Raw genomic sequence first — 112,813 nt, forward strand, 5'->3', positions numbered from 1 at the left:
AAGATCTTCAGGACACTTCTAGCCCGATACCGACACGCAGCAGGGCCCGCGATGCCTGGTCGGCGTCGCGGGCCCCGCTGCTGTCCAGCTGGTTGATCAGTGGTTGTTGAGGCGTGCCTCGAAGGCCTCGTCCAGGGTCCGCCAGGCGGCCACCTCGGCGCCGTAGGGCGGGCTGGGGGCCAGCCGGGTGGGGTCGGGGCGCAGGACGAAGGACACCAGCCAGCCGAGGCTCTCGGCCGGGTTCAGCGCGGTCTTCACGCTGTCGTCGCCCGCCCACTCGGCCGCGTCCTCGAACAGTTCGACGGCGAGTTCGAGCTGGGTGGGGTCCACCGCGTCGGGGCCGAGGTCGATGTCGTCGGCGATGCCGGTCAGCGTGTAGACGTTGTCCGGGTCCACCTCGACGTACAGGTCGCCGTCGGTCGCCTTGATCTCGACCTCCTGCCAGGTGGACACCTCGGTCAGGTCGTTGCCCTCGATCTCCTCGGACACCAGGTACCTGGCCAGCGCCCTCGGCGAGCCGAAGACGTCGATCTTGCCCTTGGAGCCGAGGAAGACGGGCTCCTCGTCGAGGTAGCAGCGCAGCGTGTAGTAGTCGCCGGTGCCGGTCGAGATCTTGATGGGGTCGATGCCGACCTCGGCCCAGAAGCCGATCGGCTCGTCCTCCTCGACTTCGGCCTCGGCCGAGTCGGCGTCCTCGTCCGCCTCGTCGGTGACGGTCTCCACCTCGTCGTCGCCCTCGGGCTCCTTGGTGGTGTCCAGCTCGGTCAGCTCGGCCAACTCGCTCTGCGCGGTGGTGAGCGCGGCCTCGTCGACCTCGGGCACCGAGACGACCGAGTCGATCGCGTCGAGCACCTCGTCCCAGCGCTCCGCGACGACCTTGCCGAGGTCCGCCCACAGCTGCTCGCCCTCGCGGCCGGTGAACGGCAGCGTTCCCTTGGACAGCAGGCCGAACCCGTCGGAGGAGTCCAGGATCTCCAGCACGGCCTCGAGGTCGCAGACCTCCGCGAGCGACCGGACGATCGAGACGACCTCGGCCAGCTCACCGACCACCCAGGTGTCGGGGTCCTCGGCGGCCAGCTCGGGCACGCCGACGAGGTCGAACTGGTGGTCCTCGTCCGGCGACAGCTCAGCTACGGTCAACCCGGGCACCACGTGCCACGCGGGATGGTCGGTGAGGTCGTGCTCGGTCGCGGTGCGCGCGAACGCCGCGAGGTGCGCCACGTCGGGGAAGGCGTAGAGGTCCTCCTCGTGACCGAGGAACGCCTCCCACTCCTCGCCCTCTTCCCGCCAGCGCGGTGCCCACAGCGTGACCAGGTCACCCTGGGTGAGCCCGAGCTCGATCGGGACGATGTCCTGAGCCATCTGACCTCCCGGTCACGCCAAGCCTGTGTGCTGCGCCGAACGCACAGCGCGGTGCAGAGACTACGGGGTCAGGTGCGGTGCGCCGATCACCGGTATGGGCCTACGTCGCGTTCACCCGGGTGGCGGTGCCCCGTGGCCGCTGACACACCGATTGTGCACCGTTGAGCGGTACCCCTCCGGGGTGCCATACTCGATCATGGTGGAGTGGGTGTCACCAAGCACTGGAACAGGATTGTGCGGTGGCTGGCCGAGCATGCTCCGGCGACCGGATCGGTACTTCGTTCCCGGCCGGACAGGGTCGGGCTTCGGGAGTTGACCGAGCAGACCGGGCTCGACCTGCCCGCTGATCTCCGCGAATGGTGGAACCTCTGCGACGGCACCGACCGGCTCGCCTTCGCCGAGATCCTGCCGCCCTTCTACACGCCATACGGCCCCGCGGCCGCGCTGCGCTCGTGGCAGGTCAAGCGGCGGATGTGGGCGGAGACCTGGATCGAGTCGGACGCCGGCCCCTCGGCCGGTTCGCCCGCCTACGGTTTCCACCCGGCCTGGCTGCCGATCGCCTTCGACGGCTGCGGTGACGCGCTCGTGGTCGACCTGCGGCCCGGCCCGGCGCACGGCTGCGTGCTGGAGTGGGATCGCATGCTGTGCAAGGTGTTGACCTTCGAGTGGCCGAGCGTCCCCGCGATGCTCGACGACGTCGCCACCGCGCTGGAGACGCACAGCAGGGTCCGGCACTGCGACCCGACGATCACCATCGAGGGCCGCCTCGACTGGCGTTGCGGCTGACCGCTCCGATGCGTGGAAACCGACGCCGTGGCGCGGTTTCCACGCACCGGGCGGTCAGACACCCATGGGGTGCCAGACGGTCTTGGCCTCAAGGTAGGCGCGCAGGCGGCCGATGTCGGGCTGCCTGGCCCAGTCCTGGTCGCCGCCGGCCCGCAGCACCCGCTTGACCGTGCCGGATGCCGCGCGCTCCAGGTCGGCGCGCAGGCTGTCCGGCGAGCCGGTCAGGTCGAGCGCGTTGACGTCGGCGTGCGAGGCCAGCCACGGGGCCAGTTCGGTGGTCCGGCCGGTCAGCATGTTCACCACACCGCCGGGCACGTCGGAGGTCGCCAGCACCTCGGACAGCGTGATCGCGGGCAGCGGCCGCTCTTGGCTGGACACCACGACGCACGTGCTGCCGGTGGCGATGACCGGGGCCAGCACGCTGACCAGCCCGAGCAGCGAGGAGTCCTGCGGCGCGAGCACGGCGACCACGCCGGTCGGCTCCGGCACGGTGAAGCAGAAGTACGGCCCCGCAACGGGGTTTGCCGCGCCGAGCACCGTTGCGATCTTGTCGGTCCAGCCCGCGTACCAGACCCAGCGGTCGATCGCGGCGTCCACAATGGACTGCGCGCGCTTGATCGCGACGCCCTCGGCACCGGCGACCTCCGCGACGAACTGCTCCCTGCGGCCCTCCATCAGCTCGGCGACCCGGTAGAGCACCTGCCCCCGGTTGTACGCCGTCGCGCCGGACCAGCCGGGGAACGCCTTGCGAGCGGCGGAAACCGCGTCGCGCGCGTCCTTGCGGGAGGCCTGCGCCGCGTTGGCCAGGAAGCCGCCCTTGTGGTCGGTGACCTGGTAGCTGCGCCCGGACTCCGATCGCGGGAACGCGCCGCCAACGTAGAGCTTGTAGGTCTTGGCGACCGTCACTCGGTTGTCAGACATTGAGGTAGCCCTCCAGCCCGGCCCGGCCACCCTCGCGACCGAAACCCGACTCCTGGTAGCCGCCGAAGGGGGCGGTGGGATCGAAGCGGTTGAAGGTGTTGGCCCACACCACACCGGCCCGCAGGCGCTGCGCCATCCAGAGGATCCTGGAGCCCTTGTCGGTCCAGATCCCGGCGGACAGCCCGTAGGGCGTGTTGTTGGCCTTGGCCACCGCCTCGTCGGGGGTGCGGAAGGTCAGCACCGACAGCACCGGCCCGAAGATCTCCTCGCGGACGATCCGCATGGCCTGGTGCACGTTGGAGAACACCGTCGGGGCGAAGTAGAAACCCTTGTCCGGCAACGGACACGAGCTGGTCCAGCGGTCCGCGCCCTCGGCGTCGCCCGCCTCGGTCAGCTCGCGGATCCTGGCCAGCTGCTCGGCGGAGTTGATCGCGCCGATGTCGGTGTTCTTGTCCAGCGGGTCGCCGACCCGCAGCGTGGACACCCGGTAGCGCAGCTTCTCCAGCAGTTCCTCGGCGATCGACTCCTGCACCAGCAGCCGGGAGCCCGCGCAGCACACGTGCCCCTGGTTGAAGAAGATGCCGTTCACGATGCCCTCGACGGCCTGGTCGAGCGGCGCGTCGTCGAACACGATGTTCGCCGCCTTGCCGCCGAGTTCGAGGGTCAGCTTCTTGCCGGTGCCGGCGAGCGAGCTCTGGATGATCTTGCCGACCTCGGTGGACCCGGTGAAGGCCACCTTGTTCACGTCGGGGTGGTTGACCACCGCCGCGCCGACATCGCCCGCGCCGGGCAGGATGTTGACCACGCCGGGCGGCAGGTCGGCCTGCTGGCAGATCTCGGCGAGCACCAGCGCGGTCAGCGGGGTGGTCTCCGCCGGCTTGAGCACCACGGTGTTGCCGCAGGCCAGGGCGGGCGCGATCTTCCACGCGGCCATCAGCAGCGGGAAGTTCCACGGGATGACCTGGCCAGCGACGCCGAGCGGCCGGGGGTCCGGGCCGAGGCCGGCGTAGCCGAGCTTGTCGGCCCAGCCCGCGTGGTAGAAGAAGTGCGACGCGGCCGTCGGCACGTCGACGTCGCGGGACTCCTTGATCGGCTTGCCGTTGTCCAGGCTCTCCAGGACGGCGAGCTCCCTGCCGCGCTCCTGCATCAGCCGCGCGATCCGGAAGATGTACTTGGCGCGCTCGGCGCCGGGCATCTTGCCCCACACCCGGTCGTAGGCGCGGCGGGCGGCCTTCACGGCCTTGTCCACGTCGGCGCCGCTGGCCGTGGAGACCTCGGCCAGCACCTCCTCGGTGCCGGGGTTGATCGACTTCAGCGGCTCGCCGGAGCCCTCGACGAACTGCCCGTCGACGAACATCCGGTAGCTCGGCTTGAGGTTCGCGATGTCGCGTGACTCCGGCGCTGGCGCGTAGTCCCAGACCTTGTCCATTGTGATCAGTCCACCGTCACGTAGTCCGGGCCGCTGTAGTGGCCCTCCAACTGGGTACGCCGCTGCATCAGCAGGTCGTTGAGGAGGCTGGACGCCCCGAAGCGGAACAACGTCGGGGTCAGCCACTGCGGGCCGGCGACCTCGTTGACCGCGACCAGGTAGCGCACGGCGTCCTTGGTGGTGCGGATGCCGCCGGCGGGCTTCACGCCGCGCAGCTCGCCGGTGCTCTCGTGCCAGTCGTGCACCGCCTGGAGCATCACGTGCGTGACGGGCAGCGTTGCGGCGGGCGAGACCTTGCCGGTGGAGGTCTTGATGAAGTCGCCGCCGGCGAGCAGCGCCAGCCAGGACGCCCTGCGGACGTTGTCGTAGGTGGCCAGCTCGCCGGTCTCCAGGATGACCTTGAGGTGCGCGTCCCCGCAGGCCGCCTTGATTGCCTGGATCTCCTCGAAGACCTGCCCGTAGCGGCCGGAGAGGAACGCGCCCCGGTCGATCACCATGTCGACCTCGCTGGCGCCCGCCTGCACCGCCATGTCGGTGTCGATCAGCTTGACCTGCCGATTGGACCGGCCGGACGGGAACGCGGTCGCGACGCTGGCCACGCCGACGCCGGTGCCGACGAGCTCGGCGACGGCCGTGGCCACCAGGTCGGGGTAGACGCAGACGGCGGCGACGTGCGGGACGTCGGGGCGGTCGGGGTCGGGGCGACGGGCCTTCGCGGCCAGCGAGCGCACCTTGCCCTCGGTGTCGGCGCCCTCCAGCGTGGTCAGGTCGACCATGCCGATCGCGGTGTCGATGGCCCAGAGCTTGGCGGCCTTCTTGATGCTGCGCGTGGCCAGGCCCGCGGCCCGTTGTTCGACGCCGACCTGGTCGACGCCGGGCAGGCCGTGCAGGAACCGGCGCAGCGACGCGTCATCGCGGACGGCGTCGGCCAGCGCCGGGGGTAGTGGGCCGGACGCGGGTGTCCCCGTCGTCTCGGCCGACGACGTTGTCGACGGAGCAGCCATGCCGCCGAGTCTATGGCCTGAGTTCGAAACCTCATGTTTCAATGGTTGTCGAAGTCTCGAACTGTTGGTGCGACCGAGTGGAGCGGGTATGCGCACGGGTGTGGCCGGCCGGATGACTGGGCAGCGCGGCAACGGCGTCGACGAGCTGATCGAGCAGGCCGGACAGGCCGCCGAACTCGGCATCGACGCGTTCTGGCTCGGCCAGCGCTACGACTACGACTCGCTGACCGCGCTCGCCGCCATCGCCCGCGAGGTGCCCGGCATCGACCTCGGCACCTCGATCGTGCCCACCTATCCCCGCCACCCGCTCGTCATGGCCAACCAGGCGCGGACCGTGCAGGCCGCCTCGAGGGGCCGCTTCGCCCTCGGCGTCGGGGTCTCGCACGCGCCGAGCATCGAGGGCATCTTCGGCTACTCGTTCGACCGGCCTGCGCGGCACCTGCGCGAGTACCTGTCCGCACTGGTTCCACTGCTGCGCGAGGGCAGCGTGGACTTCCGGGGCGAGACGCTGTCCGCCAGGACGGGCCAGTGGTCGACCGAAGTGCCCGGCGGCGCGGACGTGCCCGTGCTGGTGTCCGCGCTCGGCCCGAGGTTCCTGCGGATCGCGGGCGAACTCGCCGACGGCACCATCACGTTGCTCGCCGGCAAGCGGACGCTCGCCGAGCACATCGTGCCGTCGATCACCACGGCGGCGACCGACGCGGGCCGACCAGCGCCGAAAGTGGTGACTGGCCTCGCCGTGGTCGTCACCGACGAGCCGGAGGCGGCGCGGGAACGCGCGGTCACCGCGCTCGCCTTCTACGAGACGGTCAAGTCCTATCGGACGCTGCTGGACCGCGAGGGCGTCGCCAGGGCGGCCGAGCTGGCCGTGATCGGCGACGAGGAGACCGTCGCCGCCGAACTGCGCCGCTATGCCGACATCGGCGCGACCGAGATCCTCGCCGACGTCTCGATCACGCTGCCCGCGGAGCGGCTGCGGACCCTTCGGCTCCTCGCCGAAGTGTGAGCGTCCTGCACAACCCCGCAGGCACCGTCACTGCTCCAGCTGGTCCCGGTCCTCGGCGTCCTTCAGCTTCTTCGGTTTCTTCCGCTTGGGGCGCCGGACGTCCACGCCGGCCATCATCGCGAACCCGGTGATCCGCACGACGGGCGCGCCGGGGATCGACTCCGCGCTCCCGGTGCGGTCGTCGAACGCGCCCATGAAGCCGAAGCCGTTCACCTGCACGTTGACGTCGTCGGGCACGATGATGTCGACCCCGCCCCAGAACGTGTAGACCTGGATGGTGGTCTCCTGCTCGGCGAACCGCGCCTCGGTGAGGTCGAGCTTGACGCCGCCCATGATCGCGACCGCCTGGTGGTGCGACGGCACGACCCACGCGCCCCTGCGGTCGACCCCGGACATGATGGCGATCGAGTTCAGCGGCCCCGGCGCGCCGCCCACCCGGTCCACGGTCGCGGCCGGCCGGGCGACGGCCTGCCCCGGCATGACCGGCATGGACTGCGCCGCAACGGGCAGGTCCTGCGTCACCGGCACCAGCTCGCCGAAGGTCTTGGCCGCGTAGACCACGCTGAGCCGCTCCTCCAGCTCGGTCATGGTCAGCCGACCCTCGGCCATCGCGTCGTGCAGCACCTTGGCCACGCGTTCCCGATCCGCATCCGAGGCACGTAGCTGACTGGGCTCTGGCAGGCCGGGCTGTTCGCTCACGAGCCGAGTTTAGGACGCTCGGCGCGCTCGCCGTCTCCCTTTGACTCCTCAAGCGACCACAGCCGCACGGTGCCGTCGTGGCTCGTGCTCGCGAGGAGGTTCCCGTCGGGGCTGAACGCCACGGACGTCACCTGCTTGCGGTGGCCGACGAGCACGCGCGCGCACGACCAGTCCCCGGTGTTCCAGAGCCGAATGGTCTTGTCCGCGCCTGCGGTCGCCAGGCGGCTGCCGTCGGGGCTGAACACCAGGTGATTGACGTAGCCGGTGTGGCCGACGAGCCGGGTCAGCGGCGACAGGTCGACAGTGCTCCAGACCGTGACGGCCTTCTCCCATCCGGCGGAGGCGAGAATCCCGCCGTCCGGGCTGAACGCCAGGCTGTTGGCCCTGATGCCGTCCCCGGTGAGGCCGGGGCGCACACGCCACGTCGCCGTGTCCCACAGCATCATGGTGCTGCCATCGCTGCTGGCGAGCGTGGCGCCGTCCGGGCTGAACGCGAGCGATCTGACCTCGCGATCGTGCTCGGTCAGTTCGCCGAGCAGTGCCCCGCTCGCGACGTCCCGCAGTTGAATCGAATGGGCCGGGCCCGTGATGGCCAACTCCGTCCCGCCCGGGCTGAACGCGGCCGCGCTGGTGCGTCTGACCTGGTCCGTGATCGACGCGATCGGCTTCCGGCCGCCATCGGTGCGCCAGATCTTGACGCCGCCCTTCCCTCGGACGGTCGCCAGCAGCGCGCCGTCGGCGCTGAGTGCCATGCCGACCATGTATCCGCCGGAATGCAGCTCGCCCGACCTCGTCCAGGTGTCGGTCGCCCACCGGGTCACCTGGTAGTCGAGGTAGATGAGCGTCGATCCGTCCGGGCTGAAGGTCGCCGACCGCGTGCTGATGATCGTTCTGGCCAGGGTGACGCTCGTGTCCAGGCGGAGTCGCCGGAAGAAGAAGAACCGTTGCACGAGGATGGCGATCGCGATCGTCGAGGAGCCGATCATCATCACGAGCCACAGCGGGGTGCCGGAAATGGCGCCGAGCGCGTCGAGCACGGCGCCGACGACGGCCAGGGCTGTGACCGTGAGGAACAGGATCGGGTTGAGCAAGGTGTCACGCAGGCTCATCCGAGATCCGCTGACCGGTGGTGGCGTGAGATGGGCTGGAGTCGTCGGCGGCGACACTGCGGCGACCCCCGGCACCACCTGCTTGGCCGGCAGGCGCGGAGGCGGCGGGTCGTCCTGCCTCGGGACCCACAGGCCCGAGGCCGTCAGCACTTCCTGGAGGTCCGACGGACCCTGCTGCACCGGTGGTTGTTGCGGAATCGGGCTGTGGCTGGAGCCATGCCGCTCCTGGCTACGAGCCAACGCACTGATGGTCTGGGCATAAGCCCAAGCACGGATGGTCTCGGCCTGGTCCCTGGTGCCGGCCTTTGTCTCCGGTCGCTCCGAGGGCTCTTCGGCCGACGTGGCGGGGTGCAGGATCTGCTCGGCCTCCCTGGCGACGTCCGCGTCGGACCCGGTGCTGAGCTGAACCAACGTCACCTTGGCGACGCCGTCGCCGCCGTGCGCCAACTCGGCGAGCACGTGCACCGCGCTGATCCGCGCCTTCCGATAGCTGCTGCGCAGCATCTGCCGGATCTCGGCCGGCAGCCTCGGATCCAGCCGCAGGCCGCGTGCGCTGCGCGCGATGTACAGCTCGCCGGTGACCTGGTCGTTGCGGGTCGGCGTCTGTGCTGGCGTGCTGGTCCGGACGGCGTCGTGCACGTACGAATAGAGTTCGGCGGCGTCGATCTCGCCGTCCGCGTTGAGATCGGCCTCGCCCGTGCGCAGACCGGTCACGATGGCGTCGGTGAACACCGAGGGATCGGCCGCGCCGCGAACTTCGGTGCCTCGGGTCTCGTAGGCGAACTGGATGGCGGTGGACGCGGTCATCACCGCGCAGCCCCGCCCGGCGTGCGGGCGCAACTGGGCGAGCACGTCGACGCTGCCCTCGGCCTTGGGGATCCGACCGGCGGGGAACGCGCCCGCATAACAGCAGTCCAGCCACACCACGACCTTGCGGGCGTCGCTCGCATCGATCAGCTCGCGGACGAACTCGGCCGACATTCCCGTCGCAGCAAGGAGTTGTCGTTCGGTGTCGGTGCTGACCAGGTACAGGCGGCCTGCCTCGTCCTTGACGCCGTGTCCGGAGACGTAGAGCAGGATCAGGTCGTCCCGGTGCGCCGTGCTGAACAGCCGGTTCACCCGCACCTTGACCTCGTGCGCAGGCGTGTTCGTGAGCACTTCGACCGAATAGTCGCCGATTTCGGGATCGCGCAGCACAGCGGCCAGCGCCTCCGCGTCCGCCTGAGGGGCGCGGAGCTGGCTGAACGTCGTGTCCTGGTAGGTGTCCGTGACGATCAGCAGCGCGGTGCGTGTGCCTGCCATGCGCTCACCCCACCGCCCATAGTTTCACGGTGCCGTCCGTGCTCGTGCTCGCCAGCACGTTCCCGTCGGGGCTGAACGCCACGGACGTCACCGGACCGCGGTGGCCGACAACCTTGCGCAGGATCGACCAGTCGGCAGTGTCCCAGAACCTGATCGCCCGGTCCCGGCACGCGGTGGCGAGCAACCTGCCGTCCGGGCTGAACGCCAGGTGCTGCACGTAACTCGGGTGTTCGGCGACCACCGTCGGCGGAGCCGTGCTCCGCAGCCGAACGGCCCTGTCCATCAGGCCCACGGTGGCCAGGGTCGTCCCGTCCGGGCTGAACGCCAGGCACTGGAGCCAACCCGGATGCTGGGCGGCCAGGTCCGCGCGTTCGGCCCAGGTGTCGGTGTCGAGCACCGTCAGCGACTTGTCGCCGGCGATCGCCAGCGAGCCGCCATCCGGGCTGAACACCATGGCGTGCACGCCTTCGTCGAGTTCGGCGACCTGATGGAGGAGCGTCCAGGTCTCGGTGTCCCACAGCTGAACCACGCCGGGGCGGCCCGAGGTGGCCAGCATCGCTCGGGACGGGCTGAACGCCATGGCCCCGACGTGCTGGGTTTCCGCCGCGAGCGACGTGGCCAGAGTCCAGTCCGTGGTGTGCCAGGCCTCGACCCGCCTCATCCCGCGCGTTGTCGTCGCCAGCAGCGCGCCGTCGCCGCTGAACGCGGCTTCACCCTCGAACTGGTGGTCCATCAGGGTGTTCACCCTCGTCCAGGTGCCGGTGTGCCAGGTGGCCAGGTCGTCATCCTGGTAGCTGAGCAGGGATCCGTCCGGGCTGAAGGTCGCGCGCCGGGTGCCGACGGCCGCCCGCGTCAGGGTGACGCTCGTGTCCCGGTAGAACAACCGGAAGGACACGAACAGCCATGCCGCGATGACCGCTGCGCCGATCGCCGCCAGCACGGTCACGCCGATCGGGGCTACGAACACGATGCCGGCGGCGACCAGGACCACCAGCGTGAAGGCCAGCGTCGCGAGCCACAAATCGCGGTCGCTCATCCGAGACACGCCCTCCGGCAGCGTCAACGGGACCGGCCTCGGCGCCCGCAGCACGGCCGGCCTGCGCGGCGCGGACTGTCGAGGCTGCGGTGACGTGCGCTGGTCCACCGGCCCCGGTGCTGGCACGTCCCGCAGTAGTCGGTCCAGCGCCTCGGCGGTGGTGCGCTGCTGGACTTCCAGCCTCAGCCTCAGCTGGTCGATCTCCTCGGCGACGGCGGTGTTCGGCAGCAGGGCTTTGCTGGCTGCGGCGGCGATCTCGCCCGAGCCTTCGGCGAGCCGAACGAGGGTCGCCTCCGCGACGTCGTCGCCGTCGGCGGCCAAGTCGGTCAGGGCGTGCACCGCGCCGAGCTGCACCCGAAGGTAGCTGCTGCGCAGCGCCTGCCGGATCACTGCAGGTAGCCTCGGATCAAGGCGCAGGCCACGCGTGCTGTGGGCGATGTACAGCTCGCCGCTGACCTGGTCGTTGCGGGTGGGTGTCTGGGCGGGTGTGCTGGCGCGAACCCGGTCGTGCACATACGAATAGAGTTCGGCCGCGTCGATCTCGCCGTCCGCGTTGAGGTCCGCGGCACCGGTGCGCAGCCCTTCGGCGATGGCGTCGGTGAACACCGATGGCGCCTGTTCGCCGGCGATCTCGGTCCCGGCGGTCTCGTAGGCGAACTGGATGGCGGTCGAAGCGGTCATCACCGCGCAGCCCCGCCCGGTCCTGGTGCGCAACTGGGCGAGCACGTCGACCTCGCCCTCGGCCTTGGGGATCCGGCCACTGGGAAAGGCTCCCGCGTAGCAGCAGTCCAGCCAGACGACGACCGTGCCGGCGTTGCTGTGGTCGATCAGCTCGCGGACGAATTCTGCTGATACTCCCGTTGCTGCAAGGAGTTGCCGTTCGGTGTCGGTGCTGACCAGGTGCAGCCGGCCGCTTTCGTCCTTGACGCCGTGGCCGGAGACGTAGAGCAGGATCAGGTCGTCCCGCTCAGCCGAGTTGAGCAGCCGGTTCACCCGAACCCGCGCGACCTGTGACGGCTGGTTCGTCAGGACTTCGACCGTATAGTCGCCGATTTCCGGATCGCGCAGCACGTCGGCCAGCGCCGCCGCGTCCGCCTGTGGGGCGCGGAGTCGGCTGAATGTCTCGTCCTGGTAAGTGTCCGTGACGATCAGCAGTGCGGTGCGCTTGCCGGACATGCGCTCCAAGTGGCTTTCGGGACCGGGCGACGGGCGGAGTCGAATACTACGGTCGCCCGGAGTGGGACGGCAGGCGGTTGCGGACTGCGTCGGCGACGTCGGTCAGCAGCCGGGACCACGGGCCGTCGGCGAGCGCGGCCAGGGCGAGTCGTTCCCTCGGCGGGGCATCGGCGATGGGTAGCCAGGTCAGGGCCGGATCGGCGCCGACGGCCGTCCTCGGGCGCAGGGCGACCAGGTCGGACCGGCCGCGCAGGGCGTGCGCGAACAGGGTGTGGCTGGTGTGGTCGGACGGTTGCAGCGTGGGGCGCCATCCGTGCGCGGCGAGGTGCGCGAGCGTCTCGGCTGCGAAGCCGGGCGCGCGGGATTCGGGGAACCACAACAACAGCTGGTCGGCCAGGTCCGTCAGGGCCAGCGTCGAGCGCGCGGCGAGCGGGTGGTCCCGGTGCAGCACGACGCCGAGCGGTTCGTCGCTGACGATCGCGGTGCGCAGGTCCTCGCCGTCGGCGACGGGCGGTCGCAGCACGCCGAGGGTGAGTTCGCCGGTGCGCAGCAGCGCGGGCTGGCGTTGCGAGTCGACCGGTTCGAAGGTCAGCCGCAGCGGATCCGGTTGGCACGCAGCGACAAGCGCGTCCTCGATCCGCCCGATCAGCTCGGTCGGCACGCCCAGTCCGAGCCCCACCCGCACGGGCAGCGGTGTGGTTCGGATCGCGGCCACCGCCGTGTCGAGTTCGGCGAACGCGCGTCGGACACCGTTCAGCAGCGTGCGGCCGGACTCGGTCAGTTCCATCCCGTTCGTCCTGCGCTGGAACAGTTTCCGGCCGACGCGGCGCTCCAGCCCGATGATCTGCTGGCTCAGGCTGGGCTGTGCGATCCGTAGCCGCCGGGCCGCCTCGGTGATCGTGCCGGCCTCGGCGACCGTGGCGAAGTAACGCAGGTGGCGGAGTTCGACACCGGGCAGATCCAGCACGCGCATCTCGCCTTCCAACTGCGGTTATAGGTCTCAGCCTATGCCCTCGGTGTCGACTGGTCTTGGACGGGGCGGGGTGCGGTGGGCTGTGCTGGTGGCATGTTCCTGATCACGCTGACCTACGTTGCCCCGCTGGAGACCATCGACTCGCTGCGCGCCGCGCACTACGACAACCCGGACGGCGTTTTCGCCAAGGGTTTGGTGCGGTTGGCGGGACCGCTGGTGCCCCGTACTGGGGGACTGATCGTGGCCGAGGGCGAGCGGGCGGAGATCGAGGCCGCCGTCGCCACGGATCCGTTCGTGACCAGCGGTGCGGCCACCGTGCAGATCACCGAGTTCACCGCGACTCGGAACGAGTTCGTTGGTCGCGCTGGGTGAAGTCAGGTGGATAGGGTGCGTGCGGTGACGACTGTTTTCCTTACGCTGCACGGCGAGCCGGACGAAGTGGACCAACGGGCGCGCGAGTTGTTGGTTGAGCTGCGTCAACTGGACGTGGACAAGGTGGCGTTCGCCGACGAGGGTGCGGCGCCACCGCTGTCGAAGGGCGTGGATCCGGCCTCGGTGAGTTCGATCGCGGTGGCGCTGGCGAGTTCGCCGGTGTTGGTGCAGGTGGTGGGGTTGTTGCGGGACTGGGTGCGGCGGGATCGTGATCGGAAGATGACGGTGAAGGACGGGAAGCGGTCGCTCGAGCTGACGGGCACGAGCGCGGACGACAACCGCGCGGCGATCGAGGCCTTCTTCAAGGAGAAGTAGGTCAGCGGCGGGAGCCGAGGAACGCGGCCCAGCCGGAGGCGGGGAAGACGAGGGTTGGGCCGGAAGCGTTCTTGGAGTCGCGGACGGCCACAGCCTCGGAGCCGAATGCAACCTCGACACAGTCAGCCTGGGTGCCATTGCTGTAGCTGCTCTTGCGCCAGCCCACGAAAGCGACTTCGACGCAGTTGGTATCGGCGCTTCGACTGCTCTTGCGCCAAAAGGCTCGGGCGAGATCCGGCACGATCATGATGGTGCTCCTAGGTCAGGTCAGCGTGCCGGCCAGGTCAGCGATGAGCCGGATGGAGTCCTCAGCCGACAATGCCATGGCGCAGAGCTGCGCCCAAGTGGTCTTGGCTCGCCTGACATGCTCCTCCTCTTCGAGGAAGGCGATCGTGCGGTGTGATTCCATGTAAGCCAGGGTGGGCTGGTCGATGAAGTCGAGGATCATGAATGGGCCACACAACCCAGGATGGGCTCCGGCGTCGAACGGAGCCACCTGAAGGGTGATGTTCGGGCGCGAGGCGATCATCGGCAGGTGCTGAAGCTGGCGCTGCATGACTCCTGCATCGCCGATCGGGCGGCGGAGTGCTGTCTCCTCGATGAGTAGGTGCAGGCTGGGAGCCCGGTGTCGGCTGAGGATGAGTTGCCGGGTCATTCGGGCCGCGACGAAGTACTCCACCTCGGCTTCGGAAAGTTCGCAGTTGGTCCCGTGGATGATCTCGCGAGCGTATTCGGCGGTCTGCGCCAGGCCGGGAACCAGCAGCGTCTCGTAGTTGCGCAGCTCCGTCGCTTCGTCCTCGAACTGGATCAGGGTCTTCCAGTCGACAGGCAGTTTGCCGTCCTGGAACTGGTGCCAGTTCCGTTCTTCTCCTTCTCGCACCAACGCGAGCAGGTCTTGCCGGACTTTGCCAGGCACCTGGAGAAAGCCAAGCACCGCAGCGACATCGTCGGCGTAGAGGCCGCGATTCCCGGTCTCCATTCGGCTGATCTTGCTCTCCGAACAGCCGAGCGCCCGCGCCACGTCCTTGCAGCTCAGCTTGCGTGCCTCGCGCAGCGCCCGCAGCTCGACGGACACCCGTCGCTGTCGTACCGAGGCTCCCTGTCGTTGCGCCATGGCCAGACGATCGCGTGTTGCCCTTGGGGCAAGGAAGTGGCATCACCCGAAAAGGGTGATTGCGGGCCCCTGCGGCAACACGTGACGGTAGTGCCATGGAGCAGACCTGGACCTTGAGCGGCGCGTTCGCGGAATGGAAGATCACTCTCGTCGCTGAACCACCAGAAGAGAAAGAATCCTTCGACGTCTCGCACTGGCCCACCGCAAAATTCGACCGCGCCGCCCGACTCTTCATGGACATGATCGACCTCTACGAGTGCGACCAGATCCTCAACCAACACTGACCCGACTGGCTAACTCGGCTGCCGCAAAGGCAATCCCGCCGCCCGGTAAACCGCGTCGATCACCGCCATGTTCTTCACCGAGTCCTCCGGCGGCGTCAGCACCGGCTCGCCGCGCAGCACCGCCGCCGTGAACGCATCGAGCTGATAGGCATACGTCGGCCGCTTGCCGAAGTGCTCCGTCCGGTGATGATCCCGCGTGCGCACGGACAACCTGTGCGTGTACTGCGGCGCGATCGGGTTGAACACGCGCAGTTCGCCGGCCTCGCCGACCACCCGCGCGCTCAGGCGCAGCACGCTCGCCGACCACAGCGACGCGACCAGCGAACCCGTGTGCCCGGCCGGCCACCGCAGCTTCGCCCGCATGGCGCGGTCGACGCTCGGGCTCCTCAGCCTGGTGCTGGCCTTCGCGACCTGCGGCTCCGTGCCGTCGAACCCGCCGAGCAGCCGCGCGATGTGCACCGCATAGCAACCGGCGTCCATCATCGCCCCGCCGGCCAGCGAGAGGTCGTACCGAATGTCGGAGAACTTGGGCAGCGGGAAGCACACCGTCGCCTCGATGTGCCGGACCATGCCGAGCTCGCCGCTCTCCACGATGTCCCGCATCCGCCGCGCCAGCGGGTGGTACCGGTAGTGGAACGCCTCCATCACGACCAGCCCGCTGTCCTTCGCCGCCGCGGCGACCGTCCGCGCCTCCTCGGCGTTCGCGGTGAACGGCTTCTCGCACAGCACGTGCTTGCCGGCTTCCAACGCGGCCAGCGTCCAGCGGCCGTGCAGCCCGTTGGGCAGCGGGTTGTAGACGGCGTCGATCGTCGGGTCGTCCAGCAGCGCCTGGTAGCCCTCGTGCACGCGGCCGATGCCGTGCTTGTCGGCGAACTCGCGGGCGCGCTGCGGGTCGCGCGCGGCGACGGCCGTCACCTCGGCCGTCCCGTTGTCTCTCGCCGGCTTGATGAGCGCGTTCGGGGCGATGCGTGCTGCGCCGAGCACGCCGATCCGCACGTGCTCCGCCATTGACCCCGTCCTCTCGGTAGGCGTCCGCCGACCTTGATCGTATGCCGTCCCGGCGCGTGTCGCCCCGTGGACGATTACCGTGTCCGCTTATGGATGTGCTCGTTGTCGACCACCCGCTCGCCAGAGCGCGGCTCACCACCATGCGGGACGCCCGCACCGACAGTGCCGCATTCCGGGCGGCTCTGCACGAACTGACCGTGATGTTGGTCTACGAGGCCATGCGGGACGCCCCGGTCGCGACCGAGCGCATCCACACCCCGGTGGCCAGGACGACCGGCCACCGGCTGGCCAAGCCGCCGCTGCTGGTGCCCGTGCTGAGGGCCGGCCTCGGCATGGCCGACCAGGCGCACAAGTTGATCCCGGACGCGCAGATGGGCTTCGTCGGCCTGGCCCGCGACGAGCACACCCTCAAGCCGACCCCGTACCTGGAGTCGCTGCCGGAGAGCCTGGCCGACCGCCCGGTGCTGGTGCTCGACCCGATGCTGGCCACCGGCGGCTCGATGGCTTACACGATCCGGCTGCTGACCGACCGGGGCGCCACCGACGTGACGGCCGTCTGCGCGCTCGCCGCGCCGGAGGGCATCGCGCACCTCGAGGAGTCCGGGCTGCCGATGCGGTTGGTGACCGCGAGCATCGACGAGCGGCTGAACGACTCCGGGTTCATCGTGCCCGGCCTCGGCGACGCCGGCGACCGCCAGTACGGCGCGGTCTAAGCCGTCTAGATGTGGTGACGGCGGAGCGCTCCCGGGGGGCAATCCCCGGGGGCGCTACGCGGGGTTGCGCTGGTCAGTTGGGCTTTGCCCGGAGGCGGCACAGCTCGACCAGCCGTTCCAGGGCGGGCACCGGCTTCCCGCTCTGCGCCGCCATGATCGTGACCGCGACCAGGGCGTCGAGCGCGAGGATCGGCTTCTTGCCGTCGGTGTCGGGGGCCCTGAGCCCGCCGAAGCTGTTCACCTCGTCAGCGAGCGCTTCGAGGCGCGGGTCGTCGCGGCTCCAGCCGGCGGCCTGGTCGGCGGTGAGGTAGAGGCGCTGGAAGGCGACGTCCTCCAGCATCGCCAGCTTCTCCGCCGCCCACCCCGGCACCTGGTCGGGGTACTGCGCCACCAGCAGGATCCACGTGTCGCGCTCGGTCCGCACCGCCTCCTGGCTGAGCCCGATCTCCCTGACCCGGTCCAGCAGGGCAACGACCTCCTCCGGCAGGAACAGCCGGTCGCCAGCGGACAGCTCGGCGATCCGGCGTCGGCGCCGTTTCAGGTCGCTGATCTGCTCCTTCAGGTCGGTGTCGATCGCCGCGACCGACGTTGCGAACTGTTCGGGTGAGGCGGCCATCAGCTCGTCGATCCTGGCCAGCGGGACGCCCGCGTCCGACATCGCCTTGATCCGCACCAGGGTGACCACCGCGTCGGCCCCGTAGCGCCGGTACCCGGAGGCGTCGCGCTCCGGCTCGGGCAGCAGGCCCCGCTGGTGGTAGTGCCGGATGGCCCGCACGGTCACGCCCAGATAGGTCGCGACCTGGCCGATCGTCAACATCTGCTGTCCCCCGGAACGAAAGTGACGACGAAGCTTGACCATGACCCTGCGTCAGGGTTCGACGATCAGCTCATGAACGCGACAGTAACCCCCGGGGAGACCCCCGAAACCGCCGTCCGCACGACCCGCCTCGGCACGGCGCGCGGGGTGCTGCGGCCCTGGCGCGAGTGGCACCGCCCGCTGATGGTGCACGTGACCCTGATGCTGGCGCTGGTGCTGGTGTCCTGCGTGGGTCTGCTGGTGGACGGCCGGTCCCTGCTGGACGAGTCGGTGTGGGTGAAGCCGCTGAAGTTCGGCGTCGCCTTCGTGCTCTACGCCGGCATGTTGGCGTGGTTGCTCAGCAAACTGCGCAAGGCGAGGCGGCTCGGCTGGTGGACGGGCACCCTGTTCGCGGTGGCCGCGACAGCGGAGGTCGGGGCCATCACGATCCAGGCGGCGCGCGGCACCGTCAGCCACTTCAACGCCAACCAGAACGACCCGGTCACCCTGGCGCTCACGCCGCTGCTCACCCTCGGCGTCGCGGTGTTCTTCCTGGCGCAGCTGGTCATCGCGGCGCTGGTGCTGGCCCAGCGGACCGGCGACCGCGCGATGACCAGGGCGATCCGCGCCGGGCTCGGGCTGGCCACGATCGGCATGCTGACACCGGTCTACTGGATGGTCACCAACGTCCGCGAGCGCACGGTGACCGACGCCAACGGCACGAAGATCACGATGTACCAGGGGCACGGCATCGGCGACCTGGACGGCCACGGCATGGCCATCACGCACTGGAGCACGACCGGCGGCGACTTCCGCGTGCCGCACTTCGTCGGCCTGCACGGCATCCAGGCGCTGCTGCTGCTTGTCGCGCTGCTCGGCGTGCTCGCCCGCCGTCGCGCGTGGCTGCGCGAGGAGACGGTGCGCGCCCGGCTGGTCGGCGTCGCGGCTCTCGGCTACGCCGGGTTGTTCGCGGTGGTCACGTGGCAGGCGGGCCGCGGCCAGTCCCTGATCCACCCGGACGCGGCGACCCTGGTCGCCTTCGCGACGGTCGTTCTCGGCACGATGGCGGCGGTGTTTGCGGTGGTCAGGGCCGCTGCGCGGCATGGCCGATAGCCCGGAGGAATGGCCGACCCTGATGTCGGCCGATCGGGTCTAGCACTGGTCTAGACCTTGACGTAATGTGGTCTGGACCACAGGGTTTGGGAGTGACGATTCCCAGTAGCTAAACCGGAGGTCGCCGAGGCGGCGGCGGAGTTCCGGTCGGCGTGTCCCTGCACCACGCCGACGGGAAGGGGGCTCCGCCCGCCGTCGGGGACCTCACCACGATCCACCCGGCCGTGGTCGATGCCTGCGACTCGGCGACGGTCGGGTGTCCAAGCCCCTGCCACACACCAGCGAGCCGCCCGTCTCGGCGGCTCACGGGGTCCGGGGAGGTCCAGCGGCGGCCGCCTCCCCGGGCCCCCTTTTTTGTATGGAAGTATGAGTACGCGCGGCGGGCGTGCCGACAGGCCGAAACTGCGTTGGGCCGAATTGGTGCGACTGTTCATCGCCGAGCCGTGTAAACCGCTTCGGATACGTATACTTCGTCACATTAAATACGTGACTGTGGTTGTGGGCCGGCTGTGTCGGCTGTAGGTTCCTCGCGGGCAATTTCGAAATTGCTTATTTAGGGGGCCTTTTCATGAAATTCAACTTACCCAAACACGGATTGGCTGGCCCGCGCTGGGCGGCCATGGCCGTTCTGCTCGCGGCGGCGTTCGCCGTCGTCGCTCCTTCGGGCGCTCAGGCTGACCAGCCGGCCAATTCCGCCACGGTCGCCGCGGCGGACCGGGCGGCAAAGGCCGCCTCGGGTGCTGCGGCGGACAAGGTCGCGGCGGACAGAACCCAGGCGGACAAATCGAACCAGGCGGCCGCCGCCTCGAACGCCAACTCGGCCACGAACAGGTACCTGGCCGGAATAGACCCCGCCCTGCTGCAACGGCGGGAAACCCTGATGGCCTTCAAGTCCTGGCTCATCGGCGTGCCGGGCATTTCCGAGGCCGGCTTCGTGGAGTCCGCGAACTACCCGGAGACGTTGTCCACGACCCTGCTCTGGTCGGGTAGGTCAAGCCTTCAGGACGCCGTGCGCGGGGAGGCGGCACGGCGCGGCATCACCGTGACGTTCAAGTCCGTCAAGTACTCCCGCAAGCAGGTGCAGGAGGCGACGGACCGCGTCTGGGCGAGCGTGCACAGCCCGGTCTGGAAGGACTTCGTCGTCACCTCCGTGGTGGGGCCGGACCTGACGCACGACGGGATCGTCGTCCGAGGCCACCACCAGGCGAAGGGGGCCGACACCGCCGCGGCGCAGGCGCAGACCCTGGCGTCGGCCCAGAGCGTGGCGAACGCCGTCGACGACGTCGCGATCGCGCCCGATCCGACGCTGTACGCCACCCGGTCCACGGACTTCTCCCCGTACAACGCGGGCGGAATGATCCGGGGCTCCGACGGTAGCGGCTGCACGAGTGGGTTCGCGATCTGGCGGAGCGGGTACTCCTGGACCACCACGGCCCGGCACTGCACCGCCGCGTCGTGGACCGCCTGGGACGCGCCGGGCAACTCCTACGGCAACGCCTACGACACCAGTGCCAGCGGCGGGCGGATGCTCACCGGCGACGGCTACCAGCTGATGTTCGACGGGGCGTGGAACGACCCGAACGGCTTCGCCAAGACTGTCGTCGGCTTCGCGGACCTGTCCATCAACGACTGGGTTTGCAGCAGCGGCGCGAACTCCGGGGTGCACTGCGGAATCCAGGTCGACAACCTCTCGGTGAGCTTCAACGACGGCTTCGGCTCCTTCTCGACCATCCGGGGACAGCAGCGCGATCCGTCGCAGATCGGCGGCGCGCACGGCGACAGCGGCGGACCAATGCTGGTTCCCTACTCCACCAACAACTGGACGACCGTCGGGGCGGCGGGGATGCTTCAGGGCAGCCTCGGGCCGCAGACCTCGTCGTGCGGCTCCCTCCGGATCGCGACCACGTGCGCTTCGGAGATCGAGTTCTCGTCGATGCGGACGGTCGTCAACGACCTAGGCGCCACGCTCCGAACCGGGTAACCACGATCAGGCTGACATGTGACACGGATTGCCCCGGCCTCAGGCTTTGACGTCGCCCTGGGCCGCAGGCCGGGACAATCCCGTTCGGGCGCGATCCCGTTCGCGGAGTCAGCGGGACGAACTGGGCAGGTCTGCGCTCGGGGCGACCGGGCCGACCCGTTGGAACGTCATCGTGTACCCGGTGGTTGTCAGGGTCAGCTGCTCGCCGGCGACGGCCACACCGACGCGCTGACCGGACGCGACGCTGTCCACCGCGCTTCTGAACGCGAGTTGGCCGGGTTCCCCTTGGCGGCTACGGGGCGCGTCGCTGCCAGCCGTCCGCCTGGGCGCGGAGGGCGCGCTCGTACATCGGGGCGATCTCCAGGCCGTCCGGGAGGTTTCCGTTGAGCTCCAACGACACCAGCCCGTGCACCAGGCCCCAGGCGGCCAGCGCGATCTGCTCGGCGGGCTCAGCGACGTAGCGCTCCTCGCGGATCGTCCTGCGCACGGCCTCCAGCAGCGCCCCGAAGGTGTCCGCCGCGTTGACCGTCGACTCCTCGCCGGGCTCGAAGCCGGGCACGACCTTGCTGAACATGATCGAGTACAGGTGCGGGTCGGCCAGCGCGCTCTCGCGGTAGGCCAACCCGATCTGGATCACGTCCTCGATCGGGTCGTCGGTGGTCGGCACGGCGGCCAGCCGCGCGCCGAAGCGCCGAAACGCCTCGTTGAACAGTTCCTGCACGAGCGCGGGCTTGCCGCCGAACAGCGAGTAGACCGCCGTCGTCGAGGTGTCCACGTCGCCGGCCAGCCGGCGCAGGCTCAGCGCGCCGGGGCCCTCCGCGGACAGCAGTTCACCAGCGCGGTCCAGCAGTCGGACTCGCAGCGCGTCGTCGTGGGTTTTGGGGCGGGGCACGCTCCGAGCGTATCGCAACGCTGTTTCTAAACCGCTTCGACGGGGTAGAGCGCGTGATACCACGGTGGTACCGTCCAGAGTATGGCCATGACTTTGCGCCTGACCGACGAGGAAAACCAACGTCTCGTCGAATTAGCCGAGGCCGAGGGTCGCTCCAAGCAGGAAGTCGTGCGTCTCGCACTGGCCGACCGCTGGGCGCGGCTGCACAAGGAAGAACAACTCGGCGAGGTGCTCGGCCGGGTGTTGCCCAGATATCAGAGCCTGCTTGACCGCCTCGGGTCGGCGTGAGCCACACCTGGTGATCACGACCTACCTGGACGCCGGAGACCTGCTGGTGTTGGCAACCGCGGTGACCGGCGGTGATCTCGTCGTCCGAGATCTTGGCCTGCTCGACTCCGCCGCGCACCGACCGAGGGCCACCGTCCTCGGCGTCGAGGCCTACGACACTCTCTGGCTCAAGGCCGCGGCCCTGCTCGACTCCATCGTGAGCACGCGCCCGCTCGCCGAGGGCAACTGGCGGCTCGGCTGGGTGGCGGCCGTCACACTCTGCGACGTCAACGGCTGGTGGATCGACGCCGACGAGGACGAGGCCCTCGACCTGGTGCGCGACGTCGACCGGGGGAACGCCGAGGTCCTCTGGATCGCCGAGCGACTCGAGGCGTGGAGTCTGCCCAAATAGCGCGTTTGGGGCATCTCACTGAGTAGTCGGTTGACCTGGAGTGCACTCCAGCTTCTACCGTCGTCACGTGACCTACTCGATCGCCCAGGCAGCCGAGCGCAGCGGACTGTCGATCGACACCCTGCGCTACTACGAACGGATCGGGCTGGTCCAACCGCCGGCCCGGGACTCCGGGGGACGCCGCAACTACTCCGAGGAGGACCTCGGCTGGTTGGAGTTCCTCACCAAGCTGCGCACCACCGGCATGCCCATCCGGATGATGCGTGAGTACGCCCAGGCCAGGCACCGGGGACCGCACACGACGAACCGTCGCAAGCAGATCCTCGTCGAGCACCGGACGTCCGTGCTGGAGCGCATCGCCGAGCTCCAGTCGTGCCTCGGCGTGCTCAATCACAAGATCACGAACTACGAGCAGTGCGTCGTCGAGAACGACGAGCGGCTCAATCTGCACCAGGAGGCTTCCGCATGACTTCTCTCCCCACCCGCAGGCTCGGCGAGCTTGAGGTCTCCGCGCAGGGACTGGGCTGCATGGGCATGAGCCAGGCGTACGGCGCCGGCGACGAGGCCGAGTCGATCGCCACCGTCCACCGGGCGCTCGACCTCGGCGTCACCCTCCTCGACACCGCCGACCAGTACGGCCAGGGCGCCAACGAGGAACTGGTCGGCCGGGCCATCGCGGGCCGGCGCGACGAGGTGGTGCTCGCCACCAAGTTCGGGTTCGTCAAGTCCGAGGACGGCAAGGTCGCCGGCATCCGGGGCGACGCGGCGTACGTGCGGGAGGCCGCCGAGGCGTCGCTGCGGCGGCTCGGCGTCGACCACATCGACCTGTACTACCAGCACCGCGTCGACCCGACCGTGCCGATCGAGGAGACCATCGGCGCCATGGCCGAGCTGGTGCAGGCCGGCAAGATCCGGCACATCGGCATGTCCGAGGCGAGCGCCGCGACGATCCGGCGGGCGCACGCCGTGCACCCCATCACCGCGTTGCAGAGCGAGTGGTCGCTGTGGACGCGCGAGATCGAGGCGGAGATCGTGCCGACCTGCCGCGAGCTCGGTATCGGCCTGGTGCCGTTCTCGCCGCTCGGGCGCGGGTTCCTCACCGGCCAGATCACCTCGCGCGACGACTTCGCCGCCGACGACATGCGGCGCAACCTGCCCCGGTTCTCCGAGGAGAACTTCCAGCTCAACCTCGACGTCGTCGACGCGGTGCGCGCCGTGGCGGGGGAGCGCGGCGTCACCGCTGGTCAACTGGCGCTGGCGTGGGTGCTGCACCAGGGTTCGGATGTGGTGCCCATTCCGGGGACCAAGCGGCGCAAGTACCTGGAGGAGAACGTCGCCGCGACCCTCGTCGAGCTGTCGGCTGCGGACCTCGCGGCCATCGAGGCCGCCGCGCCGACCGACACCTTCGCGGGCGGCCGGTACACGCCCGAGATGGAAAGCCTGTCCGGCCACTGAGCGTTCGCCAACCTACCCAGTCGGGTTGAACACGAGTCGGAGTTGAACACCATGAGCACACTGCCCACCCGCAGGCTCGGCGCGCTGGAGGTCTCCGCGCAGGGGCTCGGCTGCATGGGAATGAGCGAGTTCTACGGCGAGACGGACGAGACCGAGTCGATCGCCACGATCCACCGGGCGCTCGACCTGGGTGTCACGCTGCTGGACACCGCGGACATGTACGGGCCGTTCATCAACGAGGAGCTGGTCGGGCGGGCCATCGCCGGCCGCCGCGACCAGGTCGTGCTGGCCACGAAGTTCGGCTTCGTGCGCGGCGAGGACCCGACCGACCGGTCGATTCGCGGGGACGCGGCGTACGTGCGGCAGGCGGCCGAGGCGTCGCTGCGGCGGCTCGGCGTCGACCACATCGACCTGTACTACCAGCACCGCGTCGACCCGAGCGTGCCGATCGAGGAGACCGTCGGCGCGCTCGGCGAGCTGGTGACCGAGGGCAAGATCCGGCACGTCGGGCTTTCGGAGGCCGGCGCGGCCACGATCCGGCGGGCGCACGCGACGCACCCGATCACGGCGGTGCAGACCGAGTGGTCGCTGTGGTCGCGGGACCTCGAGGCGGAGATCGTGCCGACCTGCCGCGAGCTGGGCATCGGCCTGGTGCCGTACTCGCCGCTCGGGCGCGGATTCCTCACCGGCCGCATCACGTCGGCTGCCGACCTTGGCAGCGGCGACTTTCGGCAGGTCGGCCAGCCCCGGTTCGCCGACGGCAACCTGGAACGCAACCTGGCGCTGGTTGAGCGGCTGCGGGCGCTCGCGGCCGAGCGGGACGTGACGGCCGGCCAGCTGGCGCTGGCGTGGGTGCTGCACCAGGGCGCGGACGTGGTGCCCATTCCCGGGACGAAGCGGCGCAAGTACCTGGAGGAGAACGTCGCGGCGTCGTTCGTCGAGCTGTCGACGGCGGACCTCGCGGCCATCGAGGACGCGGTCCCCGTCGACGAGGTCGCCGGGGAGCGGTACCCCGAGGCGGGCATGCGGCTCGTCGGCGGCTGACCGAGGCGGCGGTTCTCGGCAGGTGTCCCTGAAGTCGGACCGTCGCGAGTTCGCACCTTCTGCGATTCGCGACGGTCCGAGTTCACCACGGCCGCTGATCCGGTCAGCGCACTGTGGGCCGCCGTGCAGCGGAGGATGACCGGTGCCGATCAGCCCATGCTGGGGCCGTTCCGCGACGACCGGCCCGGTAGGGCAGCACACTGGCCGACATGACGGGGGAAGACGGTCGTGCCAGAGCGCGCGAGATCGCGAAATGGGTCCTGGGGGGCCTGATCGCTTTGGCCGCTCTCGCGGTGTTGCTGGTGGCCGTCGGCGCCGTGGTGCTGGTGATGGAATTTACTGGTGGGCATTGGTTGACTTGGTGAGCCAGCACGCGACCCGCTGACGGCCACACCCTCGGCGTCACGGCATGAGCGTGGCGGCGACTGTCGCCCCCAGGTTCCAGCAGGCGGCCAGGTCGGCCTTGCCCGGCTCGCCCGTCACCTCGACCGGCTCGGCGACCTTCGCCCAGCCCATGCCCTTCGAGATGCCCTGCACGCCCCGAACCGCCCCGGTCACGTCGTTGTTGCCGTGCACCCACAGTCCGTACGGCCGGCCGCCGGTCGCGTCCAGGCACGGGTAGTAGACGGTGTCGAACGCGTGTTTCAACGCCCCGCTCATGTAGCCGAGGTTCGCCGGCGTGCCGAGCAGGTAGCCGTCCGCGTCGAGCACGTCCGCAACGGTGACCGACAGCGCCGGGACGCGCAGCACCTCCACACCGCGCAGCTCGGGGTCGGTCGCCCCGGCCACGACGGCCTCGAACATCGCCTGCATCGCAGGTGACGGCGTGTGGTGGATGATCAGCAGTCTCGGCACGGAAACCAACCCTGCCCGCTGCGCGACCCTGGCGCCAACCGAGCCCCGGCGGCAATCGTGTCGAGTTGTGCCCCTGGCCCGATTCGCCCGGCCCCGGTGCCGCCCTCCCGCCGCGAGTGGGCGCGTTCTTCCCTGGTATATATGGAAGAAGCAGACGGGGGTGTATCCCGTCAGGGGGTCGGCCAAAACACCGTGGACATCTCATCGACGCTCTCGGGCAGCCGCCGCAAGCGGGTCATCTTCGGCTCCGGCCTCGCGGTCGGCACCGGCCTGATCGGGCTGCCGCTGCTGCTGCTCGCCGTGTGGCCGTGGATCGACCACGCGCCCTACTCGGCGAGCGTGATGATCGGCGCGTTCGGTTTCGCGCTCACCTCGCTCAGCTACGCCTTCGGCAAGGTCGCACTGTCGGGCTGCACCGAGGGGAGCCGTCGCCCGGTCGAGGAACCGGGTCGGCGGCCCTACGTGGTGGCCGGCGTCGCGCTGGCGATCGCGTTCGTGTCGCTGCTGGTCATGCTGGCCACCTGAGTCCGCATGCCATGAAGGGTCCCTTCAGGACGTTGGGCGTCAGGAAGGGACCCTTCACGACAGGTCAGTCCGCGAGCAGCTCGGCGATGTTCTTGCGGAGGGCGGACAGTCGGTCCGCGGCGCGGGCCTTGGCCGGCGCGAGGTCCGCCGCGGCGGCGACCGGCTCGACGATCTCCAGGTACGACTTGAGCTTCGGCTCGGTGCCCGACGGCCGCACCACGACCCGAAGGCCGTCGCCGCGCAGCCGCAGCACGTCGGCCGTCGGCAGCAGGTCCTCGACGGTCACCGCGCCGCCGGCCAGCTCGGTCGGCGGGTTCTCGCGCAGCCGCGCCATCAGCGCGCCGATCCGGCTCAGGTCGGTGAACCGTAGCGACACCTGGTCGGTCAGGTGCACGCCGTGCGCGACGGCCAGGTCGTCCAGCGCGTCGAGCAGCGACCGGCCCTCGGCCTTCAGCGTCGCCGCCAGGTCGCAGGCCAGCACCGCGGCCGAGATGCCGTCCTTGTCCCGCACGGTGTCCGGGTCGACGCAGAGACCGAGCGCCTCCTCGTAGCCGAACACCAGGCCGGTGCCCTTGCCGTCGCCGGCCCGCACCAGCCACTTGAAGCCGGTCAACGTCTCGTCGTAGCGGGCGCCGTGCGCCGCCGCAATGGACTTCAGCAGCGACGCCGACACGATCGTGGTGGCCACCAACGGGTCTGGGTGCGTCGCACTGTCCAGAGTGGACAGCACGCGCTCGCCGAGCAGCGCGCCCGTCTCGTCGCCGCGCAGCATCCGCCACTCGCCGGAGGGCTGCCGGACGCCGAGCGCGCAGCGGTCCGCGTCCGGGTCGAGGGCGATGGCGAGGTCGGCGTCGGACTCCTCGGCCAGAGCCAGCAGCCGGTCCGCCGCGCCGGGCTCCTCGGGGTTGGGGAACGCGACCGTCGGGAAGTCCGGGTCGGGCACGGCCTGTTCCCGCACCACCCGCACGTCGGTGAAGCCCGCCCGGCTGAGCGCCTCGACCGCGACCTGACCGCCGACGCCGTGCATCGGCGTCAGCGCGACCCGCAGCTCCCGCGCCGAACCCCTTGGCAGCTGGGCGATCCGGTCCAGGTAGCCGGCCAGCTGCGACTCGTCGACCGGCCGCCAGGTCGACGCGGTCGGCACGGTGACCGCCTCGCCGATCCGCTCGATGGCCGCCTCGATCTGCCGGTCGGCGGGCGGCACGATCTGCCCGCCGCCTGCCAGGTACAGCTTGTAGCCGTTGTCGGCTGGCGGGTTGTGCGACGCGGTGATCTGCACGCCGGCCACGGCGTGCTCGTTGCGCACCAGGTACGCCACCATCGGGGTCGGCAGCGGCCCCGGCAGGACCCTGACGTCGAAGCCGGCCGCCGCGAGCACCTCGGCGGCGGCGGTCGCGAACTCCTCGGAGCCGTGCCGCGCGTCCCGCCCGACGAACACCAGGCCGCCGCCGTGACCGCTGGCCAGCAGCCAGCTGGCGAGGCCCGCCGTCGCGCGAACCACCACGGCCCGGTTCATCCCGTTCGAGCCCGCCCGCACCGGGCCGCGCAGCCCGGCCGTGCCGAACGTCAGCGGCCCGGACATCCGGTCGGCGAGGTCGGCGAGCGCCTCGGCGTTCCCGCCCATCGCCTTGGCCAGCACGGCTTGCAGCTCCGCGCGCGCCTCCGGCGACGGGTCCCCGGCGATCCACCGGAACGTGGCGTCCCGGAGCGCGGGTTGCAGGGTCATGCCCTGGCCGCCAGCTCGCGCAGCAGCTCGCCCATCTTCGCCGCGGCCGCCTGGCCGGCCTCGAGCACCTCGAGGTGGTTGAGCGGCTCGCCGGTGATGCCGGCCGCGAGGTTGGTGACCAGCGACAGGCCGAACACCTCGATGCCGGCCGCGCGCGCCGCGATGGCCTCAAGCACGGTGGACATGCCGACCAGGTCCGCGCCCATCGTGCCGAGCATCCTGATCTCGGCCGGAGTCTCGAAGTGCGGGCCGGGCAGCCCGGCGTACACGCCGTCCTCCAGCGTCGGGTCGATCTCCCTGGCCAGGCCGCGCAGCCGCGCCGAGTACAGGTCGGTGAGGTCGGTGAACTTCGCGCCGACCAGCGGGGACGTCGCGGTGAGGTTGAGGTGGTCGCTGATCAGCACCGGCTGGCCGACCCGCATGCCCGGCCGCAGGCCGCCAGCGGCGTTGGTCAGCATGACCGCCCGGCAGCCGGCCGCGGCGGCGGTGCGCACGTTCTGCACCACGTAGCGGACGCCCTTGCCCTCGTAGAGGTGGGTGCGGCCGAGCAGCACGAGCACCTGCGAGTCGCCGACGGTCACCGAGCGGATCGTGCCGCCGTGGCCGGTGACGGCCGGCGCGGCGAACCCTGGCAGGTCGGCCATGGGCACCTCGGCGTTGGCGGTGCCGATCAGGTCGGCCGCTGGCCGCCAGCCGGAGCCGAGCACCACGGCCACGTCGTGCTTGGCGACGCCGGTCCGCTCGGCGAGCACCGCGGCGGCCTGCTGGGCCAGCTCCTCGGGCTCGGCGGTGCTGCTGGCGCTGGTCGTGTCGTCGTTGATACCGGTCACGGTCGGCAGCCTAACGACTCGGGGCGTTTCGGGCGCGCAGCGCCAACCCGTGGACCAGCGTCAGGCCTGGGCGGGGACAGCGGCAGGGGCTGGGCTCAGGCCGGGGCGAAGGAGGGCCAGATCTTGCTGAACAGGTCCTGCACGGCCTGCTCCTGCTCGGTCGGCATGGACACCTCGATCACCCACAGGTCGCCGGCGTTGGGCTCCAGCCGCACGTAGTGGGACCTGCCCTGTTCGTGCTGCGTCGAGCTGCCGACCCCGCGTTCCACCGTCCGGTACGCCACCGTGCGCGCCGGTTCGGGCGCGGCACCGCTCGCGCTGGGGGTCGTGTCGGGGTCCTGCTGCAACGGCACGTAGTCGCCCTTGGGCCAGCTCTGCTGGACGTGCTTGACGTAGGCGTTGATGCCGAGTCCCGGGTAGTACTGCGGGAAGCGCTGCACCATCAGCTCGTGCTGGCCGTCCGGCGCGACGAAGTGCACCACCGTGCTCGGCGGCATGGAGCCGTCGTCCTGCCTCGGCTCCACGAACTCCGACCAGTCGGGGTCGACGAGCACGCTGAAGTCCGCGCCGGGCCCGCCGTTGTACTGGTGCGCCGAGACGGTGCGCTTGACGAGCGGGCTCTGGGTGACCGGCGCGGCCGAGGGGGGCGGCTTGGCCGCCGGTGGCGGCGCCGGCGGCAGCAGCGCGAGCCCGCCGACCGTCCTGGTCAGCACGAACCCGGCGCCGCCTGCCCCGGCGAACACCAGCAGCGCGACCAACACCAGCAGCGTCCGCACCAGCGGGCCACGGCGTGGCGGTTGCGGTGTCCAGGCGGGCGCGGGCGGCTCGGCGGGCGGCTGCTGAACCAGGAACGGCAGCGGGCCGGGGTCGGCGGCGAGCGGGGCGTCCGGCGGGATGACCGGTTTGCGCGGCAGCGACACCTTGATCGATTTGGCGGCCGAGACCGGGGCCGTCGGGAACGCCTGGGTGCCCGGCTCGGGCAGCAGCGACCGGATCTGCCGCCGCACCTCGACCAGCGGCATCCGCGCCCGAGGGTCCTTCACCATGAGCGCGGCGATCACCGGGGCCAGCTCGCCGGCGTTGGCCGGCTCGGGCACCTCGCCGTGCACGACCTCGTTGACGGTGGCCAGCGCGTCGTTGTCCACATCGTAGGGTGGGCGGCCCTCGGTGGCGGCGAACAGCGTCGCGCCGAGCCCCCACAGGTCGGCCGCCGGGGTCACGACGCCGCCGGACGCCGCCTCCGGCGCCATGAACGCGGGCGAGCCGAGCATGATCCCGCTGCTGGTCATGGTCACCTCGGCGACGCTGCGGGAGATGCCGAAGTCGGTCAGCTTGACCATGCCGTCCTCGCCGACCAGCACGTTGCCCGGCTTCACGTCCCGGTGCGTCACCCCGCCCCGGTGCGCGGCCTCCAGCGCGGCGGCGATGGCGTCGGCGACCACCGCGACCGCCGTGACGCCCAGCGGCCCGTGCTCCCGCAGCACCTCGTTGAGGCTGCGCGAGGGCACCAGCTCCATCACCACGAACGGCTCGCCGTCCTGCCGGACGACGTCGTGCAGCACGACCAGGTTCGGGTGGGACAGCACGGCGATGGCGCGCGCCTCGCGCAGCGTCCGCTCGCGCAGCGCGTCGGCCTCCCCGGCCGGCATGCCCGGCGCGAGCAGCACCTCCTTGACCGCGACCGGCCGGTGCAGCATCTCGTCGTAGGCGGCCCACACGCGGCCCATCGAGCCGCTGCCGAGCACGTGTCGTAGCCGATAGCGCTCGGCGATCATGCGCTGCGACTCGGGCTGCTCGGGATCCACACGCCCATTCTGCACAGGTCGCGCCGGGCCCGGTGCCAAACAGTGCTCCCGCGAGGCGGCGTCGAGTGGGGTATTGATTCAGCGGCGCACCTCACATAGCGACACCGCTACCGTTCAGTAGCATTGCGGAGCATGACGGAGCCGTCTGGTGAGCTCGCGCTGGCCGCCGAATTTCCCGAGCCGACCAGGGAGCAGTGGCGGACGCTCGTCGACGGCGTGCTCCGCAGGTCCGGTGTCGACGTCGACCAGCACGCTGGCCCGATCGAGGACCTGATCGCGTCGCGCAGCTACGACGGCGTCACGATCGCGCCGCTGTACACCGCGCAGGACGCGGTCCCGCCGACCGGGCTGCCCGGCCTGCCGCCGTTCACCAGAGGGAGCAGGCCGCAGGGCGGAGTGACCTCGGGCTGGGACGTTCGGCAGCGCCACGACAACCCCGATCCGGCCGCGGCCCGCGACGCGGTGCTCGCCGACCTCGAACACGGCGTCACCTCGGTGTGGCTGCGGCTCGGCGGCGACGGCCTGCCCGTCGCCGCGCTCGGCCGGGTGCTCGACGGCGTCTACCTCGACCTGGCCCCGGTGGTGCTCGACGCGGGCGCGGAGTTCGCCGAGGCGGCCGACGCGCTGCTCCGCCTGTACGCCGAGCGGGGCGTGCCGGCCGCCGAGGTGCGCGGCAACCTCGGCGCGGACCCCATCGGCGTGCAGGCCCGCACGGGTGTCGCCGGCGGCCTCGACGACGCGGCGGCCCTTGCGGCGCGCACCGCGCGGGAGTTCCCCGCGCTGCGCTCGATCGTGGTGGACGCCCTGCCCTATCACGAGGCAGGCGGCTCCGACGCGGAGGAGCTGGGCTGCTCGCTGGCGGCCGGCGTGGCCTACCTGCGGGCGCTCACCGGCGCGGGCCTGTCCGTGGACGAGGCGTGCGGGCAGCTGGAGTTCCGCTACGCCGCCAGCGCCGACCAGTTCCTCACGATCGCGAAGTTCCGGGCCGCCCGCAGGCTGTGGGCGCGGGTCGCCGAGGTGTCCGGCGCGGCCGGTCCCTCGGGCGCGCAGGCGCAGCACGCCGTGACGTCCACCGCGATGATGACCCGCCGCGACCCGTGGGTGAACCTGCTGCGCGCCACGATCGCCTGTTTCGGCGCGGGGCTCGGCGGCGCGGACTCCGTGACCGTGCTGCCCTTCGACGCGGCGATCGGGCTGTCCGACGACTTCGCCCGCCGGATCGCCAGGAACACGCAGTCGTTGCTGCTGGAGGAGTCCAGGCTCGCCGCCGTGATCGACCCGGCGGGCGGCTCCTGGTACGTGGAGCGGCTCACCGACGAGCTGGCGCGGGCCGCGTGGGCCTGGTTCCAGCGGATCGAGCGGGCTGGTGGGCTGCCGGCCGCGCTCGCGTCCGGCCTGGTGGCCGGGCAGCTCGCGGAGACCTGGGCGGCCCGCTCGGCCAACATCGCGAACCGCACCGACGCCATCACCGGCGTCAGCGAGTTCCCGCACCTGGCGGAGAAGCCCGTGTCGCGGCCACCTGCCCCGGCCGAGCCGACGGGCGGCCTGCCGAGAATCCGCTACGCGCAGGCGTTCGAGGACCTGCGCGACCGCGCCGACGCGCACCTGGCCGCCACGGGCAGCCGGCCGTCGGTCTTCCTGGCCACGCTCGGTCCGGTGTCCGCGCACACCGCGCGGGCCACCGTCGCGGCGAACCTGTTCCAGGCGGGCGGAATCGAGACGGTCAGCGCCGGCGCGACCGGCTCGGTCGAGGAGGTGCTCGCCGCGTTCGAGGCGAGCGGCGCGCGCATCGCCTGCGTGTGCGGCAGCGAGAAGTCCTATGTGGACCAGGCGGAACGCGTTGCCGCCGCGCTCAAACAGGCCGGCGCGGCCCGCGTGCTGCTCGTCGGCACGCCGACCGACAGTTACCGCAGGGCCGGGGTGGACGAGTTCGTGTTCACCCGCTGTCCCGCGCTCGACGTGCTCACCAACAGCTTCGCGATTCTCGGGGTGGCGTGATGACTCAGATCCCGGACTTCGCCGACATCGGGCTCGGCGAGCCGTCGGCCGGCAGCCAGGACGACTGGCGGGCCGCCCTGCGCGAGGCGACCGGCAAGGACGCCGACGCGCTGGTGTGGGAGACGCCGGAAGGCATTGGTGTCAAACCGGTCTACACCGAGGCCGACCTCGCCGACGTCGACTTCCTCGGCACCTATCCCGGCATCGCGCCGTACCTGCGCGGCCCGTACCCGACGATGTACGTGACGCAGCCGTGGACCGTTCGGCAGTACGCCGGGTTCTCCACCGCCGAGGAGTCCAACGCGTTCTACCGGCGCAACCTGGCCGCCGGGCAGAAGGGGCTGTCGGTCGCGTTCGACCTTGCCACGCACCGGGGTTACGACTCCGACCACCCCAGGGTCGCCGGCGACGTCGGCATGGCCGGCGTGGCGATCGACTCGATCTACGACATGCGCCAGCTGTTCGACGGGATCCCGCTTGACCAGATGAGCGTGTCGATGACCATGAACGGCGCGGTGCTGCCGATCCTGGCGCTCTACGTCGTCGCCGCCGAGGAACAGGGCGTGGCGCCGGAGCAGCTGGCCGGCACCATCCAGAACGACATCCTCAAGGAGTTCATGGTCCGCAACACCTACATCTACCCGCCGCAGCCGTCGATGCGGATCATCTCCGACATCTTCGCCTTCACCTCGCAGCGGATGCCGAAGTTCAACTCGATCTCCATCTCCGGCTACCACATGCAGGAGGCCGGCGCGACCGCCGACCTGGAGCTGGCCTACACGCTGGCCGACGGCGTCGAGTACCTGCGGGCCGGCATGGCGGCCGGGCTGGACGTGGACGTGTTCGCGCCCCGGCTGTCCTTCTTCTGGGCCGTGGGCATGAACTTCTACATGGAGGTGGCCAAGCTCAGGGCCGCCCGGCTGCTGTGGGCGAAGCTGGTGAAGCAGGCCGGGGCGCGCAACAGCAAGTCGCTGTCGCTGCGCACACACTGCCAGACCTCGGGCTGGTCGCTGACCGCGCAGGACGTGTTCAACAACGTGGTGCGCACCTGCGTCGAGGCGATGGCCGCGACCCAGGGGCACACGCAGTCCTTGCACACCAACGCGTTGGACGAGGCGCTCGCGCTGCCGACGGACTTCTCCGCGCGCATCGCCCGCAACACGCAGCTGTTGCTGCAACAGGAGTCCGGCACCACCAGGGTGATCGACCCGTGGGGCGGCAGCGCTTTCGTCGAGCGGCTGACGCACGACCTCGCGCAGCGGGCCTGGGGCCACATCACCGAGGTCGAGGCGGCCGGCGGGATGGCGCAGGCGATCGACGCCGGAATCCCCAAGCTGCGCATCGAGGAGGCCGCCGCGCGCACCCAGGCGCGGATCGACTCGGGGCGGCAGCCGGTGATCGGCGTCAACAAGTACCGCCTCGACGGCGACGAGCAGATCGACGTGCTCAAGGTCGACAACGCGGGCGTGCGGGCGCAGCAGATCGAGAAGCTGCGGCGGCTGCGGGCCGAGCGGGACGAGGCCGCGTGCCAGGACTCGTTGCGGGCGTTGACGAACGCGGCGGCGAGCCCGGACGAGAACCTGCTCGCGCTCGCCATCGACGCGGCGCGCGCCAAGGCCACCGTCGGCGAGATCTCCGACGCGCTGGAGAAGGTCTGGGGTCGGCACTCCGGCCAGATCAGGACGATCTCCGGGGTCTACCGCGAGGAGGTCGGCTCGGTGTCCAATGTGGACGAAGCGCGGGCCAGCGTCGACGCCTTCGCCGAGGCGGAGGGGCGCAGGCCGAGGATCCTGGTGGCCAAGATGGGGCAGGACGGCCACGACCGGGGCCAGAAGGTGATCGCCACGGCGTTCGCGGACCTCGGCTTCGACGTGGACGTTGGCCCGCTGTTCCAGACGCCGGCCGAGGTCGCGCGCCAGGCCGTCGAGGCCGACGTGCACATCGTTGGCGTGAACTCGCTGGCGGCCGGGCATCTCACCCTGGTGCCGGCGTTGCGCGCCGAGCTGGCCGAGCTGGGCAGGGCGGACATCATGATCGTGGTCGGCGGGGTGATCCCGCCGCAGGACTTCGACGCGCTGCGGGCGGCGGGCGCCGCCGCGATCTTCCCGCCGGGCACCGTGATCGCCGACGCGGCGGCCGACCTGCTGCGGCAACTCGCCGCGCAGCTCGGCCACGCCGGCTGACCGCCGTGGCGAGGCCGGTCGACGTCGGCGAGTACGCGGCCGGTGTGCTCGCCGGGTCGAGGGGCGTCCTGGCCAGGGCGATCACGCTGGTGGAGTCCACCCGCGCCGACCACCGCGCGCAGGCGCAGGAGCTGCTGGTCGAGCTGCTGCCGCGCGCGGGCGGCGCGCACCGGATCGGCGTCACCGGGGTGCCCGGCGTCGGCAAGTCGACGTTCATCGACGCGCTCGGCAGCATGCTCACCGAGGCAGGCCACCGGGTCGCGGTGCTGGCCGTCGACCCGTCCTCGACCAGGACCGGCGGCAGCATCCTCGGCGACAAGACCAGGATGGCCAGGCTGGCGGGGGATCCCGCCGCGTTCATCCGCCCGTCGCCGACCTCGGGCACGCTCGGCGGGGTCACCAAGGCGACGCGGGAGAGCATCGTCCTGGTCGAGGCGGCCGGCTACGACGTGGTGCTGGTGGAGACCGTCGGCGTCGGACAGTCCGAGATCGCCGTGGCGAACATGGTCGACTGCTTCCTGTTCCTGACCCTGGCCAGGACCGGCGATCAGTTGCAGGGCATCAAGAAGGGCGTGCTGGAGCTGGCCGACGTCGTCGCCGTGAACAAGGCGGACGGCCAGCACGAGCAGGACGCGCGCGCCGCGGCCCGCGAGCTGGCCGGCGCGCTGCGGCTGCTGCGCGTCCCCGACGCGTCCTGGACGACGCCGGTGCTCACCTGTAGCGGGCTCACCGGCACCGGCCTCGACGCGGTGTGGGAGCAGCTGCGGCGGCACCACGAGACGCTGAGCCGCACGGGCGAGCTGGCCGAGCGGCGCAGGCGCCAACAGGTCGACTGGACCTGGTCGATGGTGCGGGACCAGCTCCTGACCAGGCTGCGCGAGCACCCCGAGGTGCGGGCGCTGACCCCGGAGCTCGAACGGCAGGTGCGCGACGGCGAGCTGACCGCGACGCTCGCCGCAGAGCGCATCCTCGGCGCGTTCGGCGGACCCTTCGGCACGTAGGCAGTGTCCCCGCGGCGGAAACCGGCGGATCCGTGGCCGGCGGTTCCGTTGGGGCGTAGGCGGAAACCGGCGGTTCCCTGGTCGGCTGTTCCGTCGGGGCGTCAGCGGGGCTTGTCGGCGAGTTGGTCCTGGAGGCCGTCGAGGATGGTGCGCAGGCCGTACTCGAAGCCGCTGTCGGGTCCGGCGGCGTAGTCGGCGGCCGCCGGGTTCTCCAGGCGGGCGCGCAGCCGGGGGAAGTCCATGGCGATGTCGCGCGCCTTGGCCATGGTGTCGCGGAACCGCTCCTCGGCGTTGCCGCCGTCCTGGTTGAGCCGCCTGGTCAGCGAGGCCGTCGCCGCCGCGCCAGCCGCGTTGCCGAGCACGAAGGTGAACACGGCCGCGGTGGCCAGGTCCGCCTCCGCGCCGACGAACCCGGCGGCCTCGTAGACGGCGAGGTTGTGGTCGTCGTGGCGCGCCTTGCCGGGCCCGTAGAAGAGGTGGGCGGAGAAGGCCTGCACGAGCCACGGGTGCCGGTCGAACATCGCGTACAGCTCGGTGGCCATCGAGGTGGCCGCGGTGCGCCAGTCGACCGTGCCGAGGTCGGGCAGCGCGATCTCGTGCCACAGCTGGTCGGCGGCGAGCACCAGCAGGTTGTCCTTGCTCTTCACGTGCCAGTAGACGGCTGTCGCCGCGGAGTCGAGCCGCTTGCCGAGACTGCGCATGTTCAGGCCTTCCAGGCCGTCGGCGTCGAGCAGTTCGATGGCGGTCTGGATGATCCGTTCCCTGGTCAGGGTGTCGCGCGGCATGCGCCAACGATAGGGCAATCGCGAGCGGCTTGCACATAGTTCAAGAAAGTACTTGCACGCCGTTCAAGCCGTGGGCTACGTTCTACTTGAACAAAGTGCAAGTCGATCCGAACCCCCGAGGAGACACCCCGTGAACACCGTCGCCGCCATCTCCCAGCTGCTCGTCGCCGCCGCCTTCGTGAGCATCCCGCTGGTCCGCCACCGCTTCGGCACCGCCGCAAAGACGGCCGCCGAGGCCGAGCTGGGCCGCCAGGGCGTCCCCGTCACCGTGCTGGCCGAGAACAACATCAGGTTCGACGCGAGCGGCCACGAGACCGCCGTCCCGGCCTCGGTCGCCGCGATCATGCTGGTCCTTGCCGGGCTCAACCTGGCCGGCAGCGGCTGGGGCCAGCTGCTGACCTGGATCTTCGGGTCGATCGTGCTGCTCGGCAACTGCGTGATCCTCTACAGCCAGCTGACCGCGGTGAAGTCCGTGCAGGCGGCCTTCCGGCGCAAGGGCGACCCGATGCTGGCCGGCATCGACGTGCCCGCCCTGCTCACCGCCTCCGAGGCCGGCTTCCCCGCCTGGGTGTGGGTCCTCCAGAACGTCCGGCACGCGGTCGTCTTCGGCGCCTCGGCCCTCGCCCTGGTCGCCGTCACCGTCGCCTGACGGACTTGACCGATACACCGCACGGAGAGGCAGGATGCTGCGTCATGAGCTTGGTTATGGGGATCGACTCGTCAACGCAGTCCACCAAGGCGATCGTCGTGGACGCCGGCACCGGCCGCGTCCTCGCCGAGGGCAGGGCCGACCATCCCGACGGCACCGAGGTCCCCGCGCAGGCGTGGTGGGCGGCCTGCCGGCAGGCGATGGCGCTGGCCGCCGCCGACGCGCCGGGCCCGGTCGAGGCCATCGCGGTGGCCGGCCAGCAGCACGGCCTGGTGACCCTCGACGCGGCAGGCGCCGAGGTCCGCCCCGCGCTGCTGTGGAACGACACCAGGTCCGCGCCGCAGGCCCGCAGGCTGGTCGGCCAGACCGGGCCCGACGCCTGGGCGCGGCGCACCGGCTCGGTCCCGGTGGCCAGCTTCACCGTCACCAAGCTCGCCTGGCTCGCGGAGCACGAACCGGCCAACGCCGACCGCGTCGCCAGCGTGCTGCTGCCGCACGACTACCTGACCTGGCGACTGGCCGGCGCATCCGTTGCCGCGCAAGAAGAATCGCCGCGCACCGAGGCGGAACCGACCACCGACCGGGGCGACGCGTCGGGCACCGGTTACTTCTCGCCGGCCGACGGCGGCTGGCTGCCCGACGTGCTCGCCGACGCGTTCGGCGGTCGAACCCCCCAGCTGCCGAGGATCCTCGGCCCGGCCGACGCGGCCGGCCGCACCCGCGACGGCGTCCTGCTCGCCGCCGGCACCGGCGACAACATGGGCGCGGCGCTCGGCCTCGGGCTCGAACCCGGCGACGTGGTCGTCTCTCTCGGCACCTCCGGCACGGTCTTCGCCGTCGCCGACCGGCCGACCGCCGACCCGACCGGCGCGGTCGCCGGCTTCTGCGATGCCACCGGCCACTTCCTGCCGCTGGTCTGCACGCTCAACGCGGCCAGGGTGCTCACCGCGACCGCGCAGCTGCTCGGCACCGACCTGGCCGGCCTCGACGCGCTCGCGCTGGCCGCCGAGCCCGGTGCCGGCGGGCTCGTGCTGCTGCCCTACCTCGACGGCGAGCGCACCCCCGACCTGCCCGACGCGGCCGGCACGCTCACCGGCATGCGCCGCGCGAACTGCACGCCGGAGAACCTGGCGCGCGCGGCCGTCGAGGGCATGCTCTGCGGCCTCGCCGACGGCCTGGCCGCGCTGCGCGAGGTCGGCGTCGCGCCCCGCAGGGTGCTGTTGATCGGGGGCGCGGCGCGCTCCGCCGCGGTGCGGGCCGTCGCCCCGCTGCTGTTCGGCGTCCCGGTGGACGTGCCGGAGCCCGCCGAGTACGTGGCGTTGGGCGCAGCACGGCAGGCGGCGTGGGCGTTGGCCGGTTCGGCGGAGCCGCCGGCGTGGCCGGTGCCGTCGGCGCGGCACGAGGTCGCCGACGACGCCGATGGAGCGGCGGTTCGCGCGGCCTACACGGCGGTGCGGCGGCAGGTGCACGGCGCCTGATCCGCGCGGGGGCTTGTCCACGGGCTTAGTTGGGGCGTTAAACTAAGTCCGTGACGGCGCCACCGGTCTCCGACCAGCTCGGCCTGCGCAGGGCCAACCTCGCCCTGCTGCTCGGCACGCTGCGCGCCCACGGGCCGCACTCGCGCGCCGGCCTGGCCCGGCGCACCGGCCTGACCAAGGCCACCGCCTCCAGCCTCGTCGCCGAGCTGACCGGGCGCGGCCTGGTGCGGCTCGGCGAGGTCGCGCCCGGCCACGGGCGGCCCGCCCAGCTCGTCGAGCTGCGGCCCGGCGCGGTCTGCGGCATCGGCCTGGAGGCCAACGTCGACTACGCCGCCCTCGCGGTGCTCGACGTCGCCGGCGGGACGATCGCGCAGCGCAGGGTGGCCGTCGACCTCGCGGGCGCCGGCTACGACCGGGCCGTCGACCTGCTCGCCGCGCTCGCCAAGGAAGGCCTCGCCGCGACCGACGGCTGGGTCGCCGGCATCACCGTCGCCGTCCCCGGGCTGGTCGACGTCGACCACGGCGTCGTGCGCCTCGCGCCGAACCTTGGCTGGCGCGAGGCCCGGCTCGCCGAGGACCTCGCCGGCCGGCTGGCGGGCCGGCCGGTGCTCGTGGACAACGACGCCAACCTGTCCGCGCTGGCCGAGCACGCCGCCGGGGTCGCCGCCGGCACACCCGACCTGCTCTACCTGACCGGCGAGGTCGGTGTCGGCGGCGGCGTGATCGCCGGCGGCGCGCTGCTGCGCGGGGCCACCGGGTTCACCGGCGAGGTCGGCCACCTGCCGCTCGACCCGGTCGGCCTGCCGTGCGGCTGCGGCCGCCGGGGCTGCTGGGAGACGCAGGTCGGCCTCGCCGCGCTGCTCCGCGAGGTCGCCCCGCCTGGCGACCCGGTGGCCGACCCGGCGACGGACCTGGAGACCCGGCTGCTGCTCGTCCGGGACCGCGCGGCGGCAGGCGACGCCCGCACGCTCGCCGCGCTCGACCGGATCGGCACCGATCTTGGCGTCGGCGCGTCGATCCTGGTCAACGTCCTCAACCCGGCCGCCGTGGTGCTCGGCGGCTACTTCGCGCTGCTCGGCGAGTGGCTCGCGCCCCCGGCCCGCGCCGAACTCGCCGCCCGCGTGCTCGCCCCCGACTGCGGCGGCTGCCGCCTGCTGCTGTCCGACCTCGGCTTCACCGCGGCCGTCCTCGGCGGTGCCCACGCCGCCCTCGACCGCGTGTTCGCCGACCCGACCCTCGCCCCGACCGACGACTCAGATCCAGACCCAGACCCGAGGAGCCCGCAATGACCGCGAGCAGCTATCAGCCCCGCCCCGAGCACAAGTTCAGCTTCGGCCTGTGGACGGTCGGCTGGCAGGGCGTCGACCCGTTCGGCGTGGCGACCAGGGCGCCGCTTGACCCCGTGCGCACGGTGCACGAGCTGGCCGAACTCGGCGCGTGGGGCGTCAGCTTTCACGACGACGACCTGATCCCGTTCGGGTCGGGCGACGCCGAGCGGTCGGCCAGGATCGCCGGGTTCCGCAAGGCGCTCGACGAGACCGGCCTCGTCGTCCCGATGGCCACCACGAACCTGTTCGCCCACCCCGTGTTCAAGGACGGCGGCCTCACCGCCAACGACCGCGACGTGCGCCGCTTCGCCCTGCGCAAGGTGCTGCGCAACCTCGACCTCGCCGCCGAGCTCGGCGCGTCCACCTACGTGCTGTGGGGCGGCAGGGAGGGCGCGGAGTCGCCGGTCGCCAAGGACGTCGCCGCCGCCCTGGACCGCTACGCCGAGGCGCTGAACCTGCTGTGCGGCTACGTCCGCGAACAGGGCTACGACATCCGCTTCGCGCTGGAGCCCAAGCCCAACGAGCCGCGCGGCGACATCCTGCTGCCCACGATCGGCCACGCGCTGGCGTTCATCGGCGAGCTCGACCACCCCGAGCTGGTCGGGCTCAACCCGGAGGTCGGGCACGAGCAGATGGCCGGCCTCTCGGTGGTGCACGGCATCGCCCAGGCGCTGTGGCACGACAAGCTGTTCCACATCGACCTCAACGGGCAGAACGGCCCCCGCTACGACCAGGACCTGCGCTTCGGCAACGGCGACGTGAAGACCGCGTTCCTGCTGGTGGACCTGCTCGAACGCGGCGGCTACACCGGGCCGAGGCACTTCGACTTCAAGCCGGCGCGGACCGAGGACGACGCAGGCGTGTGGGCGTCCGCGGCGGCCTGCATGCGCAACTACCTGGTGTTCGCCGAGCGCGCCGCCGCGTTCCGCGCCGATCCCTCGGTCAAGCAGGCGCTGGCCGACTCCAGGGTGGACGGGCTGGCCGAGCCGACGCTGGGCGCTGGCGAGAGCCTGGCCGAGCTGCGCGCCGAGGCGTTCGATCCCGAGGATGCCGCCGGACGGGGGATGCACTACGAGCGTCTGGACCAACTCGCGTTGGACCACCTGTTCGGCGTCGCCTGAGGCGCTCCGGACGATCTTGAAGTGACTGCCGGATGACCTGTTCGTTCTGACAGGATGGGGCGGTCGTCAGCGTCGCGAGCGGGAGGGGGCCGGCCATGCGAACGGTGCCACGGTGGCTGGTGCTCTGCCTGTTCGGGCTGCTGTTCGGGCTGTTCGCTGCGGGCGCTGCCGGCACGGCGAGCGCCGCCGGCCCTGCGGGCGTGGCAGCGTCCGCCGGGCATGTGACGCAGGTCGCGCAGGCGGGGCGGATCGCCCACGAGCAGACGACCGACGCGACCGCCCCACCCGGGCCGAAGCTCGACAACCAGCAACAGCCCGCGCAGCCGATGAGCGCGGAGGCCAAGAAGAAGGTCTGGGTGGGCGGGATCGCGGTGGTGTTGCTCGCGATCGTCTACTACGGCAGGAAGCTGCGCGCCAAGCGCAAGAAGTCTTCCTGAACGGTTCGGCTATCCTGCCTGAACAGATCTGCCGAGTTGCAGGTTCTGTCAATCCGCTATAAGAGTGGGCGGTCTCGCGCTACCGTCGACCGGTAATCGTGGGCCTCGCGGCGCGGGCGGGCGTGATCCGTCGCCGAGTTGACCATGACACTGGGGATGACTTCAGCGAGGCCGAAACTCGTTCGCCGCTCGGCGCAGTGCTGCGACCGGTTGCCGGCTGAACGCTGAACCTGCGCGTCGAGTACTGCGTGCTGATGCAGGATGGATGCACATGAGCACCGATTTCGGAGCGACCCTTCGCTCAGTGGTAGAGCGGTATGCGGACGCCCTCATCGGCCTCTCCCACAGCATCCACGCGGAGCCTGAGCTGGCCTTTCGCGAGTATCGCAGCGTCGACAAGATCGTCGCGCTGCTGGGCGCCGAGGGCTTCGAGATCGAGCGCGCGGTCGGCGGCCTGGACACCGCGTTCACCGCGACCTACGGCTCCGGTGAGCTGGTCGTCGGCCTGTGCGCCGAGTACGACGCGCTGCCCGAGGTCGGCCACGCCTGCGGTCACAACGTGATCGCGGCCGCCGCCGCGGGGGCCGCGCTCGGCCTGCGCGACCTCGCCGACCGGCTCGGCATCACCGTCAAGCTGATCGGCACCCCGGCCGAGGAGACCGGCGGCGGCAAGATCCTGCTGCTGGAGCGCGGCGTGTTCGACGACGTGGCGCTGTCGATGATGGTGCACCCCGCGCCCTTCGAGTCCTGCGCGTCCACCTCGCTGGCCATCGTCGACTTCGAGGTGCACTACCGGGGCCGCGCCGCGCACGCGGCCGCCGCGCCGCAGCTCGGGGTGAACGCCGCCGACGCGATCACGGTCGCGCAGGTCGCCATCGGGCTCGCCCGCCAGCACCTCGAACCGAACCAGCTGGTCAGCGGCATCGTCACGCGGGGAGGCACCGCCTCCAACATCGTGCCGGACCACACCACGGCCGTGTTCGACCTGCGTGCGGCCGACTTCGACTCCCTCGCACGTCTCGACAAGCGCATCAGGAACTGTTTCGAGGCCGGTGCGCTAGCCACTGGTTGCACGCACGAGATCGTGCAACTCTCGCCTACCTACGCCGAACTGTCTCCGGACAGCTGGCTCGCCGCGGCGTATCGGCGCGCGGTCGGGGAAATCGGCAGAAGCCCGATCAGTGCGGAGGACGAACTCCTCCTGCGGATCGGCAGCACCGACATGGGCAACGTCACCCGCGCGCTGCCCGCCATCCATCCGACCCTCGCAATCGACTGCGGAGACGCGGTGAACCACCAAACTGAGTTCGCGGCCGCCTGTGCTTCGGCGTCCGCCGACCGTGCCGTTCTCGACGGCGCGCTCGCCATGGCGCTGACCACCATCGCCGCGGCCTCCGACGCCCATCAGCGGTCCAGGCTGCTGTCCGCGTTGGCCGAAAGGTCCGCGACTTCGGGAGGCGTGGCATGACGGTGCTCGACTCGCGACCCGAGCTGCCCGAGGGTTGCGAAACTTCGACCAAGGGGGACCCCGAGGTGCTGCTCACCGACCGTGGGTTCAGCATGTCCACTGTGGAGGATCTCGGCGCAGGGCGAGGGCCGTCATGGTTGGACGACTGGCTGGCCGCCAATTCGAGTGAGGTCATAGCGTGGCGCAGGCACATCCACGCGAATCCCGAGCTGTCCAGGGACGAGTACCGCACGACCGAGCTGATCTCGGGACTGCTGCGCTCGGTCGGCCTCAAGCCGAGGGCGCTGCCCAGCGGCACCGGCCTGATCTGTGACGTCGGCAGCGGGCCGCGGTGCGTCGCGCTGCGCGCGGACATCGACGCGCTGCCGCTGACCGAGGCGACCGGCCTGCCGTTCGCGTCGACCGTCGGCGGTGCAGCGCACGCCTGCGGGCACGACGCGCACACCACGATCCTGCTGGGCACCGCGCTCGCGCTGGCCTCGGCCACCGAACTGCCCGGCCGGGTGCGGCTGATCTTCCAGCCCGCCGAGGAGGTCATGCCCGGTGGGGCGCTGGACGTGCTCGCGGCCGGCGGCCTCGACGGCGTCGAGCGGATCTTCGGGCTGCACTGCGCGCCGAGGCTCCAGGTCGGCAGGGTCGGCACCCGCATCGGGCCGATCACCTCGGCCAGCGACATCGTCGAGCTGCGGCTGACCTCGCCTGGCGGGCACACCTCCCGGCCGCACCTGACCGCCGACCTGGTGCACGCGCTCGGCACCGTGATCACCGGCCTGCCCGCGCTGCTGTCCAGGCGGGTCGACCCGCGCTCGGGCACCGTGCTGGTGTGGGGCGCGGTGCACGCGGGCGAGGCGGCCAACGCGATCCCGCAGGACGGCGTGCTGCGCGGCACGCTGCGCACCGGCGACCGGGACATCTGGGCCGAGCTGGAACCGCTGATGAAGGACCTGGTGCAGGCGCTGCTCGCGCCGACCGGCGTCGGCTTCGACCTGCACCATCGGCGCGGCGTGCCGCCCGTGGTGAACGACAGGGAGAGCACCATGCTGCTGCGCGCCGGGGTCGAGGCGGCGCTCGGCGACGACGCGCTGGCCGGCACGGAGCAGTCCTCCGGCGGCGAGGACTTCGGTTGGTACCTGGAGCACGTGCCCGGCTCGTTCGCGCGGCTCGGCGTGTGGTCCGGCGAAGGCCCGCAGCAGGACCTGCACCAGCCGGCGTTCGACCTGGACGAGCGCGCCCTCCTGGTCGGCGTCCGCGTCATGGTGCACGCGGCCCTGGCCTCGCTGGCCTGAGCTCACCGGCCTGAGTTGGGCCGACCCGTTTCATGTTGAGCTGACCCGGTTCGAATGGGGCTTGCCCGGTTCGAACCGGGTCAGGCGTGTTCTGGCCGGGCGAGCCAGTCCTGCCAGGAGATGTCACGGCCGAGGTAGCGGGGCTGCCGAAACGGCCAGTCGGCGGCGATCCACCGAGGCACCAGCGCGTCCAGCGCGCGTTCCACCTCGCCGCCGACCAGGTCGTCCACCACCCACCAGGCGATCTCGCCGTCCGCGCCGACCCGCTCGGGCGGGTCGATGTAGACGCAGCCGAGCACGGCGGTCTCCGGCGTGTCGAGCAGCACGTAGTTGAAGGACTGGTGGGCGGCGATCTCCTGCTCGTGCCGGAGGAGATCCACCCGGTCCTCCTCGCGGGTCATCGTCTCCCTTGGCCAACCCCAGGCCGGGCCGAAGATATCCCACAGGCGCTCGCGGGAGCCCATCACGGCCGGGTAGTCGAGCGCGGTGTCGGCCTCCCGGATCGGCCGCAGGTGATGTGCGCCGCCCGGCAGCGGAACGTGGACCGGGTGGACGAACTCGTCAGGAAGCCAGCTCATGGGGCCCGAAACTACTGCGGTGTCCGGGAACGTGGTCGGTGGACCCGGCGAACGTTCCCGGACACGCGACTAGCTGACGGGCTCGACCAGTTCGGGGCGGGCCTCGGGCGCGGCGGCGCGGACGGCGTCGGCGGCCTGGTCGTCCGGCTTGGTCTGCGAGGCGCGCTCCGCCTCCACCCGCGACGTGTACACCTTGACCTCGCGGGCCACCTGCTCCTCGTCCCAGCCGTGCACGCCCGCGAGCAGCCTGGCCACCGGCTCGGCGCACTCGACGCCCCGGTGCGGGTACTCGATGCTGATCCTGGTCCGCCTGGTCAGCACGTCCTCGAGGTGCAGCGCGCCCTCGTGGCTGGCCGCGTAGACCGCCTCGACCTGGAGGTAGTCCGGCGCGCCCGGCACCGGGTGCAGCAGGTCGGGGTCGTCGACGGCGAGGCCGAGCACCTCGTGCACCAGCGAGCCGTACCGGTCGAGCAGGTGCCGCACCCGGTAGGGGTGCAGGCCGTACTTCGCGGCAAGGTGGTCGGCCTGGTTGACCAGCGCGTGGTAGCCGTCCGCGCCGAGCAGCGGCACCTTGTCGGTGATCGACTCCTGGATCCGGCCGGGCAGGTCGACCGACGCCGCGTCGACCGCGTCGGCGGCCATCACCCGGTACGTCGTGTACTTGCCGCCCGCGATGGCGACCAGCCCGGGAGCCACCCGCGCGACGGCGTGCTCGCGGGAGAGCTTCGACGTCGACTCGCTCTCGCCGGCCAGCAGCGGCCGGAGGCCCGCGTAGACGCCCTCGATGTCCTCGTGCGTCAACGGGGTGGCCAGGACCGTGTTGACGTGTTCGAGGATGTAGTCGATGTCGTGCTTGGTGGCGGCGGGGTGCGCAAGGTCGAGGTTCCAGTCCGTGTCGGTGGTGCCGACGATCCAGTGGTTGCGCCACGGGATGACGAACAGGACGGACTTCTCGGTGCGCAGGATCAGGCCCGACTCGGAGACGATCCGGTCGCGCGGGACCACGATGTGCACGCCCTTGCTCGCGCGCACCCGGAACCGGCCCCTGCTGCCGGACAGCCGCTGCAACTCGTCGGTCCACACGCCGGTGCAGTTGATCACGGCGTGCGCCCGGATCTCGGTCTCCCGACCGTCCTCGACATCGCGCACCCGCACACCGGCGACCCGGTCGGACTCCTTGAGGAAGCCGATCACCTGGGTCGAGGTGCGCAGCACGGCGCCGTAGTGCACGGCGGTGCGGCCGACCATCATGGTGTGCCGGGCGTCGTCGGCCTGCGCGTCGTAGTAGCGGATGCCGCCGATCAGCGCGTCCCGCTTGAGCGCCGGCACCATCCGCAGCGCGCCCGCCCTGGTCAGATGCTTCTGGCCGGGCACGGACCGCGCGCCGCCCATGGTGTCGTACATCAGCAGGCCCGCGGCGGTGTAAGGACGTTCCCAGCCGCGGTGGGTCAGCGGGTAGAGGAAGGGCACGGGCTTGACCAGGTGCGGCGCGATCCTGGTGAGCATCAGCTCGCGTTCCCGCAGCGCCTCGCGGACGAGCCCGAACTCGAGCTGTTCGAGGTACCGCAGGCCGCCGTGGAACAGCTTGCTCGACCGGCTGGACGTGCCCGACGCCAGGTCGCGCGCCTCGACGAGGGCGACCCGCAGGCCTCTGGTCGCCGCGTCGAGGGCAGCGCCGACGCCGACCACACCGCCGCCGATGATCACGACGTCGAAGGTCTCGGAGCCGAGCCGTTCCCAGGACTCCTCGCGTTGGTCGGGGCCGAGTCGGCCCGTGACGATCTCTGCGGTGGAGTTCTTCGGCCCCTCTGGGGACTTGCGGTTGGCCACGGACCCCGCCTCCCTGCGCGCGACTGTGCGGACTTCGGTCACGCTACCCGGAAACGCCCAGCTCCGGGCACTACGGGTCACCCGTTAGCGCGCTCCAACCCGTTCGTGTCGCTGCGACCTGGTTCTTGCGGCCCAGGGGGTGACTTTCGACATGCACGGGGCGTAGACAACTGATCGAATGTCGAAGTAGCGTCGCTGGTCAGTTAGGGGTGGGCAGAGTTGCCGGACCCGGACACATGCCCCCTCCAGTCCGGTTTCAACGACGGCTAGGAGGTCGGCGGACATGAGCATGGGCTCGATTTTCCTGTGGGAGATGATCGGCACGGCAGTGCTGATCCTGCTCGGCGCCGGCGTGGTCGCCAACCATGTGCTGAGGAACACCAACGGCCATGGCGCGGGCACGCTGTTCATCAACATCGGCTGGGGTTTCGCGGTCTTCACCGGCGCGAGCATCGCCGCGCCGAGCGGCGCGCACCTCAACCCGGCGGTCACCCTCGGGTTGGCCGTGGCGAAGAAGGTGGACTGGGACAAGGTCCCCGTCTACATCCTCGGCCAGTTCGCCGGCGCGATCATCGGCGCGATGCTGTGCTGGGCGGTCTACAAGCTCCAGTTCGACGCGCACGACGAGCCGCAGAACACCCTCGGCGTGTTCTCCACCGCGCCGCAGATCCGCAACTACACGTGGAACCTCGTGACGGAGATCATCGGCACCTTCGTGCTGGTCGCGTGGATCCTGCTGAGCCCGTCGGTGAAGGTGGGCGCGGACGGCGTCCCGACCTTCGGCAACTCGGCGCTTGGCTACGCGGGTGTCGCGTTCGTCGTGCTGGTGATCGGCACCTCGCTTGGTGGGCCCACCGGGTACGCCATCAACCCGGCCCGTGACCTCGGGCCCCGCCTCGCCTACGCGTTCCTGATGCCGATCAAGAACAAGGGCAGGGCGGACTGGGGCTACTCCTGGGTGCCGGTGGTCGGGCCGGTCGTCGGCGGCGTGCTGGCCGGCCTGTTCGCGCTGGCCCTGCCCTCCTGATCGCGCTGGCACCGCCCTCCTGATCCTCAAACCGCGAAAGGAAACCGCCAGCATGAGCAAGTACGTGGCCGCGATCGACCAGGGCACGACGTCGACCCGGTGCATGGTGTTCGACCACTCGGGCCACGTGGTCGCCGTGGACCAGAAGGAACACGAGCAGATCTTCCCGAAGGCGGGCTGGGTCGAGCACAACCCGGAGGAGATCTGGCAGAACGCCCGCCAGGTCGCCGCGGGCGCGCTGGCCAAGGCCGACCTGGTCACCGAGGACATCGTCACCGTCGGTATCACCAACCAGCGGGAGACCGCTGTGGTGTGGGAGCGCTCGACCGGCAAGCCGGTGTACAACGCGATCGTCTGGCAGGACACCCGCACCGACAAGATCTGTCAGGAGCTTGGCGCGCTCGGCGGCGGGCAGGAGCGCTACCGGGACCGCACCGGCCTGCCGCTGGCGACGTACTTCTCCGGCCCCAAGATCCGCTGGATCCTCGACAACGTCGAGGGCGCGCGGGCGAAGGCCGAGGCGGGCGAGCTGCTGTTCGGCAACATGGACACCTGGGTGCTGTGGAACATGACCGGCGGCCCGGACGGCGGCGTGCACGCCACCGACCCGACCAACGCGTCGCGCACCCTGCTGATGGACCTGGACACGCTCACCTGGGCCGAGGACATCTGCGCCGAGATGGGCGTGCCGCTGGCGATGCTGCCGGAGATCCGCTCGTCCTCCGAGGTGTACGGCAACATCCGGGCGCGCGGCGCGCTCGGCGGCCTGCCGATCTCCGGCATCCTCGGCGACCAGCAGGCGGCGACGTTCGGGCAGGCGTGCCTGTCGCCGGGCGAGGCCAAGAACACCTACGGCACCGGCAACTTCGTGCTGCTCAACACGGGCACGGACAAGGTGATGAGCGAGAACGGCCTGCTCACCACCGTCTGCTACAAGATCGGCGACAACGCGACGATCTACGCGCTGGAGGGTTCCATCGCGGTCACCGGCTCGCTGGTGCAGTGGGTGCGCGACAACCTCGGGCTGATCAGCTCCGCGGACGAGATCGAGACCTTCGCCCGCACCGTCGACGACAACGGCGGCTGCTACATCGTGCCGGCGTTCTCCGGCCTGTTCGCGCCGTACTGGCGGTCCGACGCGCGCGGCGCGCTGGTCGGCCTGACCCGGTACGTCAACAAGGGCCACATCTCCAGGGCGGTGCTGGAGGCCACGGCCTACCAGTCCCGCGAGGTGATCGAGGCGATGAACGCGGACTCCGGTGTGCCGCTGAAGTCGCTCAAGGTGGACGGCGGGATGGTCGTCAACGAGCTGCTCATGCAGTTCCAGGCGGACATCCTCGGCGTGCCGGTGATCCGTCCCGAGGTCAACGAGACCACGGCGCTCGGCGCGGCCTACGCGGCGGGCCTCGCCGTCGGGTTCTGGGCGAGCGAGGACGACATCCGGCAGAACTGGGCGCAGGACAAGCAGTGGGACCCGTCCATGGACGACGCGACCCGCGAGGACCTGTACCGGAACTGGAAGAAGGCCGTCACGAAGACGTTCGACTGGGCCGAGTGAGCGCATTACTCGCCTGCTTGCGCAGGTCGGAGATCATGTAGTGAGCGAGGGAGCGGCTGAGTCCAGCCGCTCCCTTCGTCACATTCGTGGCTCAGGAGGATCTTCGCGCGGATACTCATTCCGGTCAGCCATCGTGCGGCCTACGTGGGGGTTGGGATGAGTACAGACTTAGGTGAGTTACGCCAAACGCGAGAGTGGCGCAGGGCGGTGTGGACGCTTCGGGCGAATATCGCCGGCAGCGTCGGCTTCCTTGGCTCCGCTTGGGTTGGCGGCGACAGGTCGGGACCTGGGCATACTTCGCGATTGTTGGATTTCACCCCCGCGTTCTTTATTGCGGTGCTGGCGGCGAATATTGCCTTCTTGATTATCCGAAGTCAGATAGTCGAACGCTCCGGTGGATACTTTGGTGAGACTTCCTTTTTTGGAATCTCCGGGAGGAAGGGATGGTTTGCCGGGAGCAACGGGGACAACGTTGCGGCGGCATCAAGGGTCATCTGGCGAGACCTGTTCCTTCCCCGTCCCCGGCCGGTGCAAGACCAGTCGCCCCGGCCGGTGCAGGACCAGCCGCCCACGGACCTGAATGGGTGGCCGCCGCTCCAGGATCGGACCGACGGACGGTAGGGCCTGCTACCACGCGGGTTTACCTGAATTCGCGACATCTCAAACCCGGGTGTGACGACCAAGGCATTGTTCGGGTCTAGCGTTGGGCCAACGGTGTTCAGCTCGCGCGGAATACCGTCCGCAGCATCCGTGAAGACAATTCAGGGGGAGCGGCTGATGTTCAACAGCATTAGATCGATCATTGTGGGTTCCGTCGCGGGACTGGCCCTGACCGGGTTGGCGCTGACCGGGCTGGCCACCGCGAGCGCTTCGGCGGCGCAGGCCCCGGACGGCGCGCGGCAGGCCTCCGCAGTGGCGCCCGCCGCGGCGGCGTCCGCGACCAGAGTTGACCAGCTCGCGAACACCGTGGGCGGGCCGGTCCAGGTCACCAGGGTCGGCACGCCGAGCGCGGTGGCGCCGCACCTGACGGTGTGCAAGATCACCGTCTACGGCTATGTCGGCTACACGTTCTGCGAATTCGACTACTCGACGCTCGACTGGGGCGGCGGCAACGTCGAGTATTTCGTGGTCGGCACCGACTACGAGATCTTCCACGCCTGGAAGGGCTCCGGCGGCTGGAAGAATCTCGGCGGGCAGGCGCGCAGGTCCACGCCCAACGGGGCGTATGCGTTCAACAGTCCCGTCGGCGTCGAGACGATCGGCACGGACAACAACTGGTACTGCAAGTACCGGGGGAACGGGAGTTGGTCCGGCGGGTGGCAGCGCTGCTGAGACCGCCGCGCGGATGACCGGGACCGGCCGCGCCGAGCACGGTCGTCAGCGTTGAGTCGTCAGCGTTGAGCTAGCCGAACGGGGTGGGGCGGCCATATATGGCCGCCCCACTTGCCTTGTCTCCTGCGCTGAAAGCCTCGATCTTGGACCCCGTAGAGCGATCCCGCGACGACGGCCGGTAGCCGTCGCCCGCCCACGAGCTCCGGGGGATGCATGAGTCAGGAATTCGAGGATCTCGTCAGGCAGTTCGAGCGGTTCCAGGAGGGTGTCCAGCCTGCGGAGGACGCGCTCACCCGGTACGACGGGATGCAGGACGAGATCACTGCGGTGCACGCGGCGGCGTCCTCGCCCGACCGGACGGTGACCGTGACCGCGGGTCCCGGCGGCGCGGTGACCAACATCCAGATCACCGATCGTGCCTTGCACCAGGGCGCTTCGGCGTTGTCCAGCGCGGTGTTGGCGGCGATGCACGCCGCCGTGGCCGACGCCGCACGGCAGCAGGCCGAGATCGTGCAGCGGTATGTCGGCGACAGCATGAACGTGCTCGACCAGGTGCTGGAGACGCAGGCCGAAGTGTTGGGCACCCCGGTCGAGGAGCTGCGGGCCTCGCTCCAGCCACCGGCGGAGCAGCAGGCCAAACGCGCCGACGAGGACTTCAGCGATCGCGAGCTGTTGCGGAAGGAGTCGGCGACGCCGGACGAGCCGGTCACGCCGCAGCCCACCACCAAGCCGGTCGACCGGGACGACGAGTACGTCCGCAGCATGTTCAACCGGGAGGACGACTACTGATGGGCGACATGTTCAACGCCAACCCGGCCAAGCTCGAAGGGTGCGGCAAGCAGTTCGGCGACTTCTCCACGCGCGTGACGGAGATCCAGGCCAAGGCCAGCGCCGCCGTGGTGCCCGCGGTGTCCTGGGGACTGATCGGCCAGCCCATCGCGTGGACGGCCTACCAGTCGATGATGGACGACTTCAGCCAGTTCATGGAGGAGATGGCGCAGGGCGTGTCGCACGTCGGCAACCACCTCAAGGGGTGCGCGGACACCTATCGGCAGACGGACGCGACGGTGCAGCAGAGCGCGAAGCAACTGCACAAGGACCTGGACGCCGCAGGCGACAGCATCCCCACCGTGGGAGGTAACTGACCATGTCCACGGCGGACGCCATGCTCGACGGCGGCAACAACGCTGACGCGGTGGGAAAGACCGTCGGCAACAACTACAACGGCAAGGACTACGGCGACAGGTTCATCGACCTCCAGCCGGGCCCGTTCGGCAATGCCGGCAAGATCTACCGGGACCTCACCCCCGCGTCCGGCGGCGTCAACATGGCCGCCACCATCACGGACGTCGGCGCGTTCACGGCGTCCTGTACCGACGCGATCTCCAAGATCGCCGCCGACCCGCTGAACTGGCTCATCGGCCAGGGCCTCGGCTTCCTGATCAACATCTGCACCCCGATCAAACAGGCCATCGACCTGGTGTCGGGCAACCCGGACGCGCTCACCGACGCCGCCAAGAAGTTCGGCACCGTCGGCAAGGACATCGAGAAGCTCAACACCGACATGGCGAACGCGCTCAAGACGGAACTCGCCGACTGGCACGGCCCCTCCGCCGACGCCGCCCAGGAGCGGCTCGGCAAGTTCGCCGAAGGGGTCGCCGGAGTGGCCGGCAGGGCCGGGGACATCGCCCAGCTGTTGCAGGTGTGCAGCATGTTGATGCAGGTGATCGAGGACTTCATCAAGGGGTTGCTGACCGACCTCGTCGAGTGGCTGATCGTCACCTGGGTCGCCGCGCTGGCGGCCGCGCCGGTGACCCTCGGCGGCTCGACGGCGGCGGCCAGCGGGGTCACCGCCGTCAAGGCCGCGACGACGACCGCCAAGGTCACGCAGAAGGTCAGCAAGTTCACCACCCTGCTGAACAAGATCCGCGCGGTCCTCGCCAAGCTCAAGGAGTTCCTCAGGTCGTCCAAGGCCGTCACGAAGTTCATGGGCGAGAAGGGCGCGGGCCGCAAGGCCCTGGAGGGGGTGCGGAAGGCGGCCGGCGAGGGCAAGCACGCCAAGGTCGGCGTGGGCGACGCCGTCAAGAACCAGCTCGGCGCCAAGGTCAAGGACTCCGCGAAGAAGCGGGCGGCGGAGCAGATCGGCCTGACCCATGATCCCGAGAAGGGGTTCAAGATCCCGACGATCAAGAACGGCGACCAGGAGCGAAATGACTACAGCAAGATCGCCGGCAAGGTCAAGACGTACGGCGACAACAGCAAGAAGATCTATGACTACGGCCAGATCGGCGAGGACCGGATCAACGGCACCATCAGCGGCGACCTGAACCTGTGATCGGGACGTTGTTGGCGCTACTCGGCGTTGCCGCCTGGACGGGCATCATCCTGTTGCTGGCCAGGCTGTTCGTCCTGCCCGCGTGGTTCGGTCGGGTGGTGCTGCCAAGGCTGATCCGGGAGCAGGTGTGGGGACAGACCACGGTCGAGCGGTACGCCGTCCCGCGCACCGGGGACGGCCGAGGGGACACCAGGGTCCGCACGTTGTCGGGCACGCACCGGGGTCGCCGTTTCGAGCTGGTCACCGAGTCCGAGTGCCTTGGAGAAGGCTTCGACAACAGCTCACCGGTGCGGAGCCAGTGGGCGCACTCCTGCACGCTGCGGGTGCGCGACGTCGGTCCGCTGCCGCCCGGAGTCGTCGATGTGGCGGGCGGCGGCGCGAAACGCCGCAGGCGCGGGGCCAGCGTGTGGAGCGAGGATCCGGGGAGCATCAGCATGAACTGCATGCGGCTGCGGTCTGGGTTGTATGCGGCCAGGTTGCGGCGGGAGGTCGACTTCCTCGTCGAGGTAGCCGAGCGGGTCCCGCCGGCGGAGTCGATAGTGTGAATGCTGTCGACAGGAGTTGTGACCGCAAGGAGTGTTGTGCATGTCCGAGCGTCGTGAGTGGTTCGGGTCGCCCAGGTTGGTGACCGAGGCGAAGGCGGAACACCCGCACGACACCGAGGATTTGGTGCGGCTGGTGCGCGTCACTCGCCAGGAGCGGGACTGGACCCAGACCCGACTCGCCGAGGCGGTCGGCGTGCCGGAGGCCGAACTGGTGCGTTTCGAGGCGGGGGAGACGGTGCCGGCCGAGCCGTTGGCGATGCGGCTCATCGAGGCAATGCGCGCCTGACTGCACAAGCGTGGTGCGGGTGAGGGGGACGGCCGTTGTCGGTCGTCCCCCTCGGTCGGTTTTCGTTGGCGTGCCTAGCTGTTCAGCCGGCCGGCTTTGATCGCGTCGATGAAGTTGTCGAAGGTGGCGGCGCGGAAGGTCAGCGTTCCGGTGCGCGGCGACTTGCTGTCGCGGATGCTGGTCTGTTCGGTGCGGCGACCCAGCTCCACGCACTCGTTCGAGCCGCCACCGCTGTAGGTGCTCTTTCTCCAGCCGATGGCGTTGGTCATTGCAGCTCGGTCCAGTTCCACGCAGTCGTTGTTGCCGCCTCCGCTGTAGCTGCTCTTACGCCATCTCGTGTTGTTGGTCATTGCAGCCGACCAGCTTTGATCGCGTTGATGAAGCTGTCGAGGGTGGGGCTGTGGAAGGTTAATGCCGCGATCTGCGGCGATTTGCTATCGCGGATGCTGGTCTGGTTGGTGCGGCGGTCCAGTTCCACGCAGTTGTTGTTGCCGCCTCCGCTGTAGGTGCTCTTACGCCATCTCGTGTTGTTCGTCATTGGTTCTCGAGTGCCCTCATGCGTAGGTGGATCACGTCCGCCGTGTCGGCGGGTGATAGTGCCAACCCGACTACGTCGTCAAACATGGCGGTGATGCGTTCGATGTCACCCGCATTGTCCACCCACGCGCCGCCCGTGAGGTACTCCAGGTAGACCGCCGGCAGGCGCTCGGAACCCGCGTAGCCGATGATCGTGCAGGGGCCGGACATCGGGCCGTACGCGCCCGCGTCATTGGGAATCGCTTGGATCGTGACGTTCGGCCGGCCACCGACGGCCAACAGGTGGCCGAGCTGTTCGCGCATCACGTCGGGGCCGCCGACGGTGCGGTAGATGACGCCTTCGTCGATCAGGGCGTGCAACCTCAACGGATGCGGGCCGTCGAGCCGCTGCTGGCGCTTGAGTCGGGCGTTGACGTAGGCGTCGTGCGCGGTGTTCGGGTCGAGGAACCGGTGTGCTGCCACGGTCAGCGCTCGCGCATAGCGCGCTGTTTGCAGCAGGCCTGGGATGACCAGAGACTCGATGGCTCGCACCACCTCGGCCTCGCGTTCGGCGCGGACGAGCGTTCGGTACGTCTTGGGCGCATCGGCGGGAAGCCGGACGCGCTCGGTCTTCTCCCCCGCTGCCTCCCAGAGTGCGACAGCCTCGGTGCACTGTTCCTCGGTCGCCTTGTAGAAGGCCAGAGCCCGATCGAGTGCCGTCCGCTGTGGACGCAGATAGCCGGACTCGGTGCGACTGACGGTCGACTCCGTCGTCCCGAGCATGGTGGCGACCTCGGCGGCCGACTTGCCTGCGGCCTTGCGCAGCTTCTCCAGCTGCGCGCCGAGATCCTGCTTCCACCGTGTCCGCTGGGCTGGCATGACGTGAGCCTATCGATCGCAACTAAGGGGCTACATGTACCCATTAGAAGGATGGTGTGGTCTTCTTGTCCCCGTTAATCTCGGCTCTGTTGGCAGGGCAGTCGCCCTCTGTGGCACACGGGTCGTCTCCTGGCGGTGATGCGCCTGCAGCCCTGCTGGCACCCGGCGGGGTCGTGAGGGCCTCGCACACCTCGCGCCCCGTCGGGCCGTAAACGCGGGAAGGGCACGGCATGTACAACGAAGTGATCAACGGGATCGAGGCGACCCTCGACACGATGGTCCGCGTGGCCACGCGCGGCACGGACCGAGCCGTCCTGTCGATGGCGCACGAGGACGTGCCTCGACTCGTCGACGCCTTCCGCTCCCTCATGGACGGGCACACCCCGGACGAGAACGGCTGTTGCCGCGCCTGCGCCCGGCGCCGCGCCCTGTTCGGTCGCCGGCACCCCGTTCCGTGCCGCCTGGTGCTCAGCGCGCGCCTCGCCCTCCTCAACGCGCGGCACGGCGCGCACTCCAAGCACGCCATGGGAAACACTCGATGACCGACGTGCGCGAGCCGGACGGCGTTGGGCGACCGCTCGCCGGCCTGTTTCTGCTGCTGTTCCTGCTTCAGGAACCTCGACGGTGGCGGACCGTCGCCGAGCTGTCCGGCGAACTTGGCATCGACCCTGCGCTGGTCGTGGCCCACCTGTCTGCCTGGCGACGGCGTCGCTGGCTGACCGGGCAGCGGCGGCCGACGCCCGCGACGGGCTGCGAGCGCCTGCACGTGCGGCCGGCGGAGTCCAACCTGGCCGCGTGCCGCGAGGAGGCGCGGGAGCGGTTGATGTCGCTCGGCCGACTGCTGGTCGAAGGCTCGGGCATCTCGGTGTCGGTTGCGCTTGGCGAGTGAACCGGACGGCGGTGCGCGAGGGTCGCGCGCCGGAAACGGAGGTGGGTGACGGCGCTTCGGGGAGGGGTCGACCGTCCCTCCCCTGGTTTGCCGGGGGTGCAAGCCTTGTGGCGCAAGGGAAGACCGTCGCGACCACGGCGTTGGGCGACCGCTAGCGGGACGCGAGGATTTCCAGGTAGTGCGCGTTCTGCATGACGCCAAGGACATTTCCGAACGGGTCGACGACGGAGGCGGTCACGAATCCCTCGCCGCGCTCCCGGATCCCCTCGAATTCCTTGGCACCGAGGGAAATCAGTCGGTCGAAGGTCGCCGTGACGTCGTCCACGTGCCAGTACGCGATCGCGCCGCCGGGAGCTGCCGCCACGCCATCGGGCGCGTAGCTGGCGTCGATCACGCCGAGTTCGTGCTGGTAGTCGCCGAGGCGGAACTCCAGGTACCCGGGCACCTCGAAGTACGGCTCGATGCCGAGAAACACGGTGTACCACTTCTTGGCGGCGGGAAGATCGGCCGCGAAGAACGTGATGGTGCTCAGCCCTCGTAACATTTCTGGTCCCCTTGCCGTCGTGACCGCGTGAACGCTGTGTCAGGACAGTAAGCGGCACCACCGACAGAAACGCGCGCCGACCGCGAGGGGTCGGCGCGCGCCTTCCTGTCGAGAAGGGTCAGTCGAGGAAGGTCAGTCGAGGTCGTCGTGCCGGATGAGCTGCCGGCCGGCCTCGGTGATCGAGCCCGACAGCGATGGGTACACCGAGAAGGTGTGCGCCAGGTGCTCGACGGTGAGCTGGTTCTGCACCGCGAGCGCGATCGGCAGGATCAGCTCGCTGGCGTTCGGCGCCACCACGACGCCGCCGATCACCACACCGGTCGCCGGGCGGCAGAACAGCTTCACGAAGCCGCGCCGCACGCCCTCCATCTTCGCCCGCGCGTTCGTCGCCAGCGGCATCATGATCGTGCGCGCCGGCACCTCGCCGGAGTCGATCGCGTGCTGGCTGATGCCGACGTTGGCGATCTCCGGGTTGGTGAACACGTTGGACGCCACGGTCTTCAGCCTGATCGGGTTCACGGCCTCGCCGAGCGCGTGCCACATGGCGATCCGGCCCTGCATGGCCGCGACCGACGCCAGCATCAGCACGCCGGTGCAGTCGCCAGCCGCGTAGACGCCGGACACCGTCGTCCGCGACACCCGGTCGACCGGGATGAACCCGCCCCTGCCCGGCTCGATGCCGATCCGGTCGAGGCCGATGTCGCCCGTGTTGGGCACCGAGCCGACGGTCATCAGCGCGTGGCTGGCCTCGATGGTCCTGCCGTCCGCGAGGTGCACGATCACGCCGTCGGCGGTCCGCTCGACCTTCTCGGCCCGCGCCTGCTTGACCACCTCGGTGCCGCGCTCGGCCAGCACGTCCTCCAGCACGGCGGCCGCGTCGGCGTCCTCGTGCGGCAGCACCCGGTCCCGGCTGGACGCGACGGTGACCTTCACGCCCATCTCCGTGTACGCGGAGGCGAACTCGGCGCCGGTCACCCCGGAGCCGATCACCGCGAGGTGCGACGGCAGCTCGGGCAGGTCGTAGATCTGCCGCCAGGTCAGGATCCGCTCACCGTCCGGCTCCGCGCCGGGCACCACGCGCGGCGTCGCGCCGGTCGCGATCAGCACCACGTCGGCGTCGAGCACCTCGGTGCTGCCGTCGTTGAGCTGCACGGCGACCCGGTGCTGGGCCAGGCCCGGCTTGTCGTCGCAGAACCTCGCCTTGCCGGAGATGATCCGCACGCCCTCGCGCTGGAGCCTGGCCCTGACGTCGGCGGACTGCGCCAGCGCGAGGCCCTTGACCCTGCCGTGCACGACGGGCAGCTCGACGGCGGCCTCGGCGTTGTTGGTGCGGATACCGAGCTCGTCGGCGTCGCGGAACGCGGACCGCGCGCCCGCCGACGCGATGAACGTCTTGGACGGCACGCAGTCGTAGAGCACGCAGGCACCGCCTGCGCCGTCGCTCTCGACGACCGTCACCTCGGCGCCGTGCGGGGCCGCGACCAGCGCGGACTCGTATCCGGCCGGGCCGCCACCCATGATCACGATGCGGGTCACTTCGGTCCTCCTCCAGCGCCTCGGGTAGGCGGGTGCCAGCAGCAGCAACCGTACGCGGTCGCGTTTCGCCCGGTTCGGGGTGGCACGGCTTGCGGGACCTCGACGGCGCGGATCGAGGGGACTCGACGGCGCGGATCGGGGGACTCGGTGGCACGGATCGGGGGACTAACGGTCGCGCGTCCCAACGGGTGATCGCGGGGTCGCTAGGCTGTCGCTCGTGCCGCTCTACGCCGCGTACGGGTCCAATATGGATCCGAACCAGATGATGGAGCGAGCCCCGGCCTCGCCGATGGCGGGAACCGGATGGCTCGCTGGCTGGCGACTGACCTTCGGCGGTGAGGACCTGGGCTGGGAAGGCGCGCTCGCCACGATCGTGGAGGACGCGGACACGCAGGTCTTCGCCGTGCTGTACGACGTCAGCCCCCGGGACGAGGCGACCCTGGACCGGTGGGAGGGCGCGCTCGGCCTGTACAAGAAGATCCGGCTGCGCGTGCAGACCCTGGAGGGGTCCGTGGTCGCCTGGCTGTACGTGCTGGACGCCTACGAGGGCGGCCTGCCCTCCGCGCGGTACCTGGGCGTGGTGGCCGATGCCGCCGAGGCGGCGGGCGCGCCGGACGACTACGTCGCCGACCTGCGCACCCGACCCTGCCAGGGCATCGGACCGCAGTCCGTGTGATGTCGTGCAGGGTGCCCTCACGACACTGGGTGTCGTGAGGGGGCGTTCAAGACAGCTATTCGGCGCTGGCGAGGAGTTCGGTGAGGTGCTGGGTTAGGCGGCGGGAGTCGACCGGGGCGATCGTGCTCCACGGCTCGGAGCCCGCGGTCGAGCGACGCATCTGGACGTAGCGGCCGTTCGGCGTGTCGAAGAAGCCGACGACGCGGTCCGGCCGCACCCGCTTGCCCCACTTGTCCCTGGCCGCCGCGCCGAACTGGCCTCGGTTGCCGGCGTCGCGCAGCATCTCCGCCATAGCGTGCGCGTCGTCCTGCCGCAGCCCGCGCTCCCGCAGCGCCTTCTCCAGGTCCTCTGGCTTGCTGACGTTGGCCGCCGCCGCGTCGAGGTCGGCGCTGGGCAGCGTGACCGAGTAGCCGCTGCCAGCCGGCGCGGTCGGCAGCACCGACAGCGCCTCGCGCGGCAGGCCCTCGCCGGACGCCGGCCGCAGGCTGAGCCGGTCGTTGTCCAGCACCGCGAGGACGCCGGAGCCGCCCCTGGACGCCGCGAGCACCCGGACGCTGCGGCCAAGCCACAGCCTGCCGTCCACCTCCTGCGTCGGGCGGTTCAGCAGGTGCAGCAGCTCCTCAAGCATGGGGTCGAGGGCGACGGGCCTGCCGAGCCCGCGCCGCCCGAGGTCCGCCCACACGGAGTTGACCAGGGCGGCCCGCTCCGTGTGCGTCTTGCCGGGCGAGGGCACCTTCAGCACCAGCGGCATGACCTCCAGCCGGAGGTGTTCCCAGAGCACGTCGAACTCGAGCGCCGAGATGGTGACCGGCTCGCGCAGGTCGTTGCCGCCGAGGTCCAGTCCGAACATCGTCATAGGTTAGGTGCTCTCCTCGAGAGCCCTACTGGCTCTCCCCGATGACCGGCAGCGAGGCATGGTTGCCGACGCCGTAGATGTCGTCGGTCTCCACCAGGTAGACGGCGGTCTCGTGCTCGATGTCGTCCTCGTCCTCGGACTTCGTGCCGAGCACCCCGAACGGGTCGAAGCCCTGCCCTGGGTTCGCGCCGGTCGACCGGCGGTGCACCGAGTCGTCCGAGGCGAAGTTACCCCCTCCGATCGCGCCGCCGTGCGACATCCCCTGTCCCGGCTGGGCCAGTGTCGCCGGGGCAGGCGCGAATCCGCCCTCCGCGCCGCTGATCGAGGTGGTGTCCTTGTCGCGGCCCGACTTGAGCTTGTCCGCCGCCCGCTGCGCCGGGCCGAGCCCACCGCCGCCGGCGAGACCGCCGCCGCCCGCCACGCCGTCGATGCCGACCGCGCCGGGCACGTAGGACTTGGCCGTGGTGTTGAGCCGAGGGCCACCGGACTTGGTGGACGTCCCGGACTCGGCCGTCGAGCCGCCGGACTGCCCGGGCCCGCGCCCGCGCTCGCCGTCCTCCTCGGCTCCGGCAGGCGCGACGGGCGTGCGGGCCGCGCCGCGAGCGCCGGTGCGGCGACCGCCGGACCTGGCCGACGGCACCCCGCCGACCTCGCCGTCGAGGATCGGGGCGGCCGCGACACCCGGTACGACGTCCGCGCCGGCCACCGGGCCCGCATTGATCACGACCTGCGGCGGCGCCTCGAAGCGGCCGAGCGTGCTGGTGTTGGTCGTGGTGCTGGACTCGTAGGTCGACATCACCTCGAACGCGCGCTGCTCGGCGGCGCTCTGCCGGTGCTCCTGCTTCTCGTAGTCGGTCTGCGCGCCGAACACGTGCGCGAGCACGGTCACCACGTCGTTGGGCCGCTCCGCGGTCACCGGCACCGGGGGCGGCATGTCGGCCCGCGCCTGGCCGACGAAGTCGGCCTGGAGCTCGGCGGACACCCGCATCACGTCGGCCCCGGTCTGGGCGTCGGAGGCCCACTGCGCCAGCGGGCTGATCCCGCCGCGCGCCTGGTCGCCTGCCGCGCCCTCCCAGACCGCGCCGGACTTGCTGACACCCTTGGCCAGGTCGGCGTTGATCTCGGCGAGCGTCGTGGACACCCCGGCCCACCGCTCCATGGACGCGTGCGAGCCCTTGGGCCCCGGCCCCTTCTGGAGCTGCCGGTAGAGCTCCTCGTGGGTGTAGCCACGCCACCGGTGTCCGTCAGTCATCTAGCTCTAGTCCCCTCGACTACTGGCTGACCACGGTCGTTCCGAGCCGACCGCCGGTCAGCAGCCGCCCTGCTTGAGCAGGTCGGTGTTGTCGCCCTCGACCACGTGGTACTGGCGTTCGACCTGACCGAGTGCGTCCAGCGCGGACTTCAGCTGCGCCTGGTAGCCCTGCAACGCGGTGAGCGCCGAGTCGGCTGCGTCGAACGACCGCTCGTTGAACTTGGTCGCGGCCTCCGCGCTGACCGGGTCGCCTGCCCACGGCCGCACCCGCACCTCGGTGATCGCCAGCTCGATCTGCTTGTCCAGCTTCACCAGGGCGGTCGAGAAGACGTTGCGCAGATGCGGGATCGCCTCCGGGTCCACACGCAGGCTCTGCTGCGTCGGAATGGGCGGCAGCGAGCCACCCTCCCCGTCGAAGAGGTTGTCATAAGGCACGGTTGACCTCCCAGACGTGTCCTACGCCAGAGTTACTGTAGCCACCGGGAGTGACACTGGGGAGCGTCCGGCGCGACTTCCGCCCGAGTGGGTCAGTGCTTTGCCCCAAGGCTTGTCATTGCTGCCTCGGCGACCCGTTGCGCGCCGAGACAGAGTGTGTCCTGCGGGGCTGGCCGGTCGTTGCCGCCGTCGCGGAACAGCACGTCGAGGAACTGGCCGTCGGCCACGTCGACGTCCACGTTGCAGGCGTTGGCGATGCCCGGCGTGCGGACGGTCAGCGCGGGGAACCCGCCGACGGAGGCCGGCCTGGCGTCCGTCTGCGCGTTCTCGTCCAGCCACACCTCGATGCCCTGCGCGGTGACCAGCGCGAGCCTGGCGACGTTGCCGGTGCGCAGGCCCCGGATGGTGCACGCCTTCGCGTTCCCGAACGCCTTGTCGACATAGTCACTTGGCGAGTTGTCGAGGCTGAGCGCGGTCCGCTGGTCCCTGGTGAGGATCCGGCAGGGGTCGATCGAGCCGAGCGGCAGCGGTCTCGGCCGTGGCGGCAGCGTGACGCTGGGCGTCGCGCTGGTCGTGGTCGTCGGCGCGGCAGGGGGAACGCTGTTGGCCGCGGGCCTGGTCAGGGTCCCGCAGCCGGTCAGGGCAAGCGCGGCCGCCACCAGCGCGCTGGTGGTGCTGACACCTCGCCGGCAGGTCGGCATGCGCGTACCGTAGCGAAGCCGTCGCCGGTGGTATACCCGCTCAGTCGGGGTCGGTGGCCAGGCGGGACCAGATCAGCAGGTCGCGATGGCCGTCGTCGACGCGTTCCGCGCCGCGCAGCAGGCCCTCCAGCCGGAATCCGGACTTCTCCGCGACCCGCCGGGACGCGCCGTTGCCCTCGGCGTGCTGGTAGCAGACCCGGTGCAGGTCCAGGGCGCCGTAGCCGAAGCGCAGCGCGGCCGCGAGCGCCGCCACCGCGACGCCGCGCCCCCGGTGCGCCGGGTGGGTCCAGCAGGACACCTCGGCGGTGCCGTGCCACAGGTCGAGGCCCTTGAGGCCGACCTCGCCGAGCATGGCGCCGGTCTGCGGGTCGGCGACGGCCCAGGAGCAGCGCCGGTCGTCCTGCCACTCCCGCGTGCGGTCCGCGACGTAGCGGCCGGCCGAGTCCAGGTCGTCGATCCGGTAGCGGGTCAGCCAGCGGCGGGTGTCGGGGTCGGTGAACGCCGCGAGCACGGCCGCGCGGTCGTCGATCCGCTCGTCGGCCCTGAGCTGGCGAAGGTAGTAGTCCCCAGCGTTGATCTCGACCGGTTCCACGGCCTTACGCTATCTGGCGCTGTGGCGGCACCCAAAGGGGCGAGACGTCACCAGATGGGGTAGTAGTTCTGGCGCCGCGCTCGACTTTCGGTGACGAACCACTCGAAATGCCCACGTGATCTTCACTACCGTGGCGCTGGTGTCACCCATCAACTTGCCATGGCAACGATCGCCGCGCGCCGCGCTGTCCAACCCGGTCACGATCGTCGTCGCCGTGGTGATCGGGCTCGTGGTCGCCTTCGTCGCCTCGGCCACCGCCCTGTACGTCTCGGCCACCGGATCCGCCGCGGTCCAGTACGAGAACAGCCAGCTCTGCGAGGGCGACACCGGCCTGCGGATCCGCGAGGCGACGAACCAGCCCCCGGTGCAGGGCGAGCGCGAGCAGCGGATCAAGGCGGCCGCGGCGGCCGACGGCGCGGACGTCATCCGGCACGTCCGCGCGGGCGGGGCGGCCCTGCTGATCGGCGGCGGCCACACGAACGTGCTCCTCGTCGCCAAGGACCACGGCCTGGACAACGTCGTGCCCGTCGAGGGCTCCGGCGTTGACGGCGTGTGGGTGCCCACCGACCTCGCCGCCGTGCTCGGCCTGCACGCCGGCGGCACGCTCACCATCGCGACCCGATCGGGGTCGACCACAGGGCCGACCACGCTGCCGATCGCCGGCGTCTACCGGCGCGTCGTCGAGCCGGCACCGCCGTTCTGGTGCAGCGACGAGGGCTACCTGGTGCCCCACCCCGAGATCGGCGAGGCCGGTGCGCCCCCGCCGCTGCTGGTCGCGCCCGCCCTGTTCGACACGCTGCGGGACAAGGGACTCGCGCCGCAGCCGGGCCGCATCCAGTTCGCCACCGCCACCCTGCCGGTCACCGTGACCGAGCAGCGGCGCTGGTCGGCCCAGGTCGACGCGATGCGCCGCGACGTCGGGCAGGTACTCGCGCAGGATGCGCCCGCCATGACCAACCAGGCCGCCGTCACCCTGGCCGCGGGCGAGAGCGCGCAGTCCACCGTGCTGAGTTCGCTGCTGCCGCTGACCGGCGCGAGCCTGCTCGCCGGCCTGCTCGCGGTGTTCGGCCTGGCCGGCCAGTGGTCGCAACGCCGGGCCGCCGAGATCCGGCTGCTGTGGACGCGCGGCGCGCGGCCGGTGTCGCTCGGCGGCAAGGCCGGCCTCGAACTCGGCCTGCCGCTGCTGCTCGGCAGCGCGCTCGGCTGGGCGGCGGCGCGGCTGACCGTTCCGCTGCTCGCGCCCGCCGGACAGCTCGACCCGTGGGCCGGCTGGGTGTCCGCCGCGCTCGCCGCCGGCACCTGGCTGCTGGTGCTGCTGGTGCTGGTCGCCTCGGCGGCACTGCGGGTGCGCCGCCAGCACGAGAGCGGCCGGGCCGGCCGGCTGACCCCGCTGCTCGGCAAGGTCCTGCGGCGAACCCCGTGGGAACTGCTGGCCGGCGGCCTCGCCGTGCTGTCCTGGCGGCGGCTGTCCGGCGGCTCGCTGACCGTCCGGCCGGACAGCCTGCTGCCCACCGTCGACGTGTTCGCCCTCGCCTTCCCGGTGCTGTGCATCGCCGTGCTGCTCGGCCTCGCCGCGCGGCTGGCCGGCTGGGCGCTGCGGGCCAGCCACCGACGGCGCGGCTGGCGGCGACCGGCCGCCCTGTGGGCGCTGCGCAGATCGGCGGCGCAGTCCAGGGTCACCCTGGCGCTGCTCGCGGTCGCCGGCCTCGCGATCGGGGTGATCGTTGTGGGGATCGGCGTAGCCGACACCCAGCAGAACTCCATCCAGGACAAGGGATTGGTGTTCGCCGGCGCGAACACCGTCGTGCGGGTCGCGAACAACGTCGGCGACCGGCCCGAACTACCCGCGCCGATCAGGGGCAGGGCCACCAGGGTGCTGTGGGACGAGCCGAAACTCGACGACGGGCGGCAGGGCAGGATCCTCGTGGTCGACCCGGCCACCTACGCCGACGGCGGCGGCTGGCAGGACCGGTGGAACGGGCTCTCGCTCGCCGAGCTGCTCGGCAAGCTCGGACCGGCCGACCGGGACGGCACCGTGCCGGTGATCCAGGTCGGGTCGTACCAGCCGGCCAGGTTCGTCGCGCCAGAGCTGGCCAAGGTCCGGGTCGTGGCCACCGTGCCGGTGTTCGCCGGCATGATGCGCGCCGAGGGCATGCTGGTGGCGGCCTGGGACGCCGTGCCGGCAAACGTCCGAGGCGAGTACAACCAGCAGGTGTGGACCATGAGCGACTCCGCGTCGGTGCTGAAAGCGTTGCAGGACAACGGGATGCGTCCGGGTCGGATCCTTCGCGCCGAGAACACCACCGGCCACCTGCCGTTCCTGTTGATCGGCTGGGTCTTCCGGTTCTTCGTGGTGCTCGGCAGCGCGCTCATCGCCGTCGCCGCCGTCACCCTGCTGGTGTCGGTGGAAACCAGGCGGCGGTCCACGGCCGTCGCGCACGCCCTGCTGGCCAGGATGGGCCTGCGGACCAGGGCGCTGTACGCCTCGCACGCCGCCGAGCTGACCATGCTCGCCGCGCTGGCGCTGCTGGTCGGCCTCGGCGGCGGGTGGCTCGCCGTCCGCCTCGCCGGTCCCGAGCTCGACCCCTACCCGAACCTGCATCCCGGCACCATCCCCGCGAGCGTCCTGCCCGTCGCGTTCGGCGCGGTCGGCGGCGCGGCCGTCGCCGTGCTGCTGGTCGCCGCGCACGCCGTCCTCGCGGCGCGGCGGGCCCCAGTGAAGGAGCTGCTTCGTGGCTGAGGAACCCGTGTTCTCGGTGCGCGGGCTCGTGCACCGCTACCGCACGCCGTCCGGCGATGTCACCGCCCTGCACGGGATCAACCTCGACGTGCCGGCCGACGGCCTGACCGTGCTTGCCGGCCCGAGCGGCTCAGGAAAGTCGACCCTGCTGCGGTTGCTCGGCCTCGCCGAACGGCCGACGCAGGGGCGGATGTTGTTGCGCGGCAAGGACACTACCAAGTTGGACACGCGCGGCCGGCGGGCGCTGCGCAAGCGCGTGCACCTGCTGTTCCAGAACCCCGTGGACAACCTGTTCGACTACCTGAGCGTGCGGGAGAACCTGCGCGCCGCCGCGCAGCTGGCCGGGCGGCCCGATCCCGGCGTCGAACTGCTCGACCGGCTCGGCCTGCCGGGAACGGCGGACTGGGCCGTCTCGGCGCTGTCCGGCGGGCAGCAGCAGCGGCTCGCGCTGCTCACCGCGCTGGCCGCTGGCGCGGACGTGGTGCTCGCCGACGAACCGACCTCGCAACTGGACGCGCGCTCCGGCGAGCTGGTGGTGGCCACCCTCGGCGACCTCGTCGGGCTCGGTGTGACCGTGGTCGTCGCCTCGCACGACGACGCGGTGCTGGCCGGCGCGACACGGGTGATCCGGATCCTGGACGGACGGTTGGTAGGGGAGACGCGGTGAGTGCTGTGTTGAGTGCCAGTGGCGTGACCAGGTCGTTCCGGCCGTCTGGCGGCGTCCCCGTCGACGTGCTGCGCGGGGTCGACCTCGACGTGTACCCCGGCGAGCTGGTGGCGCTGGTCGGCTCGTCCGGGTCGGGCAAGAGCGCGCTGCTGGCGCTGCTCGCCGGGTTCGACGAGCCCGACGGCGGCGCGGTGCGGCTGCCAGAGGGCGCGCCGGCCTGGTCGGTGCTCGCCGTGCTGCCGCAGAGCTTCGGCCTGTTCGAGGAGCTGACGCTCGAGGAGAACGCCGCCGCGCCGCTGCTGTTCGGGCCGGCGGGCGGCGACCCGGCCGAGGCGCTGGACCGCGCGGGCACGATCCTCGACCGGCTCGGCGTCGGAGCGCTGGCGCGGCGGTACCCGGCGGAGATCTCGCTCGGCCAACGGCAGCGGGTCGCGCTGGCCCGCGCGCTCGTCGTGCGGCCGACGCTGCTGCTCGCCGACGAGCCAACCGCGCACCTGGACCACCGCACCATCGAGGTGGTGGTCGACCTGCTGCTGGAATACACGGCAGGCGGCGGTGCGTGCCTGGTCGCCACGCACGACCCGGCCATCACCCGGCGGGCCGACCGTCGTCTCCAGATGAAGGACGGTGCCGTGGTCGACGTCGGTGGGAACGGTTTCTGACCGGTTGTTCAGTCCGTACTGGAAAAGCCGGTGGTGAAGCCGTCGTGGCCGGCGGCGAGGGCGTCCAGGCGCGGTCGATGGGCGGCGGCCGGGCGGCCGTCCGGGGCGGTGGCCAGCTCCACCACCCAGTCGGCGTCCTCGACGTCGTCCTCCCCAGCGAGCAGGTCCTTGTGCACCACGGCGGGCGACCAGCCCTCGGCCGCCAGCGTCGCCGCGATCCGCTCGGCGTCCGCGCGATCCGGCAGCACCAGCAGCACCAGCAGCACGCCGCCGGACTCGGGCCCGGCCGCGCCGGGCGCCGGCCGCTCGCCGAGCAGCCCCCGGCCGGCCAGCGCGGCCCGCAGCGCGTCGGTGTCCGGCACGTGCGCCGCGTCGATGCCCAGCGTCCGGGCGGCCTCGGCGTTGACGGCGCTGTCGTCGCAGAACAGCGTGCTCGCCGGCGAGTGCTGCAACACCCGCAGCGCGCGGCGGAACGCCTCCGGCGCGGGCTTGGCCACGCCGATCCGCGCGGACGACACCACGGCGTCCACCTCGCGATCGAGGCCGATCCGGCGCAGGTCCTCCGGCAGCCGGCTGGTGGCGTTGGTCAGCAGCGCCACCCGGCATCGGGTGCGTGCCTGCCTGACCAGCTCGACCGCCGCCGGAATCGGTTCGCCCGGCCGGTTCCACGCCTCGACGGCGGCCCGTGCCGCGTCGGCGGCAAGGCCGGGCACGTCGGCGAGCAGGCGGGCCACCGTGGCGGCGCGCCACGCGTCGTCCCGCACGGCCCCGGAGATCGCCGGGCCGACCACGTCCGGCGCGAACGCCGCCGAGGCGAGCGAGCCGCGCGGCAGCCCGTGGGCGTCCTCGATCGGATCGTCGGGGGCGAAGCGGCGCAGCACCCCGTCGAGGTCGAGCAGCAGCAGGCCGGGAACGACGTTCAGCGCCAGTCCCTGCGGCGGTTGCGGCGCCGGTCACGCCCGTTTCCCCGGTTGCCCCAGATGCTGCCCATCATGATCGACAGGGCGATCGGCAGGATGAAGAGCTGACCTGGCAGGTGCACGACGGCGACGAGCAGGATGCAGATGAGCCACGACGCGCTGACGACACCAGCCGTCGCGCGCTGGATGTCGGTGCGGTTCCGGAAGTCCGGCACGTTGCTCGCGGCAGGCTGGGCCACCGGCGCTGCCGGCCGCGGTGGTGGCGGCGCGGCCGGGGCGGCCGGGGCGAAGCTGGGCCTCGGGTCGGGCAGGTCGGTGAACACCTCGACCAGCTCGCGCCGGGTCCGCGCGGCGGCCACCTTGGCGGTGCGGTCGCCGTACTCGTCGATGTCGAGGCGTCCGGCGGACATGTGCTCGCCCAACGCCGTCAGGGCCTGCTCACGCTCGGTGTCGCCGATTCGGATGTCCGGCGACGGGAACTCGCTCACGAAGGCAACTCTACGGCCCCGACGGGGCCGGTCCCCCTGACATCCGTCAGGAACCCGAACTCGGCCGGGCCCCGACGGGGCCCGGCCGAGCGCGGATCAGTCCTTCAGCTCGCAGAGCACGGTGCCCTGGCTCACGGTGCTGCCGGCCGCCGCGGCCAGCCCGGTCACCGTGCCGGCCTTGTGCGCGGTCACCGGGTTCTCCATCTTCATCGCCTCAAGGACGACGACGAGATCCCCGACCGCCACCTGCTGGCCGTCCTCCACCGCCACCTTCACGATGGTGCCCTGCATCGGCGCGGTCACCGCGTCGCCCGACACGGCAGCGCCGCCCTTGCCGCCCGTCCGCCTGCGCGGCGCGGCCTTGGCCGCAGCCCCGCCGGACCTGGCGCCGCCGCCGACCGCGAGGTCGCCGGGCAGCGACACCTCCAGCCGCCTGCCGCCGACCTCGACGACCACGGTCTGCCTCGGCTCGTCCTCGCCTGCCTCGGCCGCACCCGCGAACGGCGGGATCGTGTTGTCGAACTCCGTCTCGATCCACCTGGTGTGCACGGCGAAGCCGTCCTCCGCGGTGAACGCCGGGTCGCGGACGATCGCGCGGTGGAACGGCAGCACCGTCGCCATGCCCTCGACGACCAGCTCGTCCAGCGCCCGCCGCGCCCGCTCCAGCGCCTGCTCGCGGGTCTCGCCGGTCACGATCAGCTTCGCCAGCAGCGAGTCGAACTGCCCGCCGATGACGCTGCCCGACTCGACCCCGGCGTCCACCCGGACACCCGGACCCGACGGGATGGCGAACGTCGTCACCGTGCCAGGCGCGGGCAGGAAGTTGCGGCCAGCGTCCTCGCCGTTGATGCGGAACTCGATCGAGTGGGCGCGCGGCGCCGGGTCGCCGTCGAAGCGCAGCTTCTCGCCCGCCGCGATCCGGAACTGCTCCCGCACCAGGTCGATGCCGGTGGTCTCCTCGCTGACCGGGTGCTCGACCTGGAGCCGGGTGTTGACCTCAAGGAACGAGATCGTGCCGTCGGTGCCGACGAGGAACTCCACCGTGCCGGCGCCGTGGTAACCGGCCTCCTTGCAGATGGCCCGCGCCGCCTCGTGGATGGTGCGGTGCTGCTCGGTCGACAGGAACGGCGCTGGCGCCTCCTCGACGAGCTTCTGGTGCCGGCGCTGGAGCGAGCAGTCGCGGGTGCCGACCACGATCACGTTGCCGTGCTGGTCGGCGAGCACCTGCGCCTCGACGTGCCTCGGCTTGTCCAGGTAGCGCTCGACGAAGCACTCGCCCCGGCCGAACGCCGTGACGGCCTCGCGCACCGCGCTGTCGAACAGCTCCGGGATCTCCTCGATCGTCCTGGCCACCTTCAGGCCGCGACCGCCGCCGCCGAACGCCGCCTTGATCGCCACCGGCAGGCCGTGTTCCTCGGCGAAGGCGATGATCTCGTCGGGGCCGTCGACCGGGTCGTTGGTGCCCGGCACCAGCGGCGCGCCAGCGCGGGTGGCGATGTGCCGCGCGGTCACCTTGTCGCCGAGGTCGCGGATCGCCTGCGGGGTCGGGCCGACCCAGGTCAGGCCCGCGTCGATGACGGCCTGCGCGAAGTCGGCGTTCTCGGACAGGAAGCCGTAGCCGGGGTGCACGGCGTCCGCGCCAGCCCGCGCCGCCACGTCCAGCAGCTTCTGCACGGACAGGTAGCTGTCGCCGGGGGTGCTGCCGCCAAGCGCGAACGCCTCGTCGGCCATCCGCACGAAGGGCGCGTCCCGGTCGGGGTCCGCGTAGACCGCGACGCTGGCCAGGCCCGCGTCCCGGCAGGCCCGGATGACTCGCACGGCGATCTCACCGCGGTTGGCGACGAGGACCTTTCGCAGCGGACCGTTGTCCCCCGCGACCGGACCCCGGTCGTTGGCCGTCTCGGGCACGCCCCTACCTCCTTGATGTGACACAGCCACCGCCCTCGGCTCGCACCGGCGGGCTGGTGGGGAAGTTTACGGACCTAGCCAGGACCGGTGACCGAGAGCAAGGTCACGCCTTGACCTCATCACGGCTGCCGAGGGCGGGAGAGGCTGCGCGGACCGCGTGCCGACGGGCAGACTCACCCGGACGAGGCACAACCGATGGGGGAGACGGCGTGGCGGAGGTGGTTGGCGCCGGGCGGCGGCGCGGCGGCGGGGTCACCCCGCGGTCCGTGTGGGTCGTCATGGTGGCGGCGGTCGTGCTCACCGCGGCCGGCCTGGCGACGGCCGCGAGCCTGCGCCCCCGCTCCGCGTCGACCGAGGCCGCGCCGCCGACGTCGGCCAGCCAGGCTGCGACCTCGGCGAACGTGGCCCTCCAGTGCGGCAGCGGGCCGTGTCAGACGGTGGCCGGCCAGAACGTCGGCGCGGACCGGGTGGAGGTGCTGATCGGAGGCAGCACCGGGCGGATCAGGGTCAGCGGGCCCGGCGGGACCAACATCTTCGAGGCGACCACCATCGAGTCCGGCGCCAAGCTGGCCTCGGACTCGTTGCAGTGTGTGGAGGGCGTGGTCTCGGTCTGCCTGGTGCACGGCAGGATCACCGGCGGCAAGCAGGACGGCGGCATGGCCGGGGAGGTGCTGGTCAGGCGGTCCGGGTCGTGGGCGAGGGGGCAGGTGCCGTACTACGCCAGCGCGCCGTACCTGGCGCTGCGCAACGTGGACGACGGCGTCGTCGACGTGGTGGCCGCGCAGGCCTCGTGCGCGCAGGGCGGCGGTGACTGCCAGCGGTTCTACGCGCAGGTCTTCTCGGTGGTGCGGCCGGCAGGGGCGGCGGCGACGCCCAGCTGCACCGCCGTCGTCACCAGGCTGACCGCGCTGCCCGGGTGGCCGACCGTCGCGCCCGACCCCGCGAAGCTGCGCAAGTGCCCGAACTGAATTGCCGTACTGCAATTCAGTTCGGGACGCTGCGGCGCTGCGCTGGTGGCAGCGTCACGCCGTGGCGGCGTCGCGCAGCTCGCGGCGCAGGATCTTGCCGGCGATCGACCTCGGCACCGTCTGAATGAACTCGACCGCGCGCACCTTCTTGTACGGCGCCACCCGCTCGGCCACGAAGTCCATCACCTGCCGGTCGTCGAGGCCGTCCGCGCCAGGCTGGCGCACCACGAACGCCTTGGGCACCTCCTCGCCGTCCGCGCCGGGCACCCCGACCACCGCGGCGTCGGCGATCTGCGGATGGCCCACCAGCACGGCCTCAAGCTCGGCGGGCGCGACCTGGTACCCCTTGTACTTGATCAGCTCCTTGACCCGGTCGACGATGTAGAACCACCCGTCCGCGTCGACCCTGCCGATGTCGCCGGTGCGCAGCCAACCCTCCGCGTCGAGCGTCGCCGCGGTCTCCTCCGGCCGGTTCAGGTACCCCTTCATCACCTGCGGCCCGCGCACCACCAGCTCGCCGACCTCGCCGACCCCGACGTCCGCGCCGGTCGCCGTGGACACCAGCCGGCACTCGGTCTGCGGCAGCAGCACCCCGACCGACCCGGCTGGCGGCACCGTCTCGCCCGGCGGCACGTGACAGCCCGACGAGGACTCGGTCATGCCGTACGCCTGCACGACCGGCACGCCGATCCGGCGGTGCACCAGCGCCGAGATGTCCGGGTCGAGCGGCGACGCGGCACTGAGCACCCGCCACAGCGAGGACAGGTCGTACTGGTCCACCAGCGGGTGCTTGGCCAGCGCCAACGCGATCGGCGGCGCGATCAGGGCCACGGTGATCCGCTGCTCGGCGATGGTGCGCAGGAACTGTTCGAGGTCGAACCTCGGCAGCACCACGATGGTGGCCCCGGCGCGCAGCCCCATCCCCATCATCGTGGCGAACCCGTATACGTGCGAGAAGGGCAGCACGGCAAGGACCCGGTGTTCCGGCCCGATCGGCATAGCGCTGACCATCTGCGCGATGGCCGCCGTCAGGTTCGAGTGGGTCAGCCGGACGCCCTTGGCGGTGCCCGTCGTCCCGCTCGAGTACGGCAGCAGCGCGATGTCCTCGGCCGGGTCGACCGTCGGCAGCGGCTGGTCGGGGTCGGCCGGAAGGTCGAGCAGCGACCGGTACCCGGGCGCCTGGTCGAGCACGAGCACCTCGCGCAGGCCGGCGGGCAGGTCGACCGAGGCGAGCGCTGGCAGGAAGTGCGAGATCGTCACCAGCAGGCTCGCGCCGGAGTCGGCCAGCTGGCCGATCAACTCACCCGGCGTGTACAGGGCGTTCACGGTCGTGACGGTCGCCCCGGCCCGGCTCGCGGCGTAGCAGGCCACCGGGTAGAGCACGGTGTTCGGCGCGTACACCGCGACCACGTCGCCCGCGCGCAGTCCCGCGCCGGCCAGCGCCCTCGCGACCCGGTCGACCAGCCCGCGCAGCGTCGCGTAGTCGATCACCCGGCCGGTCGTCCCGTCGACCAGCGCCGGGTGCTCGCCGCGCGTCTCGGCGTCGGCGAGCACGAACTCGGACAGCTCGCTGCGCGGCAGCTCGATGTCGGGAAGTGGGCTGGTGTGGATCACAACGCCTCCTGGCGGAGTGGGTTACCCGCGCGGGCGGAACAACGGCGGGGGATCGTTTGACAGTTGCATAGCTCTCCAACAGATATGCTGTGGTGAGCGCGGAGCGGGTAAACGCGGAAGGCGGTGGCTGCGGTGGCGCGGTTCCTGAAGCAACCCCAGGTCCAGGAGATCGAGCTGGTCGACGTCATGCGCGCGCTGTCGGATCCGGTGCGCCTGCGCCTGGTCGCGGTGCTGGCAGACGGCGAGTACCACCCGTGCCGGCCGGAGGAGTTCGACGCCGGAGTGCACAAGTCGACCCTGTCACACCATTTCCGCGTGCTGCGCGAGTCCGGGGTCACCATGACCCGCCTCGACGGCCGCAACCACCACGTCCGGCTGCGCACCGAGGACCTCGCCGAGCGGTTTCCCGGCCTGCTCGCGGCCGTCACGCACGACCTGATGGCCCCGGCCGAGGCCGGCTGACGGCGGCCAACCCGCGTCGGCCCGACCGTCACGAACGGTCCTTGGCCAGCAGGTCGTCCACCAGCGCCGTGGTGTGCTTGCCGTCGCGGAACAGCGGCTGCGCCAGCACCTCCCGCAGGAACGGCACGGTGCTCTCCACCGCGTCGCCGGACACCCGCATCTCGCCGAGCGCGCGCTCCATCCTGGCCAGCGCCTGGTTCCGGTCGGGCGCCCAGACGATCACCTTGGCCAGCAACGGGTCGTAGTCGGGGGACACCACCCAGCCGGGGAACGCGTGCGTGTCGACCCTGGTGAACGGCCCGGTCGGCACGGTGAACTCGGTCAGCCTGCCTGGGGTCGGCAGGAACTCCCGCTCGGGGTCCTCGGCGTTGACGCGCACCTCGATCGAGCAGCCGTTCGGCCGGATGTCCTCCTGCCGCAACGAGAGCCGCTGGCCCGAGGCGACCGCCAGCTGCTCCCTGACCAGGTCGATGCCGGTGACCATCTCGGTGACCGGGTGCTCGACCTGGATGCGGCAGTTGACCTCCATGAAGTAGAACTCGCCGCGCTCGTCGACGAGGAACTCCACGGTGCCGGCGCCGACGTAGCCGACCGACAGCGCGCCCTGCACCGCCGCCCGGCCCATCCGCGCGGCCAGCTCCCGCTCCAGGTTGGGCGCTGGCGACTCCTCGACGAGCTTCTGGTGCCGGCGCTGCACCGAGCAGTCCCGCTCGCCGAGGTGCACCGCGTTGCCGTGTTGGTCGGCGAGGATCTGCACCTCGACGTGCCGAGCCGACTCCAGGTACCGCTCGACGTACACCCGCGCGTCGCCGAACACGGCCTGCGCCTGCGCCCGCGCGGTGCGGAACGCGTCGGCGAACTCGGCGGCCGACCGCACCACCGACATGCCCCGGCCACCGCCGCCCGCCGCGGCCTTGATGATCACCGGGTAGCCGATGTCGTCGGCGATCTCCTTGGCCAGCACGACGTTGTCCACCGCGCTCTTGCTGCCGGGCAGCATCGGCAGCCCGGCGTCGTCCATCAGCTTGCGGGCGCGGGACTTGTCGCCGAGGTCCGCGATCACCCGCGCGGGCGGCCCGATGAAGGTGATCCCGTACAGGTCGCAGATCTCGGCGAAGTCCGGGTCCTCGGACAGGAACCCGTAGCCGGGGTGGATGGCCTGCGCCCCGGTCTGCAACGCCGCCTCGATGATGGCGGAGGCGTTGCGGTAGCTGCGCCGCGCCTGCCCCGGCCCGATGTGCACGGTCCGGTCGGCGATCCTGGTGACCGCGGAGTCGAGGTCGCTGGTCGAGACGACGGCCACGGTCCTGATGCCGAGTTCCCGGCAGGTCCGCGCGACCCGCACGGCGATCTCGCCTCGGTTCGCGATGAGCACGGTGGAGAACACCGCTCAGCTCCTTTCGTTGCGGCGCTGTGGACTCAACGGGTGTCGATGGCGATGAGCCGCTGGCCGTACTCCACCGGGGCGCCGTCGGCCGCCAGGATCTCCACCACCCGGCCGGACAGCTCCGCCTTCACCGGGTTCATCAGCTTCATCGCCTCCAGGATGCCGACCTGCTGGCCCTCGGTGATCACGTCGTCGACGGCGACGAACGGTTCGGCGCCGGGTTCCGGCGAGTGATAGAAGGTGCCGATGGTGGGGGCGTGCAGGTAACGCAGGTGGCTCTGCTCGGCCTCGGCGACCTCGACCGGCGGCGCGGCCGACACCACGGTGGTCGCCGGGTCCCACTCGATGACCAGGCTCGCGGAGTGCGAGCTCAGCTCGATCTTCCTCGGCGGCCGCGTCGCCGCGCCGAGCAGCCGGACCACGGTGCGGGACAACGCGTCGAGGTCCTGCTCGGGCTGGTCGGGGTGCTCAGTCATCGGCGGCCTCCAACTGGTCGCGGGTGATGGGTCCGTAGCCGCGGAACCGGACGCGGCGGTCCTCGACGAGTTCGTCGGGGGAGAGTTCGAGCAGTTCCCGCAGGGCGGCGCCGACCGACGCGCGCAGCAGCGCCGCGGCCCTCGTTGGGTGGTCGGTGTGCGAACCGCCCGCAGGCTCCGGAATGACGCCGTCCACGAAGCCGTCGCGCAGCAGCTCGTGCGCGGCGACGCGGAGCGCGGCGGCGGCCCTCGGCGCCTCCTCCGCCGTCTTCCACAGGATCGCGGCGCACCCCTCCGGGCTGATCACCGAGTAGACGGCGTTCTCCAGCGCGTACACGCGGTTGGCCACGGCCAGCGCGAGCGCGCCGCCGCTGCCGCCCTCGCCGGTGATCACCGCGACCACCGGCACCCGCAGCGTGGACATCAGCCGCAGGTTCTCCGCGATGGCGATGGCCTGGCCCTGTTCCTCGGCGATGACGCCCGGGTACGCGCCGGGGGTGTCGATCAGCGTGACGATCGGCAGCCGGAGCTTCGCGGCCACCCGCATCAGCCTGGCGGCCTTGCGGTAGCCGGCCGGGCTGGCCATGCCGAAGTTGCGGGACACCCGTTCCTGCATGGTGCGGCCCTTCTCGGTGCCGATCACCACCAGCGGCTGGCCGTGCAGCCAGCCGAACCCGCCGACGATCGCCGAGCAGTCCTCGCCAGCCCGGTCGCCGCGCAGCTCGTAGAACCCGTCCAGCGCGTGGTGCAGGTAGTCCGAGGTCGCCGGCCGCTCGGTGTGCCGCGCCAGCCGCACGTGGTCCCACGCCGCCCGGTTGGCGAGCCGGTCGGGGTCGGTGATCAGCGGGCCGACGTGCGGCAGGTCCGTGTCCTGCTTCCGTTGGCGCGCAACGGACAGCAGCCGCGCGAGCGTGGCGCGCAGCGTCGACCTCGGCTGGATGTCGTCGATCAGCCCGCGCTTGAGCAGGAACTCCGCCGTCTGGAAACCCTTGGGCAGCTTCTGTCGCACGGTCTGCTCGATCACCCGCCGACCCGCGAAACCCATCCGTGCGGCCGGTTCCGCGATGATCACGTCGGTGAGCGTGGCGAAGGACGCGGCCACCCCGCCGTAGGTCGGGTCGGTGATCAGCGACAGCGTCAGGATGCCGGCCTCGTCCAGCGCGGCCAGGGCCTGACTGGTCTTGGCCATCTGCATCAGGGAGTACAGGCCCTCCTGCATGCGCGCGCCGCCGGAGGCGGTCACGATCAGCAGCGGCACCCGGTCGGCGAGCGCGCGCTCGGCCGCGAGCGTGATCAGCTCGCCGGTGGCGGAACCGAGGCTGCCGGCGAGGAAGCGGAAGTCCATCACCGCGGCGATGACCGGATTCCCGTTGATGGTCCCGGAAACGCAGACCACGGCCTCGGTAAGGCCGGTCTGGTCGACAGCCCGGTCGAACCGGCGGGGATAGGGCTGCGTGTCGGCGAACCCCGGGGTGACCAAGGCGAAGCGCGGCGTCGGCAGCGGCGTGACCGAACCGGCGTCGAACAGCAGCTCGATCCGTTGCGGCGCGGTCAGTTGGCCGTGCCAGCCGCATTCCGAGCAGACCCGCTGGTCCCGGACGAACCGCTTCTGGAAGATCAGCGCGCCGCACCGCTGGCAGCCCTGCCAGACGGTCTCGGTGGCGACCGTCGCGTCGAGTGTGTGGGACATGGTGGACGCTCCTCTTCGCTAGCCGAACGTGAGCGGCACGACGTGCGGGCCCCGGAAGGTCGGCGTCGCGGTCCGGTGCACCCCGTCGAGGTCGACCTTCGGGTTGGGGATCCGTTCGGCGAACAGCCGGATCGCGGTCTCGTTGACCAGCTGGCCGAGCTGGCCGCCCAGGCAGTAGTGGATCCCGTGGCCGAGCGAGAGGTTCTGCACCGGCTCGCGGTCGGGGTCGAGCCGGTCGGGGTCGGGGAACTTGGCCGGGTCGCGGTGCGCCGCGCCCATCCACACGAACAGTTCCTGCCCGGCCTCGATCTGCTGGCCGGCCAGCTCGACCGCTTCGGACGCGCGGCGCTTGGTCAGCTGCACCGAGGAGTCGTAGCGCATGAACTCCGGCGTGGCGTCGGGCACCAGCGACGGCTCGGCCGCGATCCGCTCGAACACCTCGGGGTTGGCCAGCAGCGACAGGGCGGTGTTGCCGATCTGGTGCGCCGTGGTGGTCTGGCCCGCGGTGAGCAGGAAGATCAGGTTGCCGAGCAGCTCCTCCTCGCTGTCGAACCCGCCCTCAGCGTCGGCGGCGGCCAGCACGCCGAGCAGGTCGTCGGTCGGGTTCTCCCTGCGCAGCGCGATCTGCTCGCGGAAGTAGTCCATGTACTTGCCGAGGTTGGCGAGGTGGAACTCGGGGTGCTCGCGGCTGAGCGGGCCGCCGTCGACCAGCACGCCCCAGCTCAGGATCCGTTTCCACACCTTGTCCCGGTCGCTCTGCGGCACGCCGATGACCTTGCACACCATCGCGGACGGCAGCGCCATGGCGAACTCGCCCATGAAGTCCATCTCGCCCCGGCCGGCCACCCGATCGAGCAGCTCGTTGCCGACCTGCTCGATCTCCGGGCGCATCTTCTCCACCGCGCGCGGCAGGAACGGCTTGGCCATCAGCTTGCGCAGCCTGGTGTGCTGCGGCGGGTCGGCGACGAAAACCTGCTCCGCCAACGCCTTCAGCGACGAGGCGACCTGCGGCGGGCTGCCGGCCGGGGCGCGGCTCGGGTCCCACTGCGCCCGCCGCGCGGACAGCCTCGGATCGCGCAGCGCCTGGATCGCGGCGTCGTAGCCGGTGACCATCCACGCGCCGTCCTCGCCCATGTGCCTGTCCCAGAACACGGGCGAGACCTCACGGATCCGTCGGTAGAGCGGGTAGGGGTCGACCACGTACTCCGGCTCGTAGACGGCCATCATGGTGAGGTCGCTCGTGGTGATCTGTGCCATGTCGCTGTGCCCCCAGCCCTTCGTCACATCGTGTGTGGTTTGTCGGTTCGATCAGCGCGGCTCACCAGGTCAGGCCGGTCACGCTGAACACGGGGAGGCCGGTGGCCGCGTTCAGCGCCGACCAGTCGCCTTCGGCCGGCCCGGCGAGGATCCGCGTCGGGCCGTTCGTGGTGTCGTGCAAGGAGATCCGCGCCGCCGCGAGCCGCGCGCCCGCGCCGCCCGAGGCGAACCGCAGGACGTTCTCCATGGCGGCAAGGGGAAGCCGGGCCACCGGCGCGACGGGCATCGCCCAGACGTCCTCCGGCGGGCTCGGCCGCACCTGCGCGTCGGCCCCGCGCGCCGCCGCGAACACCAGGCCGCGCCAGCGCAGCCGGGACGCGGCGGGCTCGGTCGGCGTGCGCCAGCCGCGACCCGGTGCGGCGGGCCGCGCCGGCATGTCCCCGGCGCGGCGGAACACCAGGCGCAGCGCGGCGACCTCGACCTCGACCTCCGGCCGCGCCGGGTCGCGGTAGCCAGCGCGCACCACCCACTCGCCGTCCCGGTGGCCGCCGGTGGTCTCGCGCAGCAGCGTGACCGCTCCGCCGACCAGCCGCAGCGCGTCGGGGTGCACGACCAGGTCCTCGATCCGGTCCAGCCGCAGGTCGGGCAGGTCGTCGGGCTGCATCCACTCGGCGGCCCAGATCGCGTTGTCCAGCAACACACTCACGGGCAGCGCCTCCGCGCCGTCGACCAGGAAGTCGGTCAGCGCTGGCGACCACGCCTGGTCGAGCGACACCGTGGCGAGCATCGAGCGGTGCGGCGCGTTGGTGTGCACCGAGCCGAGGTGGAAGATCTTCGGGAACACCTCGGCGAAGCCGGGCAGGTCGCGGGTCGCGGGATAGCCGCGCGCCTGGATCGGGCTCAGCGCCCGGCCGAGCGGGCCGACGTAGGTGATCTCCTCGGCCGAGCCGGCGCGCAGTTCCTGTTGCCAGCGCTGGATTCCCTCGTCGATGTCCAACGCGGCCATGTAGCGCAGCGTCGCCTCGAAGTTGGCCACCATGCCGAGCTGGTTCCAGGTCGGCCAGCACAGCGTCATCACCGGGAAGCCGACCTGGTGGCCGGCCCACAGGCCCAGCCTGGCCAGGCCGTCGTTGGCCGCGCCGTAGTCGAGCTGGCCGACCATGCCGCCGAGCCGCCCGGTCAGCGAACCGACGTTGCAGAAGAACTTCAGGTCGCGGCCGCGCACCCGCTCGAACAGGTTGACGAAGCCGTCGATCTTGGTGCCGACGGTCCGCAGGAAGTCCTCGTCCGACTTCTTCGGCAGCCGCGTCGGCGAGTCGATCCCGGCGTTGTGCACGACCCCGGTGAGGTCGTCGCCGAGGCGGCCGAGCAGCGCGGAAACCTGGGCCGCGTCGGTGAAGTCGCACGGCGCGTACTCGATGCGCAGCCCGTCGCGCCGCGCGCCAACGATGTGCTCGTACAGCTCGCGGTCCCTGCGCAGCCGCTCGATGTCCGCGCGGATCTCGGCGACCCTGCGGCCCTCGCGGTGCGCCGACCACAGCCCGCGCTCGAAGTCGCGGAACTCCTCGTCGGTCAGCCCGGCCCACGGCTCCGCGCCCGTCGGCAGCGGCCCGCGCCCGGTAACCACCACCCGGCAGCCGAAGTCGGCGGCCAGCGAGTGGGCCAGCCGGAACCCGATGCCCCGGCCGCCGCCGGAGACCAGCACCAGGTCGTCGCGGCCGAGCGACACCGTCGGCGCGGCGGCGTCCTGCCGGCGCGGCTCCAGCGTGTGCCGCCTGCCGCCGTGCCAGCCGATCTCGAACAGGCCCCAGCGGCCGAACTCGGCGGCCACGATCTCGGGCAGCCGCGCCAGGTCGGCCGCGCCGACGTCGACGACCTTCACGTTGCAGTTCGGGATCTCCCGGTGCACGGTCTTCGCCAGCCCGGCCCAGATCCCGCCCAACGGCTGCCGGATCTCGGCGTCGCCCCGGTAGCCCATGCCGCCGTCGAGGTAGGTGACCGCGAGATAGCCGAGCCGCTCGGCGTCGACCTCCTGCGACCAGTCCGCGTAGCAGCCGCGCAACGCGGCGACCGAACGCAGCAGGGCGGCGCGGTACGCGTCGTGCCGGCCGGGCACGAACGGCTCGTCCAGGGTGAGGTCCACCAGGCCGTCCGGGAGCTCGCCGTCCACCAGGCACGGTTGGCCGTCCGCCGCCGCGACGGCGTTCGCGCCGGCCGCGCGGAGCGCGAGCACCACCCGGCGCGCGGTGTCCCGGTCGCCGCCGAGCACGACCAGGCGCGCGCCGCGCAACCGGTCGGCCGGGCCGTCCGGCAGGTCGTGCGTCGGCGTCAGCCGCCACACCAGCCGGCTGGTGGGTTGGACGGCCCGGTCGGGCGGTGCGAGGACCGCCCGACCGACCGTCTCAGGTAACGCGGTCATCGCGTCGCTGCCGCTGGCTGCGTGACGGGCGTGATGGTCATCAGCACCTGCGGCAGCGGCCGCAGCGAGACCAGCGCCCCTGGTGTCACCGGGTGGCCGGGCACCAGGCTGAGCTGGTACCGCTGCACGATCATGGCCACCGCGAGCTGGATCTCCAGCAGCGCGAGGTCCATGCCGATGCACTTGCGCGCGCCGCCGCCGAACGGGAAGTACGCGTACCTGTCCCGGTTCTGCTGCCCCTGACCCTCCGCGCCGCCCTGGTGCGCGGGGCAGAACCGCTTCGGGTCGAACGCCTCGGGGTTGTCCCAGGTCTCCGGGTTGTGGTGCGCGGCGTAAGGCGGGATCAGGACCGTGCTGCCGGCCGGGATGTGGTAGCCGCCGATGGTGTCGTCGGCGACGGCATCCCTTGGGAACAGCCAGATCGGCGGGTACAGCCGCAGCGCCTCGTCGACGACCTGGCGCAGGAACGGCAGGCTCGTCAGGTCCTCCGCGGTGGGCACCCGGCCGCCGAGCACGCCGGCCAGCTCGGCCTCGAGCTCGCGGCGCACCTCCGGGTACTGCGCGATGGCGTACAGCGTCCAGGTCAGGCCGCAGCCGGTGGTCTCGTGACCGGCCAGGAACAGCGTCTTGAGCTCGGCGCGGATCTCCCGCTGGCTCCACGGGTCGCCGTTCTCCTTGCGGGCCGCCAACAACGCGTTGACCAGGTCGTCCGGCCGGCCGCCGCCGTTGCGGTGCAGCTCGATGATCTCGTCCATGACGTCGTTGAGATCCTGCTGGTAGCGCTTGAGGTCGCGCTGGTACTTCGTCGGGATCCAGCGCGGCAGCATCTGCTTGACCTCGCCGGTGAGGATCATCGCCTTGAAGGAGAAGCGAACCGCCGGCATCAGCCGGTCCGACCAGTCGCGCAGGTCGACGCCGAGCAGCATCGTCCCGAGCACACCCATCGCCAGCCACATCATGTCGTTGGTGATGTCGACCGGTTCCTTGTCGGCGGACGGCTTCGCCCACTTCTCCAACAGGTCGTTGGTGGTGTCGGTGATGATCCCCGCGTTGGCCCGCAGCTTCACCTTGTGGAAGAACGGCTGGCTGACCGCCCGCTTGGCCTTCCACTCCGCGCCGTCGGTGGTGAGCATGCCCCTGCCGAAGAACAGGTTGAAGCCACGGTAGAACTTGCCGCGGACGTAGTTCTTCGCGTTGTCCTGCAACACGTGCTTGACGTGCTCGGGCTCGGTGATCTGGTGCACCTCGTACGGCCCGAGCTTCACCCTGCTGATGCCGCCGTACTGACGCTGGAGTTCGAGCAGCAGCTTGAGGGTGTCCTTCTGGAAGCTGCTCAGCGCGCCGAACAGGAACTTGCCCTCCGGTCCGGGCGCCCGCTCTCCGGTCGTCGTTGTGCCGTCAGTGGACTCTGGCACGGAATTCTCCTTCGTCGGGTTCGATCCTGTGCTGAGCCGGATCCCGTGCTGGGCGGGCCCGCTCACTGTCCGGCCACCAGCGTGCGCGTAGGCTGGCCGTCGGCGGCCTGACGGGCGGCTGGGACGCCGCCGTCGAGCGGCCTGCGGTCCGGGTCGTAGAGCTCCCCGGTGTTCACGTCGAGATAGCCGATGACGGTGGCCTGCATGTCCTTGAGCTGCGCGATCAGCCTGCCGTCCGGCGCCGCCGCCACGAACCGGTTGCCCGGCTCGCCGTCGGTCATGGTGAACTCGGCCGGCGTGACGTACAGCTCGACGTGCCCGTACCGCTCCCGCAGCTGCGGGTCGTTCGCCCGCTCGTACAGGTCGATCCGCCGGATCGACAGCGGGGCCGCGATGGGCACCAGGTGGCCGTCGATCAGGTTCAGCACCCCGGTGCGCGCCAGGCCGTCCAACAGGATCGTCGGCACCCGGAAACGGGACCAGGTCGGGTCGTCCACGGCCAGCTCGTGCGTGTACTTCGCCCGCTTTCCGCTCGGGTGCAGGCGGGTGTCGGTGGTGGCGACGAACGGCCCGGTCAGCCGCACCGGCGCGCCCGGCGCGTGGTACGGGTCGGGGATGGGCGTCTCCTCGGCGGGAGCCCAGTCCTGCCACCGGGGCGCGGCCGGGAACTGCTCGCTGAGCAACACCGTCGCGGAGAAGTGCAGCCGGTCCTTGGTGAGCAGCACTCCCTTTGGCGACACGACGTCCGTGGTGACCCGCACCGCGACCTCGGTGACGTCCGTGTCGCGCCGGACCACCCGCGCGGTGATCCGCACCTTCGGCCCCGCCTGGTTGTGGTAGGTGCGCAGGAAGTGGTGGAACGTGACGTCCTCCAGCGCGACGACCTCCTGGTCCGGCACCAGGAAGCCGGCCGCCTCGGCGGCGATCTCCGTGACGAACGTGCCGGGCAGCGTCGGCATGTCACGCACCAGGTGGTGCGTCAGGTAGTGGTCGGTGTCCAGGTCGAACGGGCACTCGAACACCGCCGTGTCCGCGTCGGCCGAGACCGGCTCGCGCAGGTAGAAACCGTGGTCCGGCTCGGAGTTCGCGAGATAGCCGGGGTAGAAGCGTTCCACCGTGCCGTGTTCCGCCTCGCCCATGTGCACCAGCGACGGCCGCCGGACGGGCGCGTGCAGCTCCTGCACGAAGTGGTGCGCGCCCTCCGCGATCGGCATGTGGCTGTAGGAGCCCGCCCGCTTGAAGTAGGCGTTGGTCAGCTCGTTGGCACCCATGCCGACGCCCTCCCACAGCGTCCAGCCGACCGTGAACTCGTCGACGCCCAACGCGTGCTGGGTGTAGGTCGCCGCGCTGGCCAGGAAGTCGTTGCCCGAGGCGTAGTCCGGCTCGCCGAGCTGGCCGAAGTACCCGAGCAGCGAGCCGAAGTTGCACCACATCCTCGGCGCGGTGTCCCCGAAGGCGTGCTTGAGGTTGCGGTAGCTGGCCAGCTTGAGGTCGCGGATCGCGGTGAACTCGGCGAAGTCCTTGTCCTTGATCATCGCCGAGCGGTTCCGGCCGGGCGCGTTGATCACCAGGTCCACACCGGGCTGCTCTGCCAGGATCGCGCCGACCGTCCGCGCGACCGCGTCCCGGTCGGTGATGTCGCACGCCAGGTAGGTGACGCGGCCCGCGCCGCTGTGCGCCGCCATCTCCGCGATGTTGCGGTGCGCGGCCCGCGCGTCCACCATCCGGTCGAAGTCCCGGTTGATCTGCGCCACGGTCCGGCCGGTGCGCAGCGCGAGCTGCGTGCGGATGAAGCGCTGGCGGGTCGCGGCGAACTCCTCGTCGGTGCCCTCGAACGTCTCCGGCGGGTAGCTGTCCAGCGAGTTGCTGCCGACCAGGTAGATGCGCGGCCGGAAGTGCTCGGCGACGGTCTTGACCACCTCCGCGGTGATCCCGCGCGCGCCGCCGACGGCCAGCACCACCGAGTCCCGCCCGAGCACGGCCGGCGTCCGCTCCGGCAGCTCGATCGGCTCGTCGACCAGCGTGTAACCCTTCCGCACACCCTCGTCGTCGAACACGATCGGGAACCGCCGCGCCAGCGCGGTCTCGCGCTCCGCGAGCAGCGCCGCCTTGCGGACCTGCCGCGTCGAGCTGAACAGCCCGAACGCGACGCACCGCGACAGTTCGAGGCTCGCGCACTTCACCAGCCCGGAGAACAGGCCGGTGAACGGGTGCGGCACGCCGTCGGTCAGCGCGCCGAGCAGCAGCGTCACGAACGACGATCCCTGCTCGGCCAGGTCGTCATAGCAGTGTTGCAGTGTAAGGAAAGTAGCGTCGTGCAGCGCCGTCACCGAGTCGGCGCCCCGAGACAGGCTGCCGGGCAGCGGCGCCGACCTGGTCAGGTCGGTCACCACCCGCACGTGCCGCACCGGCCGCCCGTGCGCGGACAGCACCCGCCGCACCGCCTCCGGCGTCACCTCCGGCAGGTGGTGCCAGCCCGGCCGGTTGACGTCGGTCGTCGCGGTGGACAACACCAGCGCGTCGGCCGGCAGGTGCCGCAGGTCGGCCCCGAGGTCGGCGAGGTCGGTCAGCACGACGACCCCGGCCGGCAGGAACGGCACCGGCTCCCGCACCTCGGCACCGGCGACCGACCGCAGCGCCGGCACCTTGCGGTGCACGCCGAGCGGGTGGCCCGGCGCGAACTTCGTGGTGTCGCGGAACTTCTCGGGAACCACGCCAGCCTCGGCGGCGTCGGGGGCGTAGGCGCCGGTGATGGTCAGCTCCAGCCGCGTGGTGGCGCTGCCGTGGCCGCCGTCGCAGGCGACGCTGACCCGGCCGGCGGGCTGGTGCAGCGCCTTGAGCACGGTGAGGCCGCCCGCCGCGCCGAGGTAGCGGGCGTGGTCGGGGTCGGACACGCCGCACCCGATCGTCGCGGCGTCCCCGGCCGCGTCCTGCGCGCTGACGGTCAACCCGTCCACGTAGCCCAGGATCGGCAGCCCGGCCCTGCGCGCCGTGTCCTCCGTGGTGAGGGCGAACAGGAACGAGCCCTCGGCCAGCGCATCGGTGTCCTGGCCGAGCAGGTCGGTCAGCAGCGCGCGGTACTCCGGCAGGCTGTTGCCGTTGATGCCGCCGGCCAGCGCGAAGTCCAGTTCACCGGTGCGCAGGTACCGGCTGGCGGTCTCGATCGCCGTCAGCGCGGACGCCAGCCCGGAGTCCAGCGTGATGTTCGCGCCCTTGAGGTCGAAGTAGTTCGCCACCCTGGCCGAGATGATGTTGGGCATCATGCCGGGGAAGGCGTCCTCATTGGACGGTGGCACCTGGCCGCGCACCTGTTCCCGCAGGCGTTCCAGCAGCCCGTCGAGCGCGGGCGAGTCCGCGATCGAGGGGTTGGCCCGCACGGCGGCGTCGATGTCGTCGAGGTAGCAGCGGTTCGCGAACAGCATGGCCGAGCGGGTCGGGCCCATGTTGCCGACGAACACGCCGGTCTTGGCGGAGTTCTCCTGCCAGAACTCGGTGAGCTGGTTGCGCAGGTCGTGCGCGCACTCCAGGATCATCAGCTGGCAGCGGTCGATGGTGCGGACCGTGGCCGGTGGCAGCCGCACCTTCTGGAACGACGGCGCCGGGTAGAACTCGCCGAAGCTGTCGGCGGGACGCGCGCCGCGGCCGTCCAGCCAGTCCCGAACCTCCTCGTGCGAGGACAGCTCGGGCACGTGCGCGGACCACGCGACGATCGCGACCCTGGTGTCGGCGGCCGGCGTCCTGGTGCTCGCGGGCCCGGAGTCCTCCGCAGCGGCACGGTGTTCCTGGACCAGCAGGTGCGCGTTGGTGCCGCCGAAGCCGAAGCCGGAGATCGCGGCCGTGCGCAGCCGGTCCGTCTCGGCGGCCCAGTCGACCGGTGCCGTCGGGATGTCCAGCTTCGTCTCGGCGATGTGGAAGTGCTCCGGCGGCTCGGTGAACCGGAACTGCTTGGGGATCACCGACTTCTCCAGGCCGAGGATCGACTCGATCAGCGACACCACGCCCGCGGCCCAGCCGGTGTGCCCGATCAGCGACTTGTTCGATGTGATGTAGCTCGTCTCGGTGATGCCGAAGTGCTGGCGCAGCATGGTGAACTCGGCCAGGTCGCCGGCCGGCGTGCCGGTGGCGTGCGCGATGATCCAGTCCACGTCCGATCCGGCGATGCCGCCGGTCAGCGCGCGCTGCACGGCCAGGTCCTGACCGGCGGAGTTGGGCGCGTAGATCGCCTTGCCCTTGCCGTCGGAGGACGAGCCGAACGCCTTGAGCACGGCGAGGACCTCGTCGCCGTCCTGCTGCGCCTGGCGCAGCCGCTTGAGCACCACGACACCCGCGCCGTCGGCGAAGATGACGCCGTCGGCGTCCTTGTCAAGCGAGTGCACCGCGCCCCGCTTGGACAGGCCCTGGAGCTTGGAGAACAGCACGGTGCCCCGCGGTGCCAGGGCGAACGCGCCGCCGCAGACCGCGATGTCGTGCTTGCCCATCAGCAGGCCCTTGATGCCGATGTCGATGGCGTACAGCGAGGAGGAGCAGGCGGTGTCGACCATCTGGAGCTCGGTGTCGGCCGGCAGCACGCCGGTCATCGCCAGGTGCCCGACCCGGTGCGGCAGGAACCGCGACGGCGCCGGCTTGCCGCGCCAGTACCGACCGGACAGCGTGTCGTCGATGCCATCCAGCAGCCGCCGCCGTTCCTGCCCCGACAGGCCGAGCTCGTCGACGATGCGCTCGGCCCGGTAGGCCGCGCCGGCCAGCACGCCGGCCTCCTCGAGGTGCTGGCTGCCGTCGGGGGTGTAGCCGACGAGGAAGGAGTAGCGGTCCCGCTCGCGCCGGTGCACGCCCTTGAGCGCCTGCACGAGCGAGTGCCGCAGCCACATGGTGGTCAGCTCGTGGTCCTCGCCGTCGCGCATGGTGTCCACCGCGCCGTCGACCGGGCTGAAGTCCGTGATGAACACGCAGGTGTCCTGGTACGACTTGTCCTCGGCCGAGGTGTCCGGCGAGTAGAAGTTCGCGCGCTCCCACCGGTCCTCGGGAACGGGTGTGAACATCTCGCCGCCGTCGGTGCGCAGCCGCCAGAACTCCTCGGGGCTGTTCGCCCCGGCCACCGCGAGGCCCATGCCGACCACGGCGATGTCGTCGGGACCGGCCTCCTCCGGCGCCTGCTCCCGCTCCCGCACCTCGACCGTCGCCGGAGCGACGGCCGCCGCCTTCGCCACGACCGGAGCCGCCGCGACCTCGGCCGGCTTGGTCTCGGCCGGCTCGACGGCGGCCGGGGTGGTCTCGGCCTGCGCGGGGCGATGCCCGTTGGTCGAGCCGTGCCCGTTGGAGCCGTGCCCGTTGGTCGAGCCGTGGCCATTGGTGGAGCCGTGCCCGTTGCCGGTCACGGCGACCGTCTCGCGCGGCGGGGACAGCAGCGCGCTGCCCAGCGTCAGCCCGCCGTCGGCGAGCACGACCTGACCGGTGATCCACGAGGAGTCGTCGGAGGCGAGGAACGCCACCACCTTGGCGAACTCCGCCGCCGTGCCGAGCCTGCCGAGCGGGGTCGCCTCGCGGATCACCCGCTGCATCCGCTCGGCGTCGGGGAACGCGTCGGCGACCTCGCTGACCAGCATCGCCGCCGACGCCGTGTTCACCCTGATGTTCAGCGGCGCGAACTCCACCGCGAGGTAGCGGGTGACGGCCTCGGCCGCGGCCTTGGCCGGCGCGCAGGCCAGGTAGTTCGCCATCACCATCTGCGAGCCGCCGAGCGCGGACACTGTGACGATCGAGCCGCCCCGGCCGGCCATCAGCGGCGCGGCGGCGCGGGAGCACCGCAGGCCGCCCTTGAAGTTGGTGTCGATGGCGCGGTCGAGGTGCTCGTCGGTGAGCTCGTCGACCGGCACCAACGCGCCGTTGGCCGCGTTGTTCACCAGGATGTCCAGGTGGCCGTGGCGTTCGCCGATCTCGGCGAACATCCGGTCGACCTGATCCTGTCGCGCGACCGAGCCCCAGACGAGGTCGACGGTCGCGCCGGCCGCCTCCAGCTCGGCCTTGGTCTGCTTCGCCTCCTGCGCGGAGTGGAAGTAGTTGACCAACACGTGCGCGCCCCTGCTGGCCAGTTCGGTGGCGATGGCCTTGCCCACGTTGCGGGCGCCACCGGTGACCAGGGCTAATTTGCCGGTCAGTTGTGCCATGTGGCCCGTACTCCTTCAGCGAGGTCGTGGTCGGCCCGGCGGGCGAGCCCAGGATGCCTTGCGGTCAGCGGAAGATCGATGTATCGTCCACAGTGGACAGTCATGCGAACTAGATGCCCGCCTGGACCCCGTTGTGCAGCGCGGAGTGGATGAAGTCGACGATCTTGCCCATGGTGTCGTAGTCGGCGAGCCGGAAGTTGCTCGACTTCTCCGGCAGCCCGTACTTGGTGGTGACGCGGCTCATCAGCTCGATCTGCTTCACCGAGTCGACGCCGAGTTCGGCCTCCAGCAGCACGTCCTCGGTGAAGACCTCCTCCGGGTACTCCAGCGCGGCGGCGTACACGCTGCGGATGTCCGCGCCGAGCGTGTCGCGGTCCACCTCTGAGCCGGAGCCGTTGCCTGCGGCGGCTGCCGGCGCGGCGACCGGGCTCGCGGCTGGGCTTGCGACCGCTGCCGGTGCAGCCGGGGTTGCCGACACCGTTGCCGCGCCGCCGAACTCGGCGAGCCTGCGCTGCACCAGCTCGGTGATCTCCGCGCCGGTCGCCGCCCAGAACGCGGCGAACGCGTCGCGGTTGACGCCGGGCGCCAGCAGCGCGGCGAGCTGCTCGGCCGGGCTGAGCGCGCCGACGAGTCCGGTGGACCGCAGGACCGCGAGCGCGGTGTCCAGCAGCAGCGTGCCCTTGCCGTCCAGGGTCAGCGAGGACAGCGTGGTGACGTCGCCGTCCGGCACGATCTTGTTGACCAGCTTGGACAACGCGGACAGCGAGCCGGACTCGACGAAGTAGCGAAGGCCCTCGCCGTGCAGCTGCCGGATCCCCTCGGCGAACTTGACCGGCTTCACGAAGTGCTGGGACAGCAGCTCGGACAGCTCGTCGCCGGGCTCGTAGTAGCGCTGGAGGATCGGCGAGTAGACCGGCACGGTCAGCGGGTTCTGGTCGAGGTGCCGGATCCGTGCCGCGAACACCGGGGCCGCCGGCGCGAGAATGGGCGTGTGGAAGGGGAACGGCGAGTTCAGCTCGATCGTGCTGATGCCGAGCTGCGCCGCGATGCCGCGCACCTGCTCCAGCGACTGCGCCGGCCCGCTCACCACGGTCTGCCCGTCGTGGTTCTCGGTGGCCACGGCGAGCATCGGGTCGCCGATCAGCCCGATGATCGTCTCCGCGCGGCCGGCCTCGGTGGCCACGGCGACCATCCGGCCCTCGGTGAGCTGCTGCTCGCCGATGACCAGCACGCGCTGGGCGACGATCCTGGCGCCGTCCTTGATCGAGTACGCGCCCGCGGCGACCAGTGCGGCGATCTCGCCGAGGCTGTGGCCGGCCAGCACGTCGGGGCGGAGGCCCTGATCGGCCAGGATGCGGTAGGCGGCGACGTCGGAGCCGTAGATGGCCAGCTGCGAGACCCACGGGTCGTCGGCGAGCAGCTCGGCGATGCCGACGGGCTGCTCGCCGAGCACGATGTCGGTGAGGCGACGGGAGAACAGCTCCTGGGAGACCTCGTCGATGTCGGCGAAGGTCTGCGCCACCTGCGGGTACTGGCGGTTGGCCGCCGCCAGCGCCGGGCCGTCGAACGCGCCCTGCCCGGGGAAGAGAACGACCACTGTGCGATCAACCATGACGAGTTGCCCCTCTGTGTGTGGATGCTGCGGCGGATCTCCGACCTCAGGCGGCCGGCGCTGGCATCGGGGACCCAAACGCGTATTTCGGACAGGCGCCAACACGCTCGTTGCGATGGCTGTCGAAAGGCGATATTGTTGCTATCGCGTGAATAGGTCATAGCTCAACGCGGCGCAACCCATTTTTCGAGCGCGCGACGATGAGCGCATGACTGAGCGGGCCACGCCCGATCTACGTCGATGTGCGTGGGCCTGATTGTTTCGTCGCCGTTGGCGATCCAACCCCGATGTGCGGTGTGCGCGGGCGCAAAGGATCTTGGTCAGGCAGAAAGTCGTTCCACGCTTGCTCGCCCCCATTCCCCCAGTCAGAGCTTCAGGTTCTGGACCTGGCGTGGTAGTGCCCGACGCGACGCGACTACCGGACCCGAGGTTAACTAGGGATCCGCTGTTCAGTCAACACATCACTTTGATCAATTAGCGCGTGATTCGCGCCTTCGTCCACTCGGGCGCAAAGACTGACGCGGCTGGCCGATATTTGACGGCGAAGCCGGCGGCCCGCGCGGTCGGGTCATCGGTTCGGTCTACCGAGGTATTGATCGCGACGCTTCGGCCGGCGCTGCGCGCGGCCGGGGATGAGAAAGCGCCGGTCAGGCCATGTATTGAGTGTTTGATGATCTTGCGTTTAACCAACCTCGGGGGTGCTGACCTGCGGTCTCCGCGTCTTCCGCGCGCCGCCCTTGGTGGATCGACGGGCGAGTTTTCGGCGACTACTAGTGTCGGTTGTCACAGTGCCGTGGTTAGGCGAGGCAATACTTGCCCGACAGTCCGCATAATCATCTTGTTGAACGCGCAACAACACAGTGGGATGTTGACGCACCGCGCGCACGAGTGTGATCGAGCGATTGTTTGGTTGGTTGATCAGGTTACGAAACCGGTGGCCAACCATGGGTGGGTCGGCTGCCGGGGTGTGGCCGGCACGGAAATCGGAAGAACAGGTTTCCTGTCGGTTACGAGAGTAGGTCGACGATCTTGTTTAGGTGCGCCTCGTCGCCACTGATGAGCAGCGTCGTGACAACGGATTCCGACCACCGCGCGAGGCCGTCCTTGACGCGGTCGGGCGGGCCGACCAGCGCGACGTCTTCGACCATCGCGGTCGGCACCGCCGCAATGGCGTCCTTCTTGTGGCCGGCGAGGTAGAGCTGCTGGATCTTTTCGACTTCGGCCTCGTAACCGAGCCGGGCGATTGAGGCGGCGTGGAAGTTTGCCTCTTTTGCGCCCATTCCGCCGACATACAGCGCGACCCACGGGCGCAGCGCGTCGGCCGCGGTCTCCAGGTCGTCGTCGAAGACGATGTTGGGCCCGGCGACGACCTCGAAGTCGGCCGGCGCCTGCCCGCCGTCGCGGCGCGAGAAGCCCTCCGCGAGCGCGGCGCGGTAGTAGTCGTTGTTGCGGGGCGCGAAGAAGAACGGCAGGTAGCCGTCGGCGATCTCGCCGGCCAGCGCGATGTTCTTCGGCCCCTGCGCCGCGAGGTAGATCGGGATGTGGCTGCGCAGCGGGTGCACCGTGGACTTGAGCGGCTTGCCGAGGCCCGTGCCGCCGGGAAACGGCAGCTGGTAGTGGTTTCCGCTGTACGCAACCGGAGCCTCCCGCGCCACGACCGCGCGGATGATCTCGATGTACTCCCTGGTCCGCTCGAGCGGGCGCGGGTAGGACTGCCCGTACCAGCCCTCGACCACCTGCGGGCCGGACGCGCCGAGGCCGAGGACGAAACGGCCCCCGGACAGGTAGTCGAGCGTGATCGCCGTCATCGCGGTCGCCGCGGGAGTGCGGGCCGACATCTGCACGATGTTCGTGCCCAGCCTGACCTTTGACGTCGCCGCGCCCCACCAGGCCAGCGGAGTGAACGCGTCGGACCCGTAGACCTCGGCCGTCCAGACGGAGTCGAAGCCGAGCCGCTCGGCGGTCGCGATGCACTCCACCGCGCCGGCCGGAGGCTTCGAGGTCCAGTAGCTGGTGTGGTACCCGAGCTTCACTTCTCCTCCAAGGACACTGGGCCAGGGGTGGACGAAGCCGTGACGAGTTGGCCGCCGCGCCGGAATTCTACCCAGTGAGTTGCGGGAAGCAACCCACTACGAGCGCGACTTCGCGGGGCCGGTGGAACGCGACTTCGCGGGGCCAGCCCAGGGGTCGTCCTTCGGCATGGTCAGCGTGTCGGGCGCGACCGGCTCCCCGCACGTCTCGCACGTCGTGGTCACCCGCAGCCGGTGCGGCCGCCCGTCGCCGTGCCGGTGCCGGATCTGCGGTGCGGTCGACCTCGCGCTGAGGTGCTGTTCGCCCCAGTGCAGCAGGGAGAGCACCACGGGCAGCGCGTCCTGTCCCGCGTCGGTCAGGCGGTACTCGAAGCGCGGCGGGCGGTCCTGGTAGCGGACGCGCCGCACGACGCCGGCCTCCTCGAGGCCGCGCAGCCGGTTGGTCAGGATGTTGCGCGGTGCGCCGGTGGCCCGCACGATGCCGTCGAACCGGTGCACGCCATAGAAAAGCTCCCGGAGGACCAGCAGCGACCAGCGTTCACCCAGGACGTCGAGGGCGGCGGCTGCCGGACACGGGCGGGGCCCTGAAGTGTCCATCAATCGAGGATAGCCGAGTGAGTTCCAAAAGCGAACTCGGCCAAGTAGCCTTGGTTTCCCGGCGTGCACACGAGAAAGCTGGAGGCTGTGTCGTGAACGACAAGGGTGCCGAGTCCGAAGCCGCGTTGCCGGACCTCTACGACACCGGGGCGTTCCTCACCTCGCTCGGCCTGGTGCTGGACGAGGTCACCGGAGCGAGAGTGCACGGCCATCTCGACCTCAGCGCGACCCACCACACCCCGTGGGGCGTCGCGCACGGCGGCGCGTACACCACGACGATCGAGAGCGCGGCCAGCGTCGGCGCGTCGGCCGCGGTGCTCGACCGGGGCGAGTTCGCCGTCGGTGTCAACAACAACACCGACTTCATCCGCCCGGTCACCACCGGCCGGGTCGAGGTGCTGGCCGAGCCGATCAACCAGGGCCGCGTGCAGCAGCTCTGGCAGGTCACCATCAGTCGCGCGGAGGACGGCAAGACGGTCGCCAGGGGCACCGTCCGCCTCCAGAACGTCCCGCTGCCGAAGTCCTGAAGGGACCCAGCACGACATCCAGCGTCGTGCAGGGTCCCTTCAGGTCAGGTCAGGCCGCGGCCAGCTGCGGGGTGGGCGCCGGGGCGTGCAGCACCTCGTCGTCGATCATGCCCTCGCTGCGCGCCACCAACACCGGCACGACCATCTGTCCCGCGACGTTGGTCGCGGTGCGCATCATGTCCAGGATCGGGTCGATGCCGTAGACCACGGCCACGCCGAGCGCGATGGTCTCCGGCGGGAAGTTCAGCACGCTCAGCGTCAGCGTCAACATGGTGAACCAGCCGGTGGTGCCGGCCGTCGCCAGCGCGCCGAACACCGCGACGGCCACGATCGCCACGTACTGCCAGACGCTGAGCTGGATGCCGAACAGGTTGGCGATGAAGATCGTCGCGACCGCCGGGTACACCGCGGCGCAGCCGTCCATCTTCGTGGTGCTGCCGAGCGGCACGGCGAAACCGGCGTAGCCGCGGTCGACGCCGAGGTCGACGACGGCCTGCCGGCTCAGCGGCAGGGTCGCGCCGGAGGAGCGGGACACGAAGGCGAACTGGATCGCCGTCCACCCCTTGGCGAAGAACCGGGCCGGGCTGACCTTGCCGACGAACCGCAGCAGCACCGGGTACACCACGAACAGCACCAGCAACGTGCCGACGTAGGTGGCGACGATGAGCGAGAACAGCGGGCGGACGAAGCTGTTGCCGTAGGTGGCGAACGCGTGGCCGATCAGGCCGAGCACGCCGATCGGCGCGAGCAGGATCACCCAGCTCAGCACCTTCTGCACGATGTCGAACACCGACCGGTTGAAGGCGACGAACGGCGCGGCCTTCTCGCCGAGGCTGTACGCGGCGAGGCCGATCAGCAGCGCCACGAACACGACCTGGAGCACCTTGCCCTCGGCGAAGGCGCTGAACAGGTTGTCCGGCACCAGGCCCTTGAGGATCGTGTCCCAGGAGCCCGGGGGCCGCGCGGCGAGCTTGTCAACGGCCGCCTTCGGCGGGGTGACGTGCACGCCCGCGCCCGGCCGGATGATCGCCGCGACGGCGATGCCGATCAGCACGGCGATCAGCGACGTCAGGGCGAACCACATGACGGTCTTACCGCCCAGCCGCGCGGCCTTCCGCGACCCGCCGAGGTCGCGCAGGCTGGTGATGCCCACCACGATGGCGGTGAACACCAACGGAATCACCGCGAACTGCAACAGGCTCGTGAAAACGGAGCCGATGGTGTCGAGGGAGTTGGCCAGCCACTTCTGGTTGCCCTGCTTGGCCGCGAAGCCGAGCAGCGCGCCGAGCACGAGAGCGGCGACCACGGTGACGCCGAAGACCTTCGGCCTGGTGTAGGTACGTACGAAGGACACGTGAGCACTCCGAGCGGAGAAAGGCGAAAAGGGGGAGTTGGGGTGCTCAGCGCGGACAGAGCGAACTCGCCTGCCGTCGAAGATCGACGTGCAGGCGTTCGGTGAAGTGCCAGCGGCGCGGGTCAGACATACCGACGTGACCAACCGTTCCTGGTGGGCGATTCTTCCTGATCCACCCCAAGTGTGCGGATCCTCACGCCACCGGTCGAGCCGCCGTACGCCCGTCCACCATGTGATGTTCGGGCGCTTGCGCCCAGGTCAGGCCGTGGTAGTCCACAGGTCGACCACGCTGACGCCAACCTCGCCGAGCAGCCGCCTGGTCAGCGGCAGGCTGATGCCGATGACGCTGGACGGGTCGCCGTCGACCCCCTCCACGAACCAGCCGCCGAGTCCGTCGATGGTGAACCCGCCCGCGACGGCCAGCGGCTCGCCGGTGGCCACGTACGCGGCCAGCTCCCGCTCGGTCGGCTCGCCGAAGCGCACGGTGGTGGACTTCGTCCCGGTCGCGACCTGCCGCACCGCGCCGCCGTCGAGCCGCAGCACGGCGTGCCCGGTCAGCAGCTCGCCGGTGCCGCCCGCCATCCGCCGCCACCGCTGCACGGCGACCTCGGGGGTGCCGGGCTTGCCGACCACGGCCCCGTCGCCGAACAACATCGAGTCGCAGCCGACCAGCACGGCGTCAGGGTGCTCGCCGGCGACCGCCGCGACGACGGCCTCGGCCTTGGCCACGGCCAGCGCGGCGACCAGCTCGGCTGGCGACGGGTCGACGAGGGCGGCCGCGACGGCGTCCTCGTCGACGCCGGAGACCCGGACCACCGGTTCGATGCCGGCCGAGCGCAGCACGGTGAGCCGGGCGGGGGACGCGGAGGCGAGAACGAGGCGCACCACGACAGCCTAGGGTCCGGGATTTCCACGCCACCACGCCACGCCACCACGCAACGCCGCCGTGACGCCGGGCGAACCCGACGCCACGGCGGCGCGAACCGATCCCAGTGCGACACGGGCTGTCAGTGCGACACGGGCTCCACGACGGTCGGCCGGGGCGACGGCGCGGCGTCGGACTGCTTGCTACGGCCGCGCATCCCGATGCAGGCGACCGCGCCGAGCACCAGCACCACGGCCGGCATCAGCAGCGTCACCTTGGCCGCGTCGGTGAAGCCCTGGTGGAACGCGGTCGTCGCGGTGTGCCGAAGCTGCTCGGCGACCTGCTGCGGGACGCCGGGCGGCAGCTGCGGCCCGCCGCTCGGGCCGAACTCGCCCGCCGACGCCGCTGAGTTGGTGAACCCGTCGACGAAGGGCTTGCGCAGGTTCTCCGGCAGCGCCTGCGCCGCGTCGCTTGCCGCGGCCGGCATCGACACCGTCAGCCTGGCCTGCAACAGCACGCCGATGGCCGCGCTGCCCAGCACGCCGCCGATCTGCCGCGAGGTGTTGAAGATGCCCGACGCGCCGCCCATCAGCTGCGGCTGCACGTCGCTCATGGCGAGGTTGGCCAGCGGCGAGAAGATGCAGCCGATGCCGAGCCCGCACAGCATCAGCGCAGGGGTGAACGACCACGGGTTGCTGGTCGGCTGTGCCTGGAGGGACAGCAGCGCGACGCCGGCCGCCAGCGACAGGAACCCGAACATCACCAGGTACTTGCCGCTGATCCGGTCGGAGAACTTGCCGGCGAACGGCGCGACCACCCCGGACACCAGCGACATCGGCGCCGTGACCACGCCGGACGCCAGCGGCGTGTAGCCGAGCACCGACTGGATGTAGATGACCAGCGGCAGGAACATGCCGGTCAGCGTGAAGCCGATGGTGACGTTGGCCAGGTTGGCGAAGGAGAAGTTGCGGATCCTGAAGAGGGCGAGCTGCATCAGCGGCTCGCGCTTGTTCATGGCCTGCCACACCACGAACGCGATCAGCAGCACCACGCCGGCGACGATGATCTCGGTGATGGTGATGGATCCCGTGACGGTGCCCCAGTCGTAGTGCTGGCCGTTCTGCACGCCGAAGACGAGGGCGGTCAGGCCGAGGCAGCACAGCAGGATGCCGAGCAGGTCGAAGCTGTGGCTGTGCTTGGGCTGCCAGTCGGGCACCAGGAAGATCGTCATGATCAGGCCGATGACGCCGATGGGCACGTTGACGAAGAAGATCCACTCCCAGCCGAGGTTGTCCACCAGCAGGCCGCCGAGCAGTGGGCCCGCGATGGTGGCCACGCCGGCGACCGCGCCCCACATGCCCATCGGCGCGCCGCGCTCGGACGGCTTGAACAGCCTGGTGATGAACGCCATGGTCTGCGGGGTCATCGCGGCCGCGCCGAGACCCTGCACGGCCCGCGCCGCGATCAGCAGCTCGACGCTGCCGGCGAGGCCGCACCACAGCGAGGCGCCGGTGAAGATCACCAGTCCCGCCATGAACATGCGCTTCGGGCCGAAGCGGTCGCCGAGGCGGCCGGTCAGCAGCAGCGGCACGGCGTAGGTCAGCAGGTAGATGCTGTTGACCCAGACGATGTCGTTGAGCCCGGCGTGCAGCCCGGACAGCATGGACGGGATCGCCACGTTGACGATCGTGGTGTCCAGCATGATCATGAAGAACCCGATGCACAGGGCGGACAGCGCCGCCCACGGATTGGTGGTCTGGCGGTTCATCCGGTCTCCTCGGCCGACTCGTGCACCACGGTCAGCTTCGTTCTTGGTGTGCAGTTCGGCCAGTTGATCTGGCCGCTCTCGAGCCGTGCGACGAGATCCCGGATCCAGGTCAGCTCGGCCTGCCACATCGCGTGCCGGTACCGGATGTTGATCCAGTACATGGGTTGCAGGTTCTGCGTGGCCAGCCGATCCATCCAGACCTGTTGCGCGGCGAGGTTCGACTCGATCGCGGTCGTGCGCTCGTGCAGCTGCCTGAGCGCGTCCTCGGGGTCGAGCTTGTGCAGGAAGCCGACCGCGAGGTCGAACTCGGGGTACTCGTCGGCGGGCTCGGCGGTCATGTGCCGCAGCTGGTCGGCGAACACGTCCCGGCCCTCGTCGGTGATCCGGTAGGTGGTCCGTTCCGGCCGGTTCCCCTCGCGCGAGGTCTGCGTGGCCTCGATCAGGCCGGTCCGTTCCAGCTTGTCCACCGCGTGGTACAGCGACCCAACGGTCACCTTGACCATGCGGTTGACGTGGCGTTCCCGCATCGTCTGCTGCATCTCGTAGGGATGCATCGGGCGCTCGCAGAGCAGTTCGAGCACGGCGAGCGCGAGCGGGCCCGGTCCGCGTCTCGGGGTGGATTTCACCCTGTACTCCCCCCAGATCAGTCCAGTTCGTTTATTCGAAGTGGAGTATATGGCGAAGGATCGCTGCGTCAAACGGGTTACACAGGACCCGTAGAACTACCGATGCCGGTCGCCGCCGCCGTCGGCAGGCTCGTGTTGTGGAGCGGAAGGCGCTGGTGGGGGCCGATGACCGGACCGTGGGCATGTCAAGGCGGCGACGGCGGCTCGTCGCCGTCCTCGGGGCGTTCGCCGTGCTGGTCGGGGTCCTGGTGGCCGGCCGGGTGCTCGCCTCAGACCCGATCGCCTACGGCGTTCCGGTCTGGCCGTTCGCCAACACCCTCGACGGCGCGGAGAACCAGCAACTGGACGCGGTGACGGCGGCGATCCGCGCCGAGGCGCGCGGCGCGGTCGGAAACGTGGCGGACGTGGTGCGGCGGCACGGCGTCGAGGTGCTGTCCGCGCGGATCGACCGCCCGGCCGACGCGCTGGCCTCGGTGCTCCTGGAACTGCGGTTCCGGCTGCGCGACCCCGGCCAGGACGACCGCCGCGACGCCGACACGACCCGCTGCCGCAGCCTGCTGGTGCGCGGCGACCCCGGCCTCACCATGTCCAGCCGGGCCCTCGACTGCCCCTGAGCCGCGTCCCGCGCGCGGCTGGCACGCTGTCCCGAGGAGGCCGCCGGGCATCCTGCGGCCCCGGGGAGGTCCTGTCGTGGGTGTCGATGGAACGCCGTCGGAGCACGGCCCCGCCGCGCCGCCCCTCGATCCCGAGTTGCGCGCCGCGTTGGCGGCCATGGGAGAACGGGCGATGGCGCCGGTCACCCCGGCGAACCTCGCGGCCAGGCAGGAACGGGACGCGGCGGTCCGGCCGAGGCCGACGGTCCGGGAGCTTCGGGACGGCGGCCGGTTCGAGGTCGAGGAGCTGCGCGCGCCGGCAGTCGGCGACCGGCCTGCGGTCAGCCTCGTCAGCGCGCGGCCCGCCGGGATCACCGGGCCACTGCCGGTCCTGTACTACCTGCACGGCGGCGGAATGATCATGGGCAACGCCTGGTCCGTGCTGCCGAAGCTGCTTCGCGACCTGGCTCTCCCGCTGCGGCTCGCCGTCATCTCCGCCGAGTACCGGCTGGCGCCGCACGCGCGGTACCCCGAACCCGTCGAGGACTGCTACGCGGGACTCGTCTGGGCGGCCGACCACGCGGCCGAACTGGGCGTGGACGCGGACCGCGTCATCGTCGGCGGGAAGAGCGCGGGCGGTGGACTCGCGGCGGCGCTCGCCCTGCTCACCCGCGACCGCGGCGGGCCCGTTCCGATCGGTCAACTGCTCCTGAGCCCGATGCTCGACGACCGAGGCACCACCTTCTCCAGCCACCAGCTGGCCGGCCGCGACACCTGGGACCGCACCTCCAACGCGACCGCGTGGCAGGCACTGCTCGGCGACCGGTACGGCACCGCCGACCTGCCGCCCTACGCGGCCCCCGCGCGCGCCACGGACCTGACTGGGCTGCCCAGGGCCTACCTCGAGGTCGGGTCGGCCGAGACGTTCAGGGACGAGGCCGTGGCCTACGCCAACGCGATCTGGCAGGCGGGCGGCGAGGCCGAACTGCACGTGTGGCCCGGCGCGTTCCACGGCTTCGACACCTTCGCACCCAAGGCGGTCCTCAGTCAGGACGCCCGCGACGCCCGTACCCGCTGGCTCCGAAGGATCCTCGAACAGTGAACCTGTCGCAGCTGGCCAAGGCCTAGCGAGGCGCCCCTGAGGCGCGCCACGCGCCGGGCCCGGGACGCAACGGCTGCCGCACCAGCGCGGCGCGGTCCGCCCACGCCGACCGCGGCGCCGCAGGAGCCTCCGGCGCCCCGGAGGCGGCCAGGCCGGCGACCACGGCGGTGAGCGCGGCGAGCTCGGCGTCGTCCGGGGTGCCCCGCACCACGCGCAGCAACGGACGCTGCGGCCGGTCGCCCTGCTCGGTCATACCGTTCTCCTAGGTTGTTGACAACGCGGCGGTCGACAACGTGCCCGCCCCGCAACGGATCCCGGGCCGGGCACGCCGACGGCTACAGCGGGATGTTGCCGTGCTTCTTGGGCGGCAGCACCTCGCGCTTGTCGCGCAGCATCCGCAGCGCCCGCGCGACGTAGCTGCGGGTGTAGGACGGCGGGATCACCGAGTCCACGTACCCGCGCTCGGCGGCCACGTACGGGTTGCACAGGGTGTCCTCGTACTCCAGCTGGAGCCGCGCCCGCAGGGCGTCCACGTCCTCGCCGGCCGCCGCCGCGTTGGCCAACGTCTTGCGGTGCACGATGTTCGCCGCGCCCTGCGCGCCCATCACGGCGATCTGCGCGGTCGGCCACGCCAGGTTCACGTCGGCGCCGAGGTGCTTGGAGCCCATCACGTCGTACGCGCCGCCGTAGGCCTTGCGGGTGATCACGGTGACCAGCGGGACGGTGGCCTCGGCGTAGGCGTAGATCAGCTTCGCGCCGCGCCGGATGATGCCGTTCCACTCCTGGTCGGTGCCCGGCAGGAAGCCCGGCACGTCCACGAAGGTCAGCACCGGGATGTTGAACGCGTCGCAGGTGCGCACGAAGCGCGCGGCCTTCTCGCTGGCGTCGATGTCCAGGCAGCCGGCGAACTGGGTCGGCTGGTTCGCGACGATGCCGACGCTGTGGCCGTCGACCCGGCCGAACCCGACCACGATGTTCGGCGCGAACAGCTCGTGCACCTCGAGGAACTCGCCGTCGTCGAGGACGTGGGTGATGACCTCGTGCATGTCGTAGGGCTGGTTCGCCGAGTCGGGGACGATCGTGTCCAGCTCGCGGTCGGTGTCGGTGACGGTGTCCTCGACCGTCCCGACGGTGCCGTCCGCGCCGGTGTCGAAGACCGGCGGCTCGGACAGGTTGTTCAGCGGCAGGAAGGACAGCAGCTCCTTGACGTAGGAGATGGCGTCCTCCTCGTCGCTGCCGAGGTAGTGCGCGTTGCCCGACTTGGTGTTGTGCGTGCGCGCGCCGCCGAGCTCCTCGAAGCCGACGTCCTCGCCCGTCACGGTCTTGATCACGTCCGGGCCGGTGATGAACATGTGGGAGGTCTGGTCGACCATCACCACGAAGTCCGTCAGGGCCGGGGAGTACACGTGCCCGCCCGCCGCCGCGCCCATGATCAGCGAGATCTGCGGGATGACGCCGGAGGCGTGCGTGTTGCGGCGGAAGATCTCGCCGTAGAGGCCGAGCGAGACGACACCCTCCTGGATGCGCGCGCCGCCGCCCTCGTTGATGCCGATGATCGGCCGGCCGGTCTTGATCGCCAGGTCCATCACCTTGACGATCTTCTCGCCGTACACCTCGCCGAGCGAGCCGCCGAAGATCGTCACGTCCTGGCTGAACACGCACACCGGACGGCCGTCGACGGTGCCGTAGCCGGTCACCACGCCGTCGCCGTAGGGGCGGTTGCCCTCCTGGCCGAAGTTCGTCGAGCGGTGCCGCGCCAGCTCGTCGAGCTCGACGAACGAGCCGGCATCGAGCAGCAGGTCGATCCGCTCGCGGGCGGTCTTCTTGCCCTTGGCGTGCTGCTTCTCCACCATCCTGGCGGAACCGGCGTGGACGGCCTCGTCGTTGCGCCGGTACAGATCAGCGAGCTTGCCCGCTGTGGTGTGGACGTCGGGTCGCTCACCCGACACATCGCCGATCGGCTCCGTCGCACTGCTCATGAGCGGGCAGCCTAACCAGTGGCGCACGCCGGGGAGCCGGGCAGTTGCCTAGGTCACGGGCAGTCGTCGGGTCTGCCGCCTTGGTGACGCCGCCCCGGTCACGGGCGATCGGCGGGCGGGACTGCTTGACCTCCAGCGCGCTTGAGCTTGCAGACTCCTCACCGGGCCATCCCGCGTCGCCGCGCCGTTCCTGCTCCGACCGGCCGGCGGCGCGGGGTGGACCTACCCTGCTGGGGTGAACTCCGCAGCCGCGCCGCTGGACCTCGACACCCTCCGCGCGCGCCTGGTCGCGCCGGCCGGGCCGTACGCCGCCCTCGACGTGGTGGCGAGCACCAGCTCCACGAACCACGACCTGCGCGCCGCCGCCGCGCAGGGGGCCGCCGACCGCACCGTGCTGATCGCCGAGCAGCAGACCGCGGGCCAGGGCAGACGCGGCCGGAACTGGGTGTCCCCGCCGGGGTCCGGGCTGTATGTCAGCGTCCTGTACCGCCCGACCGGCGTGCCGGCCGTCCGGCTGCCCTGGCTGACGCTGCTCGCCGGCGTCGCCCTGGTCAGGGCGGTGCGCTCGTATGGGGCCGACGCCGTCCTGAAGTGGCCGAACGACCTGCTGCTCGGGCAGCGGCGGCGCAAGGCGGCCGGGGTGCTCGCCGAGACCACCTCGGGCCTCGACGCCACCCTGGTGCTCGGCATGGGCCTGAACGTCGCGCCGCTGCCGCCCGACGTGCCGGCGGGGGTCGGCGGCCTCGAACCGACCTCGCTCGGCGACGAGCTCGGCACGGCCCCGGACCGCACCGAAGTGGCCGTCCGGCTGCTCACCGAGCTGGCCACGCTGGAGGAGACGTGGCGGCGCGCCGACGGCGACCCGTTCGTCAGCGGCCTGCACGAGGAGTACCGCGCCTACTGCGCCACCTTCGGCCAGCAGGTCAGGGTCGAGCTGTCCGGCACGGCGGAGCTGCGCGGCACGGCCATGTACCTGGAGGGCGACGGCACCCTGGTGGTGCGCTCCCAGGACGGCGCAGAGCACTCGGTCTCGGCGGGCGACGTCGTGCACCTGCGACCTGCGGACTGACCGGTCGGGGCCGCCGCGCGGACCCGGCCGTGTCCTTACCGACGCCCCCGGCGGGCACCCGCGCGGGGGACGTCGGTAAGGACACAGCGGCGCATCCGCTTGTCCCTGGACGCCGCGCGAGGCCACGCAGGTACGGTGACCTCAACACTCGTCGCCGCGTGACGTATGGAGGGGAACGCCGTGGCCTATCCCGACAACTTGCTCAGCGAGGGCGAGCACGTCGTGATCCACAAGCACCCGCACTGGAAGATGCTGATCGTTCCGGTGTTCTGCTTCCTGGTCACGGTGGGGATCGGCGGCTACCTCGCGGGGTTGGTCGCCGACACGTCCTGGAAGACCGTCGGCTGGATCGCGCTCGCCGCCGTGTGCGTGCTGTCGTTCATCTGGCTGACGCTGACCCCGCTGGTCCGGTGGCGCACCACGCACTTCATCGTGACCAACAACCGGGTCATGGCGCGTGAGGGGTTCATCAACCGCACCGGAATCGACATCCCGCTGTCGCGGATCAACAGCGTGCGCTTCGAGCACGGGCTGATCGACCGGATCGTGGGCTGCGGCACGCTGATCGTCGAGTCGGCCTCGGACGACCCGCTGGAGTTCGACGACATCCCGCAGGTGGAGCGCGTGCACTCGCTGCTCTACCGGGAGGTCAACGACAACCCCAACGACGACTTCCAGCCGGGCCAGCACCACCAGCAGCACGAGGAGCGCTGATGACCGCGCGCGAGGTTGGCCTGCCGGCCACCGTGCCGCTGCCGACGCGGGGCGACCTGCCGGAGCGCGTGACGATCTGGGAGGTCGGGGCCCGCGACGGGCTCCAGAACGAGGACACCGTCGTCCCGGTCGAGACGAAGCTGGAGTTCCTCGACCGGCTGGCCGACGCTGGCCTGAGCGTGTTGGAGGCGACCAGCTTCGTGCACCCCAAGTGGGTGCCGCAGCTGGCCGACGCCGAGCAGCTGCTCGCCGGCCTGCGGCAGCGGGACGGCGTCAGCTATCCCGTGCTGGTGCCCAACGAACGCGGCCTCGACCGCGCGCTCGCCGCGGGCGTTCGGCACATCGCGATCTTCGCCAGCGCCACCGAGACCTTCGCCAACCGCAACCTCAACCGCAGCCTGGACGAGCAGTTCGCCATGTTCGACCCGGTGGTGACGCGGGCGCGGGCGGAGGGCCTGGACGTCCGCGGGTACCTGTCGATGTGCTTCGGTGACCCGTGGGAGGGTCCGGTGGCGGCCGAACAGGTCGTGAAGGTCGGTCACCGGCTGCTGGACATGGGCTGTTCGCAGCTGTCGCTCGGCGACACCATCGGCGTTGCCACGCCGGGCCAGGTCGAGACGGTGCTCGACGGCTTCGGCTCGATCGACGCGCTCGCCGTGCACTTCCACGACACCTACGGCCAGGCGCTGGCGAACACCCTGGCTGCGCTGCGTTGCGGAGTGTCCACAGTGGACTCCTCGGCCGGTGGGCTCGGTGGCTGCCCTTACGCGGAGTCGGCGACGGGAAACCTCGCCACCGAGGACCTGGTCTGGATGCTGGACGGCCTTGGCGTGCGGCACGGCGTGAACCTGGACGCCCTGGCCGACACGAGCGCGTGGATGGCCGAGCAGCTGGGCCGCCCGAGCCCGTCCCGCGTGGTTCGGGCGCTGCGGGGCTGAGCGGTGCGAATCGCCGAGCTGGACGCGTCGACCTGGCCCGCCCTGGAACGGCTGTTCGGGCCGAGGGGCGCCGTGGCGGGCTGCTGGTGCATGTGGTTCCGGCAAACCACCGGCGAGTACCGAAGCGGCGTCGGCGACTCCAACCGCTCCGAGTTCCGCGCCCTGGCGCACACCGGTGCGCCCATCGGCCTGCTGGCGTTCGACACGGACACCGACGCCGATGCGACTGACGCTGAGGCCGTTGGCTGGGTGGCGTTAGCGCCGCGCGGGGACTACTCAAGATTGGAGCGGGCGCAGGTGGCCCGCCCGATAGATCCCGACGAGGATCTGACCGGGGTGTGGTCGGTGACGTGCTTCTTCGTGCACCGCAAGGCACGGGGTGGCGGCGTCGCCGCGCAGCTCCTGGACGCGGCGGTTCGGTGGGCGGCGGACCGAGGCGCGCGGACCGTCGAGGGCTATCCGGTCGACACCGACGGCGAGCGGCGGACGTCCAGCGATCTCTACCACGGGACCCTGCGCATGTTCGTGGACGCGGGTTTCGAGCTGGTGGACCGCAGGGGGACTCGCCGGGCGCTGGTGCGCAGGACAGTGCCGTGACAGCACCCGAACCACGGGTGTCCACTGTGGATGGACATCCCGTGTTGATCTGGCGGTGTGCCGAGCCCTGGCTGGCCATCTCGTCCGCGCCGCACGGCGGTGGGCTCGGCGAGCGCGAGTGGGTCCTCAACGCGACCGTGCGCAGCTGGTACGACCGTTCCGACCCGGCGGACCACGTGGCGGAGCTGGCGGCCGACCTGGAGCTGCCGGGTGCCGGCGTGGGACTCCTGACCGCGGTGGACGTCCGTCACGAGGTGACGACCAGGGACAGCGGTGTGATCGCCTCGGTCACCACCGGCGTCGGCGCCCATCCCACGTGGGCAGCCGCCGAGGCGCGCGACGACCTCCCTGCCCCGGTCGGCACGATCAATGCGGTGTGCTGGCTGCCCGTGCGCCTGTCCGAGGCCGCGCTGGTCAATGCCGTGGCCACGGTCGCGGAGGCGAAGGCCCAGGCGTTGTGGGAGGCCGGCGTGCCCGGCACCGGCACCTGCACCGACGCGGCCGTGCTGCTGTGCCCCGTCAACGGCCCCGCGGAGCCCTACGGCGGACCGCGTTCGCGGGTCGGCTCGGCGTTGGCGCGGGCGGTGCATGAGGCGGTGTCGGCCGGGCTGCGGGTTGAGTCGCCCCGGTATTCGCCGTCTTCGGCTTAGCTACAGCTCTGTTGAGAAGGTCTTCTGCATCTTCGTCGAGATCCATTGGCCGGCGGTGACGGCATCGGCTGCGAAGGGGCGCGTCGGTTCGATCGGTTCGGTCGGTGCGTCGTGGTTGGGCAGGTAGAAGAACGGGATGGACACGCGGGATGACGCGTTTCCACGTTCCGGATTGACCACTCGGTGCATCGTCGACACCCATCGGCCACCCGTCCACAGGGCCATCAGGTCGCCGATGTTGACGACGAAGCTGCCTGGGATTGCCGGGACGTCACGCCAGTCGTTCGTCATCCCGTGCTGGACCTGGAGGCCGCCGAGGTCGTCTTCCTGGTAGAGCACGGTGAGGCTGCCCCAGTCGGTGTGTTCGCCGCGTCGAAGTTGTCCCGGCAGTGGCAGTTCGAGCTGGGGGTAGTAGTAGTTGGCGGCCAGTGACGACACGTGGTGGTCGAACCTGTTCTCGAAGAAGTCCTCGTCGAGTTCGAGCGCCAGGGCGAACAGGCGCATGAGGTCGGCGGACAGTTCCGTCATCACGTACAGATACTCCTGCCAGGTGTCCTTGAAGTCGGCGGGAGTGCTCGGCCAGATGTTGGCCAACTTCCAGGAGGCCCAGTAGTTTCCGAGCCTCTCGCGCTCCTGTTCGCTCAACTCTCCCGTCGCATGCGTGGAGAAGGCCTCGCAGAGGTCCGGAGGCGTCTTCTGGTCGAGGCTGTTGGCGGTCGCCCCGCCGAACCGGCGAAACCCGGACACTCCTGGCCGATTCGCGACCAGGTCCTTCTCCTCGTCGGGGGACCTGAAGAAGGCGTTCGTGGTCGTGTACATGCGATCGACCAGATCCTGCGGAACGCCGTGGCTCACGATGGTGAAGAAACCCGAACTCGCGCACGCGGCACCGATCGCCCTGGCGATGGCGGCGCGTCCCTCCGTGCTGTCCCGCGTCGACAGGTCGATCACCGGTACGAAGCCGTGGACAACGGTGACGGTCTCGTTGTCGTGGTTGGTCATCGTTTTCCTTCCCCCACAGCCCTTTTGGGCTCACTAGTGACTGGCAACTGGCGCGACGCTATCGGCGAGGGAGCCGAATTGTGGCCTATGGCCCATGTCACACTTCTAGGGCTTGCTCAACGACGAATACATCTGGGCACTGCCGGGTGACAGAGAGCAGGCGATGTGGGGGTAGAGATCCGGCGCGGAGAAGGCCCATGGCAACGGAACCGGGGCGAGGGTCGACCGCAGCGGTGGCTACTGCATGGCGTGCACAAGTACGGGGTACAAGAGTCCGCCGGCCAGCGCCCCGATGATGAGCCCACCGATCGCCTGGCCGAGGGTGTGGGCGCTGAGGACCACGCGGGACCAGGCGACGAGGACGATCAGCACGCCGAGCAGCGCCAGCCAAGGGCCGTAGTCGATGACCAACACTGGTACCGCGCCGGTGGCCACGGCGACGTGGATGGAGATCTTCCACCGCAGGATCATCGTGATGGCGAGGCAGACGGCGAGGGCGGCGAACATCGAGATCGTCAGCGCGATCACTGGATGTGGCGCGTGCCCAAGGATCTGGACCGTCCAGCCCACGGCAAGCGAGCCGAGACAGATCAGAAACGGGACGAGGCGCTCTTCGCGGCGCGAGACGTGGTGGCTGTCGTAGCGGCCAACTCTGACGCCGCGCAGGATGATTGTCATCGGGATCGCTGATCCGGTGATCCCGACTACCAGGCCCCACAGCGCGGTCGAGCCCCACTGCTGGGTGGCGTGCCAGGTGACCAGCCACGGCAACGTGAGCACGAGGCCGGCCGGCGCCAGCAGCTCGCTGGCCGCTTTCGTCAGTCGTCGCCAACCCTTGCTTTCCGCTTCGGCCACGTCAGCCTGTGGTGTGGTGGTCGACATCCGGCGTGACTTCCTTTGCAATCGCGGCCACGAGGGCGGAGGTGGTGCAGGCCGTGGTGAGAGGCCGGCCACACGACCTGCTCACTGAGGTCGTCGGTCCTGCAAACCCGGCCCACCCACGAACGCCACGATCTCGGCTAACCCAGGGTCGTACCCAGCCGTCGTATCGACCTCGATCGAGGGAGCATCCAGCCGAACCCGATCAAAAGCGTTGTGCGCCAACGCATGCGCCGCAACATCGTCCACCGCGGGATCCGCATGCGCCCGCCGCAACGGATTGTCCTTGCCCCGCCGCACCTTTCGCGCGAGCGCAACGTCCGCGTCGACCACGCAGTGCACCACTCGAACCTCCGCCAACCCCAACAGCGGAGCCAGCCTCGGTCGCCACACCCGATCCTGGAACGCCGCCTCCGCCACGGTCGTCACACCGGCCCGCAGCAACAACTCAAGCGTCGCAAAGAAGGTCGGCAACGTGCGCATGGTCAGCTCGTCGGCCGGCCCCGGCACGAACCCGGCGGGCGCGGCGTGCACCATGCCTTCCTTGATCTCGTCCCGGCAGATCGCCGGACACCCCACGGCCCGCGCGATCGCGTGCGCGAGCGTGGTTTTGCCCGCTCCCGCAGGCCCGCTGACGACGATGAGCGTTGGCAGGGAAGTCGCCGGAATCTTCGCTACTGGGGCAACACGCCAACCGCGCCGCGCACGACCTGCGCCCAGGTGAGCCGGCCGAACAGGTAGTGGCACGCCACATGCTCGCTGCTGAACCTGGCCCAGTCGTACCGGTTGCCCTGCTCCCGCCAGAACACCTCCCAGCCGGGTTGCCCGTCCTCCCCGCTGTCCTCGCTGCGCAGCACGCACCACGCGTTGTCCGCCTCCGCGCCGACGGACACCACCTCGGACGGCACGCCGACGGCCCGCAGCCAGTCCAGAATCGACTCCAGGTTCAACGGACTTCCTCCAGGTAACCGAGGCCGACGAGGTCGGCCACCGGATAGGTCGCGCGATACCGAACCCCGCCGCCGGACTGGCCGAACCAGTCCGTCGACAGCGTCCGCCACACGGGCAACGGGCGGAGCACGCGATAGCTCCGATAGCCCGCATCCAACAGGGCAGGCGGCAGGGATCGGCGGCCGAAGGGAGTGCCGGTGTCGGCAAGGACCCGACCCTCCGGCGTGCCGAACCGGTCCAGCACGGTCTCTGCCGCGAGCACCACGGGTTCCCCCGCCTCGCAGCCGCCCTCGGGGAACAACTCTCCCGGCGGCCAGGCGTACTCGGCAGGCGAACCCGACTCCTGGTCGGCCGCGCGAACCAGGAACCGGCGGTCCCAGTCCCGCTCGTGTTCACCGGCCAACGAGTCGTAACCCTCAGCCAGGGCAACGACTTCGGGCGCATCGGCGCGCAGGCCGGGCGACGGGGGAGGCGTGAACTGGCCGGACCGCGCCGCGAGCAGCGCGTCCTTGTCGTGCACGAGACCGGATTCCGGGTGGTCCTGCGGCGGATAGCGCAGCCCGGCCGCGTAGTCCAGCTCGACAGGAGGTGGCGGAAGCTGCCGCGCCGGACGGCTGGTCGGCACGGGCAGATGGCCGATGGGGAACAGGTGCACCAGGAACAGCGCGATCGGCTCGGGCTCGTGCACGGCCGGCCTCGGCTGGTGTTGCGCGACGGGATACAGCGGCGCATCGGAAGTCGGCTGCACCGAGGACACCGCGCCTTGCCCCAGCGGATGTTGGCCGGCAGACACCGCCGGTCCGGCGCCTGGTCCGCCTGCGATGGTGAGTGGTCCGGTCTGAGGTTCGTCGGGCTGCGGTGCGTCACCAGGTTGGCCGGTTTGGGAGCCGGCGGGTTGTGGTGCGGCACCAGGTTGACCGGCCTGAGGCCCGGCTGGTTGTGGTGTGCCGGTGGGTTGTCCGGTGCGGGGGTCGATGGGTTGTTGCGCTGCGCCGGGTTGGCCGATCTGGGATCCGGCAGGTTGCGGTGTGCCGCCTGGCTTTGCTGCGCGAGAGTCGCCGGGTTGTGGTGCGGCACCGGGTTGTCCGGTGCGGGTGTCGCCTGGGCGGGGCGTGCCGGTGCGCGGGTCGGTGGATTGCGCTGCGGAGCCCGCCTGGCCGCCGCGTGCGCCGGCCGGTTGCTGGGTGGCACCGGACTGCCCGGCTCGGGCGTCGCCGGTTTGTGGCGTGCTGCCGACCTGTTGCCCCGCCTTGGCACCGGTGGGCTGCGGCGCGGCATTCGTCGGCTGTTGGGTCGACGGCTGTTGCGCCACCGGCTGCGGCGGCGCGAACTGCGAACCGCCGAGGGCGGACGGCGCGGGCGAGGCCGGTGCTCCTGCACTGATGCCCGGACCGCCGATGCCCGGACCGCTGATGCCGGGGCCGCCAAAGCCTGCTCCGCCGAAGCTTCCTCCGCCGAAGCCGGGCGAGCCCGAAGAGAAGGCGGACGACCCTGCGGACGGCTGCTGCGCGCCGCCCCACCCTGCGGACGACGCGGCCGAGTCGAGCAGGGGCCGGGCGATCGGGGGCGCGTCCAGCACTCCGGCAGCCGAGGAGGCGTGCACGATGTCTTGGACATGGCCGCCGGGATCCGGCACCTGGGCGGGCCACGCGGGCGCGGCGGCCGGCTGTCCGATCGCGATCGGGCCGGTGTGTGTTTCCGGGTCCCCTCCGCCGTGCCAGCCGCCGTGCTGCGACGGTGGACCGGCCGGCGGCTGGTCGGTGGAACCTTGTGATTGCCCAACAACATTGTCCACCGCCGAACCAGCGGCGCCGGTCGCCTGGTCGAGCACGTGATGGCCCTCGGCGACGACGTTGGTCACCGGGGCGAGCGGGTCCAACGAGTGCTGTCCGTGGTGGCCGTGCGGACCTTCGCCGGCAGGACCGCCGCCCACCAGACCCGCACCCGTGTCGGTCACCTCGCCAACCACACCCGCGCCCGTGTCCGCGACGGCGTTGGTCACGCCGACTCCGGCACCGAGCGCTGTGCCGGCCAACGAACCGACCTCGCCAAGGAGGCCACCACCCGCAGAGCCTCCGCCGGCATGGCCGCCACCGGCGTGGCCCCCGCCGGCATGACCTCCGCCAGCGTGGCCTCCGCCGAGGAGGTCGCCACCCGGGAGTCCGCCGCCAGCCGGGGCACTACCGATATGACCGCCGCCGAGAAGACCGCCGCCGAGGTCGCCGCCCAGGAGGCCGCCGCCCGCTGGAGCACCGCTGACAAGGCCGCCGCCGGTAGGAGCGCCGCCGAGGAGGTCGCCACCCAGGAGACCGCCGCCTGCCGGAGCGCTGCCGGCGAGATGACCACCGAGCAGGCCGCCGTGGGGTTGCGCGTGTGGGTCGACGGGGGGCTGCGCGGTTGACACGTCGCTGCCGCTGTCCAGTCGCACGGAATCGACCAACGTGTCGTGCACGTGCGCGACGTTCGCCGACGCCCCGCGCACGACGGTGTCCAGGCCGAGCAGCGCGGTGGGGTGGCCGGCGCCGGCCGCCTGCTGCGCGGCGTCGTTCTGCTTGGCCAGGCTGACCAGGTGCCGGACTATGGCGACCTTGGCGGCACCGACCTGCTGGGCGGCGTGGTCGAGGCGGTCGGCGGCGTCCGTGCAGCCCTTGGCCGCGGCGCTCAGGTGGCCGTCCGCCGAGACGAACGTGTCCCAGTGCTGTTTCGCCGCGTCGCCTGCGCTGCCGTGCACCGCGTCCAGGGCCTTGCCCGCGGTCCGGTCGGCGTCCGACGCCAGGCCGCTGACCTTCTCACCCGCGGTGCGCCATGCGGTCGCGGACGCGCGCAGCTTGTCCTCGTCCGCCTGCGGCCAGTGCACCCCGGCCTTGGCCGCGAGGTCGGTGAGCTCGGGGGGTAGCTCGATGCCCATCGCGTTCTCAGCCTTCGTTCGGCCGCAGCGCGGCGGCGTTGTCCTCGTCGACCTGCCGGTAGGTCTCGGCCGTCGCGGCGAACCGCTGGCCGACGTCGCCGAGCCCGTCGGACAGGCCACCCACCCGGCCAAGGGTCTCGGTGGCGGCCCGCACGTGGCTGGCGGCGAAGCTGCGGCCGACGGCGTCGCTGCCCCAGCAGTCGCCTGCCTGCTCCAACGCGCGGCGCAGCTCGCCGGTGATGTCGCCTGCGCGGCTCGCGAGGCCGGTGAACTCCCCGGCGTGCTCGGCGAGCCGTTGATGGTCGCTGCGGAAGCCGTCAGCGGTCACGTCGCCCTCCCTGGTGCAGCCAGCTCTCGACTTCCTCGAAGTTCTCCTCGGCGACGGCCTCCGCGCGCCGGGCCACCGCCGCCACCGGCTGCTGCCCGATCTCTTCCGGCCGCAGGTCGGCGCGCCCGCCGAGCACGGCGGCCGGGTCGGCGTCGGCTGGCAGCACCGCGCCGATGACCTGGTTGGCGCGTTCCGCTGCCGTTGCTGCGGCCACGGCGGTCGTCCGGACGACCAGCTCGGCCAGCTCCGCGGGCCGGTGCCGCTGGTAGGCGGTCTCGTGCAGGACCAGCCCGGTCAGCGTGCCCTGCGCGCCGACGGTCGCGGTGACCAGGCCGTCCGCGCTGGTCGCCGACGCGGTGATGGACGCGAGCGTGCGCTGCACGGCGGCCAGTTGCTCGCGGCCTCGGCGGTAGTCCGCGAGCAGCTCGTCCACCTGCGCCTGGTGATCGGTCGGCACGGGCGCCTCCGGTCCTGCTGGTAGCCAGGCAAGGTCGTCGTTGGGTGCTTCGACGCGGCGGGACCCGCGGCGGTTCCCGCTCGTTCGGCGAATCGCGACACATCTTCGACCGAACGGCCTGCCGATGCCAGTATCGGTTGGTGACAATCGCATTCGAGGATCTCACCGAGGGGCTCGTGGTGCCGCTCGGTGAAGTGAAGATCGACCGCGAGGACATGCTCGAGTTCGCGCGCAGGTTCGATCCGCAGGCCTATCATCTCGACGAGGAGGCCGGCCGCCGTTCGGTGTTCGGCGGACTCAGCGCCTCCGGCTGGTTCACCGCGTCGCTGTGGATGCGGGCCTACGTCGACCATCTCATCGGGGACTCCACCGCGCAGGGTTCGCCGGGCGGCCGCGAGCTGTCCTGGCTCGCCCCGGTCTTCCCCGGCGACGTGCTGCGCTGCGAGGTGACGGTGGTCGGCGCGAGACGCTCGAAGAGCCGGCCCGGCCTCGGCATCGTCGAGCTGTCCGGCACGGCGAACCGGGGCGACGAGTGCGTGCTGCGGTTCACCTTCGCCGGGCTGTTCGGCTGCCGCGAGTAAACCGCCGGGAGTAAGCCGCCGGGAGTGACTGCCGGGAGTGAACTGCCGGGAGTGAGGCGTGCGATTGGGGCGGGTGACCGAGTTGGGTCGCCGCGCGTGGAAAGTGGCTTTGGTGGGCCATTTTCCACGCGCGGCGGAGTCAGTAGGTCAGTGAGTCAGTGGGACAGCAGGCCTAGGACCGCGTCGTGCAGGTGGTTGTTGGAGGACAGCGCCGAGCCTCGGTCGTAGCGGGGCACGCCGGTCAGGTCGCTGAACCGGCCGCCCGCCTCCTCGACCAGCACCTGCATCGCGGCCACGTCCCACGGGTTCACGATCGCCTCGGCGGCGACGTCGATCGCGCCCTCGGCGACCAGGCAGTGCTGCCAGAAGTCGCCGAACGCCCTGGTCTCCCAGCAGGCGTCGGCCAACGCCAGGTACGCGGCGCGCGAGTGGTGCTCCACCCACGAGCCGAGGTGCGTGGTGGACAGGTAGGCGTCGGCGAGGTCGGTCACCCCGGACACGGAGATGCGGCGCGGCTCGGCGCCGGCTTCGCTGGCCCAGGCGCCCTGGCCGGCCGCGGCCCACCAGCGCCGGCCGAGCGCGGGGGCACTCGCCACCCCCACGACCGGCACGCCGTCCGCGACGAGCGCGATCAATGTCGCCCAGACGGGTGTCCCTCGCAGAAAATTCTTCGTTCCGTCGATCGGGTCAATCACCCAGGTTCTGCCCTCGGCGACCGTGCCGCCGCGTTCCTCGCCCGCCACGGCGTCCTCGGGACGCTGTTCCGCCAATGTCACCCGAATGGCGTCCTCGACGGCGACATCCGCGTCCGTAACGGGCGTTCGATCCGGCTTTCGCTCCACTTTCAGGTCGAGCGACCGGAATCGCGCGAGCGTGGTGAGGTCCGCGGCGTCGGCCAGTCGCAAGGCCAATGTGAGATCGGATCCAAAGATTGACACAGCGTGGATGCTCCCACGACTAGGGTCTCCCGGGTGAGCG

111 protein-coding genes (1 of these 111 cut by a window edge) are annotated in these 112,813 nt (G+C 71.0%); 51 read left to right on the forward strand and 60 right to left on the reverse strand.

Annotation, left to right across the window (positions count from 1 at the left end):
- Positions 1–96: 96 nt before the first annotated feature.
- Positions 97–1,362 (reverse strand): SatS C-terminal domain-containing protein, encoded by a 1,266-nt coding sequence (locus tag F0L68_RS37675; protein WP_149854700.1) that lies wholly within the window; start codon positions 1,360–1,362, stop codon positions 97–99.
- 204 nt (positions 1,363–1,566) lie between these two features.
- Here F0L68_RS37675 and F0L68_RS37680 point away from each other — a divergent pair, with 204 nt between their 5' ends.
- Positions 1,567–2,148: an SMI1/KNR4 family protein gene (locus F0L68_RS37680; RefSeq protein WP_188317044.1), complete on the forward strand. Its 582-nt coding sequence runs from the start codon at positions 1,567–1,569 to the stop codon at positions 2,146–2,148.
- 54 nt (positions 2,149–2,202) lie between these two features.
- Here F0L68_RS37680 and F0L68_RS37685 read toward each other — a convergent pair whose 3' ends face one another.
- From F0L68_RS37685 to deoC, 3 genes are read right to left on the reverse strand one after another with little or no spacing between them, the layout of a single operon-like run.
- Complete coding sequence (locus tag F0L68_RS37685; RefSeq protein ID WP_149854702.1) at positions 2,203–3,069, reverse strand: aldehyde dehydrogenase family protein; 867 nt, start codon at positions 3,067–3,069, stop codon at positions 2,203–2,205.
- Positions 3,062–4,498, reverse strand: a complete 1,437-nt coding sequence (locus F0L68_RS37690) for an aldehyde dehydrogenase family protein (protein ID WP_149854703.1) — start codon at positions 4,496–4,498, stop codon at positions 3,062–3,064. Before F0L68_RS37690 ends, F0L68_RS37685 begins: the two co-directional genes overlap by 8 nt.
- A 5-nt stretch (positions 4,499–4,503) precedes the next feature.
- Positions 4,504–5,502 carry a deoxyribose-phosphate aldolase gene (deoC, locus tag F0L68_RS37695; RefSeq protein WP_149854704.1) on the reverse strand — a complete coding sequence of 333 codons (999 nt, stop codon included), beginning with the start codon at positions 5,500–5,502 and terminating at the stop codon, positions 4,504–4,506.
- An 88-nt stretch (positions 5,503–5,590) separates the two neighbouring features.
- Between deoC and F0L68_RS37700 the strand changes: the two genes are divergently transcribed.
- A complete protein-coding gene (locus tag F0L68_RS37700; RefSeq protein ID WP_223199496.1) occupies positions 5,591–6,508 on the forward strand; it encodes an LLM class F420-dependent oxidoreductase in 918 nt (305 codons plus the stop codon).
- Positions 6,509–6,535: 27 nt separating this feature from the next.
- Here F0L68_RS37700 and F0L68_RS37705 read toward each other — a convergent pair whose 3' ends face one another.
- From F0L68_RS37705 to F0L68_RS37720, 4 genes are read right to left on the reverse strand one after another with little or no spacing between them, the layout of a single operon-like run.
- Positions 6,536–7,207 carry a DUF1707 SHOCT-like domain-containing protein gene (locus tag F0L68_RS37705; protein WP_149854705.1) on the reverse strand — a complete coding sequence of 224 codons (672 nt, stop codon included), beginning with the start codon at positions 7,205–7,207 and terminating at the stop codon, positions 6,536–6,538.
- Positions 7,204–9,618 (reverse strand): caspase, EACC1-associated type, encoded by a 2,415-nt coding sequence (locus F0L68_RS37710; protein ID WP_149854706.1) that lies wholly within the window; start codon positions 9,616–9,618, stop codon positions 7,204–7,206. Before F0L68_RS37710 ends, F0L68_RS37705 begins: the two co-directional genes overlap by 4 nt.
- 4 nt (positions 9,619–9,622) lie before the next feature.
- Positions 9,623–11,830: a caspase, EACC1-associated type gene (locus tag F0L68_RS37715; RefSeq protein WP_149854707.1), complete on the reverse strand. Its 2,208-nt coding sequence runs from the start codon at positions 11,828–11,830 to the stop codon at positions 9,623–9,625.
- 46 nt (positions 11,831–11,876) lie between these two features.
- Entirely contained in the window at positions 11,877–12,803 is a 927-nt protein-coding gene (locus F0L68_RS37720; protein WP_223199497.1) for a LysR family transcriptional regulator, read from the reverse strand.
- Between the two features lie 93 nt (positions 12,804–12,896).
- Here F0L68_RS37720 and F0L68_RS37725 point away from each other — a divergent pair, with 93 nt between their 5' ends.
- Complete coding sequence (locus F0L68_RS37725) at positions 12,897–13,175, forward strand: YciI family protein (protein ID WP_149854708.1); 279 nt, start codon at positions 12,897–12,899, stop codon at positions 13,173–13,175.
- Positions 13,176–13,199: 24 nt separating this feature from the next.
- The gene (locus tag F0L68_RS37730) at positions 13,200–13,550 is read left to right on the forward strand and encodes an effector-associated constant component EACC1 (protein ID WP_149854709.1); all 351 of its coding nucleotides are present in this window, start codon (positions 13,200–13,202) and stop codon (positions 13,548–13,550) included.
- Position 13,551: 1 nt separating this feature from the next.
- Here F0L68_RS37730 and F0L68_RS37735 read toward each other — a convergent pair whose 3' ends face one another.
- Together F0L68_RS37735 and F0L68_RS37740 are read right to left on the reverse strand one after the other, a co-directional pair.
- Positions 13,552–13,797, reverse strand: a complete 246-nt coding sequence (locus F0L68_RS37735) for a DUF397 domain-containing protein (protein WP_149854710.1) — start codon at positions 13,795–13,797, stop codon at positions 13,552–13,554.
- Between the two features lie 15 nt (positions 13,798–13,812).
- Positions 13,813–14,625 carry a helix-turn-helix domain-containing protein gene (locus tag F0L68_RS37740; RefSeq protein WP_223199498.1) on the reverse strand — a complete coding sequence of 271 codons (813 nt, stop codon included), beginning with the start codon at positions 14,623–14,625 and terminating at the stop codon, positions 13,813–13,815.
- 134 nt (positions 14,626–14,759) lie between these two features.
- Here F0L68_RS37740 and F0L68_RS37745 point away from each other — a divergent pair, with 134 nt between their 5' ends.
- A complete protein-coding gene (locus F0L68_RS37745; RefSeq protein WP_149854712.1) occupies positions 14,760–14,948 on the forward strand; it encodes a hypothetical protein in 189 nt (62 codons plus the stop codon).
- A 9-nt stretch (positions 14,949–14,957) separates the two neighbouring features.
- Here F0L68_RS37745 and F0L68_RS37750 read toward each other — a convergent pair whose 3' ends face one another.
- Complete coding sequence (locus F0L68_RS37750) at positions 14,958–15,956, reverse strand: Gfo/Idh/MocA family protein (RefSeq protein ID WP_149854713.1); 999 nt, start codon at positions 15,954–15,956, stop codon at positions 14,958–14,960.
- An 89-nt stretch (positions 15,957–16,045) separates the two neighbouring features.
- On the opposite strand from F0L68_RS37750, the gene upp reads away from it, so the two are divergent.
- Complete coding sequence (upp, locus tag F0L68_RS37755; RefSeq protein ID WP_149854714.1) at positions 16,046–16,669, forward strand: uracil phosphoribosyltransferase; 624 nt, start codon at positions 16,046–16,048, stop codon at positions 16,667–16,669.
- 73 nt (positions 16,670–16,742) lie between these two features.
- Here the strand turns inward: upp and F0L68_RS37760 are convergent, their stop codons facing one another.
- Positions 16,743–17,486, reverse strand: a complete 744-nt coding sequence (locus tag F0L68_RS37760; RefSeq protein ID WP_149854715.1) for a MerR family transcriptional regulator — start codon at positions 17,484–17,486, stop codon at positions 16,743–16,745.
- Between the two features lie 72 nt (positions 17,487–17,558).
- Here F0L68_RS37760 and F0L68_RS37765 point away from each other — a divergent pair, with 72 nt between their 5' ends.
- The gene (locus tag F0L68_RS37765; protein ID WP_223199499.1) at positions 17,559–18,578 is read left to right on the forward strand and encodes a hypothetical protein; all 1,020 of its coding nucleotides are present in this window, start codon (positions 17,559–17,561) and stop codon (positions 18,576–18,578) included.
- A 568-nt stretch (positions 18,579–19,146) separates the two neighbouring features.
- On the forward strand, positions 19,147–20,559 hold the full coding sequence (locus F0L68_RS37770) for a chymotrypsin family serine protease (RefSeq protein WP_149854716.1): 1,413 nt from the start codon (positions 19,147–19,149) through the stop codon (positions 20,557–20,559).
- Positions 20,560–20,667: 108 nt separating this feature from the next.
- On the opposite strand, the gene F0L68_RS42870 is transcribed toward F0L68_RS37770, so the two are convergent.
- Positions 20,668–20,811 carry a hypothetical protein gene (locus F0L68_RS42870; protein ID WP_188317045.1) on the reverse strand — a complete coding sequence of 48 codons (144 nt, stop codon included), beginning with the start codon at positions 20,809–20,811 and terminating at the stop codon, positions 20,668–20,670.
- Between the two features lie 40 nt (positions 20,812–20,851).
- Positions 20,852–21,451 carry a TetR/AcrR family transcriptional regulator gene (locus tag F0L68_RS37775; RefSeq protein WP_149854717.1) on the reverse strand — a complete coding sequence of 200 codons (600 nt, stop codon included), beginning with the start codon at positions 21,449–21,451 and terminating at the stop codon, positions 20,852–20,854.
- A gap of 81 nt (positions 21,452–21,532) precedes the next feature.
- Between F0L68_RS37775 and F0L68_RS37780 the strand changes: the two genes are divergently transcribed.
- From F0L68_RS37780 to F0L68_RS42875, 6 genes are all read left to right on the forward strand, one after another.
- Entirely contained in the window at positions 21,533–21,739 is a 207-nt protein-coding gene (locus F0L68_RS37780; RefSeq protein WP_149854718.1) for a type II toxin-antitoxin system VapB family antitoxin, read from the forward strand.
- A gap of 13 nt (positions 21,740–21,752) precedes the next feature.
- Positions 21,753–22,130, forward strand: a complete 378-nt coding sequence (locus F0L68_RS37785; RefSeq protein ID WP_149854797.1) for a type II toxin-antitoxin system death-on-curing family toxin — start codon at positions 21,753–21,755, stop codon at positions 22,128–22,130.
- Positions 22,131–22,197: 67 nt separating this feature from the next.
- The gene (locus F0L68_RS37790) at positions 22,198–22,599 is read left to right on the forward strand and encodes a MerR family transcriptional regulator (protein WP_149854719.1); all 402 of its coding nucleotides are present in this window, start codon (positions 22,198–22,200) and stop codon (positions 22,597–22,599) included.
- Positions 22,596–23,585: an aldo/keto reductase gene (locus F0L68_RS37795; RefSeq protein WP_149854720.1), complete on the forward strand. Its 990-nt coding sequence runs from the start codon at positions 22,596–22,598 to the stop codon at positions 23,583–23,585. The genes F0L68_RS37790 and F0L68_RS37795 overlap by 4 nt, the downstream gene beginning before the upstream one ends.
- A gap of 51 nt (positions 23,586–23,636) precedes the next feature.
- Positions 23,637–24,629: an aldo/keto reductase gene (locus F0L68_RS37800; RefSeq protein ID WP_149854721.1), complete on the forward strand. Its 993-nt coding sequence runs from the start codon at positions 23,637–23,639 to the stop codon at positions 24,627–24,629.
- Positions 24,630–24,838: 209 nt separating this feature from the next.
- Positions 24,839–24,994: a hypothetical protein gene (locus F0L68_RS42875; RefSeq protein ID WP_188317046.1), complete on the forward strand. Its 156-nt coding sequence runs from the start codon at positions 24,839–24,841 to the stop codon at positions 24,992–24,994.
- Positions 24,995–25,031: 37 nt separating this feature from the next.
- Here F0L68_RS42875 and F0L68_RS37805 read toward each other — a convergent pair whose 3' ends face one another.
- Positions 25,032–25,484, reverse strand: coding sequence for a flavodoxin family protein (locus F0L68_RS37805; RefSeq protein ID WP_149854722.1), 453 nt, complete (start codon positions 25,482–25,484; stop codon positions 25,032–25,034).
- 192 nt (positions 25,485–25,676) lie between these two features.
- Here F0L68_RS37805 and F0L68_RS37810 point away from each other — a divergent pair, with 192 nt between their 5' ends.
- Positions 25,677–26,009: a hypothetical protein gene (locus F0L68_RS37810; RefSeq protein WP_149854723.1), complete on the forward strand. Its 333-nt coding sequence runs from the start codon at positions 25,677–25,679 to the stop codon at positions 26,007–26,009.
- Positions 26,010–26,073: 64 nt separating this feature from the next.
- On the opposite strand, the gene F0L68_RS37815 is transcribed toward F0L68_RS37810, so the two are convergent.
- The 3 genes from F0L68_RS37815 to F0L68_RS37825 form a co-directional block, all read right to left on the reverse strand.
- A complete protein-coding gene (locus tag F0L68_RS37815) occupies positions 26,074–27,735 on the reverse strand; it encodes a phospho-sugar mutase (RefSeq protein WP_149854724.1) in 1,662 nt (553 codons plus the stop codon).
- A complete protein-coding gene (locus F0L68_RS37820) occupies positions 27,732–28,556 on the reverse strand; it encodes a purine-nucleoside phosphorylase (RefSeq protein ID WP_188317049.1) in 825 nt (274 codons plus the stop codon). Before F0L68_RS37820 ends, F0L68_RS37815 begins: the two co-directional genes overlap by 4 nt.
- Before the next feature lie 104 nt (positions 28,557–28,660).
- Complete coding sequence (locus F0L68_RS37825; RefSeq protein WP_306463215.1) at positions 28,661–30,370, reverse strand: serine/threonine-protein kinase; 1,710 nt, start codon at positions 30,368–30,370, stop codon at positions 28,661–28,663.
- Between the two features lie 132 nt (positions 30,371–30,502).
- Between F0L68_RS37825 and F0L68_RS37830 the strand changes: the two genes are divergently transcribed.
- From F0L68_RS37830 to meaB, 3 genes are read left to right on the forward strand one after another with little or no spacing between them, the layout of a single operon-like run.
- Complete coding sequence (locus F0L68_RS37830; protein WP_149854725.1) at positions 30,503–32,368, forward strand: methylmalonyl-CoA mutase family protein; 1,866 nt, start codon at positions 30,503–30,505, stop codon at positions 32,366–32,368.
- Positions 32,368–34,551, forward strand: coding sequence for a methylmalonyl-CoA mutase (gene scpA / locus F0L68_RS37835; RefSeq protein WP_149854726.1), 2,184 nt, complete (start codon positions 32,368–32,370; stop codon positions 34,549–34,551). The genes F0L68_RS37830 and scpA overlap by 1 nt, the downstream gene beginning before the upstream one ends.
- Positions 34,552–34,556: 5 nt before the next feature.
- Positions 34,557–35,552, forward strand: coding sequence for a methylmalonyl Co-A mutase-associated GTPase MeaB (gene meaB, locus F0L68_RS37840; protein ID WP_149854727.1), 996 nt, complete (start codon positions 34,557–34,559; stop codon positions 35,550–35,552).
- A 101-nt stretch (positions 35,553–35,653) separates the two neighbouring features.
- On the opposite strand, the gene F0L68_RS37845 is transcribed toward meaB, so the two are convergent.
- Positions 35,654–36,337, reverse strand: a complete 684-nt coding sequence (locus tag F0L68_RS37845; RefSeq protein ID WP_149854728.1) for a TetR/AcrR family transcriptional regulator C-terminal domain-containing protein — start codon at positions 36,335–36,337, stop codon at positions 35,654–35,656.
- Between the two features lie 130 nt (positions 36,338–36,467).
- On the opposite strand from F0L68_RS37845, the gene F0L68_RS37850 reads away from it, so the two are divergent.
- From F0L68_RS37850 to F0L68_RS37880, 7 genes are all read left to right on the forward strand, one after another.
- Positions 36,468–36,986: a hypothetical protein gene (locus F0L68_RS37850; RefSeq protein ID WP_149854729.1), complete on the forward strand. Its 519-nt coding sequence runs from the start codon at positions 36,468–36,470 to the stop codon at positions 36,984–36,986.
- Positions 36,987–37,030: 44 nt separating this feature from the next.
- A complete protein-coding gene (gene xylB, locus F0L68_RS37855; protein WP_149854730.1) occupies positions 37,031–38,464 on the forward strand; it encodes a xylulokinase in 1,434 nt (477 codons plus the stop codon).
- A 50-nt stretch (positions 38,465–38,514) separates the two neighbouring features.
- Positions 38,515–39,753, forward strand: coding sequence for an ROK family transcriptional regulator (locus F0L68_RS37860; RefSeq protein ID WP_149854731.1), 1,239 nt, complete (start codon positions 38,515–38,517; stop codon positions 39,751–39,753).
- Positions 39,750–40,913, forward strand: coding sequence for a xylose isomerase (gene xylA / locus F0L68_RS37865; protein ID WP_149854732.1), 1,164 nt, complete (start codon positions 39,750–39,752; stop codon positions 40,911–40,913). The genes F0L68_RS37860 and xylA overlap by 4 nt, the downstream gene beginning before the upstream one ends.
- Before the next feature lie 95 nt (positions 40,914–41,008).
- Complete coding sequence (locus tag F0L68_RS37870; protein ID WP_149854733.1) at positions 41,009–41,350, forward strand: hypothetical protein; 342 nt, start codon at positions 41,009–41,011, stop codon at positions 41,348–41,350.
- 304 nt (positions 41,351–41,654) lie between these two features.
- Entirely contained in the window at positions 41,655–42,818 is a 1,164-nt protein-coding gene (locus tag F0L68_RS37875; RefSeq protein ID WP_306463216.1) for an amidohydrolase, read from the forward strand.
- Positions 42,815–44,104 (forward strand): M20 family metallopeptidase, encoded by a 1,290-nt coding sequence (locus F0L68_RS37880; protein ID WP_149854735.1) that lies wholly within the window; start codon positions 42,815–42,817, stop codon positions 44,102–44,104. Before F0L68_RS37875 ends, F0L68_RS37880 begins: the two co-directional genes overlap by 4 nt.
- A gap of 80 nt (positions 44,105–44,184) precedes the next feature.
- On the opposite strand, the gene F0L68_RS37885 is transcribed toward F0L68_RS37880, so the two are convergent.
- Positions 44,185–44,682, reverse strand: coding sequence for a GNAT family N-acetyltransferase (locus F0L68_RS37885; RefSeq protein ID WP_149854736.1), 498 nt, complete (start codon positions 44,680–44,682; stop codon positions 44,185–44,187).
- Between the two features lie 69 nt (positions 44,683–44,751).
- Positions 44,752–46,512 (reverse strand): glycerol-3-phosphate dehydrogenase/oxidase, encoded by a 1,761-nt coding sequence (locus tag F0L68_RS37890; protein WP_438672351.1) that lies wholly within the window; start codon positions 46,510–46,512, stop codon positions 44,752–44,754.
- 283 nt (positions 46,513–46,795) lie between these two features.
- On the opposite strand from F0L68_RS37890, the gene F0L68_RS37895 reads away from it, so the two are divergent.
- The 8 genes from F0L68_RS37895 to F0L68_RS37930 all read left to right on the forward strand — a co-directional run bounded on the left by F0L68_RS37895 (position 46,796) and on the right by F0L68_RS37930 (position 53,595).
- On the forward strand, positions 46,796–47,539 hold the full coding sequence (locus F0L68_RS37895) for an MIP/aquaporin family protein (RefSeq protein ID WP_149854737.1): 744 nt from the start codon (positions 46,796–46,798) through the stop codon (positions 47,537–47,539).
- Positions 47,540–47,591: 52 nt separating this feature from the next.
- Positions 47,592–49,097 carry a glycerol kinase GlpK gene (glpK, locus tag F0L68_RS37900; protein WP_149854738.1) on the forward strand — a complete coding sequence of 502 codons (1,506 nt, stop codon included), beginning with the start codon at positions 47,592–47,594 and terminating at the stop codon, positions 49,095–49,097.
- Positions 49,098–49,874: 777 nt separating this feature from the next.
- The gene (locus F0L68_RS37905; RefSeq protein WP_149854739.1) at positions 49,875–50,429 is read left to right on the forward strand and encodes a PLL family lectin; all 555 of its coding nucleotides are present in this window, start codon (positions 49,875–49,877) and stop codon (positions 50,427–50,429) included.
- A 213-nt stretch (positions 50,430–50,642) separates the two neighbouring features.
- Positions 50,643–51,218 (forward strand): YbaB/EbfC family nucleoid-associated protein, encoded by a 576-nt coding sequence (locus F0L68_RS37910; RefSeq protein ID WP_149854740.1) that lies wholly within the window; start codon positions 50,643–50,645, stop codon positions 51,216–51,218.
- Entirely contained in the window at positions 51,218–51,574 is a 357-nt protein-coding gene (locus tag F0L68_RS37915; protein ID WP_149854741.1) for a WXG100 family type VII secretion target, read from the forward strand. The genes F0L68_RS37910 and F0L68_RS37915 overlap by 1 nt, the downstream gene beginning before the upstream one ends.
- Before the next feature lie 2 nt (positions 51,575–51,576).
- A complete protein-coding gene (locus F0L68_RS37920) occupies positions 51,577–52,764 on the forward strand; it encodes a WXG100 family type VII secretion target (RefSeq protein ID WP_149854742.1) in 1,188 nt (395 codons plus the stop codon).
- The gene (locus F0L68_RS37925) at positions 52,761–53,309 is read left to right on the forward strand and encodes a hypothetical protein (RefSeq protein WP_149854743.1); all 549 of its coding nucleotides are present in this window, start codon (positions 52,761–52,763) and stop codon (positions 53,307–53,309) included. Before F0L68_RS37920 ends, F0L68_RS37925 begins: the two co-directional genes overlap by 4 nt.
- Positions 53,310–53,349: 40 nt before the next feature.
- A complete protein-coding gene (locus tag F0L68_RS37930) occupies positions 53,350–53,595 on the forward strand; it encodes a helix-turn-helix transcriptional regulator (protein ID WP_149854744.1) in 246 nt (81 codons plus the stop codon).
- Positions 53,596–53,669: 74 nt separating this feature from the next.
- Here the strand turns inward: F0L68_RS37930 and F0L68_RS37935 are convergent, their stop codons facing one another.
- Genes F0L68_RS37935 through F0L68_RS37945 form a run of 3 tightly spaced genes read right to left on the reverse strand, consistent with a single transcriptional unit; the run spans position 53,670 to position 54,990 of the window.
- Positions 53,670–53,945: a DUF397 domain-containing protein gene (locus tag F0L68_RS37935; protein WP_149854745.1), complete on the reverse strand. Its 276-nt coding sequence runs from the start codon at positions 53,943–53,945 to the stop codon at positions 53,670–53,672.
- The gene (locus tag F0L68_RS37940; RefSeq protein WP_149854746.1) at positions 53,942–54,133 is read right to left on the reverse strand and encodes a DUF397 domain-containing protein; all 192 of its coding nucleotides are present in this window, start codon (positions 54,131–54,133) and stop codon (positions 53,942–53,944) included. Before F0L68_RS37940 ends, F0L68_RS37935 begins: the two co-directional genes overlap by 4 nt.
- On the reverse strand, positions 54,130–54,990 hold the full coding sequence (locus F0L68_RS37945) for a helix-turn-helix domain-containing protein (RefSeq protein WP_149854747.1): 861 nt from the start codon (positions 54,988–54,990) through the stop codon (positions 54,130–54,132). The genes F0L68_RS37940 and F0L68_RS37945 overlap by 4 nt, the downstream gene beginning before the upstream one ends.
- A 230-nt stretch (positions 54,991–55,220) precedes the next feature.
- Between F0L68_RS37945 and F0L68_RS37950 the strand changes: the two genes are divergently transcribed.
- Positions 55,221–55,532: a hypothetical protein gene (locus F0L68_RS37950; RefSeq protein WP_149854748.1), complete on the forward strand. Its 312-nt coding sequence runs from the start codon at positions 55,221–55,223 to the stop codon at positions 55,530–55,532.
- Positions 55,529–55,879: a hypothetical protein gene (locus F0L68_RS37955; protein WP_149854749.1), complete on the forward strand. Its 351-nt coding sequence runs from the start codon at positions 55,529–55,531 to the stop codon at positions 55,877–55,879. Before F0L68_RS37950 ends, F0L68_RS37955 begins: the two co-directional genes overlap by 4 nt.
- Positions 55,880–56,030: 151 nt before the next feature.
- On the opposite strand, the gene F0L68_RS37960 is transcribed toward F0L68_RS37955, so the two are convergent.
- A complete protein-coding gene (locus tag F0L68_RS37960) occupies positions 56,031–56,423 on the reverse strand; it encodes a VOC family protein (RefSeq protein WP_149854750.1) in 393 nt (130 codons plus the stop codon).
- Between the two features lie 132 nt (positions 56,424–56,555).
- A complete protein-coding gene (locus F0L68_RS37965) occupies positions 56,556–57,959 on the reverse strand; it encodes an NAD(P)H-quinone dehydrogenase (RefSeq protein ID WP_149854751.1) in 1,404 nt (467 codons plus the stop codon).
- 217 nt (positions 57,960–58,176) lie between these two features.
- Here F0L68_RS37965 and F0L68_RS37970 point away from each other — a divergent pair, with 217 nt between their 5' ends.
- On the forward strand, positions 58,177–58,635 hold the full coding sequence (locus F0L68_RS37970; RefSeq protein WP_149854752.1) for a gamma-glutamylcyclotransferase family protein: 459 nt from the start codon (positions 58,177–58,179) through the stop codon (positions 58,633–58,635).
- Between the two features lie 55 nt (positions 58,636–58,690).
- Here F0L68_RS37970 and F0L68_RS37975 read toward each other — a convergent pair whose 3' ends face one another.
- The 5 genes from F0L68_RS37975 to F0L68_RS37995 all read right to left on the reverse strand — a co-directional run bounded on the left by F0L68_RS37975 (position 58,691) and on the right by F0L68_RS37995 (position 62,471).
- Complete coding sequence (locus F0L68_RS37975; protein ID WP_306463217.1) at positions 58,691–59,485, reverse strand: ESX secretion-associated protein EspG; 795 nt, start codon at positions 59,483–59,485, stop codon at positions 58,691–58,693.
- Positions 59,486–59,516: 31 nt separating this feature from the next.
- Positions 59,517–60,743, reverse strand: coding sequence for a PPE domain-containing protein (locus F0L68_RS37980; protein ID WP_149854754.1), 1,227 nt, complete (start codon positions 60,741–60,743; stop codon positions 59,517–59,519).
- 57 nt (positions 60,744–60,800) lie between these two features.
- On the reverse strand, positions 60,801–61,178 hold the full coding sequence (locus F0L68_RS37985; protein WP_149854755.1) for a transcriptional regulator: 378 nt from the start codon (positions 61,176–61,178) through the stop codon (positions 60,801–60,803).
- A gap of 92 nt (positions 61,179–61,270) precedes the next feature.
- A complete protein-coding gene (locus F0L68_RS37990; RefSeq protein WP_149854756.1) occupies positions 61,271–61,879 on the reverse strand; it encodes a DUF3558 domain-containing protein in 609 nt (202 codons plus the stop codon).
- 40 nt (positions 61,880–61,919) lie between these two features.
- Entirely contained in the window at positions 61,920–62,471 is a 552-nt protein-coding gene (locus F0L68_RS37995) for a GNAT family N-acetyltransferase (protein ID WP_149854757.1), read from the reverse strand.
- 139 nt (positions 62,472–62,610) lie between these two features.
- Here F0L68_RS37995 and F0L68_RS38000 point away from each other — a divergent pair, with 139 nt between their 5' ends.
- From F0L68_RS38000 to F0L68_RS38010, 3 genes are read left to right on the forward strand one after another with little or no spacing between them, the layout of a single operon-like run.
- Positions 62,611–65,211, forward strand: coding sequence for an FtsX-like permease family protein (locus F0L68_RS38000; RefSeq protein WP_149854758.1), 2,601 nt, complete (start codon positions 62,611–62,613; stop codon positions 65,209–65,211).
- On the forward strand, positions 65,204–65,878 hold the full coding sequence (locus F0L68_RS38005; RefSeq protein ID WP_149854759.1) for an ABC transporter ATP-binding protein: 675 nt from the start codon (positions 65,204–65,206) through the stop codon (positions 65,876–65,878). The genes F0L68_RS38000 and F0L68_RS38005 overlap by 8 nt, the downstream gene beginning before the upstream one ends.
- Positions 65,875–66,540 carry an ABC transporter ATP-binding protein gene (locus F0L68_RS38010; protein ID WP_223199501.1) on the forward strand — a complete coding sequence of 222 codons (666 nt, stop codon included), beginning with the start codon at positions 65,875–65,877 and terminating at the stop codon, positions 66,538–66,540. Before F0L68_RS38005 ends, F0L68_RS38010 begins: the two co-directional genes overlap by 4 nt.
- 8 nt (positions 66,541–66,548) lie before the next feature.
- On the opposite strand, the gene F0L68_RS43945 is transcribed toward F0L68_RS38010, so the two are convergent.
- From F0L68_RS43945 to F0L68_RS38025, 3 genes are all read right to left on the reverse strand, one after another.
- Complete coding sequence (locus F0L68_RS43945) at positions 66,549–67,421, reverse strand: HAD family hydrolase (protein WP_223199502.1); 873 nt, start codon at positions 67,419–67,421, stop codon at positions 66,549–66,551.
- A 38-nt stretch (positions 67,422–67,459) separates the two neighbouring features.
- Positions 67,460–67,948, reverse strand: coding sequence for a DUF1707 SHOCT-like domain-containing protein (locus F0L68_RS38020; protein ID WP_149854761.1), 489 nt, complete (start codon positions 67,946–67,948; stop codon positions 67,460–67,462).
- A 96-nt stretch (positions 67,949–68,044) separates the two neighbouring features.
- Entirely contained in the window at positions 68,045–69,856 is a 1,812-nt protein-coding gene (locus F0L68_RS38025; protein WP_149854762.1) for an acetyl/propionyl/methylcrotonyl-CoA carboxylase subunit alpha, read from the reverse strand.
- Between the two features lie 209 nt (positions 69,857–70,065).
- Here F0L68_RS38025 and F0L68_RS38030 point away from each other — a divergent pair, with 209 nt between their 5' ends.
- Positions 70,066–70,824 (forward strand): hypothetical protein, encoded by a 759-nt coding sequence (locus F0L68_RS38030; RefSeq protein WP_149854763.1) that lies wholly within the window; start codon positions 70,066–70,068, stop codon positions 70,822–70,824.
- Between the two features lie 54 nt (positions 70,825–70,878).
- Here the strand turns inward: F0L68_RS38030 and F0L68_RS38035 are convergent, their stop codons facing one another.
- Positions 70,879–72,438, reverse strand: coding sequence for an AMP-binding protein (locus F0L68_RS38035; protein WP_149854764.1), 1,560 nt, complete (start codon positions 72,436–72,438; stop codon positions 70,879–70,881).
- A 132-nt stretch (positions 72,439–72,570) separates the two neighbouring features.
- Here F0L68_RS38035 and F0L68_RS38040 point away from each other — a divergent pair, with 132 nt between their 5' ends.
- Positions 72,571–72,900: an ArsR/SmtB family transcription factor gene (locus F0L68_RS38040; RefSeq protein WP_223199503.1), complete on the forward strand. Its 330-nt coding sequence runs from the start codon at positions 72,571–72,573 to the stop codon at positions 72,898–72,900.
- A 28-nt stretch (positions 72,901–72,928) separates the two neighbouring features.
- Here F0L68_RS38040 and F0L68_RS38045 read toward each other — a convergent pair whose 3' ends face one another.
- From F0L68_RS38045 to F0L68_RS38090, 10 genes are all read right to left on the reverse strand, one after another.
- The gene (locus tag F0L68_RS38045) at positions 72,929–74,287 is read right to left on the reverse strand and encodes an acetyl-CoA carboxylase biotin carboxylase subunit (RefSeq protein WP_149854765.1); all 1,359 of its coding nucleotides are present in this window, start codon (positions 74,285–74,287) and stop codon (positions 72,929–72,931) included.
- A gap of 32 nt (positions 74,288–74,319) precedes the next feature.
- A complete protein-coding gene (locus F0L68_RS38050; protein ID WP_149854766.1) occupies positions 74,320–74,763 on the reverse strand; it encodes an acetyl-CoA carboxylase biotin carboxyl carrier protein in 444 nt (147 codons plus the stop codon).
- Positions 74,756–76,453, reverse strand: a complete 1,698-nt coding sequence (locus F0L68_RS38055) for an acetyl-CoA carboxylase carboxyltransferase subunit alpha (RefSeq protein WP_149854767.1) — start codon at positions 76,451–76,453, stop codon at positions 74,756–74,758. The genes F0L68_RS38050 and F0L68_RS38055 overlap by 8 nt, the downstream gene beginning before the upstream one ends.
- 18 nt (positions 76,454–76,471) lie before the next feature.
- Entirely contained in the window at positions 76,472–77,710 is a 1,239-nt protein-coding gene (locus F0L68_RS38060; protein WP_223199504.1) for a cytochrome P450, read from the reverse strand.
- A gap of 61 nt (positions 77,711–77,771) precedes the next feature.
- The gene (locus tag F0L68_RS38065) at positions 77,772–80,129 is read right to left on the reverse strand and encodes a KR domain-containing protein (RefSeq protein WP_149854769.1); all 2,358 of its coding nucleotides are present in this window, start codon (positions 80,127–80,129) and stop codon (positions 77,772–77,774) included.
- Positions 80,126–81,544 (reverse strand): cytochrome P450, encoded by a 1,419-nt coding sequence (locus tag F0L68_RS38070; protein WP_188317047.1) that lies wholly within the window; start codon positions 81,542–81,544, stop codon positions 80,126–80,128. The genes F0L68_RS38065 and F0L68_RS38070 overlap by 4 nt, the downstream gene beginning before the upstream one ends.
- 62 nt (positions 81,545–81,606) lie before the next feature.
- The gene (locus tag F0L68_RS38075; protein ID WP_149854771.1) at positions 81,607–87,708 is read right to left on the reverse strand and encodes an SDR family oxidoreductase; all 6,102 of its coding nucleotides are present in this window, start codon (positions 87,706–87,708) and stop codon (positions 81,607–81,609) included.
- A 109-nt stretch (positions 87,709–87,817) separates the two neighbouring features.
- Positions 87,818–89,320, reverse strand: coding sequence for an acyltransferase domain-containing protein (locus tag F0L68_RS38080; protein WP_149854772.1), 1,503 nt, complete (start codon positions 89,318–89,320; stop codon positions 87,818–87,820).
- Positions 89,321–90,327: 1,007 nt separating this feature from the next.
- Positions 90,328–91,353 (reverse strand): LLM class F420-dependent oxidoreductase, encoded by a 1,026-nt coding sequence (locus F0L68_RS38085; RefSeq protein WP_149854773.1) that lies wholly within the window; start codon positions 91,351–91,353, stop codon positions 90,328–90,330.
- 96 nt (positions 91,354–91,449) lie between these two features.
- Positions 91,450–91,947 (reverse strand): winged helix-turn-helix transcriptional regulator, encoded by a 498-nt coding sequence (locus tag F0L68_RS38090; RefSeq protein ID WP_149854774.1) that lies wholly within the window; start codon positions 91,945–91,947, stop codon positions 91,450–91,452.
- Positions 91,948–92,039: 92 nt separating this feature from the next.
- Here F0L68_RS38090 and F0L68_RS38095 point away from each other — a divergent pair, with 92 nt between their 5' ends.
- Complete coding sequence (locus F0L68_RS38095) at positions 92,040–92,474, forward strand: PaaI family thioesterase (RefSeq protein ID WP_223199505.1); 435 nt, start codon at positions 92,040–92,042, stop codon at positions 92,472–92,474.
- Positions 92,475–92,523: 49 nt separating this feature from the next.
- On the opposite strand, the gene F0L68_RS38100 is transcribed toward F0L68_RS38095, so the two are convergent.
- The 5 genes from F0L68_RS38100 to F0L68_RS38115 form a co-directional block, all read right to left on the reverse strand.
- Positions 92,524–93,828, reverse strand: a complete 1,305-nt coding sequence (locus F0L68_RS38100) for a dicarboxylate/amino acid:cation symporter (RefSeq protein WP_149854775.1) — start codon at positions 93,826–93,828, stop codon at positions 92,524–92,526.
- 46 nt (positions 93,829–93,874) lie between these two features.
- The gene (locus F0L68_RS44980) at positions 93,875–93,958 is read right to left on the reverse strand and encodes a putative leader peptide (RefSeq protein WP_368732286.1); all 84 of its coding nucleotides are present in this window, start codon (positions 93,956–93,958) and stop codon (positions 93,875–93,877) included.
- A gap of 128 nt (positions 93,959–94,086) precedes the next feature.
- Positions 94,087–94,713 (reverse strand): Maf family protein, encoded by a 627-nt coding sequence (locus F0L68_RS38105; protein WP_149854776.1) that lies wholly within the window; start codon positions 94,711–94,713, stop codon positions 94,087–94,089.
- Positions 94,714–94,835: 122 nt separating this feature from the next.
- Positions 94,836–96,461 (reverse strand): DHA2 family efflux MFS transporter permease subunit, encoded by a 1,626-nt coding sequence (locus F0L68_RS38110; protein ID WP_149854777.1) that lies wholly within the window; start codon positions 96,459–96,461, stop codon positions 94,836–94,838.
- Positions 96,458–97,087, reverse strand: coding sequence for a PadR family transcriptional regulator (locus F0L68_RS38115; protein WP_223199506.1), 630 nt, complete (start codon positions 97,085–97,087; stop codon positions 96,458–96,460). The genes F0L68_RS38110 and F0L68_RS38115 overlap by 4 nt, the downstream gene beginning before the upstream one ends.
- A 182-nt stretch (positions 97,088–97,269) precedes the next feature.
- On the opposite strand from F0L68_RS38115, the gene F0L68_RS38120 reads away from it, so the two are divergent.
- Together F0L68_RS38120 and F0L68_RS38125 are read left to right on the forward strand one after the other, a co-directional pair.
- Complete coding sequence (locus F0L68_RS38120; RefSeq protein ID WP_149854778.1) at positions 97,270–97,701, forward strand: hypothetical protein; 432 nt, start codon at positions 97,270–97,272, stop codon at positions 97,699–97,701.
- Between the two features lie 76 nt (positions 97,702–97,777).
- A complete protein-coding gene (locus F0L68_RS38125) occupies positions 97,778–98,782 on the forward strand; it encodes an alpha/beta hydrolase (protein WP_223199507.1) in 1,005 nt (334 codons plus the stop codon).
- Positions 98,783–98,804: 22 nt separating this feature from the next.
- Here the strand turns inward: F0L68_RS38125 and F0L68_RS38130 are convergent, their stop codons facing one another.
- Positions 98,805–99,035 carry an acyl-CoA carboxylase subunit epsilon gene (locus F0L68_RS38130; protein WP_149854779.1) on the reverse strand — a complete coding sequence of 77 codons (231 nt, stop codon included), beginning with the start codon at positions 99,033–99,035 and terminating at the stop codon, positions 98,805–98,807.
- Between the two features lie 82 nt (positions 99,036–99,117).
- Positions 99,118–100,761 carry an acyl-CoA carboxylase subunit beta gene (locus F0L68_RS38135; RefSeq protein ID WP_149854780.1) on the reverse strand — a complete coding sequence of 548 codons (1,644 nt, stop codon included), beginning with the start codon at positions 100,759–100,761 and terminating at the stop codon, positions 99,118–99,120.
- Between the two features lie 235 nt (positions 100,762–100,996).
- Between F0L68_RS38135 and F0L68_RS38140 the strand changes: the two genes are divergently transcribed.
- The 5 genes from F0L68_RS38140 (at position 100,997) to F0L68_RS38160 (ending at position 104,729) form a co-directional block, all read left to right on the forward strand.
- The gene (locus F0L68_RS38140) at positions 100,997–101,830 is read left to right on the forward strand and encodes a biotin--[acetyl-CoA-carboxylase] ligase (RefSeq protein ID WP_188317048.1); all 834 of its coding nucleotides are present in this window, start codon (positions 100,997–100,999) and stop codon (positions 101,828–101,830) included.
- Between the two features lie 180 nt (positions 101,831–102,010).
- Positions 102,011–102,544, forward strand: coding sequence for a PH domain-containing protein (locus F0L68_RS38145; protein ID WP_149854781.1), 534 nt, complete (start codon positions 102,011–102,013; stop codon positions 102,542–102,544).
- Positions 102,544–103,482: a hydroxymethylglutaryl-CoA lyase gene (locus F0L68_RS38150; protein ID WP_149854782.1), complete on the forward strand. Its 939-nt coding sequence runs from the start codon at positions 102,544–102,546 to the stop codon at positions 103,480–103,482. The genes F0L68_RS38145 and F0L68_RS38150 overlap by 1 nt, the downstream gene beginning before the upstream one ends.
- A gap of 3 nt (positions 103,483–103,485) precedes the next feature.
- The gene (locus tag F0L68_RS38155) at positions 103,486–104,079 is read left to right on the forward strand and encodes a GNAT family N-acetyltransferase (RefSeq protein ID WP_223199508.1); all 594 of its coding nucleotides are present in this window, start codon (positions 103,486–103,488) and stop codon (positions 104,077–104,079) included.
- The gene (locus F0L68_RS38160; RefSeq protein ID WP_149854783.1) at positions 104,076–104,729 is read left to right on the forward strand and encodes an adenosylcobinamide amidohydrolase; all 654 of its coding nucleotides are present in this window, start codon (positions 104,076–104,078) and stop codon (positions 104,727–104,729) included. The genes F0L68_RS38155 and F0L68_RS38160 overlap by 4 nt, the downstream gene beginning before the upstream one ends.
- On the opposite strand, the gene F0L68_RS38165 is transcribed toward F0L68_RS38160, so the two are convergent.
- The 7 genes from F0L68_RS38165 to F0L68_RS38205 all read right to left on the reverse strand — a co-directional run bounded on the left by F0L68_RS38165 (position 104,730) and on the right by F0L68_RS38205 (position 111,254).
- Positions 104,730–105,731 (reverse strand): isopenicillin N synthase family dioxygenase, encoded by a 1,002-nt coding sequence (locus F0L68_RS38165; RefSeq protein WP_149854784.1) that lies wholly within the window; start codon positions 105,729–105,731, stop codon positions 104,730–104,732. It abuts the gene before it with no gap.
- Positions 105,732–105,968: 237 nt separating this feature from the next.
- Entirely contained in the window at positions 105,969–106,613 is a 645-nt protein-coding gene (locus F0L68_RS38170) for a phosphatase PAP2 family protein (RefSeq protein ID WP_149854785.1), read from the reverse strand.
- An 81-nt stretch (positions 106,614–106,694) separates the two neighbouring features.
- Positions 106,695–107,357 carry a P-loop nucleotide/nucleoside kinase family protein gene (locus F0L68_RS38175; protein ID WP_223199509.1) on the reverse strand — a complete coding sequence of 221 codons (663 nt, stop codon included), beginning with the start codon at positions 107,355–107,357 and terminating at the stop codon, positions 106,695–106,697.
- Positions 107,285–107,560 carry a hypothetical protein gene (locus F0L68_RS38180; RefSeq protein WP_149854786.1) on the reverse strand — a complete coding sequence of 92 codons (276 nt, stop codon included), beginning with the start codon at positions 107,558–107,560 and terminating at the stop codon, positions 107,285–107,287. Before F0L68_RS38180 ends, F0L68_RS38175 begins: the two co-directional genes overlap by 73 nt.
- Positions 107,557–110,469 (reverse strand): glycohydrolase toxin TNT-related protein, encoded by a 2,913-nt coding sequence (locus tag F0L68_RS38185; protein WP_276313920.1) that lies wholly within the window; start codon positions 110,467–110,469, stop codon positions 107,557–107,559. The genes F0L68_RS38180 and F0L68_RS38185 overlap by 4 nt, the downstream gene beginning before the upstream one ends.
- A gap of 7 nt (positions 110,470–110,476) precedes the next feature.
- Entirely contained in the window at positions 110,477–110,797 is a 321-nt protein-coding gene (locus tag F0L68_RS38200) for a WXG100 family type VII secretion target (RefSeq protein ID WP_149854789.1), read from the reverse strand.
- Positions 110,787–111,254 (reverse strand): YbaB/EbfC family nucleoid-associated protein, encoded by a 468-nt coding sequence (locus F0L68_RS38205; protein ID WP_223199512.1) that lies wholly within the window; start codon positions 111,252–111,254, stop codon positions 110,787–110,789. The genes F0L68_RS38200 and F0L68_RS38205 overlap by 11 nt, the downstream gene beginning before the upstream one ends.
- A 140-nt stretch (positions 111,255–111,394) precedes the next feature.
- Here F0L68_RS38205 and F0L68_RS38210 point away from each other — a divergent pair, with 140 nt between their 5' ends.
- Positions 111,395–111,835 carry a MaoC family dehydratase gene (locus F0L68_RS38210; protein WP_223199513.1) on the forward strand — a complete coding sequence of 147 codons (441 nt, stop codon included), beginning with the start codon at positions 111,395–111,397 and terminating at the stop codon, positions 111,833–111,835.
- A gap of 155 nt (positions 111,836–111,990) precedes the next feature.
- Here F0L68_RS38210 and hisN read toward each other — a convergent pair whose 3' ends face one another.
- A complete protein-coding gene (hisN, locus tag F0L68_RS38215) occupies positions 111,991–112,767 on the reverse strand; it encodes a histidinol-phosphatase (protein ID WP_438672352.1) in 777 nt (258 codons plus the stop codon).
- 39 nt (positions 112,768–112,806) lie between these two features.
- On the opposite strand from hisN, the gene F0L68_RS38220 reads away from it, so the two are divergent.
- A protein-coding gene (locus tag F0L68_RS38220; RefSeq protein WP_149854793.1) for a response regulator transcription factor crosses the window boundary here: on the forward strand, positions 112,807–112,813 show its beginning. 668 nt of this gene lie beyond the right edge of the window; 7 of the gene's 675 nt are visible here — the first part of the coding sequence; the start codon lies at positions 112,807–112,809; the stop codon falls past the right edge of the window.

The organism is Solihabitans fulvus, assembly GCF_008386585.1.
GTDB classification, from domain to species: domain Bacteria; phylum Actinomycetota; class Actinomycetes; order Mycobacteriales; family Pseudonocardiaceae; genus Solihabitans; species Solihabitans fulvus.

What these genes read in the sequence shown, in the direction of transcription:
- F0L68_RS37675 (WP_149854700.1), bottom strand. Translation starts at nt 1,362, where the DNA reads ATGGCTCAGGACATCGTCCCGATCGAGCTCGGGCTCACCCAGGGTGAC.
- F0L68_RS37685 (WP_149854702.1), bottom strand. Translation starts at nt 3,069, where the DNA reads ATGTCTGACAACCGAGTGACGGTCGCCAAGACCTACAAGCTCTACGTT.
- F0L68_RS37690 (WP_149854703.1), bottom strand. Translation starts at nt 4,498, where the DNA reads ATGGACAAGGTCTGGGACTACGCGCCAGCGCCGGAGTCACGCGACATC.
- deoC (WP_149854704.1), bottom strand. Translation starts at nt 5,502, where the DNA reads ATGGCTGCTCCGTCGACAACGTCGTCGGCCGAGACGACGGGGACACCC.
- F0L68_RS37700 (WP_223199496.1), top strand. Translation starts at nt 5,591, where the DNA reads ATGCGCACGGGTGTGGCCGGCCGGATGACTGGGCAGCGCGGCAACGGC.
- F0L68_RS37710 (WP_149854706.1), bottom strand. Translation starts at nt 9,618, where the DNA reads ATGGCAGGCACACGCACCGCGCTGCTGATCGTCACGGACACCTACCAG.
- F0L68_RS37715 (WP_149854707.1), bottom strand. Translation starts at nt 11,830, where the DNA reads ATGTCCGGCAAGCGCACCGCACTGCTGATCGTCACGGACACTTACCAG.
- F0L68_RS37720 (WP_223199497.1), bottom strand. Translation starts at nt 12,803, where the DNA reads ATGCGCGTGCTGGATCTGCCCGGTGTCGAACTCCGCCACCTGCGTTAC.
- F0L68_RS37725 (WP_149854708.1), top strand. Translation starts at nt 12,897, where the DNA reads ATGTTCCTGATCACGCTGACCTACGTTGCCCCGCTGGAGACCATCGAC.
- F0L68_RS37735 (WP_149854710.1), bottom strand. Translation starts at nt 13,797, where the DNA reads ATGATCGTGCCGGATCTCGCCCGAGCCTTTTGGCGCAAGAGCAGTCGA.
- F0L68_RS37745 (WP_149854712.1), top strand. Translation starts at nt 14,760, where the DNA reads ATGGAGCAGACCTGGACCTTGAGCGGCGCGTTCGCGGAATGGAAGATC.
- F0L68_RS37750 (WP_149854713.1), bottom strand. Translation starts at nt 15,956, where the DNA reads ATGGCGGAGCACGTGCGGATCGGCGTGCTCGGCGCAGCACGCATCGCC.
- upp (WP_149854714.1), top strand. Translation starts at nt 16,046, where the DNA reads ATGGATGTGCTCGTTGTCGACCACCCGCTCGCCAGAGCGCGGCTCACC.
- F0L68_RS37760 (WP_149854715.1), bottom strand. Translation starts at nt 17,486, where the DNA reads ATGTTGACGATCGGCCAGGTCGCGACCTATCTGGGCGTGACCGTGCGG.
- F0L68_RS37765 (WP_223199499.1), top strand. Translation starts at nt 17,559, where the DNA reads ATGAACGCGACAGTAACCCCCGGGGAGACCCCCGAAACCGCCGTCCGC.
- F0L68_RS37770 (WP_149854716.1), top strand. Translation starts at nt 19,147, where the DNA reads ATGAAATTCAACTTACCCAAACACGGATTGGCTGGCCCGCGCTGGGCG.
- F0L68_RS37780 (WP_149854718.1), top strand. Translation starts at nt 21,533, where the DNA reads ATGGCCATGACTTTGCGCCTGACCGACGAGGAAAACCAACGTCTCGTC.
- F0L68_RS37795 (WP_149854720.1), top strand. Translation starts at nt 22,596, where the DNA reads ATGACTTCTCTCCCCACCCGCAGGCTCGGCGAGCTTGAGGTCTCCGCG.
- F0L68_RS37800 (WP_149854721.1), top strand. Translation starts at nt 23,637, where the DNA reads ATGAGCACACTGCCCACCCGCAGGCTCGGCGCGCTGGAGGTCTCCGCG.
- F0L68_RS42875 (WP_188317046.1), top strand. Translation starts at nt 24,839, where the DNA reads ATGACGGGGGAAGACGGTCGTGCCAGAGCGCGCGAGATCGCGAAATGG.
- F0L68_RS37815 (WP_149854724.1), bottom strand. Translation starts at nt 27,735, where the DNA reads ATGACCCTGCAACCCGCGCTCCGGGACGCCACGTTCCGGTGGATCGCC.
- F0L68_RS37830 (WP_149854725.1), top strand. Translation starts at nt 30,503, where the DNA reads ATGACGGAGCCGTCTGGTGAGCTCGCGCTGGCCGCCGAATTTCCCGAG.
- scpA (WP_149854726.1), top strand. Translation starts at nt 32,368, where the DNA reads ATGACTCAGATCCCGGACTTCGCCGACATCGGGCTCGGCGAGCCGTCG.
- F0L68_RS37845 (WP_149854728.1), bottom strand. Translation starts at nt 36,337, where the DNA reads ATGCCGCGCGACACCCTGACCAGGGAACGGATCATCCAGACCGCCATC.
- xylB (WP_149854730.1), top strand. Translation starts at nt 37,031, where the DNA reads ATGAGCTTGGTTATGGGGATCGACTCGTCAACGCAGTCCACCAAGGCG.
- xylA (WP_149854732.1), top strand. Translation starts at nt 39,750, where the DNA reads ATGACCGCGAGCAGCTATCAGCCCCGCCCCGAGCACAAGTTCAGCTTC.
- F0L68_RS37870 (WP_149854733.1), top strand. Translation starts at nt 41,009, where the DNA reads ATGCGAACGGTGCCACGGTGGCTGGTGCTCTGCCTGTTCGGGCTGCTG.
- F0L68_RS37880 (WP_149854735.1), top strand. Translation starts at nt 42,815, where the DNA reads ATGACGGTGCTCGACTCGCGACCCGAGCTGCCCGAGGGTTGCGAAACT.
- F0L68_RS37885 (WP_149854736.1), bottom strand. Translation starts at nt 44,682, where the DNA reads ATGAGCTGGCTTCCTGACGAGTTCGTCCACCCGGTCCACGTTCCGCTG.
- F0L68_RS37895 (WP_149854737.1), top strand. Translation starts at nt 46,796, where the DNA reads ATGAGCATGGGCTCGATTTTCCTGTGGGAGATGATCGGCACGGCAGTG.
- glpK (WP_149854738.1), top strand. Translation starts at nt 47,592, where the DNA reads ATGAGCAAGTACGTGGCCGCGATCGACCAGGGCACGACGTCGACCCGG.
- F0L68_RS37905 (WP_149854739.1), top strand. Translation starts at nt 49,875, where the DNA reads ATGTTCAACAGCATTAGATCGATCATTGTGGGTTCCGTCGCGGGACTG.
- F0L68_RS37910 (WP_149854740.1), top strand. Translation starts at nt 50,643, where the DNA reads ATGAGTCAGGAATTCGAGGATCTCGTCAGGCAGTTCGAGCGGTTCCAG.
- F0L68_RS37915 (WP_149854741.1), top strand. Translation starts at nt 51,218, where the DNA reads ATGGGCGACATGTTCAACGCCAACCCGGCCAAGCTCGAAGGGTGCGGC.
- F0L68_RS37920 (WP_149854742.1), top strand. Translation starts at nt 51,577, where the DNA reads ATGTCCACGGCGGACGCCATGCTCGACGGCGGCAACAACGCTGACGCG.
- F0L68_RS37930 (WP_149854744.1), top strand. Translation starts at nt 53,350, where the DNA reads ATGTCCGAGCGTCGTGAGTGGTTCGGGTCGCCCAGGTTGGTGACCGAG.
- F0L68_RS37935 (WP_149854745.1), bottom strand. Translation starts at nt 53,945, where the DNA reads ATGACCAACAACACGAGATGGCGTAAGAGCAGCTACAGCGGAGGCGGC.
- F0L68_RS37940 (WP_149854746.1), bottom strand. Translation starts at nt 54,133, where the DNA reads ATGACGAACAACACGAGATGGCGTAAGAGCACCTACAGCGGAGGCGGC.
- F0L68_RS37945 (WP_149854747.1), bottom strand. Translation starts at nt 54,990, where the DNA reads ATGCCAGCCCAGCGGACACGGTGGAAGCAGGATCTCGGCGCGCAGCTG.
- F0L68_RS37950 (WP_149854748.1), top strand. Translation starts at nt 55,221, where the DNA reads ATGTACAACGAAGTGATCAACGGGATCGAGGCGACCCTCGACACGATG.
- F0L68_RS37955 (WP_149854749.1), top strand. Translation starts at nt 55,529, where the DNA reads ATGACCGACGTGCGCGAGCCGGACGGCGTTGGGCGACCGCTCGCCGGC.
- F0L68_RS37960 (WP_149854750.1), bottom strand. Translation starts at nt 56,423, where the DNA reads ATGTTACGAGGGCTGAGCACCATCACGTTCTTCGCGGCCGATCTTCCC.
- F0L68_RS37975 (WP_306463217.1), bottom strand. Translation starts at nt 59,485, where the DNA reads ATGTTCGGACTGGACCTCGGCGGCAACGACCTGCGCGAGCCGGTCACC.
- F0L68_RS37980 (WP_149854754.1), bottom strand. Translation starts at nt 60,743, where the DNA reads ATGACTGACGGACACCGGTGGCGTGGCTACACCCACGAGGAGCTCTAC.
- F0L68_RS37990 (WP_149854756.1), bottom strand. Translation starts at nt 61,879, where the DNA reads ATGCCGACCTGCCGGCGAGGTGTCAGCACCACCAGCGCGCTGGTGGCG.
- F0L68_RS38050 (WP_149854766.1), bottom strand. Translation starts at nt 74,763, where the DNA reads ATGACTGAGCACCCCGACCAGCCCGAGCAGGACCTCGACGCGTTGTCC.
- F0L68_RS38055 (WP_149854767.1), bottom strand. Translation starts at nt 76,453, where the DNA reads ATGTCCCACACACTCGACGCGACGGTCGCCACCGAGACCGTCTGGCAG.
- F0L68_RS38060 (WP_223199504.1), bottom strand. Translation starts at nt 77,710, where the DNA reads ATGGCACAGATCACCACGAGCGACCTCACCATGATGGCCGTCTACGAG.
- F0L68_RS38065 (WP_149854769.1), bottom strand. Translation starts at nt 80,129, where the DNA reads ATGACCGCGTTACCTGAGACGGTCGGTCGGGCGGTCCTCGCACCGCCC.
- F0L68_RS38075 (WP_149854771.1), bottom strand. Translation starts at nt 87,708, where the DNA reads ATGGCACAACTGACCGGCAAATTAGCCCTGGTCACCGGTGGCGCCCGC.
- F0L68_RS38080 (WP_149854772.1), bottom strand. Translation starts at nt 89,320, where the DNA reads ATGGTTGATCGCACAGTGGTCGTTCTCTTCCCCGGGCAGGGCGCGTTC.
- F0L68_RS38090 (WP_149854774.1), bottom strand. Translation starts at nt 91,947, where the DNA reads ATGGACACTTCAGGGCCCCGCCCGTGTCCGGCAGCCGCCGCCCTCGAC.
- F0L68_RS44980 (WP_368732286.1), bottom strand. Translation starts at nt 93,958, where the DNA reads ATGTCTGACCCGCGCCGCTGGCACTTCACCGAACGCCTGCACGTCGAT.
- F0L68_RS38110 (WP_149854777.1), bottom strand. Translation starts at nt 96,461, where the DNA reads ATGAACCGCCAGACCACCAATCCGTGGGCGGCGCTGTCCGCCCTGTGC.
- F0L68_RS38120 (WP_149854778.1), top strand. Translation starts at nt 97,270, where the DNA reads ATGTCAAGGCGGCGACGGCGGCTCGTCGCCGTCCTCGGGGCGTTCGCC.
- F0L68_RS38130 (WP_149854779.1), bottom strand. Translation starts at nt 99,035, where the DNA reads ATGACCGAGCAGGGCGACCGGCCGCAGCGTCCGTTGCTGCGCGTGGTG.
- F0L68_RS38135 (WP_149854780.1), bottom strand. Translation starts at nt 100,761, where the DNA reads ATGAGCAGTGCGACGGAGCCGATCGGCGATGTGTCGGGTGAGCGACCC.
- F0L68_RS38150 (WP_149854782.1), top strand. Translation starts at nt 102,544, where the DNA reads ATGACCGCGCGCGAGGTTGGCCTGCCGGCCACCGTGCCGCTGCCGACG.
- F0L68_RS38165 (WP_149854784.1), bottom strand. Translation starts at nt 105,731, where the DNA reads ATGACCAACCACGACAACGAGACCGTCACCGTTGTCCACGGCTTCGTA.
- F0L68_RS38170 (WP_149854785.1), bottom strand. Translation starts at nt 106,613, where the DNA reads ATGTCGACCACCACACCACAGGCTGACGTGGCCGAAGCGGAAAGCAAG.
- F0L68_RS38185 (WP_276313920.1), bottom strand. Translation starts at nt 110,469, where the DNA reads ATGGGCATCGAGCTACCCCCCGAGCTCACCGACCTCGCGGCCAAGGCC.